Below are 115,343 nucleotides of genomic sequence, written 5' to 3'. Positions count from 1 at the left end.
ATTTTTTTCTCCATTAAACCACTATCATTTTTCATCTATTTCTCAAAATCAAATTGAATTCATATTTACTCGACCGAAAATCTGTATTCCGTAACGGTATGGTAAGTAGCCCCCGGATTTAATTGTATGGATGGAAATTCTGGTTGGTTCGGTGTATCTGGAAAATGCTGGGTCTCCAAACAAAACGCTGTCCTGAAGTCGTCTTTGGCACCAGATTTCAATGTATTCTTTGAAGCCATAAAGTTTCCGCTGTAAAACTGGATTCCCGGTTCTTCAGTAAACACCTCCATGACAACTCCCGATTTATCCCCCACAACCTTTGCTGCTCGAAGTAAGCCAATTTCATCACTATTTAAAACATAGTTGTGGTCATACCCCTTGCCAAATCCCAATTGTTCATTGGCCGCTTTAATACGCTTACCAATCGTATGCGGCTTCCTAAAATCGAAGGGGGTTGAGGCTACTTCTCTCAACTCTCCAGTGGGAATAAGTCCAGAATTCACTGGGGTGAATCGGTCTGCATTGATTTGCAGCTTATGGTTCAAAATTGAACCGCTTCCTTCCCCATTGAGGTTAAAATAGGCATGGTTGGTTAAATTTACCACCGTAGGTTTATCCGTAGTCGCTTCATATTCAATCTTAACCGCATTGTTTTCAGTGAGCGAGTAGATTACCTTCGCTTGTAAATTCCCGGGGAAACCCTCCTCCATATCAGGAGAGGTGTACGTTAAAATCAATGTATGCCCATTGGGTTGTTCGGCATCCCACACCACATCTTGAAATCCTTTATAGCCGCCATGTAGGGTATTTTTATTGTCATTGGTAGGCAGAGCATATTCATTTCCGTTTATGGAAAACCTACCATTTGCAATACGGTTGCCAACCCTCCCAATGGTTGCTCCAAAATAGGCTTCGGGTGATTCAATGTATTCCTTAATGCTACTGCGACCAATATTTATGTCAATTGCATTCCCATTTTTGTCCTGCACAAAAAGGCTTATGATGCGTCCTCCATAATTGGTCATGGCCATTTTTAAATCCTTCCGCTGTAACCAATACAGTTTTACGGATTTACCATCAACTGATGTGTTAAAGTCTTCATCCTTTATGGTACTGACCCTTGCGGTTGGTTGGGCATCGCTTTTGCTTTTGTTTTCCTGTTTTGTTTTGCACGATATACACAATAGAATTACAAAAAAAGCTATTACCCATCTGAGAATTTTAATTTTTGACCGAATGATCATTTCTCCTCACCGTTTAATTTTTTGATCAAATCAACTTCGTCTTGTCTATAAGGAGTACCGTCCTTTCTAAATATGTCGTGAAACCATTCAATAGGCTCAGCTCCATCTTCAATGGGAGTGTTCCATGCATATATGGTATTGGATTTTCCATTGACCAACCCCCAGTTAATAGCTCCTATATTTTCCTTTTTAAGAACAGGTAAAACATTGGAGAATCTGCTGTTGTTGGTCCGTGCCATATATTCGGTACAGATCATGGGGCGCCCATGTGTCTTTAGTAAATTGATTACATGCTGGTGTTTTTTCTCATCGTCATAATGGTGATAGGTCAGAATGTCTGAATTTGCCGCTTGGAACTCATTCAGTTCCTGAAAATCCCAGCGCCATAGACCTGCACTCAATGGCTGACTTGGGTTGACTTCCCGAGCCCAAGTAAAAATTGCTTTTAAAAGGGGCATGGAACCTGTCAATTTATCCGTATTCCCGGGTTCGTTATAAAGATCCCACAGAAGTACACGATCATCATTGGCGAAAGTGTTCAGGATATCCTTTACATAGATTTCCAAGGCTGGAAAATTTTCTTTGTTCTTGGATGCCGGGTCTCCCGGATCTTGTACCCAACCCGAATTATGGGTTCCTGTAACGGGCTCAGGCTGCTTTCCAATTTTTGGCTCTTTCCCCCAAACATCATCAAAAAACACAAACATGGTTTTAATACCGTGCTTGTTGGCAATGCCCAAATAGGTTTCCATATTTTTCTTGAAGTCCTTTGGATTTGCTTTATAGGCCAAACTGTGCAGGTATACTCTCATGGTGTTGAACCCTATGCTTTCGGCATAGCCCAACTCACGATCAATGGTCTCTGGATCAAATGTGCTGGATTGCCACATTTCCAATTGGTTGATTGCTGTACTGGGCACAAAATTGGCTCCCGTAATCCATTTTTGTTTGGCGTACCACTCGCTCGCTTTTTCTTTTGACCATTTATTCTTCTCCAGAACATTTTCTTGGGCATTTGCCACAAGGATTGCACATAAAAACAGCCCAGTAATCAATATTCGCTTCATAATAATCTTGTTATTTTTTGATTCACACTTAAATATTTTTGAGTGCTTTAGTTTGGAATTAGCATCGACCTTAAAATTGGAATAGGTCATTTTGCGTAGGGAGTTTAACAATAGAATTACCGGGCCTTTTGCAAAGCCCGATAATTTCCATCAACTAAACTCAAACAATCTAATTCAAACTAACTAACACTCGTACTCAATTAATTCTTGGTTTTATTTTGGTTTTTGGATGACCTTTTCCAACGGCCATGGCGCACCAAAATCCGGTCTACTCTCTTCATCCCAACCAAACCGTTGTATCCTAGTACTCCGTTGGGAACATCCCAATTCGGGTTTGTCCTTTGCATGATACACCAGCCAATGTTCGCTGGGATCATTGGAGGTGGTGATGCTATGGTGGCCTGGACCATACACATTGTTATCTGTGGAAAATTCAAAGACCGCTTTTGAGAATCGCTTCCAAGAGGCGGCTTTGGTAAAATCTGAATCCTTCTTGGCCGCCAACATGCCCAAGGAATAATTATCGTCCCAACAGGCTCCCGCCGAATACACAATAAAGACCTCATCCCCTGGCCCCTCCAAAAATGAAGGTCCCTCCAGAATACTTCTCTCCCCAGTTTTCTCCCAATCATATTTGGGTGCGGCCAAAATGGTTTCATCGTTATTTAAGGTCCAAGGGTTGGACATGGTAGCGATGGCTATATCACTGTGGTCATCTACGTAGGGTGAATACATGAAATATCGTTTATCGCCGTATTTGAAAATGGACCCGTCGATTCCGCAGTATTTTGTGTTGATTTTCCCCTTATCAATCCACTCCCCTTGCATTGGATCTTGATGGCCGTTCTCCAGAACAAAGACATATCTAGAGTGATCTCCTTCGTTGGATGCATCTGCAGCGGTATAATAGATGTACCACTTTCCATCGACATGATGAATCTCTGGCGCCCAAATGCAACAACTGTTTTCCCCCTCACTGGGAGCTTTCCATACTGTTTTTGAACCAACGGTTTCCACTTGGGTAAGGTCTTTAGTGGCCCAAAGTTCCAAGCGGTTTCCCCTTGTTACCATGAAATAATAATACCCATTGTTGTGAAGCATGGCATAGGGATCGGCACCATCCTCAAGAATGGGATTGGTGAATGTGTTTTTATCCTGACCTATTCCCATCTGAAAGAAGAAAATGGAAATCATATAGACCAGTATGTTTTTTAAATTTTTCAAACTCTTTTGTATTAGTTGAATTATTGCATCCTATTCGGAGGGAATTTCAATGACATCTTCCACAGATCTAGGTGTTCCGATGACGGGATAGCCTTCCTCACTCCATTGAATCATTTGCATCCTTGGCGAACGATGCGAACCGCATCCTTGGCCTGGTTCTGAATTGGCATGGTACAGAATCCAATCCTCTTTGCCGTTAGGTGACTTAAAAAAGGAGTTGTGCCCGGGGCCATACACTCCATTTTCGGGTGATTGCGTGAATATGGGTTCATCCGACTTTACCCAAGCGTCTGGGTCCAATAAATTATCGGTTCCGATAAACGTCAATAATCCCAACGAGTAATAATCGGTCCAACATCCGCTTGCGGAGAACACAATAAAAATATTCTCGTCATGGGACAAAAATTGTGGTCCTTCGTTCACATATACCTGGGGAGGGTTACTATCGGAAGTGCCTTCATTCCAATGCCTTTCCCATTCATGGGTGGGTGACGAAATTTTTACACGGTCTCCTTCAATCTCCAAAGGGTTTTTCATTTTGGCGATGAAAATATCTTGCTGCCCGTTGGCATCGCCTTCCCATCCAGACCATATCATATACAATTGTCCCTTATGCCTAAAAACATTGCCATCAATAGCCCATTTGTCCGTAGCTGCAGCTATCTTCCCCTTAAACTCAAAAGTGCCTTGAAAGGGATTCTCGTTCGAGTTTTCCACAGCATACATTCTGTGGGTCTCGTTGTTCCCATCATCTGCAGCAAAGTACACATACCATTTTCCATCAATAAAATGCACTTCTGGTGCCCAAATATCATGGGAGTACAATGTGCCCTCTGGTGGGGTCCAAATTGTCTTGGTCTCCGCTTCACTGAGATTTGCCAAGTTTTTCACCTTTCTCAAGACCAGTTTATTGCCCTCTGTACTGGTGTAATAATAGTATCCGTCATGGTAAATGTTGAACGGGTCCGGACCAGATGGCAACAATGGGTTGGTGAACGTCTCTTTCTGCTGTTGTTCCGCCTTTACAGTTTCTTTTTTTTCTGTCCGCTCCTGACATGAAATCAAACAAAAGCCCAATACCACAACAAGGGGTCCATAAACTATTGATCTACTTCTATTTTTCATTGAATTCTTCTTTAACAATCTCAAATTTTTCAACTAGTTGGTTATATTCTTTTTTTGAAATGGTAATCATGCAACCGTGCCTAACCTCTTTGGGCAATGCATATTTATCCCAATCACTGTAAAATGTATACCCTGATGCTTGATACCACGGGCCATTCAAATTATCGGCCACGGAGAGCCCATAGGAAACCCCTGGATATTGCTCATAATACAGGTACCAAACTTTATTGTTTGGGGAGGGAATTAGGGTTGGTGCCTCCCTAAAATTTGGGCTTATGGGGTCTGTTGGAAAGGAATACGGTCCCAACAAGGAATCTGACCTTGCAATTCGTATGGTCTTTCCAGTTGGCCAGTACAAAGTTGGATAGGTTTCATCCTTTATAATGGCAAAATAGGTGTCCTCTACCTTTCTGATGATAACGTCAATGGTGCCAATATTCCAATCAAAAAGTTTTTTGGGGGTATTGGAAAATGTCTTCAAATCCTTTGAAAGCACATACAAAGTCCTTTGACTTGCCCAATACCGTTCTGGGTCCGTTTTGGTGCCTTCTTTGTGCGGCGTATGCCAGGTCATGACAAATTGAGCCGAAGCTTCATCATAAAAAAGTTTAGGTGCCCCAATACGCTGTAGCGCCTCTGAATAATCCGGAGTTTGTTTGAGGTTTGGCGTATACACCCCGTGTTTCTTCCAGCTAATCAAATCATCAGAAACCCAAATATTGATATCAGGTGAGGAATCACTGGTATTGCCCAAAATATAGTACTTTCCATCGGGTCCTTTGCAGATATCTGGATGGCCTTGATATGCATCAAAAACTCGTTCCCCATTGTTCAAACGTTGCCAATGCAAGCCGTCCAAGCTAACGGAGTAATACAAGCGGCCATAATCCTCATGGGTCATGTGGGCAAAAAGATAGGCCTCATTTTTGGGCGACTCATTTTCGGAAACCTGCCCCGGTATATCGGGTTGCTGGGCAATTAAGTCCGCAGACCCCATTAGAGCAACTAAAAACAATATGCGATACACCAAGTTCATCTTCAAATTCTGTATTTTTTCAGTTTGGTTCATGTTGATTGGTTTTTATGGTACGCGTCTGATTTCCCACAAAATCATATACATTAATTTGTTTTACACTTTTTGTGGGGACAAAAATGTCCCTTGAGGACTGGGTTAAATATCCACTGCCATATCCTATTTCCTTATGTTCAGACTTCCCATTATCAAATATCATTTCGAGTGATGCTTCATTAGCTTGAAGCGAGATAAATTCACCATTGGATGCTATTGAAGTTCTTAGCAATTGTACTGGTGCATTGTTATTGGTAACTATGAAAAGATTCTCATTGCCTGTATTTACCATTCCCAGCGCTTTTTGGTCATAATCCAAGTAAAGCCCAGAGTTGGATTGCGGGACATAGGTGAAATCCCCATTTCCATTTCCCAACAACAAAGTGCCCAAAGAAGCATTGTATGGTCCCGTGTAGGTTTCAAAAGATTCAGAATTGCCCACAAGTAGCACATCTAAAAATCCATCTGCATTAAAGTCATTGGCCATCGTTCCAAAAACTGGAGAAAACTGTACTTCATTGGGCAACGGTTTTAAAACAAACTTTGAATTACCTTTGTTTTCGATATAGCAACTGCGCATTTCGGTGGCAGAAAGTACAATAGCGCTTTCCAGTTCCTTCTTGCTGAAAATATCATTTATGGAAGCTTTTGAATAGGCATCATATGTTCCAAACCGCTTGTGGGTGAGGCTCAATTGTTCTTGCATTACATCTCGAACGGCCACAGGAACATCCTCGCCGTTTTTAGAATAGCTCACAATGGGATCGTTGGTGCCATTATGGTCAAAATCTGAGCCATAGACTTTTAAAGGCCTATCGGGATAGGCTCTATACTGACTATTTAACCCAAGATTCCCGGCGATATAATCCATGTCCCCATCTTGATCAAAATCGCCAGCGGTTATGCTGTTCCACCATCCGCTTGAATTGGGAATTGTGGCTTGTTCATCCCATTTTAGTGTTCCTTCATGATTCTTAAAGAAGGTTATGGGCATAAATTCACCCGCCACCACTAAATCATACCATCCGTCCAAATTATAATCAGTCCACAAGGCCGCGCTTACCATGCCCACATTTTGCAACCCATCCACCGTATGGGCCACATCATTGAAAATCCCATCATCATTTCGCAACAAATAACTGTCCGGTGATTTTGGAAATTCGCCAACGGCGACCCGGCTTCCCCTAAAAATATCCAGATCTCCATCGCGATCGTAATCAGAAGCTACCACAACACTGCCGCTAAAGCGTGTTTTGGGAATCAAGTTTTGGGACCGGGACATATTGCCTTTGCCATCATTCAAATACAACCGATCGTTGTAGATATAGTCATCTTCCTTTAGGTTTACACTGCCGCCGCTTACAACATACAAATCATTATCCCCATCATTATCGGCATCAAAAAGAAGCGCACCCATATCTTCCATATTGTTCTCCCCTTGAGGCAAGGCTTCAAATTTTCCCGGTGTTTTTTGAAGGTAAATAGTTCGCAATCGTTTGGAATCCGCTCCTATGAAAATGTCATCCAAACCATTATTGTCCACATCGGCTATGGCCATGCCCGGAGAAAGTTGGTTGTATTGCTGGTGTAGGGAGAAGGTGCGTTTGAATTCATCAAAAGCATATTCCTCATGTTTATAGGTCAATCCCAAACTATCCGCGTTCAGCAGTTGAAAAATTTGCTGTTCTGAAGGTTGAACTGTAAAATGCTGTTCTTCTTGGGATTGATATTTTATAGTATGAAGCATATCCGGAACTAACCCCTCCAGCTTTTGAATTTTACCATCGGTCCAAACAACTTCCACCCTAAAACTGGTGTTATTTCCCAACCCAAATGAGAGTATGGGATCCACAGAGGACATATACCCTCTTACCGGTAGGTTTTCCTGATATTTTAATTCCCCGGAAGGAAGCAAGACCCTCACCTTTGCACCTACTTCTTTACTCTGACCTGTATCGGATTTTAATTGAAGTCGCACAAAATGGGATTCGCTTTTGGGTTCTGCGTTTTCGGAAGAGGTTGGGGAAATAAGTTCGTTTCGGTACAAGCTTGCCTCAGAATCGATATTGTTGAACACCAAATCAAGGTCGCCATCATTGTCAAAATCAGCATAAGCCGCACCATTGGAATAGGTGCTTTCTTGAAGTCCCCAGGTTTCCGAAGCATTTTTAAAGGTTAAATCTCCATTATTCTTGAAAATGTAGTTCTGTAATTTTATTTCTGGAAGCTCATACAGTTTTTTGATTCTATTCTGCCGTGCCTCCTCTTGGTTCTTGCCTTGAAAAGCTGCCTCTTGGTTTAGGTACACGGCATAATCTAAATTGGTAATATCACGGCGATAGCCGTTAGTGACCACCAAATCTTTTAATCCGTCGTTATCAAAATCGGCCAATAAGGGCGCCCAGCTCCAATCTGTGGCATGAATGCCAGCTAGCTGACCTATTTCACTAAATCGAAGACTTCCATCCTGGTTGTTCCCTTGGTTGATTTGCAGGACATTTCTAACATACTCCTCTTGATAGCCAAGACCTTTAGCCATGCTAAAAAAGTCTCTGTTGGTCTTCATGACCATCATTTTTCTTCGCTGCTCCTCTTCAGGTAACATATCCACGACACAGATGTCTGAAAGTCCATCATTGTTGACATCCTGTATGTCCACTCCCATACTATTGTATGAAGTGTGCTTTAAATACTCTGCGGATTTGTCTACGAAGGTGCCATCATGGTTGTTGATCCAGATATTGTCGTTGGAGACAAAATCGTTGGCACAGTACACATCGAGCCAACCGTCTTGGTTTAAGTCTGTTACACAAACCCCCAATCCATGGCCCTCTTTTAGGATACCTGCACTAAGAGTCACATTTTCAAAGCTTGGATGACCATCTACAAATCCATTGTTCCGGTACAGCCGATCGTTTGATGGGCTCTCACCATTATTGCGCTTTTTATGCAGTTGGTTACGACCTGTTTTTTCCATGGCATTGCTAAGAATGTAGCAATCCAGGTCGCCATCTTTGTCATAATCGAAGAAAACCGATTGTATGGAAAATCCATCATCAGCAAGGCCATACACATTGCTCAACTCTTCAAAAATGGGAATTCCTTCAGCGTTGTTTCCTTGGTTGATGAACAACAGGTTGGACCTTTCTTCTTTAGATCCTGTTGCATGGGCGACGGCCACATACATATCCAACAAGCCATCTTGGTTGACATCTGCCACCGAAACCCCGGTGCACCACTTCGTGGTGGCAACACCAGCTTTTTCAGTGACCTCAAGAAAGGTAAAGTCACCCTGATTTATATACAATTGGGAGGACACCAGATTTCCTGCAAAGAAGATGTCCTGAAGTCCATCTGCATTGAAATCACCTATTCCCACACCAGCACCGTTGAAAAGCACATCATATTCCAAAGCATTGAGGGTATCACTTTCAAACGGTTGAATTTGATTATTAAAATCAATTCCTGAGTGTGTACTGGATATCCGTTTGAACATCTTTGGTTGAGCATCATTTTCAGAACAAGCTGCAAAACATAAACAAAGGGCAGTAGCGCTCAAAAGCATGCTCCTTTGCCTTGTTAAAAATGTCCGTATTAAACTGCACCTCCCCATCGATGAAACGATATCTTAATTATCCTTGAAGTTTTAATTGGAGACAAGCACCATTGCTTGATTACGCTTGCAATGGCACTTGCCTTCTTTTTATTAAATTTATTTATCGCTTACCAGCCTGGATTCTGTTCCAACGAACCTCCGTAGGCATCAATTTCCCGCAAAGGAATTGGCAAGTACTCTGATTTTCCCTTGACAAAGTTTTGGAACTCGGTATCAAAATCTGATTCTGCAGCCGAAAGGCTTGGATCAGGACCCGCAAGTTCCGGTCCAGCGATACCATAGCGTACCATGTCAACAAATCTCACGCTTTCCCCAGCCAATTCAACCACACGATCGTGGCGTAACTGTAGCCTAAAATCTTCCTGATTCAAGGTCATGGGCAAATCATTCATGTTGGATCGTTGACGGACCAAGTTTGCATATGGAATGGCCTCTGGTGTTCTACCCAGCTCGTTCAAGGCTTCGGCATACATTAAATACACATCTGCCAATCTAAGCACCCTGGTATTGATTCCTGAAAAGTAGCTTTCATAATCTTGCCAGTAGTTGGTGTACTTTCTCCAAAAACGGTCATTGGGTCCAGCACCTCTTTCAGCATAGGTTTGCCCATATAAAAGTTCACCTGGATGATCGTAAGTCATGGTGTACTGCAGACGTGGGTCTTCATTGCCATCACTATCAGTTTCACTCAAGAATTGGTTTAAGAGCCATTTGGTAGGTTGACCATCGGTCCAACCCAAAGGACGAACTCCAAAGAACTGTGCCCGCTCACTGGTTTCATCACCAGAAGCATTGTTGTATGTTGGAAAACCACCGGTCTTTCCATTGTTATTGACGAACTGTATTTCAAAAAGGGACTCTTTGTTGTTTTCGAACTCCTCAGTAAAATTATCCTTAAAATCTGCCATCAAATCATAAGTCCCTGGTACCATGGCAATGATTTTCTCAAATTCAGCTGCTGCTTCACTCCATTTTTTCTGCTGCAAATAGGACCTTCCTAAATAACCTATAGCTCCACCATACGTTGCACGTCCAACATCTGCACCTGTATAACTTTCAGGTAGTCCTGCAGCGGCAGCAATGAAGTCTTCTTCAACCAAAGCCCAAACTTCCTCAATGGTGCCTTGCGGATAACGCGTATTGGCATCCTCAATACCAGTAACCAATGGAACACGACCCCAAAGTGTAGCCAATTTGTAGTAACAATGCCCTCTTAAAAAGTGGGCTTCAGCCACAATTCTTGTTCGTAGCGATTCATCCATTTCAATGTTTGGCACATTTTCAAGTACCTGGTTTGCTTTATAGATGGTTCTATACAATTCTCGCCAAACCTCAAGTAGCCATGGGAAGTCGTAATTTATGTTCACGTGTCTACCCACATTGGCGAGGTCTGTCCATGGACTCTGGCTATAGCCCTCATCCGAGCGCATGTCATAGTCAAATATTTCCCACAGACTGAGTTCGCGGTTCTGGATTCCAGAGTATACTGCATTTATACCAAGTATGGCATCTTCCTCCGTCTGCCAGAACGTATCTGGCGTAGGAGCATTTGGATTCACTTGGTCCAAAAGGTCTTTTTCGCATGAGACGGTCATCCCAAAGAATACCATCAATACTATTATTTTTCTTATATTTTCCATTCTTTGAAGTTTAAGTTTTTAGTTGATTAAAATCCTATTTGAATCCCCAATATTCCTGTTCTCAATGAAGGGAAATTCCCGTTGTCAAATCCTCTGTTCAAGAAATCACCGTTTCCATTGGCCCCAACAACTTCTGGGTCATAACCGGAATAATCGGTAATGGTGAAAAGGTTTTGTCCTGTCATATACAATCTAAGCTTATTTAAGCTGAGTTTGCTGATGACTGCTTCTGGAAAGGAGTATCCTATTTGTAGGTTCTTTAACCTGAAATAATCACCCTTCTCCACATAACGGTCAGAGTTCTGGGTAGGGTTCAGAGAAGAATCCAAGTGTTGTGGTCTAGGAATAAGATTGGAAGTGCCCTCCCCCGTCCAGAAGACATCTCCGACCAAATAGTTGGCGTTGTCATCATAGCGCTGAGACCACCATTTTTGCTCATTAAAGATGCTGTTTCCAGTAACTCCAGCGAAAAACGCCGTCATATCAAACCCTTTATAACCAAAATTCAAGTTTAAGCCGTATTCAAAATCTGGTAAGGCCTTTCCAACCACAGTACGGTCATCAAAATTGATGACACCATTGCCATCATTATCCACATACTTTACATCACCAGGGCGAGCACCGGGTTGTACACCCCATGCATCAATCTCAGCTTGGTTTTGAAATATTCCCGCGGTTTCCAACACGTAGAAAGATGCCACTGGTTCACCAACTGCAGTACGCAAAATCTGTCCTTGTCCAAAAATGGGCAAGTTCCCAGCTTCTTCAACCAAAGCCTTTACCTCGTTCTTCAAGAAAGTACCATTGGCCAAAATCCCAAAACTAAAATCATTGATGACATTCTGGTAACCTAGACTAAGCTCCAAGCCCCTATTCTGCACCTGACCTACGTTGGCCAATGGGTCGCCACCTGTGTTACCGGAAGACAAAGGTATTGGCACAGCCAGTAGTAGATCTTCAACATCAGCTATATAATAATCCGCAGTAAGGCTCAATCTATTTTGGAAAAAGCCCATATCCACACCAATATTGGTGGTGGTTTTGCTTTCCCACCTTAGATTTGGATTTACCAACTGAAGGTTGGTGGCACCAGGAACCACTTGGTTGTTGAGTACATAGTTTTGGTTGTATCGAAGTACGCTTTGGGTTGCGTAATTGTTGATGGCCTGATTACCTACAATACCCCAACTTCCTCGAAGTTTTAGGTTACTGAATACACCGTTGTTTTCCATAAACCCTTCTTCGCTAATTCTCCAAGAAGCGGACACGGATGGGAAATTGGCATACTGGTTGTTTTTACCAAACTTTGAAGAGCCATCTCGTCTAAAGTTGAACAATAGCGTGTATTTATCATCATAGGAGTAGTTGAAACTCCCAAGAAAGGATCTTAGCCCAGCAACTTCCTCCCTACCTTCGGTACGAGGGCTGGTAGTACCATTATCCTGTACCCAGAACTCTCCACTCAACCCTTCGGTATGGGCAAAATTATAGGTAAAATTGTCTTTTTGGGTCGTGTAACCCACCAATGCAGAAATGCTATGTTTTCCAAATGTCTTGTTGAAATTCAAGGTGTTTTCCGCTAGAATATTGAAGAACTCTGTGTGACGATCATCCAAAAAGGCTGCTCCAGGAGTGTTCTGCCTTAAAGCTCCTGCTCTCTGAAAGTATTTTTCTCGAATCTGTGCATAGTCCAAACCAAGATTCAGTTTATACTTTAAAAATGGGAAAATCTCAAATTCTGCAAATGCACTACCAAGTACTTTACTGGTCACCGCAGTATTGCTATAATGTTCTTGCAATCCAATCGGATTGGTCGCGAAAGTTGAATTGTTATCGTCCCCATATCCATAACCACTTTCATTATTGGGGTCGTACACTGGTATCGTAGGCAACATCCAAACCACATCAATAAACGGGTTACCGTTTACTCTAGTTTGAGTGCTTCGGCTCATGGCTATATTTTCACCAAAAGTGAACCTTCCCTTCTTTGTTTGGGTATTCACCCTAATCTGATAACGCTCAAACTCAGGACCGATGATAGCACCTTCTTGATCAAAATAGTTCAATGAAATAAAATAGTTTGAATTTTCGGAACCCCCTGAAAGGTTAAGATTGTGCTCAGAAATAGTTCCGGTCTTGAACAATTCTTCTTGCCAGTCAGTATCCACTCCTTCTCTAAGATTTAGGGGGGCATCACCATTATTGGTATAAGCAAGGTCGTTTATCGCCTTAAATTGTGCCGCATTGGTCAAGGGCAGTCTTTTATTAATGGTCTGGAAGCCATAATAAAAATCATAATCTACCTTTAAGGGACCCGGTCTTCCTTTTTTGGTCGTTACAACAATGACCCCGTTCATTCCCCTGGATCCATACAATGCTGTTGCCGCGGCATCCTTCAACACTTGTATTGACTCAATATCGTTTGGGTTAAAATCAGACCCAAGGGCCGAAATCAACATACCATCCACTACATAAAGCGGAGAATCTTGACCTGAAAACGAATTCAATCCCCTAATCTTTACGGAAGAAGAAGTACCGGGAGCACCGGTTGAGGTAACAGTTACCCCAGCTGCCCTACCTTGCAACATCTGACCGACGTTTCCAGCGGGAGCTTTCAACATTTCATCTGTGTCCACAACAGATACAGACCCTACAATCTCACTTCGTTTTACACTTTGGTAACCGATTACGACAACCTCGTCCAAAAGATTATTGTCTTCTGATAGCACAATATCAATTGAGCTTCTATTATCAACATCCACCAATAATTGTACAAAGCCAATATAACTTACCATAAGCTGCCCATTTGCAGGCACGCCATCAAGTTGAAAATTGCCATCAAAATCCGAAGTAGTACCCTGCTGGGTTCCTTGGATAACAATACTGGCTCCTGGCAAAGGAGCTCCTTGGGTATCCTTAACGCTGCCCGTAACTGTCAGCTGTTCCTGTGCATGAACATAGCTGTGTGCGCACAACAAAAGGATTGGCAGTAACGCCATTTTAGTTAGTCTAGTTAGCTGTTTTTTCATTTGTCCTTAATTTTAGATTTAAAGTTGGTATTCCAAAAAAGCATTGGTTCATTGTCAATTTATCAATCACACATGTCGTTAATTGATAAAATTTGAATAAACAAATCAAGTAATTTACATATTGACAATACCTATAGATCTGTTCCAATCTATCATACAAATCGTTCAAACTTTAAGAAACCGTTAAGGATTTGGCCTTTTTGAAATAAATTATTGCATCCTGAGACAAATTGTTGTACCTGTCCAAAACAAAAAAATTGTGTGAGTCAACATTCAACTCTTTGTTTTTTAGTGTTTTACAATAAGAAGGTCTTCCATTTTTCAAAATATTGACTATTTGAATCGTTCAAGGAAGTCCTGACAGGAGAATCACAGGTTTTGACAGATTTTGTAGATAGTTTTCATATTTCTCACCGCATTTTTCTGTAGAATCCCACCTTTTGTTCAAAGGGTATCAGCTTCGTTGAAACATGCTATACACCGGAAAGTAATTGAATGAAAAATAAAGCTTCCTAATCCGTAAACGGAATTGGTTTATAGATTAGGTGTAGCGTGGATTAAAAAGATTTATCCGTAAGATTGCGTTGTGGGAATGAGTAAATTTTAACTTTGAAGTTACTTTACACCCTCATGTGTAATCTTCACTGGTTTTATGGTTCCATCCGCATTGAACTCCATTTTATCCATACAAACCACCCGGTGATCGCGATCCAAATTGGGAATGGGTCGCCTGTGATACACCATGATGTATTCATCTGTACCTGGTTTTTTAATGACGGAATGATGTCCGGCTCCGGTAGCGATATCACCTTCCGTGGTTTCCAAAACCGTACCGATGCGTTTGTAGGGTCCAGTAACCTTATCGGACATGGAGTAGGCCACTTTATAGCTTCCGTCTCCCCAACTGCCTTCGGACCACATGAAATAGTAAATCCCGTTTCTCAGAAACATAAATGGGCCCTCTACGTAGCTCTCAGGGGTGATTTCTTTAAAAAGAGTGCCATCTTCCCAAGGGATAAACCCGGTAAAGTCATCGTTCAGTTTTCCCAGATTGCAATGGCTCCATCCTCCGTAGAAAAAATAGTACGTCCCATCAATGTCTTGAAAAACAAATTGGTCAATGGGCTGGGCGTCATTATAAAAATCGGATATCAATGGCTTGCCCAAATAGTCTTTGTATGGTCCTGCCGGATTTTGAGCCACAGCGACCCCTATGCCACCATAATGGTTGATATCATTATCGGGGTCATAGGAATCCCTTCCGGGTCGCTGAATATCATTGGCACCAAAAAAGAGATAGTATTCCTCATTTTTCTCTATAATGGCAGGAGCCCACAGGGCTTGTCGTAGCCACTTAATTTGAGTGGTATCCAAAATACGTTCATGCTTTTGCCAGTTGACCAAGTCTTTGGAGGAAAAGGCATCGAAATGGAGCTGTTTTTCAAAATCATCGGAAAACGTCGGAAAAACCCAGTAGGTATCCCCAAAAACAGCACCCTCAGGGTCGGCGTACCACCCTTGGAACAAGGGATTATGGTCTTGTGAATTTTCTGATTGTGCACAAATCGCCGTTGTTAGCAACAGTACGAGTACAACTATGCATTCTCTAACTCCTTTATTCATGAATGGCATTGATTATTTCCAGATTGATTTTCTTTACCGCAGAAAAATCCATCTTATCCACCTTACGATCATACGTCATAAACCCATTGACCTCTCCCTCTACGTCTGTGGTTTGGGTATAAACGGCCGCAGAGAAACCTCTTATTACCATGTTTTTCAATTCCTTTGCATATTTGATGTATTCATTAGTGGTCTCTTTGGAGTTTTTAAACTTTATATAGCCCCAATTGTTATCAGGTTTCCAAAGATGCCCTTCCAAGGGAAGACCAATCCCTCCATATTCTCCCAAGACATTGGTTCGTTCAGCATCATAAAGATACATTTTTGGTCCGGGATAGTTATGGAGGTCCACAATATCACCGGTACGATAAAAATTCCCTCCACTGGCGGAATTTACAAGTCGACTTGGATCATGAGCCTTTGTCCACTCGGTGATTTCTTCCGTTTTAAACTGACCCCAAGCCTCATTGAAAGGAACCCATACCACAATACTAGGGTGCGAATACAAGTAGTCCATAATACCTTTCCATTCCTTTCTGTAGATTGATTCTGACTGGGCACTTCTTTTAAGTTCGGTGCCATCAAAATAATTGCGGTTCTGCCATTGTGGGCTTTTATCTCCGTTTGGCATATCTTGCCAGACCAATATTCCCAAACGATCACAGTGGGTGTACCAGCGAGCAGGCTCAACCTTGACATGCTTACGAATCATGTTGAATCCTAATTCCTTTGTCTTTACAATATCATATTTCAGGGCTTCATCGGTTGGAGCGGTATAAAGTCCATCAGGCCACCAACCTTGGTCCAACGGGCCAAACTGAAAGTAATCTTTATTGTTGAGTTGCATTCGGACAACGCCATACTGGTCTTTCTGCATGGAAATCTTTCGCATCCCGAAATAACTTCTCACCTCATCCACCACCTTTCCATCACTAATCAGTTTTGCGGTGAAATCATATAAAAAGGGAGATTCTGGGGACCAAAGTTTGGCGTTTGGCACGTTGAGCACCAAAGATTCCCCAATTGATGATTTAGCTGTGGCAACATCCTTGCTCCCATCAAAAATGCGTACTTCCACAATATCGCCATAAGCGCCTCCAACAATGTCTGTCTCAATTTTTACAGTACCATTATCTATGTTAGGTATACTTTTCATGTGGGCAATGCTCTTTTGAGCCACTGGTTCCAACCACACGGTTTGCCAAATGCCCGTAACCGGTGTATACCAAATGCCTTCTGGTTTCTTTACTTGTTTGCCCCTGGGTTGGGGTCCATCGTTGGTGGGATCCCAAACTTTGACCACTAGATTTTGTTCGTTGTTGCCCAAAAATGGGGTGATGTCAAATGAAAAGGGAGTGTATCCTCCTTCATGGGATCCAACCTTTACGTCGTTGATCCAGATTTCGGTTCTCCAATCCACTGCGCCAAAATGGAGTACAATATTTTTACTGCTCCATGCTGCAGGAACGGTAAAAGAGGTGCTATACCATACCTCCTTGGATGCCCCTACTTCCTTCATGACCCCAGAAAGGCTGCTTTCTACTGGAAAAGGCACCAAAATCTTTCCATCGAATTGGGTTGGTTGGGACGACCCTTTGGACTGAATGGCATAATCCCAAAGCCCATTGAGGTTTTTCCAATCGGCCCGCTCCATAATCGGACGAGGGTATTCTGACAGTACATTATTAGGGTTGATTTTTTCGGCCCATTCTGTTTTGATCTTGTTTCCCGCAGGTTTCCATTGTGCCGAGAGCTGAAAACTCAACAAAACAGTAAAGAGTATCGTAATTGTATTTCTCATGTTTAATGCTATTAGGGTCATTTTTACTTTGTGTTGGAAATAGTGTCGTTGCTCTATTGAATTGATCATAAAACTCAACGGAATCCATACAGCATTCCAAGTACCATATTTCTGTGGTGATGGGCACGATAATTTGTTTCAAAATATATCACAATCCGTTCAAAAAGTGCATTTTCCTGAATCTTGATTGGAATTATGCAACAATTTGAAGCAAAATGACACGCTTTGTTGTTCTCTAAATCCATAATATTGTAAAACAGCAATGAGGTCTATGATGAAGGGTATTTGGTTTGGTTTTTGGATGTTCCTTTGCTCATTTTATTGGGTAACCGGACAAGAATTTTATTTCAAGAATTACAAAGCAGAGGATGGTCTTTCCCACAATACCGTTCTCAGTTCTTTACAAGATGAGCGTGGTTTTTTATGGTTTGGGACCAAGGATGGCCTTAACCGTTTCGATGGATATTCTTTCAAGGTTTTTCAATATGATGCCAACAATCCAAAAAGTTTGGGCAGTAATTTTATTGAATGTCTACACGAATACAAGGGTAAATTATGGGTCGGTACAGATAGTGGACTGTTCAGTTATGATGAGCGTTATGAAAGCTTTGAGGCCATTGATGCCTCAATGGGTCTTCCCATTCTTGATATAGACCATGACGATCAAGGCAATCTTTGGTTTGTATCTGGGCAGTCTTTGGTCAAGTATGAAGTAGAGACCCAGAAATCCACCCGTTATGATGCCGAAAAGTACTTCCATGTGGAGGACATCACCAGAGATGTTAATGGAAATATCTGGGCTTCCCATGATAATTCCCTGCATTGGTATGATGGTGATTCAAAGAGTTTCAAAAACTTCAATATTACCCTAAATGAATCAAATGCCCCTTCGTTACGGATAAGTAAAATTGAAGCTCTTGATAGCTCTACTTTGTTGGTGGGGACCCAAAGTCATGGTTTGCTTTCTTTCAATACAACGAACCAAAATGTAACCAAGCTTTTGTATGACGATGAAGATCAGTTGTATGTACGGAGCATTTCTGTAAAAAATGAGGATGAGCTTTGGGTGGCCACAGAATCAGGGCTTTTTATCTACAACATAGAAAATGGGGCATTTATCAATCTCAAAAAAAGTATCAATGACCCTTACGCCCTTTCCGATAATGCCCTTTACTGTGTTACGGTAGACAATGAGGACGGCGTATGGATAGGCAGCTATTTTGGAGGAATCAATTACTATCCCAAACAATACACGCAGTTTAATAAGTTTTTCCCGATACCTGGGGAAAACTCTATTAGTGGAAATGCGGTACGGGAAATCATTAAGGATCGCTTTGGAAATCTTTGGATTGGAACCGAAGATGCCGGGCTCAATAAATATGACCCAAGAACAGGGCTTTTTACAAATTATGCCCCATCAGAATCGGACCAAACACTTTCCTATTATAACATCCATGCTCTTTTTCCCAATGAAAACCGTTTATGGGTGGGTACTTTCCAGCATGGATTGGACATCATGGACATCACTACGGGTAAAGTAGTACAGCATTACGGGCGTGGTGATGGTCATGGGCTTTCCAGTGATTTCATTTTTAGTCTGTATGAAGACGATTTTGGGAACCTGTTTGTGGTAACAGATTCCGGGATTCAAACCTACGATTACGAAACCGACATGTTCACCACCATTGATGCCTTTTCCGAAGACACACATTTTACTGCCGTACTAAAAGATGATGATGGTGTGCTTTGGGCCGGTACCTATTGGGATGGTCTGTTTACTTTTAATCCCAAAACCAAAAAGAAACGGATTTATAGACATGACATCAATGATCGGAACAGTATTAGTGGTAATAATGTCAATGGAATTTTTCAAGATAGTAGTAACCGTATTTGGATTACCACAGAGTATGGACTTAACCTGTATCGAGAAGAAACAAATGATTTTAAAACCTATACGGTTGGGGATGGTTTTCCCAGTAATGTGTTCTACTCCATAATTGAGGTTGGAGACTGGTTATGGATCAGTACCTCGAAGGGTTTGGTCGAATTCAATCCAGATACGGAAGAAAAGAGAATTTATACCAAGGCCAATGGTTTGCTGAGTGATCAGTTCAACTACAATTCCGCCTATAAAGATGATAATGGAACGCTTTACTTTGGAAGTGTTGCGGGGCTGGTAAGTTTCAATCCTTCAAGTTTTAAAGAGAATTCCGAACAGTCTCCAATTTATCTAACAAGCTTGCAAATAAATAATACAGAAGTCAATGTATCCGATGAAGATTCTCCTTTGCAAGAATCATTGATTTGGGCCAATAAAATCAATTTAAAGCCCAATCAGGCTTCCTTTAGTATTGGTTTTGCAGCCTTGGGCTATGCTGCTCCCGAGACCACGGAATACTGGTATCGGATGGAAGGGTTGAACGACGATTGGATCAGCCTCAAAAAAAGTCACAACGTGTCTTTTACCGAAATTCCAGCAGGAAATTATGTGTTCAAGGTTAAATCCATGAACTATGATGGTACTTGGAGTAAAGAATCCAAGGCTTTGCAAGTAAAAGTTTTTCCCATATTCTGGAAAAGCAACTTGGCTTATGCCCTATATACGTTTTTGATTGCAACCTTAGCGATTCTAGGGTTTAGACTATATCACCAACGAAACAAGATCAAAAACATTCAGAGAATCCGTCAGCTAAACTATAAAAAGGAAAAAGAACTGTACGAGGCCAAAATTGAGTTCTTCACCAATATTTCACACGAAATACGTACCCCGTTGACCTTAATAAAAAGTCCTTTGGAAAAAGTGCTCAATAAGGTGAAGGAATTGCCGGGCGTATCCGAAAATCTGAACATCATTGAAAAAAACACAAACCGCTTGTTGGACCTTGTGAACCAGTTGTTGGATTTTAGAAAAACCGAAACCGAACGGGTGAACCTTACGTTTGTGGAGACCAATATTACAGAGTTGGTAAAAAAGACTTTGGAACGCTTTAGCGAAGCCATTGAGGAGCGTGAAATCGATTTTAAATTGAACACGAGCGACCACGATATCTATGCCTATGTGGATGCTGAGGCCCTTCGGAAAATACTGAGCAACCTCTTTGGGAATGCCATAAAATATGCCGAAAAGAATGTGAACGTGCACCTCAAAACCAGTACAGAGGGATTGATATTGACCATTGCCAATGATGGAAATTTGATTCCCACACATTTAAAAGAAACTATTTTTGAGCCTTTCTACAGGGTATCCGGTGTGGAGAATCAGTCTGGAACTGGAATTGGACTTGCATTGGCCAGGTCGCTTACAGAAATGCACCAAGGAAGCTTAACACTGGATGCGAGTAATGGGATTGAAAACTGTTTTGTACTGGTACTACCTATCCGCCAAGAAAAGGAATTTGTGCTCTGGCCCAAAAGAATGGATCAAAGATTTCAAAATGAGGAACCGGAAGAAAGTCTGACTGTGTTTGGAAAAACAAGTATTTTACTGGTAGAAGACAGTGAAGAATTACTGGATTTTATTGCCAAGGAATTGAAAGAGGAGTACACTGTTTTTAAAGCCTCAAATGGTGCAGTTGCCCTTCAAATCTTGGAAGTGGAGAACATCCATCTTATCATCAGTGATGTAATGATGCCCGGTATGGATGGTTTTACACTGTGCAAGAACTTAAAGACCAATCTAGAAACAAGCCATATTCCGGTAATCCTGCTTACTTCAAAAAGTGCAATGGCCGCTAAAATGGAAGGCCTTGAGTCGGGTGCAGATGCCTATATGGAGAAACCTTTCTCCATGCGACATCTAAAGGTGCACATTGCCAACTTGCTAGAAAATCGGAAACATATTCTGGAACACTACACGAGTTCACCACTGGCCCATATTAGAAGTATTGCGAATACAAAGACCGATGAGACTTTCATTAGAAAGTTGGATGAAGTCATTTACGAGAATATGGCAGACCATGAACTTAATGTGGAAGTCTTGGCAGAGATCATGAACATGAGCCGGTCAACCTTATACCGTAAAATCAAGGACATATCCAACCTCAGCCCCAATGAGTTGATAAACATTACCCGCCTAAAAAGGTCGGCCGAACTGCTAAAAACAGGAAAGTATCGCATTTTTGAGGTAGCCGAAATCGTAGGGTACAATTCTGCTACCAGTTTTGGACGGAATTTTCAAAAGCAATTTGAAATGACCCCAACCGAGTACATGCAAGGGAAGCCTTGATTTTAATCCGCTTCAAAAATTAGAAAATTTATACCACAAATTATTTGTACGCCGTTCCTCTTATTTGGGGTATTATTGGAATGAACGGTGAGTACGACTTATAGGCCTGAACCTTTAACGAACTAAACCCACTCATTTCCAATAAGGCTTTTGTATCCCTGTTGGTATGGCACCCTTCAAAAAACCAATGCCAGGGTCTGTGCATTACATTTTGAATAAAAGCGAGAAGGGAATTCTCCTGCGCTTTAACATGCTCTATAAAAACAAACTTTCCAGACGGCTTTAATATGCGCTTAATTTGGTTAACACACTGCACCGGATTTTTTACCGTACATAGAACCAATGTGCTTATTACAAAATCATAGGAATTATCCGGCAGATCTAGGGCCTCTCCAGCTAAAGTTTTTATTTCTAGGTCGATTCCATACTTCTGTGCGCTAATTTTTAAGTTTTTGTGCATGTGTACATTGGGTTCAATGGCGATTAATTTGGTGTTCTTTTTTAGATAGCGCATGTTGGCACCTGAACCTGGACCAATTTCTACAACGGTATTCGGATGGTTTTTAAAAAGTTCTCTTTTTGATTTTCCAAAGAGATAATCCATATAACCGTTTAGTGCACGAAACACCCATGCATTTATTGGCCCTCGAACAGCGTTATTCTCAAAACTTGGGTTTTCCATCAATTGTTTAAAATTTTAATGTCGTTTATTAATTGTTGAATTTCTTCTTCACTAAGACCATTATAAATGCCCCTTATTTGTTTTTTCTCATCGACCAAAACAAAGTTTGAAGTGTGAATAAAGTCCTGAAGCCCTCCATCTCCTTCATCTGTGGTTGCGAAATAGCTTTTGCGCGCCAACTCGTAAATATGCTGTTTGTTTCCAGTGGTAATGTTCCATTTAGCGTCTACAACACCTTTTTTATCTGCATAATCCCTCAAAGTGGGAACACTATCGTTTTTGGGTGTTACCGATATGGACAGTAGCTTTATAGTGTCATCTTCCAAAAATGCTTCCTGAATTTTAACCATGTTGCTGGTCATAACAGGACAAATGGTTGGACAGCTTGAAAAAAAGAAATCCACAACATAAATTTTGTCTTTGTAATCCTCTTGGGTAATAATTTCCCCATTTTGATTTATCAGTTCAAAATCCATAACGGTATGACCTTCTTTTACATGCTTTAAACTTTCATCCACCAATTCTGGGTTTAAATCGGCAGGGTTGTATATAGCCAGTGCGCGCTCTTTATCGGATAAATTAGATATCAAAAACATAGATACTATCAATAACAAGGCCACCGGAATCCAACGTATACGTTTTAAGGTTTTCATTGTAAATCGTTTATAAAATTGATTTTGTAATGGTGATGTCCGCATCTTCCCAAGCCCTATTAAACTCTTCCTTAATCTTTTTGGCTTCACTACTTTTACCTTGGGCAGTATATGCATTGTATAATCCCATTAAAGACCATCCGTTTTGCCTTAATACTGCCAAATCTTCTTTGTATATGCTTTCAGCCTCCTTGTATTTTTTGGCTTTCATTAAAACAGCCCCTAAATTTTGCCTTGTGGGTACATGCCATGCAGCTGGTTCGGTATAAACCAAGGCATCTTCATAAGCAACGGCCTCTCTAAGATGTTTTATGGCGGTTGGCAAATCACCATTTAATGCAGCCAACTCTCCTGCCACTACGGCTTCCGCTATTCTTGCTATGGATGCAGAGGAATTGTTGGGCGTGGCAACTAAAGTTTCCAATTCCGGGTCGTTCTTGAGGGTTTTCATGGCATCCAATTCTTCTTGAGCCTCCTTAGCATTTCCTTTTCTTATAAAAGCAATCCCTCTGGCATAATGACGTATTAGGTTTAAATGTTTGATTTTCGGGCTCGGCGCTGGAATTGATAAAATTTCATTCCATTTTCCAAATCTGGTATAAGCCAACAACGGTGTTGCTGCAAAATCTTGTAAGAATGGCATTTCCACAAATTCACCAGCTGGTACTTTTTCGGCCGTCTTCTTTGCAGCATCAATGGCTAGTTCACTACTGCCCAACAAACTGGCCGAAGACCATAAAAAGTGGATATTATGGGGATAATATCCTAGGGGATACAGCCCTTGCGAAAAACATTGTGAGATATAATCCTCATCGGCCAATATGGCCGCTTGATTAACTTTTACGGCATCTTTATACCGACCTACCCTAATATAGATATGGGAAGGCATGTGAACAATGTGTCCTGCTCCAGGCATTAGTGAGGCCAGTTTATCGGCACTTTCAACACCCATGTCCGGATGTGGCAATTCTACCATATGGATATAATAATGATGCCCACCTGGATTTTCTGGCTCCAGTTTCATGGCTTTTTCCAAAGCTGCTTTGGCTTCTTTTATATTTGGTGACGGATTTCCATCCTTGTCCCAATAATTCCAAGGAACCGTATTCATTACCGATGCCGCATATAAAATTTGAATATTGGCATCTTCTGGATAGGCTTTAACCACTTTAGCCATTTCATGCATGTAAGCCATATTTAGTTCGGCAACATCCTTACTTAAATCTTCACTATATCGTGCCGATAAAGCCTTAATCAATGCTTGTTCTTTTGGAGATGCCAAAAATGCCAGCTCCCTAGCTTTGGCAATGGCCTCGTTATACTTCTTCTTACGCTCATCATCGGGTTGTGTATCATTTATATTTGGCCCCAATGCAAAAGCTTGCCCCCAATAGTTCATGGCAACATTTGGTTCCAATCTGGCAGCTTCCATAAAAGAACGGTGTGCCTCGGCATGATTAAAGGCGTAGCACAGTTTAAACCCTTGGTTGAAAAAAGCTTGGGCCCTATCATTTTCTGTGGATATTTTAAAATCTAGATTTCCCAAGTTTTTGAACAATGGGGAAATTTGTTGGGTGGTATCCACTGTACCCAATAAAAATTTAGCAGGTGTGCACTTCACAAAATTATAGGCTAACAAAGGAGAAGTTTCTTGCGCCTCCTTATTTGAGCCTATTACTGAAACATACAATGCCGTAACAACAGTTACGATTGCTGATGTAATGATTATTTTTTTCATGTCCTTAGTTTTAACCGAATTTAAATTATTAAACAGACTAGACGGTGCAAATATATAACTTATTTTATTTAGACCAACTAGTTTGTTCAATTTTGATGAAAAAAGTATATTTGGTTCATGGGAAGAGATGGTACACCAACACGAAACAAAATATTGGTTGAAACCAAAGAGCTGGTTTTCAACAATGGATTTTCAGGAACTAGTATTGACCAAATACTTGATAAAACAGGAATAACCAAAGGGGCTTTCTTCTATCATTTCAAGACTAAAAATGCATTGGCTAAAGCTCTGATTGAAACCTATGCCCATGAAGACAAGGCTCATTTAGAATGGGCTTTACAAGAAACGGAATCGTTAAAAGAGACTCCTCTTAAAAGACTTTTACAGTTTGTGCAGCTGTTCATAGATACGATGTCAAACACAAAAGAAGTTTCTAGTTGTTTATATGCATCTTATACCCATGAACCAAGTCAATTTGACCAAGAAACTTTAGCGGTTGTTTCCAACGCCATTCTTAATTGGCGCCATACCTTTATGGAACTTCTTAACGACACTTTAGCCAATAATAGTATTAAAAAAGGTGTAGATATTGAATCTTTGGCAGACCAATTCACAGTCATTTTTGAAGGTACTTTTATTATCTCCAAGGCATTGAACGACCCTACTATTTCTGCCAAACAATTACAACATTTTAAAAATTATTTGGAATTGCTTTTTGAGAAGAATTCCTGATTTTTAATGTAGTGGATTCCTATGTCAATATTTGTATTTGAATGGTATTTGCTCCAAATCCTGGATTGATCAGGGCAAGTTTTCTTACGATGTGTACCAAAGTTTCCACCGTGTCCAGTACTATATTTACTGATTTAGCATCTTTGAATAGTACTCTACATGAAATTGCTATGAATAATGCACCCCATATAGAAAAGTGCTACTGCCCATTCCCTATTTTTAAATTTTCTTTTAAATAAACTTTATTAAATTGGTACCATAGGACAATTGCAATAAAAGTTTTTCCCATTTACATGATTGTTATTAATAACGTTTCAAGAGTTCCCAAGTACAAGCAAATAATTGATTGTGTCATAGATAACATTGCAAAAGGAAAACTTAAACTTGGCGATAAAATCCCTTCCATTAATGAACTGAGCGCCGAATGTTATCTGTCTAGGGATACAGTTGAAAAAGCATACCGTGAGCTAAAAAAAAGAAAAGTCATTACTTCTGTAAAGGGCAAGGGATTCTATATCACAAAAACTGAACTGATTTCCAAAATCAATGTGTTCTTTTTGATCAACAAGCCCAGTTCGTACAAACTAATTATTTACAATTCCTTTGTAAATTTTATGGGAGCGGATGGTCACGTCACCCTTTCAATATATCATTGTGAAGAATCTTTGTTTGCCAAAGCCATCGAAAAAAACATGGGCGCCTTTGATTATTATGTAATAATGCCCCATTTTAAGAATGAAAACTTACAACATGTCAGTTGTCCTGAATCCATTATGGAAATCATTGACGAAATTCCTAAAGAAAAGTTGTTATTGTTGGATAACAGTAAACCCGAACTTAGTGGAAATTATGGGTCAGTTTATCAAGATTTTAAATTTGACATTTACGACGCCCTCTCCAAAGCATTGAATAAACTTAAAAAATATGATAGGATAATATTGGTGTATCCTAGAAAATCAATCTTCCCATATCCCCTGAGAATCTTGCACGGCTTTCATCTGTTTTGTTCCGAAAATCAATTTGATTTTGAAGTGTTGGATGAAATTTATGAAGACATGGAACTTACCGGAAAAGATGTATACATCATTATAGAAGAAACAGACTTGGTCAATCTAATGCAGCAAATAAAAATGAAAGGAATTGTAGTGGGTGAGGAAATAGGAATAATCTCCTACAATGACACCCCTTTGAAGGCTCTTCTTGACATTACTGTAATTAGCACAGACTTTAAAGCGATGGGAGAAATGGCAGCTTCCATGATTTTGGAAAATACCCTTTCAAAAATAAAAAACCCCTTCAACTATGTTGAAAGAGGTTCTTTGTGAATTAGCATTTTATGGTTCGCCCTTAAAACTTTTATGAGCCAAATGCCACCAACCAATCCATTTAAAGCCCTTTCCTTAAACATAGAATACTCATATGCCAATTCCATGTATAAAGCTTTATAAGTAGTAACAAGGGGTTATAGGCTGAAATATCTCAACAAATCAAGTATGAAATTGGTAGGGAGAATAAGGAGGGACATATCCAATTCACTCAATCACAGGTAGGTGCAGGATAGAAAAAAATAATGATATTCTTAATTTGGTCATAAGTTTACGTCCTTAAATGTTGGATGGTTTTTGATCTCATAAGTTAGAAAGCGTGTCCCTAGTCAGGATAGTTTGTGATTTTTGAGTTAGTTAGTTTTTTTAGTAGGCCCCAATAAAAATGGGGCCTTTAACTTTTATAATTTAAAAATCCCTAGTTTCCTATATTTTCGATATTACTAATGCCTAACCCTACTTTTCACTCTTATACCTATCTTCGAGAGGGTGACCCTTCATGCGTTCAAAATGCCACATACAAATAAAAGACCATGCGAATTACAAATGAAGAAATGCAGGATGTACTTTACAAACTGTTCTTAAAGTATCAATTTTCAAAGGATAAGGCCCAATCCATGGCCAAAGTATATACAGACAACACCCTGTTTGGGGTAAATTCACATGGCATCAACCGTGTCCCCTCCTTTATTGATTTTGTGGAAAAAGGTTTGGTGAAAATTAATGCTGAAGCTGAAAAAGTACAGGCGTTTGGCACCATTGAAAGATGGGACGGCAATCTTGGACCTGGTATTGTCAATGCCAAAAAATGTACGGACAGAGCTATAGAATTGGCAAAACTCCACGGAATGGGAATGGTTGCCCTGCGCAACACCAATCACTGGATGCGGGGTGGTGCCTATGGGTGGCAAGCAGCAGAAGCAGGCTGCATAGCCATCCTTTTTACAAATACAAAACCAAACATGCCCCCCTGGGGTGGAAATGATAGCCGGATAGGAAACAATCCGTTCATTGTGGCAATACCCAGGGCAGAGGGCCACGTCGTCTTGGATATGGCAATTTCCCAATTTTCGTTCGGGAAAATCAATGAATATAGACTTAAAGGTGAAAAACTACCTTATCCCGGGGGTTGGGACCAAAACAACGAATTATCTAAAGATCCCGAAAAAATATTGCAGAAGGAACGTGGACTGCCCATAGGATATTGGAAAGGGTCAGGTCTCTCCATGGTCTTGGATATGCTGGCCACCTTATTGGCGGCGGGGGATTCCACCTATAAAATTGGTCAAAAAGAACATGAAACAGCTGTTTCGCAAGTTTTTCTCTGTATTTATCCCGAAGTATTTGGCAATAAGGGCCTACAAGAAAGACTTCTCAATGAAATCATTGATTATGTCCATGACGTGGAACCCATGCATCCAAAGGACAAAACCTATTATCCAGGAGAACGTGCTTTACGGACCAGGGCCATAAATTTGGAAAAGGGAATTCCAGTCAATGGAGAGGTTTGGGCAAAAGTATTGGAACTATTAAATTCAAAACGCTGAAATTACCACTATAAGCCCTAATTCAGTACATAGTAATTTGAAATAATAGCCTTGTAAATAGATGCATCCTACACGTCAAGTAAGCTGGTCCATTTAATGACAATAAGGGAAACAAATACATATCTTTTTGTTTAGATTCTGACAACTATGGAATTATTTTCATTCCTATACCATTGTTCAACCCGTATTATTGGTACATCTCAATTGGTTATTTTCTTAGCATATGACGCTAACCGATTCATAAATAAGAAAAGTCTATAAATGTCAGGAAAGATGGACATTGACAGAAAAACCAATAAAAAACTGCTCTCAAATAAAAGCACTTTAAATCATTAAAAAGTGTTCAATTTTTTAATTTGAATTAAATTTAAGGATGAGCCAATATAAATTGGGATTATTCATCATTTTGTACAAACCCATACTGGTATATCCCATCATATTTAACTTTTATTATTATATTAGCGTAATCGATTACACAAATATGACAAATTCAGAATTTAGATACGCTTCCCATCCCGAAGATGCCCAGAGGTATGGGACAGAAGAATTAAGAAAGCACTTTTTAATTGAAAGTCTTTTTATTAAAGATCAAATCCAGTTAACATACTCAATGTATGATAGATACATTGTTGGCGGAGCAATGCCATCGACCAAAAAAATAACTTTGGAAACAATACCCTATCTTAAGTCAGAGCATTTTCTGGACAGGAGAGAGTTGGGGATAATTAATGTAGGCGGCAAAGGTGCCGTGACTGTGGATGGTACTACGTTCGACTTAGACAAAAAAGAGGCTTTGTACGTGGGTAAGGGTTGTAAGGAAGTGGTATTTTCCGCTTTAGGGAATGAACAGCCTTTATTTTACCTTAACTCTGCCCCTGCCCACAAGGAATTTCCCGTTAAAAAAATTGGATTAAAGGACGCGGAGGTAATTCAATTAGGTGATACAAAATACGCCAACAAGCGTGTTCTGAACAAATTGATAGTCAATAGCCTTGTAGAAACCTGTCAGCTTCAAATGGGTATTACCGAATTGGTTGAAGGCAATGTTTGGAATACCATGCCTGCACATACGCACGAACGTAGAATGGAAGCTTACTTCTACTTTGATTTAGAGGCGGGACAAACCGTTTGCCACTTTATGGGCCAGCCTCAAAATACCCGACACATCTTTATGCAAAACAATCAAGCTGTACTCTCCCCCGAATGGTCAATCCACTCAGGAGCAGGAACCGCAAATTATTCCTTTATTTGGGGAATGGCGGGTGAGAACTTGGATTATAGCGATATGGATGTTTGTCCTCCTAACGAACTTAAATAGTACCATGAACTTATTTGATTTAAAAGGCAAGAGGGCCCTCATTACAGGGGGTACACATGGTCTGGGAATGGCAATGGCCGAAGGCCTTGCAACGGCAGGTGCTGAGTTGGTCATTACCAGTACCACTCCATCAAAACTAGAAAGTGCATTGGCATACTATAAAGATAAAGGGTTTAAAGCCTCCGGATATATTTTTGATGTTACTGATGAAGCTTTGGCCGAGAAAAAAGTAGAGGAAATTGTTTCCACCGAGGGAAATATCGATATTTTGGTGAACAATGCAGGAATCATAAAAAGAGAGCTTGCACTGAGCATGCCCATTTCAGATTTTAGAAGGGTTATTGATGTGGACTTGGTAGGTCCTTTTATTATGTCGCAACTATTGGCAAACCGAATGGTCAAAAATGGAGGCGGAAAAATCATAAACATTTGTTCCATGATGAGTGAATTGGGTCGAAATAGTGTATCGGCCTATGCGGCCGCCAAGGGAGGCTTAAAAATGTTGACCCGTAACTTAGCCACGGAATGGGCCAAACACAACATTCAAGTGAACGGTATTGGACCAGGCTATTTTGCCACCTCCCAAACAGCACCGATTCGTGTGGATGGAAATCCTTTCAACGAATTTATAATTGGTAGAACCCCTTCCGGCCGTTGGGGAAACCCAGAAGATTTGGCAGGAACCGTAGTTTTTTTAGCTTCTAAAGCCAGTGACTTTGTAAATGGTCAGATTGTTTATGTAGATGGAGGTATTCTTGCCACCATTGGAAAACCATCAAACGAAGCCTAATCCAATGCAACAAATTATGAAAGAGACTCCGTTTATTAACGACGATTTTTTGTTGGAAAATGAGTATGCCAAAAAACTCTACCACAATTATGCCAGCAAGCAGCCTATTATAGATTATCACTGCCATTTATCCCCTGAATTCATAGCAACGGATAAGGTATTTAAAAACCTTACGGAAGCATGGATCAATGGGGATCATTACAAATGGAGGGCAATGCGAACGCTGGGAGTTGATGAAAAATATATAACAGGGAACGCCCCCGATGAGGAAAAATTTATACAATGGGCCAAAGTTGTACCGTATACCGTACGAAACCCACTGTACCATTGGACGCATCTAGAATTAAGCCGATATTTTGGTATAGACGAATTGTTGAATGAAAAAAATGCCGCAACCATCTACCGTGAGGCTAGCCAAAAACTGAACACCTCAGCATACAGTTGCCAAAATTTGTTGTCAAAAATGAAGGTTGAAACGGTATGTACCACCGAGGATCCCGTTGACACCTTGGAACATCATAAGGCGTTGACAAACAGTGATTTCAAGGCAAAAGTCAGCACCTCCTTTAGACCGGATAAAGCCATATTGATAGACGAACCAAATTACCTGGACTACATAGATAAGCTAAGTAATGCGGTTGACTTTGAAATAAACACCTATACTGATCTATGCGATGCCCTAAAAAATCGGATTGAATTTTTTAACAGCAATGGCTGTAAGCTAAGCGACCATGGTTTAAACCATATTTTTTATGCCGATTTCACCGAAAATGAAATCCATTCCATCTTTAAAAAGAAAAAAGAAGGGAAGGAACTATCTCCAGCCGAAGCATTAAAGTTTAAAAGTGCACTCCTGCTTTTCTTGGCCGAAACTTATCATGAATTCGGATGGGTGCAGCAATTTCATTTAGGGGCCCTTAGGAACAACAATACAAGAATGCTTTCAAAACTGGGGCCCGATACGGGTTGGGATTCCATTGGAGACTATTCCCAAGCAGAAAATCTTTCAAAATTCCTTAATTCCTTGGATTCCAGAAACAAATTGTCCAAAACTATCATTTATAACCTTAATCCCGCCGATAACGAAATCATGGCAGCCATGATAGGCAATTTTAATGATGGTAGTGTAAAAGGCAAGGTGCAGTATGGTTCCTCGTGGTGGTTTTTGGATCAAAAAGATGGTATTATCAAACAATTGAATGCTCTTTCCAACATAGGTGTTGTTAGCTGTTTTATTGGTATGCTAACAGATTCGCGAAGCTTTTTATCCTATCCAAGACACGAATATTTTAGACGCGTACTCTGTAATCTATTTGGAGATGAAATGCACCGTGGAGAATTGCCAAAAGATATGGAATTGATGGGCAAGGTGGTTTCCGACATAAGTTATAATAATGCCAAAGAATATTTCAATTTTTAATTAAACTACTGAAAATAAAAATGAAAAAAGTGGTCACCTTTGGGGAAATCATGCTACGATTGGCACCCTCAGGATTTTTAAGGTTTTCGCAAGCAAACAGTTTTGATGTGATATATGGAGGAGGAGAATCCAATGTGGCAGTTTCCTTGGCCAATTATGGATTGCCCGTAGAATTTGTAACCCGATTACCCAAGAATGATATCGGCGAATGCGCCCTTATGGAAATGCGAAAAAGAAATGTTGGAACCAACCATATTGCTTATGGCGGAGACCGATTAGGCATTTATTTTTTGGAGACCGGGGCGGTGAGCAGAGGAAGTAAGGTAGTCTATGACAGGGCTCATTCCGCTATGGCAGAAATAGGGCCAGGAATGATAGATTGGAAATCCGTTTTTAAAGATGCCCATTGGTTCCACTGGACAGGAATTACTCCGGCAATTTCCCAAAGTGCTGCAGATGCCTGTATAGAAGCAGTGAAAGTTGCAAGTGACATGGGAATTACCATTTCTACCGATTTAAACTACCGCGCAAAGCTTTGGAAGTATTGTGATGATGCAAAACGTGAAGAAATCATGACAGAACTTACTTCATACTGTGATATTGTTTTGGGGAATGAAGAAGATGCCCATAAACACTTTGGCATTCACCCAGAAGACATAGATGTTCATAAAGACGGTCATGATGTTTCTGCCGAAGCTTTTATGTCTGTTTGCACACAGATGATGAAAAAATTCCCAAGGGCAAAAAAAGTAATTACTACCTTAAGGGGTTCCATCAGTGCTTCGCACAACACATGGGCCGGAGTTATGTACAATGGCAAGGAAATGGTGAAATCAACTACCTACCAAATTACCCATATTGTTGATCGGGTTGGAGGCGGTGATAGCTTTATGGGAGGACTGATCTATGGCTTAAATGCGTACAAAGATGATGACCAAAAAGCCTTGGATTTTGCCGTAGCTGCATCTTGTTTAAAGCATACCATATACGGCGATGCCAATTTGGCCACAGTAAGCGAAGTTGAAAAATTAATGAGTGGCGACGCATCAGGAAGAGTCGCTAGATAATTAGCAAAGAAAATGAGGTTTTCAAGGATTGAAGTCGTTCAAGTGATGGAAAAAACAGGGCTGGTGCCACTGTTTTACCATCAGGATATAGACATTGCAAAAAATGTAGTGAAAGCATGTTATGATGGTGGAGCAAGACTCTTGGAATTTACCCATCGAGGCCTGTTTGCACAAGAAGTTTTTAATGAACTAAGCAAATATTGTGCTGTTAATTGCCCTGATATGATTCTAGGTGTGGGTTCTGTCACGGATGCTGCCACGGCATCCCACTATATGAATATTGGGGCCAGCTTTGTTGTCACCCCTGTCTTTCGAGAAGATATAGCCATTGTTTGTAATAGAAAAAAAATACTATGGTCTCCCGGTTGTGGATCGCTAACAGAAATCGCCAAGGCAGAAGAATATGGCTGTGAGGTCGTAAAACTTTTTCCTGGTGATGTTTATGGCCCAGGATTTATTAAAGCGGCCAAAGCACCCCAACCTTGGACCAAGATAATGCCAACTGGCGGTGTAGATACTTCCGAAGAAAATTTAAAGGCATGGTTTGATGCTGGTGCTACATGCGTGGGTATGGGATCAAAACTTATCACCAAGGAAATTGTTGCCGATAAAAATTATAACTTGTTGGAGAATAAGGTGAAAGAAGTTATGACTATTATCAATAGTATACGAAAATGAATAAAATAGCTGTCATTGTAATAACACTCCTTTGCCTCTCTTGTGGTAAAGAAGAAGGCTCAAAAACCTTGAAACTGGCACATGGTCTGGATGTGAACCATTCGGTACACAAGGCCATGGTATTGTTAGGCGAGGATTTAGTTGAAAGATCGGGAGGAAAGCTGAAGCTAGAGATTTATCCTAGTCAGCAGCTAGGCTCGGAAAGACAATGTGTGGAACTTTTACAGGTAGGAAGTTTGGATATGACCAAAGTTTCCGTTGGCGTGCTTGAAAATTTTTCCCCAAAATTAAAAGTCTTTGGGCTGCCCTATTTATTTAGGGATAGGGAACATTCATTTCGGGTATTGGACGGCCCAATAGGCAAAGAATTACTGACCGAGAGCGAAAAATATCTATTGAAAGGAATTGCCTATTATGATGCAGGTAGTAGAAGTTTTTACACAAAATCCAAGCCAGTACATACACCCCAAGATCTAGAGGGCATGAAAATAAGGGTCATGGAAAGCATTACGGCCATGGATATGGTAAAAAGTTTCGGGGGGGCAGCAACACCCATCTCATGGGGCGAACTGTATACTTCATTACAACAAGGTGTTGTAGATGGCGCCGAAAACAACCCACCAAGTTTTTATTTATCACGGCACTATGAAGTTTGCAAGTATTATTCGTTGGATGAACACACTGCCCTACCAGATGTGTTGATCATAGGAACAAAAACATGGGATCGGTTAACTGAGCAAGAACAGGAGTGGCTGCGGGCATCAGCGGACAAATCGGTCAAAATACAACGAAAACTTTGGATGGAATCCGAAAAAGAAGCCTTGGAAGCAGTTCAAAAAGAAGGTGTTGAGATTATAACACCCGATAAAACTTTATTTTCAGATATGGTTGGAGAACTGTATGAATCCTACAAAGAGAATCCAGAAATGTATTCGCTTATCGACCGAATTCAAAATACGAAGTAAAATTTATGAAACTAAGGCAAAAGATTGATGCTATTTTAGGAAAGGTATTGATGGTCATTATGGGAGTAATGGTGATCAACGTCCTTTGGCAGGTATTTTCAAGGTATCTCGTAGGCATACCAAGTTCATTTACAGATGAGCTTGCCCGATATTTAATGATATGGCTGGGAATAATTGGCGCTGCCTATGTTTCGGGTAGAAAAATGCATGTCGCCATTGATATTCTCCCTTCAAGATTGAGCAAAAAAAGTCAAAAGAAATTTTCAATAGTGGCCAATGCCATCATCATTCTGTTTTGCCTTACCGGTATGGTAATCGGTGGCTTTCGATTGGTTCACATGACCTATACGTTGGAGCAATACTCACCATCGTTACAAATTCCTTTGGCGTTGGTGTACATAGTAATTCCCATAAGTGGTCTTATCATAATATTTTATAAAGTTCTGGATATTTTAAACTTGACAAAAGATGATTGAATATATTCCTGTTTTAATCCTAGTATTGAGTTTTATCACCTTACTCTTAATAAAGGTGCCCGTTGCGTGGAGTATAGCAATTTCATCTTTATTGACGATGATGGCGAGTATTCCAACTTTATACGCGTTTACTACGGTAGCCCAAAGAATTGGAACCGGGTTGGACAGCTTTGCCTTACTGGCCATACCCTTTTTTGTGCTCTCCGGCCAGTTGATGAACAAGGGAGGAATTGCACATAGGCTCATTGCATTTGCAAAGACCATAGTTGGTTCATTACCAGGTGGACTGGCCCATATAAACGTAATTGCAGCTATGTTGATGGGAGCCATCGCAGGATCTGCAATGGCATCGGCTTCCGCCATGGGGAGTATTTTGGGTCCAGAAATGGAGAAAGAAGGATATTCAAAGGAATTTGGAGCTGCAATTAACATTACATCCGCAACTACAGGCTTGGTGATTCCTCCAAGTAATATTTTGATCGTATACTCTTTGGCTAGTGGAGGTGTTTCCATTGCCGCTTTGTTTTTAGCAGGATATATCCCTGGAATATTAACCGGCCTATTGCTAATGACCGTTGCCTATTTTTGGGCCAAAAAGAAAAAATACAAAATTGGAGAACGAAGTACTTTAAAAGAGGTTTTCAAGACTTTTATTGATGCACTACCAAGTCTTTTCTTATTGGTTGTTGTCATAGGCGGAATCATCACAGGTATATTTACCGCAACCGAAGCATCGGCCATAGCCGTACTTTATACACTGATTTTAGGCTTTTGGTACAAAGAAATTTCAGTAAATGATTTGCCTAAAATATTGTTGGATTCTTCCGCTACCACTGCTATAGTAATGCTGTTGATAGCAGCTTCAATGAGTATGTCTTGGGTCATGTCTTTTGAAAATATTCCACAAGACATCAGCACAGGCTTAATAAGCATTACTGAGAACAAAATTGCTATATTATTGATTATCAATTTAATTTTATTGTTCGTCGGTATTTTTATGGATATGACTCCCGCAGTCTTGATTTTCACCCCCATTTTTTTACCAATTGTAACGGAATTAGGGATTGATCCAATTCACTTTGGAATCATAATGGTCTTGAATCTATGCGTTGGGTTGTGTACGCCACCGGTCGGATCGGTATTATTTGTAGGTGTGGGAATAGCGAACACCACAATTGAAAAAGTTGTAAGGCCATTGATTCCTTTGTTTTTGGTCATGATCTTAGCCTTATTTCTGGTCACTTATTTCCCTCAATTAAGCCTATGGTTGCCTAAGGTTTTTGGGGTTTAATTTTCAAATAAAACATTTTTGCCTACTGTGAAAAAATTACAGAGAAATAGCATTGGTATCACTGATGAGCTACCTATTAAAGTTGTTCAATTTGGAGAAGGTAATTTTCTCCGCGCTTTTGTTGATTATGCGTTTCAGGAGTTGAATAAAAAAGCAAATTACAAAGGTGCAATTGCAGTTGTTCAACCCATAGAACATGGTTTGGTGGATATGCTAAACAGTCAAGACGGCTTGTATACCCTTTTCATGAATGGAATAGAAAAGGGAAAGAAAATCCAGGAAAAAGAATTGGTCTCAAATATTGCCTTTGGAATAAACCCTTATACAGATTATCGGGCTTATTTGAATCTGGCCAAAGAAGAAAACTTGGAATTTGTTATATCCAATACCACAGAGGCCGGTATCGTCTATGTGGCATCAGACAACATGAATTCCCAGCCCCCCAGTTCGTTTCCTGCAAAGTTGACGGTCTTTTTGTATGAAAGATTCAAGCATTTTAATGGAAGTTCATCAAAAGGATTGACAATCATTCCGTGTGAACTGATAAATTACAATTCGGATAAACTCAAAGAAATTGTCCTCACATACATTGATGATTGGAATTTGGAAAAAGAATTCAAAGAGTGGATTCAAACGAGCAATTCGTTTCACAATACCCTTGTGGATAGAATTGTTCCCGGATATCCAAAAGATGAAATTGAATCCTATAACAGTCAGTTGGAATATGAAGACAAATTGCTGGTAACTGCCGAAGCTTTTTTCCTTTGGGTTATTGAAGGGGATGATGACCTACGCAGAAAATTACCCTTTGACAAAACCAATCTGAATGTAAAGATCGTTGATGATATGCAGCCGTACAGAACGCGTAAGGTTCGCATATTGAACGGGGCACATACCTCTATTTTTGCGTTATCTCTGATGCATGGTAATAAAACTGTGGAGGACACAGTAAACGATGATTTTACAGGAGATTTTGTCCAAAAAATTGTCTTTGATGAAGTCATCGAGACCTTAAGCATGGACAGGGCCGAACTAAATGAATTTGCCTCCGAAGTGTTTGATCGATTTAGGAATCCATTTATTAAACACATGTTGGCAAGCCTGTCTTTAAATGCAATTTCTAAATTTAAGGTGCGGGTATTACCCAGTATCCTTGAGTTTATTTCTGCTAAAAAGCGTATTCCGGTTCACTTAACCTATGCCTTCGCTTGCTTAATAAGATATTACAAAGGGAATTGGAATGGAGAAACAATTGAACTAAAGGACAGTACTGATATCATTGAGTTTTTTACAGATGTGTGGCAGGAAAACAATTATAAACAAGTAGCAGAAAAAGTATTGTCCAACACAGAATTTTGGGGAGAGGATTTGTCCAAAATTGATGGTTTATCAAAATCGGTTTCAGAAGCTATAGAGCTGATAGATCGTTTAGGTGTAGAAGATGGATTCGCTGAGTTTAATAAGTAGTTTCAGTAGCAATGCAAAGCAAGTTAATAAAAGTACATAAGGATGATAATGTCGCGGTAGTCCTGGTCGATTTGCCCGCAGGGAGTACCATTGATTTTGAACAGCAAACCATAGCTATAAAGATGCTGGCCAAGGCAAAGCACAAAATAGCACTTCAGGATTTTAAAGTCGGAGACAAAATCATAATGTATGGCGTACTTGTAGGAGAAGCAAGCGAACCCATTGAAAAAGGAGCCGTTCTTACCACCGAAAATGTTAAACATAAAAGTTCAAAAGTAACCGGTAAAACAAAATCAATTGGTTGGAATCCTCCCAAAATTGACAAGTTCAAAGATCGAACTTTTATGGGCTATCATAGAAAAGATGGTCAAGTAGGTACTGCAAATGTTTGGTTATTTTTTCCTTTGGTCTTTTGTGAAAACAGAAATATTGAAATTTTAAAAGACGTATTCGAAAAGGAATTGCTCCATAAAAAAGTGGATGCACATAGATTGCTTTTACGTTCACTTATCAATACTGGTGATAGCGTATCCGAAATAGAGGACACCCACGAAAATGTATTTGACAACATTGAAGTCAAGTTCATCACCCACCAAGGAGGTTGCGGTGGCATCCGACAAGATTCAGAATCATTGGCCCAGTTATTGGCCGGGTATATCAACAACCCTAATGTTGCAGGCTGCACCGTACTTAGCCTGGGCTGTCAAAACCTTCAGATTCAGATTTTAAAGGATGCCATTGAAAAGGTAAACCCCAAACAGGATAAGCCTGTTCTTATTTATGAGCAACAACAAATGGGAACTGTGGAAGAAATGTTGAATACCATTATCAAAGAGTCTTTTGCGGCCATAAAAGAAGCAAACAATATTCAGCGGAGACCTGCTCCTTTATCAAAATTAAGGATTGGGTTGGAATGTGGGGGCTCTGACGGGTTTTCCGGAATCTCCGCAAATCCAACTTTGGGCCATGTTTCCGATTTGCTGGTAGCACTGGAAGGAACAGCCATTTTATCAGAGTTTCCGGAACTATGCGGTGTGGAGCAAGAATTGGTCAATCGCTGTGAAGAAAATGAAAAGGCCAATAAATTCTTGGAATTGATGCAGGCTTTTGAAAAATCAGTGGTGGATGCAGGTTCTGGCTTTGATATGAATCCATCACCCGGAAATATAAAAGATGGTCTCATCACCGATGCCATGAAATCTGCCGGTGCTGCAAAAAAAGGCGGTACATCTCCCGTAACAGATGTCTTGGATTATGGGGAATATGTGAGCAAATCAGGACTCAACTTGCTGTGCACCCCCGGAAATGATGTGGAAAGTACCACTGCAATGGCCGGCTCAGGCGCTACCATTATCTTGTTTACCACAGGCCTGGGAACACCTACGGGAAACCCGATCGTGCCTGTAGTCAAAGTCTCCTCAAATTCCGAATTGGCAACCAAAATGTCCGACATCATTGATGTTGATACCGGTGCTGTAATTCGAGGCGAAAAAACCATTGAAGAAATGGGCGAAGAACTGTTGGAATATATCATTGAAGTTGCCAGTGGCCGTAAGACAAAAGCCATGCAATTAGACCAGAACGATTTTATTCCTTGGAAAAGAGGTGTTTCCTTGTAAAGTAGGAAATCCTATAATTTTGAGGTTGATTTTCTGATGTGGAGTTTTGGATCCAAAACCACTTTGTTTTGCTTTTTATGGCCTCCTTTTATTTGTTCCAGAAATACCTTAGCTGCTATCTTGCCCATTTCAATTGGAAATTGATCAATAGATGTAATGGAAAGTTCCATAAACTTGGTAAATGGTTCATTACTGAATCCTGATACACAAAAATCCTCGGGAATCCTGACATTTCTCTTTTGAAGTTCTTGAATGGCCCCAAGGGCAACAAAATCACTAGCGGAAAAAATTGCATCCGGCGGGCTGCTCAGTTTCAATAGTTTTGTTACAGCTTCTTTTCCTCCATCAATGCTATTGTTCCTATTGAATTGATAAAAATATTTTTTGTCAAATTCTATATTATTATCATGCAGGGCTTGCTTGTACCCTTCAAACCTATCTTTATATATTTCTATTCTCTGATCTCCACCCAAGTGGGCTATTCGTCTGCACCCCTGATCGATCAAATGTTGTGTTGAAATATACCCCGCCTCATGATCATTGATGGTAACTGAGCCCACCCCCTGCATATCGGCTTTCCGATCTAAAAATATTAAGGGCACATTACTATTTATAACCCGTTTAAGGTGGTCCAGATTGGCCGTGTTGCTTGAAATAGACAAAAATATTCCACCAACATGCGCATCAAGCAATGCATTTATATTATCAATCTCTCGCTTGCCCTCATCATAGGTTTGGCATATGATCACTTGATAACCAAAGGGGTATAATTCTTCTTCCAACCCCCTTATTAAATTTGAAAAAAAGTTTCTGTTTACCCTCGGAACTATAACACCAACACTATTGCTTTTACCATTCCTTAAAGCCAACGCAACTTTATTGGGCTTGTAGTTCATTTTGGCCGCAGTCTCCAAAACTAATTTTCTGGTACTCTCACTAATTCTGGGATTATTGTTTAAAGCTCTTGAAACGGATGCTGCAGTAATGTTGAGCTTCTTCGCAATATCATAGATTGTAACTTTTTTGGACAAAAGATGTTTTTTATAAAACCTCAATTTACATAAAAAAAACCGATATAATGGGCAGAAAAACAGCCCTGTTTCTTATCCGTTTTTGGGGATAAAACATATGATTACTTTAAAGTGATTTTTCGCCGCTTTTTTTTAATATATCAGCAAAAAGCGGTATTTTCTTTTATCAAAAATCAGAGGTTTTCTATTTCCAAAAAATACCTCGGTAAAGTCAAAAATTGATTCATGCCTAAAAGCTCAAATTGGAACCAAATACACTTATTTTGGTGTTTTCTTTTAATTTCCATTTCCTTTCAATGTACTGAGCCAAATCAAAAAATAGCCGTTCACAATGTTTATGATTATGGGGCAAAAGGCGATGGCATTACCAACGATCAAGAGGCGATCCAAAAAGCGATCGATGCCTGCAAAGGAACAAACGGAACTGTTTTGTTCCCTAGCGGAAATTTCCTCACTGGTCAGCTACTGCTCGGCAGTGATATGACCTTGAAAATAGACTCATCGGCAACAATATTGGGAATTCAATCCGATGACGAAATTGCCTATCCACACCATAAAATTGAAACAAAATATCCCAACAGAATGTTGGAAGATTGCCAACGTAGATTGATCTATGGCAATCACGTGCAAAATGTGACCATAACAGGCAAAGGAAAAATTGATGGCCAAGGTGATTACGAACCCTGGATGCACGTAAAAGAATTGGGCACCGAAAAAGATAGGCCGTCTATCTTGGCCTTTGTGGGTTCAAAAAACATCACAATATCTGACATTACCATGGAAGATCCCGCTTGCTGGACCCAGGTATACATCGAGTCAGATAGCATCACGGTTAAAAATATCAAGGTCAATTCCCATAATTTAACCCCAAACCGCGATGGAATTGATATCGTTGATTGCCATAATGTGCTTATTGAAGATTCCATATTTCAGTCCGAAGATGATGCCATTTGCTTTAAAAGTGGCAGCGAATATGGTTGCGAAAATGTCGTTGTCCGCAATTGTGTTTTGGATAAGCTGAACGTAAAAGCCGGAAACTGTTTAAAATGGGGAACGGATGCCTTGGGTAGTTTCAAAAATTTTGATATTTCAGGATTGACCTTAAAAAATGCATTGCAAAATTCAGCAATCGCCATTGAATCCATGGATGGAGCAGTTATTGATAACATCAACATACGCGACTGTGAAATCAGCAATACGGGGCAGGCAATCTTTATACTTCTGGCCGATAGAAAACGAACCGTTCCCGGAAGGAAGCCTAGAATTGGAAGTATTTCAAATATTCACTTTAAAAATATCTCGGGCAAAGGCTTTACGCAACAATATCCATCTATAATAACTGGAATAAATGGACATAACATTCAGAACGTAACCTTTGAGAATTTGGATTTCGTATTAAAAGGCGGGGTAGTGGAAAAAAATCAAGCGGTTATGGAATATGATGGAACGTATCCTGAAGGAAGCAAATTTGGGGATACAAACGCACACGCATTTTTTATTCGCCACACCGATAAAGTGGAATTCATCAACTGCAAAATCACTACCGAACTTCCCGATGCGCGGGATTGGTTGGTTCAAGAAAACGTAACTAATATAATCATCGATTAATCATGCTTAGAAAAAGCTTTACCATTGGTCTATTGCTGCTTCTTTTTACAGGATGCAAAGAGGGCGAAAAAACGAAAATAGACAAAATTGATCGGGAGGCTGTTTTTAATAGACATACCGTACACATCAATGAGGTTGATACATTGAACTCTTTAAGTTTGGGAAATGGCCGTTTTGCCATGACCATGGATGTTACTGGTCTTCAGACATTTCCAGAAGCCTACAAAAAGGGTGTTTCCTTGGGCACACAGTCCGAATGGGGTTGGCACAGTTTTCCTACGGAAAAAAAATATACCATTGAACAAACTCTGGATTCCCTTGAATCTCATGGAAGAAAAGTGCCTTATGCCGTTCAATGGCCCCAAAATTCACCTCAAGGTGAAGCGGCAAATTACCTGCGACAAAATCCACACCGAATTCACTTGGCCAATGTGGGCTGGTACATTGAAAAGGAGGATGGAAGTCACGTAAGCATATCCGATATCAAAGAGATTGATCAACAATTGAATATGTGGAAAGGCGAATTGACCAGCAATTTTCAAGTGGATGGCGTACCTGTTGAAGTGATTTCACTGGTGGACCAAAACAAGGATATTTTAGCCGTACAGGTAAAAAGTAAATTGGTGGAAGAAGGTAGAATAGGCCTTCACATTAAATACCCCTACCCTACCGACCATTTTTTGGACGAGGCGGCCTTTTACGATTCCGATGAGCCCAAAAGACTGGATTACAAAAAACTAGATTCAAAAAACAGTGTAATTGAAAGACGATTGGATAGTACCCAATACTATACCTCAGTCTCATCCTCCCAAGACCTTTTGCCAGAAATTAGTACCGATCATGGTTTTATTATCAAACCTGAAAAGAGTGATGGACAATGGTCTTTTTCTGTTCTGTTTTCAGAATCCGAGCCTATCGCGAGCAATCAGGATTTTACGGTTTTCCAAAATGAAGTCCATACGTATTACGAATCCTTTTGGAACTCCGGAGGAATAATTGACTTTGGAAAAGTTACTGACAAAAGGGCCAAGGAGTTGGAAAGAAGGATGGTGCTATCGCTTTACCTTACCAAAATTAATTGTGGTGGTAGCTCACCACCACAAGAAACAGGCTTAACCTTTAATTCTTGGTACGGAAAACCCCACATGGAAATGATTTGGTGGCATGGTGTACATTATGCACAATGGGGACGAACATCCATTTTAGAGAAACAGCTCGATTGGTATTTCAGGTCAAAAGACATAGCAATGGAAATTGCTAAAAGACAAGGCTTTAAAGGGGTCAGATGGCAAAAAATGACCGACCCCAATGGTGGTGAAACGGCATCTTCCGTTGGGTCATATTTAATATGGCAACAACCCCATATTATTTATTTCTCTGAATTGGTCTACAATGATAACCCCTCAAAAGAGGTACTTGAAAAGTATGCTCCCCTGGTTGAAGAAACAGCAGCCTTTATGGCTGATTTTGCCTGGTACGATGCAACTCTAAACGAATACATTTTGGGGCCGGGGGTCATTGCGGCACAAGAGCGCTTCGACCCAAAAGTCACTTACAACCCCACTTTTGAGCTCGCTTATTGGAAATGGGGATTGGAAAAAGCTCAAAATTGGAGGGAACGACTGGGCAAAGAAAGAAATGCCGAATGGGACCAAGTTTTGAACGGCCTATCTCCATTGCCGCATAAAGATGGTCTTTATCTGGCCGCTGCGAGTGCATTGGATTCCTATTCCACTGAAAAATACATGACGGACCACCCAAGTGTTTTAGGGGCCTACGGAATGCTTCCGGCAATTGGGGAACTGGATAAAGAAATAATGCAAAACACATTTGATAAGGTTTGGAAAGATTGGCATTGGGAAGATACATGGGGATGGGATTTTCCCATGACCGCAATGACCGCGGCCAGATTGGGCCATCCTGAAAAAGCTGTTGACGCCCTATTGATGTCAATTCCAACCAATACCTATCTAAAAAATGGGCACAATTATCAGGATGAAAGGTTGCGCTTATATCTACCTGGAAACGGTGGTTTTTTGTCCGCTTTGGCATTGATGGCTGCAGGATCTGAAGGGGATATTTCGAGCAATATTGGATTCCCAAAAAGTTGGCTCGTTCAGCATGAAGGATTGCAAAAAATGTATTAACCTATATGCCGCTTAAATTCAATGTATTATGAAAATTTCAGGAAAATTCCTGACTACCTGAAGAAAAATGCCAAGCCCTATTTGATATCAAGCGTAAATCAGACAAAAAGCTAATAAAATTATATTTAAAGTAAATCTGTTTAATAAACAGAAAACTACATCATAGTACAGGATACTTGTGAACAATCAGTTTGTTATTTTTATCTAAATGCTTGTTTGTATTTTGTTAATCACTATTTTTTTCTGTACGATAAAGACCAAAAATACAAGCAGCCTATTGATTTTTTTATCTGAAAACCTTATTTCTCAAACTATTTAAAAATGGGATGTTCAGCATGAAGGAATACAAAAAATGTATTAACTAATTAACTGCATAAATATACCTAAACATGAAAATTTCAAGAAAAAAATTTCTTACTTCTATTAGCATGCTTGCCGCTTCTACGGCTTTTCCAATTACCTCTTTTGATTTTGGTTTTGGAAACACTAAAAAACTAAAAGTAGTTTTGGTGGGAACGGGGATCAGGGGTACAAGCTTTTGGGGAAGAAGATTGGCCGAACAATATAGCGATATCATAGAGTTTGTTGGCCTTAGTGACATCAATCCCGGTAGGCTGGAATACGGTAAAAAAGTCATAGGGGTAGATTGCCCTACTTTTACCGATTTTGACGAAATGTTGAAAAAGACCAATCCAGATTTGGTCATTGTAACCACGAAAGATTCAACACACCACCAGTTTATCATTAAAGGCTTGGATTATGGTTGTGATGTGTTGACAGAAAAACCACTTACCACAGATGAAGAAAAATGCCAGGCCATACTTGATGCAGAACGCAGATCAAATAAAAAATTGATTGTCGGTTTCAACTATAGATGGAGTCCTTATGCCACGAAGATTAAAGAATTGTTGGCCAACAATACCATTGGTCAATTAACTTCGGTAGATTTTCACTGGTATTTGAACACGTATCATGGGGCTTCCTATTTTAGAAGATGGCACGGGCTTAAAAATGAAGGTGGTACGCTTTGGGTACACAAGGCAACACATCATTTTGATTTATTGAATTGGTGGATAGACTCTGACCCAAGCGTGGTTTTTGCCCTTGGTGATTTGGAACATTATGGTTCCAATGGACCTTTTAGAGGTGCCAACTGTAGGTCTTGTGATCATAAATCAGAATGTGAATACCATTGGGACATTACAAAAAGTGAACACATGATGAATCTTTATGCCAACAATGAACAACATGACGGGTATATTAGAGACAATTGTTTGTTTAGAAATGAAATAGACATTTATGATAAAATGTCGGCTCAAGTAAAATATGCCAATAATGTCTCTTTAAATTATTCATTGACTACCTATTCCCCTTTTGAAGGATGGAGGGTGAGTTTCAATGGCACCGAGGGTAGAATTGAAGCTTCGCTGGATATTCCGTATCACGAAAAAATTAAAATAAGCCAGGCAGAAATGCATGCCAAAGAAATGGAGCAATCAGCTGTGGAAGAGGCCAACAGTGAATCTATTATTGTGCACAAGCTCTGGAAAGATTTTGAGGTAATTGATGTGCCTTTTGAAAGAGGTGGTCATGGCGGTGGAGATAAACGCTTACAGGATAAGATTTTTAAAACCGCGGATGCCAAAGACCCTTACGATAGGGCCGCGGGCAGTAGAGATGGAGCTATGTCGGTATTAATCGGTATAGCGGCCAGAAAAAGTATTGAATCTGGAAATCTTGTGAAAATTGGTGACCTAACCGATTTAAAACCTATGGTAAAACGAAATGACGTATAAAAAGCATAGATAAAAAATAAAAAACAAATAGTATATATAGAAAGGCCTTTGCATATGCAAAGGCCTTTCTATTAATAGGTATTAAAACCGAAACCCTAGTTTGTTAACAGTGTTTTTAGGTTTTTGGCCTTTTTTTAGCTTCGGAATCGTCATACACTTTTCTTTTGCCGCATTTTACTAAAAATCAGAAAAAGAGCACCGCATGTAATCCATGCAGGTAAGGTCACGTAGGAGAGGAAAATATCAAACTGAACTGAAATAAAATAGAACAAAGCAAAGGAGATGCCCCAAGCAAACAACATGGCTGCATTGAACGAGATACCCGATTTTTCAGCATAAAACCTACTAATGCCTGCTTTTTCAGCAAAGAAATGCTCAAAGACAATCACAGCTCCAACTGGAGCAAGAACAAATCCATAAAAAGCCACAAAGTCCAATAGTTTCATTGCAAAAGCTGGAAACAAACCTGCAATGGTAGCCACGGTTCCCGCAATAATGGTTACCCAAAAGGTGGAAACCTTGGGCATAATGGCCTGAAAAGCCAATCCAGCCCTATAGATAGTGGGGTTGGCCGTGGTCCACCCTGCCAAGATTACCGCAATAATTCCAAAAACACCAATGGCACTGTACGCCATTGGACCTGGTGCCACGGTAGGAGCCTGCCCCGATGTTAATAAAGCTTGTGCTTCTGGGGTTCTTACATAAACAGCATACAGCAATGCCGCAGCTATCCAGGCTATATAATGTCCCACGTACATTCCTGCAGCAGTGGTCCAACCAGAACTGGGTTTTTTAGCAAATCTAAATACGGTCAAATCGGACATCCCAATATGCATAGCTGCATTGGCAAACCAAGACCAAAATAAAACATGCCAAAAAGTATATTTTATCTGCCCTGGAAAAGGTTCAGATCCTTCTCCCCAAATGTTCCAAAATTCGGAGAAACTACCCACTCCCAATTGTTTTAGGGACACAAAACCACAGGCCAGAAACGCTATAATGATTATGGGAGACATATAATTGGCTGCTTTGGAAACCGTATTAAACCCTTTGGCAGCAATCAATGAAATCAATGCGCCAAGAACAAGTACGATAATAATCCAAGTAGGGCCGTTTGGAAGGGTATCTGTAAGTTTGGGCATTTCCATTCCAAAAGGGATACCCACGGCCGTTGCCGATACAGTAATCATCGCCCCAGCCAAAAAACAAAACAAAATTCCATTGGCAAGGTTGTACCCAACCACAAGTTTCTTACCCACAATTTTTTCTAGGTGATAGTATAATGTAAGTCTATACTTAACCGCAATTTCAGCGGTTAAAAAACGCCAACTCAAAACTGCCAATAAATTTCCCAACAAAAGGCCAATAATCAAATCAAAAGCGCTTACCCCAGCTGTTAGAAAAAGAGGTCCTATTACAAACTCGGTACCCGCAGCGTGTTCTCCCGCATACATGCCCAAGAAACTTTTCCAGCTCTTTAAATTTGATTGTGGAACAGGGGTTCTTTCAAACTCCCCTCCTGCTATATCCTCAATATTCTGTTCAATGTCGTATTGGCTCATAATCAAATGGTTATTTTGGTATTAAATGGTTTGGAAAATCTTCAACTTTCTCACAACAAACCTGTTCCATTACTTGCTGCAATTGTGTTTTTAATATGGAAATGACATGGTTCCCTCCTTGATTGCCCAAGGCACAGACCCCATACATAAAAGACCTTCCCAGAAATGTGAACTCCGCCCCACTTGCCAAAGCTCTGGCTATATCAGGGCCCGAACGGAGACCACTGTCCATCATCACTTTTATTTTATCTCCATAGTTTTCTGCTATGGGAACCAAAGGTTTTATAGTTGATTGACCAGCATCCAATTGTCGGCCTCCATGATTGGAAACTATGATACCGTCCAACCCTAGTTTTATGGCTTTTTCGGTATCCTCTTCGCTGGCAACCCCTTTTAAGACAATTTTACCCTTCCACATATCTCGAATGGGCTTTATTTTTTCTTCATTCAGACGCCCTGAAAAGGTGTCGTTCATAAATTTTCCCAACTGCTTTAAGTCTAACCCCTTGGGCATATAGGGGATTAAATTTGCAAAATTGGGTTGTCCGTACTTAAGCGTTTGCATTGCCCACTCGGGTCTACCTAGGATTTGAATCATATTTTTCAACGACATCCTTGGTGGCATGGCCAATCCATTTCTAATATCCCTGGGTCGATACCCAAAAGTGGGGACGTCTGACAGCAGCACCAACACCGGATATTCTGCAACTTCCAGTCTTTTTATAATATCGTCCCGAAGACTATCTTTCGCAGGGTGATACAATTGAAACCAAGCTTTTCCTTCCGTAATTTCTCCAACGCGCTCTATATTGCTGGTGGTTACTGTACTTAAAATAAAGGGTACATTATAATCAAAGGCGGCCTTTGCCAATATTTCGGGAGAATTGGGCCACATTAGACCTTGTAAACCAATGGGAGCAACACCAAAAGGAGCATCATATTCATGACCAAAAAGTGTGGTTTTCATAGATGATTTGGTATGCTTGGTGAGGTAATAAGGCTTTAGCTCCACTTCGCGGACTTCCCTGGTGTTTTTGTCCAGGTTTACATCTTCATTACACCCACCATCCAAATACTCAAAAGCGAATTTTGGGATTTTCTTTTTTGCCCGCTCTCTTAAATCGTCTATAGAGGGGTACTTTGGGTTAAAACTATCTTGTATGGATTTTGGAATTCTACCCATTATGCCAATTTTAGAGGGATTAGCTTTTTCATCTTATAATTTTCCTTGAGGAAATCTTTGCTCAGTTTTTTATTGGAGATCACCATGGCAGCTCCCAAAGCAGATCCCAAAGGAGAAACCGTGGTCCTGATACTATACTCCTTAAAATGGATTCCCATGAGCTTCACAAAAATATCATTATCGGCAAAGCCGCCGTCAATATATATTTTCCGGATTGGTACATCCCCAATGGCCATTTTCACCATTCTTACTTGAAGTTCCATTAATTCAATCATTAACTGATGAAATGCTTCCTCGAAAGTTTTAAAAGGCTCCAAATCGGTTTTTTGAAGCTGTTTTCGTTTCAATTGTATTCCTTCAAATTTGAAATGGGTGGAAGGGTTTTCAATAAGTTCAAGATATAGTGCTTGGTTGAATTTTACAGAACGATGATACCCATATTCCTTTCCATAATGCTCTCCCAGTTTTTTCACTTGAATCTTATATTCATTACCCATAAAAAAACGGGTGGCTTTAACCCGGGTGCCATCAATCCGCATGTAATTCAGACAGTTATTGGCAATATCATCCATGGTCAGTTGCTCGTTGTTAAAAGGATTCAACGAAATACTCCAAGTTCCGGTTGATAGCAACAAAAAGGGAGTTCTATTACCAAAGATATAGGGTAACAAAGCGGATGAACTATCATGGATTCCCACACCTATATTGATTCTCTTTTGGTTATAGACCATATTTATGCTGGTCTGCGATGCCACAATAGGAGCCAATTTTTCATTGATTCCTTCCTGATATACCCAATTGTGATAATCATTTTTTTCGTAATCCCACAAAGCCGTATGACAACCAATACTGGTATATTCACTTAAAGGAATCCCTGTGAACAAATAGGAAATGTACTGCGGAAAATGCAACGAATATTTAATCTTCCCATACCGTTCAGGATTGGTTTTCTTGAGCCAATACAATTGCATTCCTGAGTTGAGCATTCCCGATTTTGGAGAACCTGTCATCGATGGAACATTCTGGTAGGTAGCGTGGAATTCTTCTATGATGTCTTTTGGAATAGGTTTTAGGTAGTTGTATAAATGCCCCAATACCTTGCCCTCATTATCCAAATGAACCAAGCTGGCACCATACGTTGAAAAATTGATGGCCTTTATATCATAGGTTTCAGCGGTTAAAATCCTATCGAACAAATCCTTAAGCCATTTTTGAAGTTCGGGTAAGTTTTCTGTGGGAAAACCATCCTCGTCCTTGATTTCATCAAACTGGGCATACTCTCTGTATACTTCTTGGAGCTTTGCATCAAACAGGAAAAATTTTTTATTGGTCTTGCCAATATCAAAAACAGCGGTTACCTTAATCTTTCCCATACTAAATTTTTATAATCCGGATGCTTTTGAGTCAGTTCCTCGTTCTGAAATCAAGCTCTTACGAACCTCAAGTGTTCTATAGGCCTCTAAAGGGTTGATTGCCCCTCCAGCAATAAAACTCGCCTGTTGTATCAATGGTCTCACATCAGTTCTATAGGCTTGCTGTAAAATCTCTTGGCAGAGCGTAACATCACTCCTTTTTTGCGCCTCCTTTAAGGCATCTTGGTCAATTAGCAATGCCTTGGCATATGCTTCCTGTATAGCTTCCAAGGATTGAATTAAATCTTCCAAGGGGTCTTTTAAGTTATGGCTGGCATCTATCATCCATGAAAGTTCAGGGTTTTGTGGATTGTTTTGCATACCATAGACCAGCTCGTTAAAAATAAGAAACAAGGCATATGGCTTTATGCTGCCCACCGTTAAGTCATCATCTCCATACTTGCTATCATTGAAATGAAATCCACCCAATCTTCCCTTATACATCAATGTTGCAACAATTTGTTCAATATTGGTGTTGGGCAAGTGGTGTCCTAAATCAACCAAAGTTGTAGCTCGCTCCCCGCAAGCGTTTGCCAACATAAAAGAGGTGCCCCAATCTTGGATTATGGTACTGTAAAAATTAGGTTCATAGGGTTTGTATTCTATCAATAATTTCCAATCCAATGGTAGCCCGTCATAAATTTGTTTGAGGCTGTTTTCCGTATTTTTAAGCGATTCTTGAAAATTGTTCTGCCCCGGAAACGAGGCTCCGTCTGCCAACCAAACCGTTAACGCTTTTGACCCCAGCTGCTCCCCTATCTTAACCACCTCAATATTATGGGCAATGGCCTGCTCCCGTGCTGCCTTGCTTCGGTCTCCCAGTGAGCCATATTTGTAAGTTTCCTTTTGGTTGGGTTGATCCTGGAAGGTGTTGGAATTTACTGCATCAAAAGTTATGTTCAACAAGTTTGCCAATTCTTTAATGGCTAAATAATCTTCTGGAACGTCCCATGGAATATGTAATGAAACCGAACCTGCGGTTTGCGTAAGGGCATGCAGCAATCCCACATCCTCCAACTTTTGATTGAGATTGGACGGTTCTCCTTGATACGAAAACCGAGCAAAACGGGTACCTCCGGCCCCCAAGGCCCAACTCGGAACAGCAATTTGAAATTGAGATAGTTTTTTTACAATCCCATCTACTTCATGGCCCTGTTTGGTCAGTTGATTTGCCAAAAAATCAAAACTTGCTTTATGATTGGCCAACCCGCTCTTGTTTAGGTCTTCTATCTGTTCTTTATCTATCTGCATAACATTTTTTAATTTAGAAAAAAGCTCCCAAAGTTTAACCATCCTTGGAAGCTCTTTACAACTAAAACTAACTCAAACTAAACTTATCTTACAAATGCATTGGCCATACCGCCGTCCACATTAATTATGTTTCCTGTGGATTTGTCCAATATTCCGACCAATGAAAACACCCCATTGGCAATATCAGCAGGGTAGATTATCTCGTTCAACAAATTTCTTTTGGCATAATGGGCGGGTAACTCCTCAACAGCAATTCCATAGGCCTTGGCCCTTCCTTCAGCCCAATTTCCCTCCCAAATTTTACTGCCTACAATTACTCCATCCGGATTCACTGTATTCACTCTTATTTTATCTTTTCCCAATTCGGCGGCCAACAATCTGGTCATGTGCTGCTGTGCAGCCTTCGCAGTTCCATAGCCCACATTGTTGGGTCCAGAGACCAATCCGTTCTTACTGGCTATATGAATAATATCACCTCCTAAGCTTTGCTTTCTTAGAATGGAAACGGCTTGTTTTGCCAATTCAAACTGACCTTTTACCAACACATTTTGAAGAAGGTCCCAGTCTTTCTCCGTGGTATCTTCCAATGATTTGGAGATAGCAAGGCCCGCACTGTGCACCACAATGTCTACTCCACCAAATTCAAGACACGCTCTCTTATAAGCATTAGCAATGGATTCCGAATCGGTAACATCGCAAACGGTATAGGTTGAAATATCTTTGGCATAGGTTGCATTCACCTCTTTCAATCTATCTTCTGCAATATCAGATAGTACCACATTGGCCCCTTCTGCCGCTAACTTATCGGCAATGGCTTTTCCAATTCCGCCACCTGCTCCAGTTACCAAAGCCACTTTTCTTGACAAGGGTTTTTCCTTTGGCATTCTTTGGAGCTTGGCTTCTTCCAGCAACCAATATTCAATATCAAAAGCTTCTTGTCTTGGTAAAGAAGTGTACTGGGTTATTGCCTCTGCACCCCTCATTACATTTATGGCATTGATATAAAATTCACTGGCCACACGTGCCGTTTGTTTATTTTTTGCAAAAGAGAACATACCCACTCCAGGATAAAGGATAATCACCGGGTTTGCATCGCGCATGGCAGGGCTGTTTTCCTTTTTACAGCTTTCATAATACGCTTTATATTCTTTTCTGTACTGATCAAAAGCTGGATTTAATTTTTTCAAGACCGCTTCTGTATCGGAGATATCTTCTGAAGTATCCAAATCCAATACCAATGGTTGGATTTTTGTTCTCAAAAAATGATCTGGGCAAGATGTACCCATTGGGGCCAGTTTTCCCAAGTCGTTACTGTTGATGAATTCCAACACCTTGTCATCATCCGTGAAGTGACCTACCATTCTGTTCTCTGAAGAACAAAGTCCTCTTAAAATCGGAGCAAGTTGCGAAGCTTTTTCAATACGTTCTTCTTTGGGCAGACTCTCTGTCTTTTGTCCTCCAAAAACATTGCCCTGCGCCTTGACCTTCTTTTCTATGTATTCCGATGCCGTTTCAATGACATCCAAACTGTTCATATAGCACTCATAAGAAGTATCTCCCCAAGTAAACAATCCGTGGCTGCCTAAAACAATTCCCCTGATTCCTGGATTGTCATTTAGGCATTTTTCCAATTGAAGTGCCAAATCAAATCCTGGGCGTTGCCATGGGACCCAACCCATGGTATCTCCCCAGATTTCTTTGGTTATTTTTTCACTGTCTTTTGCAGCGGCCACTGCTATCAAAGCATCAGGATGCAAGTGGTCTATGTGTTCAAATGGAAGCAACCCATGCAATGGGGTGTCTATGGATGGTGCCCTGCTATCCAAATCATAGATACAATGGTTAAATAGTCCAACCATACGATCTTCATCGCTTAAGCCTCCGTAAACATTCTTTAAATTTCGTAATCTTTCAGTATACAATCCTGCAATACCAGAACGAGTAAGAGTTCCAATATCGCCACCCGATCCCTTTATCCACATTACCTCAACTTCTTCATTGGTCAATGGGTCTTTTTCAAAGGTCTTGCAGCTTGTGTTTCCTCCACCGTAATTGGTTATTCTAAGGTCGCTCCCCAAAATGTTGGATCTATATAGAAAAAGTGCCACTTGGTCATCTCCAAGTTCAGCTGCTTTTTTTTCGTCCCACAAGTAATTTACATATTGAAAAGCCTTTTGCACTTTCATATTCTTAAGTTTCATATTTACCAGTCAAATATATATTATTAGGAGTGCATTGCTGTCCTGTGGTGTTATGCTATTAATAGGGTAAATGAGTTTAAAAAAGCATGTCAAGGTAAAAAACTCCTATAAACACAATACCATGGGATTTTGTGATTTAACATTAAGTTTAATTTTAAAACTTAAAATATAATTATTACATTGTGTAATCGATTACACAAAACAATGATGTTTATAAATGATTAGTACCCCTGTCCATATTCATATTGATGAATTCTCTAGAATTCCAAAATACAAGCAGATTGTAAATTCAATCATTGACGATATTGCAAAAAGCAAGCTGGAAATAGGGCAAAAAATACCTTCTATAAACGAATTGAGTGAAACTTGTTACCTTTCAAGAGACACCGTTGAAAAAGCATATAGGGAGCTAAAAAAGAGGAAAATAATAATTTCAGTAAAGGGGAAAGGATACTATACCGCAAAGACTGATTTAATTTCCAAATTGAATGTTTTCTTTCTGATCAACAAGCCCAGTTCATATAAAATGAGAATCTATAATTCTTTTGTCAACTGTATGGGGGTTGATGGGCACGTAACCCTTTCCATTTATCATTGTGATGAGTCTTTGTTCATAAAGGCTATTGAAAAAAACATAGGAGCATATGACTATTATGTCCTTATGCCCCACTTTAAGGATGACAACTTGAATCACGTAAGCTCCACCGAGGCTGTAACCAACATTATAGAGCAAATACCAAAAGACAGGCTTATCCTTATGGACAACAACAAGCCTGAAATCAAAGGAAATCATGGAGCTATTATCCAAGATTTTAAAAACGACATCTATTTTGCCTTGAAAAGCGGAGCCGATAAGTTAAGTCAATATGAAAAATTAATATTGGTCTATCCCAATAAGACCGTATTTCCCTATCCCAGACGAATACTACATGGGTTCGTTCAATTCTGTGATGAACAAAATCTCAAGTTTGAAGTCTTGGATGAAATATATGAAGGCATGGAACTACATAGCAAGGATGCCTATATTGTAATAGAAGAAATGGATTTGGTAAGCTTGGTACATCAAGTTAATGCCAAAAATTTAAAACTGGGGAAAGATATTGGTATTATCTCCTATAACGATACTCCCCTCAAAGAACTATTGGGAATTACCGTGATCAGCACCGATTTTAACGCAATGGGCGAATTGACCGCCCATATGATTCTCAACAATAAATTGGAAACCATAAAAAACAATTTCCATTACATTGAGCGTAACTCCGTATAAATTTTGTTGGATTCAACCTCTATCTCACATCATACACACTACATAAACAAACTATATCCATCTTCCTTCACTCACAACAAATCATAAGAATGAAACAAGCAAAAATAGTCCTAGGGGCATTTATGGCTCTTGCGGGCACTATAATTTCCCAAGCCCAGGAAACCGAAAAAATAATGCTTTCCGGCGAAGATTTTGAACATCCCGTTAAATGGGATTTTATGTGTACCGATGGTGCCAACAGCAATATATGGACAACTATTAATGTGCCCTCTCATTGGGAGTTTGAAGGCTTTGGAGAATACACTTATGGTCGTTGGTATGCAGAATTGAAAAGCGAAGGAGGTCCAAGTAAGGAAGAAGGTTTTTATAAATATGAATTTGATATTCCATTGTCATATAAAGGAAAAGACAAAACTATAGTTTTTGGTGGGGCCATGACAGATACTGAAGTAAAAATAAACGGGAAACTGGCAGGCGAAATACACCAAGGTGGATTCTATGAATTCAAATACAATATCACTTCTCTACTTAAATATGGAGAAAAAAATCTTTTGGAAGTCCATGTTTATAAGCACTCAGCCAATGAGTCCATAAACGCAGCCGAGAGAAAGGCCGACTGGTGGCTCTTTGGAGGTATTTATAGACCCGTTTGGCTGGAAATCGCTCCAAAAACACAAATAGAACATATTGCTGTAAATGCTAAAATGGATGGTTCGCTCACAGTGGATATGAATATCAAAAATTTATCCAAAAACGCCGTGGTTGAGGCATCAATCACGGCATTGAAAGATGGTGCTTCTTTTAAAACGCATTCCTTTGACATTCCAAGAAAAACAGCAAAGAAAACCATTTCCATGCAATGGGATGATGTGGCATTGTGGACCCCGGAAACCCCAAATTTGTACACCTTGAACCTTACATTAAAACAGGGTGAAACAACCATTCACGAAGTATCAAAGCGTATAGGTTTTAGAACGCTGGAGTTCCGTAAAAAAGACGGTATTTATGTAAATGGCACCAAGATTATCATGAAAGGGATAGACCGCCATACCATATGGCCGGAATCTGGAAGAAGCACAAGTAAACGTATCAGCATAATGGATGTAAATCTCATGAAAGATATGAACATGAATGCTGTTCGTGGTCATTACCCCCCGGACACACATTTCTTGGAGGCCTGTGATTCACTTGGTCTTTTTGTGTTGAATGAATTAGCAGGTTGGCAAAATCCCTATGATACCGAGGTGGGTACAAAACTGGCAACCGAAATGGTCAAAAGAGATGTGAACCATGCCTCAGTCCTCATGTGGGACAACGGCAATGAAGGTGGCTGGAATTACGATGTGGACCCTATTTTTAGGGATCTAGACCCCCAAAAACGCATTGTCATCCACCCTTGGTCAGATTTTGATGATTGGGACACACATCATTATCCCACCTATCAAACAGGTGTCCATCGTTTTAACAATGGTGAAAATGTATTTTTCCCAACCGAGTTTTTGCATGGCACCTACGACAACGGTCACGGGGCCGGTTTAGAGGATTTTTGGAGCCAATGGAAAGAAAGTCCATTGTTCGCTGGCGGATTTATGTGGGTGTTTTCCGATGCTGCGGTAAAGAGGAGTGATTGGACGGGTGAACAACAATACGATTCCAAGGGATCTCTCGCACCAGATGGTATTTTAGGTCCACATCGTGAAAAGGAAGGTAGTTTTTATACCGTTAAGGAAATCTGGGCTCCAATTCAATTTGCACCTAAAAAAATTACAGCAACGTTTGACGGTTCTTTTTTGATCACAAACGACTACCTCTTCAGCAATTTGAACAGCTGCACCATGGAATATCGCGTGGTGAAATTCCCAGAAAACACATTTTATTCAAACGCCGCATCAGAAATAATTCTTTCAGGGGGAATAGACATTCCATCCATAGAACCCGGTGAAACACGAAAGATTAAAATGTCGGTTGCGGATAATTTCTTTGATGGGGATTTATTGGAAATCGTAGCGCATGACCAACATCAAAGAGAAATTTTTACGTGGTCCTGGCCTATTCATGACGCCGAATATTTTACCACTAAATTTTTGTTGAAAAAGGAAAGTACAGCAATCGCACAGGCCAATGAAATTGGAAATACCGTAACGCTTACAGGTGGTACTATTAAAGTGGTTTTGAATAGGGAAAATGGAGAAATCACATCAGTTTTTAATGGTCAACAAGAAATCCCTTTTAAAAATGGCCCTCGACCCATTGGTATGAAAATAGAGATCAAAGATGTGAAGGTAAGCCAAGAAGGCAACAATGCGGTTTGTTTGGTTCAATACAGAGGCGGTATCCATTCCATCAAATGGACCATGCATCCGGACGGACGTCTGAAAATGGAAATGATTGCCCTTAAAAATGCAGGAAGGAGCAATGGCTTTGACGGAGCATTTTATGAAGGAGAAGTTGACGCTTTTGGAATCACTTTTGATTTCCCGGAAGATAATGTAAAAGGCATAAAATGGTTGGGGAAAGGTCCTTACCGCGTTTGGAAAAACAGAATCAAGGGGGCAACCTATGGGGTTTGGGAAAAAGAGTACAACAACACTATTACCGGTGAAAGTTTTGAAAACTTGATCTATCCAGAATTTAAAGGGTATCATGCCAATTTAATTGGTGCATCATTGGAATCGGAACCCTATAGTTTTAAAGTTTACAGTGAATCGGAAGAAGTATTTTTGCGCTTATTTACACCGGAAAAACCCAAAAATGCGCTTCCTGGAAGTCATCCCCAACCCGAATTTCCTGAAGGTGATATTTCATTCATGTATGAAATCCCAGCGCAGCGCTCATTTAAACCTTTAGAGCATCATGGGCCCAAAAGTCAACCTACTAATATCCGCATCAAAATAGGCGACCAAGGTATTCCTATGAATTTGTGGTTTGATTTTAGAACGATCAAAAATAAAAACGATTAAAAAATGGAAAAGAGTACTATTTCAAGTATCAGGTTGGTTTTTTATCTGTTTGGTATCACTTTAATAGTTTCATGCACATCACCGGAAACATTTGAAAACATAACTTTTTATCCAGCGGCTAATGAACAGCATATTAGTCCAGATACACACCTTAAGATTACATTCGATACCGTACCCATTATTGGCAATACGGGTAAAATAAAAGTTTTTGATAGCGCTACCGATTCGTTAGTGGATGTATTGGACATAAGCATTCCCGCTGGACCAACTGAACGTGATAATAATCCTGAAGCGATTTATACCGATGTACCCTATGAATATGTTGACGGTAATTTTAGCAATGCTAATACAAAACCCGGTACACCTTCGGGAACTGGATTGCCTCCATCCAATGAATATCAACTAACAATTATTGGTGGTTTTACTGATGCTTTTCATTTTTATCCCATTATTGTTCATGAAAATACGGCAACAATCTACCTACACCACAACCTTTTAGAATACAATAAAGACTATTACGTTTTGATTGATAGTACGGTAATAACTCCAACAAATGGGAAATTTAAGGGCGTTTACAATAAAAATACATGGCGTTTTAGCACAAAAGAAAATGCTCCCGACCTTGATAAAAAGGAACTAGTAGTTGATGATAAAGGCACTGGTGACTTCAATACACTTCAAGGGGCTATTGATTATATTCCCAATAATTATAAAGATACTATCACCATTTTTATTAAAAATGGGGTTTATGAAGAACTAATTTATTTCAGGAACAAATCCAACATTATTATCAAAGGTGAAGATCGAGAAAAAGTAATCGTTCAATATGCCAATAAAGAAGAATTCAATCCACATCCATGGAATATAAAAACCAATGAGTGGCCTGGATCTTTTCCTTCAAGAAGAGCAGCTTTCGCCATAGATAATTGTAAAAATATCCAATTATTGAATTTAACCGTCAAGAACTTATTATATGGACAGGCAGAAGGGTTATTGATCAATGGTGAAGAAATAATAGTAAAAGACGCAAATATTGTGGGTTCCGGGGATGCCTTGCAAACCAATGGAACTGCGTACTTTGAAAACATAAGGCTGGATGGAGCTGGTGATACTATACTAGGTCGTGGCGCTGCATTCTTCTTAAATTGCGAATTATCTTCCAATGGGCCTTTTATGTGGGTAAGAAATACGGAAGCCAATCATGGTAACGTATTTGTTAATTGCCGTTTTACAGGCTTAAGCCCAAAAGGCACTACATTGGGAAGAGCACCCATAAATAATGGCAACTCATATCCTTATACCGAGGCTGTTTTGATTGATTGCGCTCTCAAAAATATTGCTCCGGTAGGATGGGGAACGGTTGGGGAAGTCACTGAAAATATACATTATTGGGAATATAACAGCACCAATATAGAGGATGGAAAGCCAGTTGATGTTTCCCAACGAGCTGATTTTTCCAGACAATTGACTATGGATAAAGACAAAGAGATTATTGGAAACTATTCCAATCCTGCTTTTGTTTTAGGTGGATGGACACCAATACCCGCTAAATAAGCAAATAAATTAGTTATAACATTTAAACAAATTAGCTGAACAATCATCATGAACAACCAACATTCATTCCTTCTTATTTTAGTGGTCGTATCAAGTTTTTTTGCCTGTAATTCTTCAAAATCCGAAGCGCCCGTATCTTATTTATTCACCTACTTTGTTGGGAGTGGTCCGGGAGAAGAAGCAATACATTATGCCATTAGTGATGATGGATACAAGTACTATGCCTTGAACAATAATGAGCCCATTATCGACTCAAAGGAGATAAGTACATCAGGAGGGGTCCGTGACCCGCATATCCTAAGATGTGAGGATGGCAAGACTTTTTATATGGTAGTCACCGATTTATATGTTATCGATCAGGGCTGGAACAATTATGCCATGGTTTTAATGAAGTCCACTGATTTGATCAATTGGACAACAACTAAAATCAATATCCCAGAAACGTACCCTGAAGAATATGGAAATATTGACAGGGTTTGGGCACCCCAAACCATTTATGATGAAGACACAGGTAAGTATATGGTGTATTGGTCCATGCATACCAAAGACAGTCCAGATAAAATATATTATGCATACGCGAATAAAGATTTTACAGGCTTTGAGACCACTCCAAAGCAGTTGTTCTTTAGCCCAACCAACAGTGCATGTATTGATGGCGATATTGTTTTTCACGATGGGAAATACCACCTGTTTTTCAAAAATGAAAGTGAAGGTGGTGGAATCAGAAAGGCGATTTCGGACAAGTTGACCGAGGGTTATGTGCAACAAGAGGGGTTTTACGACCAAACCGATGCTGCAGTTGAAGGTTCCGGTATTTTTAAATTGATTGATTCTGACGCATATATTTTAATGTACGATATGTACACATCGGGAAAATATCAATTTACAATATCCAACGATTTAGAAAATTTTACGGTGGTTGATGATGCGGTTTCAATGAATTTTCATCCGCGTCATGGAACCGTTATTCCGATAACTGAAAAGGAAAAAGAGGCCTTGTTGGAAAAATGGGAAACCCTGGATAGAGGTGCATTTTTGAGTTTTGATTCCAAGGACATCAACCAAATCAATGTGGATGTAAATGGTGAGGAAAGTACCATTTATGTGCCCATTAAGCCAGAGACTGACATTTCAAATTTGGACCTAAAGATACAAACCGTTCCGTGGGTCAATGCAGTAACGACTGGCCCCCAGGATTTTTCAAAAGGTCCCGTTGATTATATCGTGGAATATGGGGATAAACAAAAAACGTACAAGGCCTCTGTTCATCTGGATAATAATCCTGTGATAAAAGGTTATTATGCCGATCCTGAAATTTTTTATTCCCATAAAGATTCCACCTACTATTTGTACCCAACATCAGATGGTTTTACAAATTGGACCGGCACCTATTTTAAAACATTTTCATCCAAAGACTTAATCAATTGGAAAGATGAAGGCGTTATCCTTGATTTGGAAAAAGATGTTAGTTGGACCAGCAGAAATGCATGGGCACCAGCGGCAATTGAGAAAAAGATAAATGGAGCGTACAACTATTTTTACTATTTCACGGCTGCGCAGAAAATTGGTGTTGCCGTATCTGATGAACCAACTGGCCCTTTTGTCGATTTAGGCAAACCTTTAGTTGGCGAAAAACCACAAGGCATTAATAGAGGTCAAGAAATAGACCCCGATATATTTATCGACCCAGTTTCAGGGAAAAGCTATTTGTATTGGGGCAATGGGTACATGGCGGTCGTGGAATTAAATGATAATATGGTTTCCATCAAGGAAAATTCCTTAAAAATAATCACCCCTTCAGATGGCACTTTCAGGGAAGGAACTGAAGTGTTTTACAGAAATGGAATCTATTATTTCCTATGGTCTGAAAATGATACCCGAAGCCCAGACTACCGAGTAAGATATGCCACATCAAACTCCCCAACAGGGCCTTTGACCATTCCAGAGAATAATCTGATTTTGGAAAAAGTACCCGAGAAAGGCATTTATGGTACTGGACATAACAGCGTTATCCAAACACCAAATACAGATGAATGGCATATTGTTTACCATAGGTTCAATCGTCCAAAGGGCATTCATATGGGGCGGGCTGCCGGGTACAACAGAGAGGTATGCATAGACAAGTTGGAATTTAATGAAGATGGAAGCATAATACCCGTTGTTCCCACCATAGAAGGAATAGAATAAGCAGGTTTCAGTATTTATGAAATTTAAATTTTAAAGTCCTGGATTATCATTTTTTGGTCAATGAAATAAATAATGATGTGCCATGAAAGTGAAAGGTAAAACAGTTTTACTACTTCTATTGATAAGCACGCTATTTGTTCAGTGCAATAGCAAAGTAGACGAAAAGCCAACAGTGTACACCGTTGGAGATTCAACGGTTAAAAACGGCAGAGGGGATGGAGCAGGTGGCCTTTGGGGCTGGGGCGATTTTATTGGCCAGTTTCTGGACAGCACCAAAGTCAATGTAGAAAATCATGCCCTGGGAGGTACAAGCAGCAGAACCTATCAAAATCTGGGGCTTTGGGACACGGTCAACAACAAACTTAAAAAAGGTGATTTTGTACTGATTCAATTCGGTCATAACGATGATGGCCCCATCAATGATGACTTTAGGGCACGCGGAACTATAAAGGGCATTGGGGAAGAAACCGAGGAAATCGACAATATACTTACCGGTAAGCACGAAATTGTACATAGCTACGGGTGGTACATTCGTAAAATAGTGACTCAAACCAAGGAAAAAGGGGGAATCCCGATTGTTGTATCGCCAATTCCAAGAAATATTTGGGAGAATGGCAAAGTACCCAGAAATGATGAATCATATGGTTTATGGGCAAAGCAAATTGCTGAAGAAGAAGGCGTCACGTTCGTAGATTTGAACGGTAAAATGGTCGAGGTGATGAATGCCGAAGGAGAAGAGAAAGTTACCGGCTCCTACTTCTATAAAAAAGACCATACGCATACCTCAGCCCGCGGAGCTATGCTGGCATCTAAATTGATTTCGGATGAATTGCTAAAATCTGATGTATCATTAAAGGATTACATCTTGGATCAACCAAAAATTGTGTTGCCCAAAAAGAAAAATATATTTCTGATTGGGGACTCCACAATGGCAAATAATGGCGATGAAAATGCTGTTGGATGGGGCGTACCTTTTCCGATATTTTTTGATACCACCCGAGTCAATATCATAAACAAAGCAAGGGGTGGAAGGAGTACCCGTACTTTTGAATATGAAGGCCTTTGGGAAGCTGCAAAAAAAGAATTTCAAAAGGGTGATTTTGTCTTGATTCAATTTGGGCACAATGATGCAGGAAATATTGATAAAGCCAAATTTAGAGGCTCACTCAAAGGAATTGGTGATGAAACCCAAAATGTAATCAGGCCGGACAGCATTACTGAAACCGTGCACACTTTTGGATGGTACATGAAAAAATATATCCAAGAAGTCAAGGAAAAAGGGGCTGTTCCCATTGTTCTAAGCCTAACACCACGAAATGAATGGCCCAACGGAAAGGTTGAACGAAGAGATGACACCTACGTAAAATGGTCAAGGGAAACCGCCGAAATGGAAAATGCCTTTTATTTGGACATCAATGATAGTATCGCCGTCCGGTATGAGAATGTGGGCAAAGAAACTGTAAAGCCTTTTTTCCCCAGAGACCATACCCATACAGGCAAATTGGGTGCTGAATTCAGTGCCCAAACCATAGCCACCGCATTAAAGAACTTAAAGGAATGTGGTATTAGGGATTATATCGAAATCAGTCAATAACTTAATTACGTTATCCCTTACGAATCAATTCAGGGGAATTTCGTAATATTCCCCGTACCCAACAGGGTTGATTGCGATTTGGTCCAATACAATTCCGGTATGGCTCACGTATACTTTCAGTGTATGCATTCCTTCTTTTTCAATGGAAATTGGATGTAGAACCTTAACTGCGTTCCTTAGGACATTTTCCTTCCATTGAGGACTTCTTCCCTTTGAATTTAAAGGGTAGTATTGTGGAGAATCAGTATCAACGGATACTCCTAACTCAAAATCAAAATTGTTTGCATGGGTGGGCAAGGATCTAAGCTCAATCTCGTAATCTCCGGGCTTTTCAGCATGAAACTTATACTCCAAATACGGTTTGTCCTCCTTAAAATAATGGTTTTTTAAGGGGAACACCGTCATTCCCGCATTGCTATATCCTAGATTTTCAACTGGCTTCCATTGATAATCGTCAGGGGTATAGGAAAAATCAAAGTCATTCGCCTGTATAAATATGGGTTTCGAACTTTTTGCAGCGGGATTTTCATTAACAACACTGTCTTTGGTTTTATCCTTCATAGGGTAATTTGGCATTCCAAATACCGGCAAATTTCTTGGGCTCATACTCATCATGGCATTCCACTTACCATTATTAAGTTCATTGTAGTGATGGGTCAAGGCTACGATTTCGTCATAAGCCATTTGTACTTCTTCCGATAACTTGGCCTTTTCAGCGTCATCCTTTAACAATAGACTTTGGCTGGCCTTTAAAAATTTAAAATTCATCAACCCTGCTCCTTTTACAGGATATTCAACCAACTGAAAAAAGGCATCTTGCTTTTCTTGTGAAATCGTATTTTTTATATTCTCCACCCGTTCATAAAGCTTTTGATAAGCATCTATTCTTCGTTGCAGTTCATTATCATTTAACTGGGTAAATTGTGTAGGATTGTTACTGGTTGTGGGTTCGGTTTGCCCCCAACCCATGTACTCTGGTTTTCTTAAAAATGCAAGACGGTAATATTCCTGGAGTATTTCTGAAATTTCTTCTGCATTTTCATTGCCAAATTCCCTTTTTGCCCAATTCTTGTGATGATCGTTAATGGTATTTTCCTTGATGCAGGCAATGTCCCAAGCCAAATCAAGAAAAAGTTCCATATCATATTCAGCGGGCTTAATATCCCCAATATTGGCTATCCATATTTTTTTGGCCCCATTGGCATAGGCCCTGGACATTTCATACCATATCAACCCCGGTTGCGCCGTACTCAACCAAAGGTAATCATGGGGCCTGCCCCAATAGCTTAAATGATAATACACACCGCTTCCACCCGCTCTTTTTTGTTCCTCCTCATTGCTCAATCTTCTGATGTATCCATAGTTGTCATCCGTCCACATCAGTGTTACATCATCTGGAACGGACATGCCATTATCATACAAATCCAAAACTTCCTTATAGGGTATAAACACCTGTGGAATTTCTTCAATGGGTGTTTGAAAGGTATTTGAAATCATCTGTCTTTGGTTGGCAAATATGTCCTGCACCAATTCCATCCCTTCTTGCTTGCTCTGTACCCCTTCCATTCCACTGTCATGAATACCGCGCATCCCCAGTGTTAAAATGGTCTGGTTGTTACCTTGCTTAACTTCATCCAGTCGTGATTGCCAGTATGCGTTTATTTGATCTTTATTGATCACATAATTGTAGTCTCCCTGCTCATGGTCCCATTCAGATACATTGTTTCTAAGCATGGGCTCTGCGTGCGATGTTCCAATGACCATATGGTATTTTTGGGCCATCTCTTTGTTACCGTTTACCGTAAAGAAGCCTTGGGTGCAGGGATGCATGCCAGGCCATATGGTGTTTGCCTTTAAACGCAATAACAATTGAAATACTTTTTCATAGGTTTTTGGGCCGATATCTCCAGTTTCCGGTTCAAAGGTTTTTGCAGCCCACGGTTGCAAGCCCCAATCTTCATCATTTATAAAAATACCGCGATATTCAACCGAGGGAGACTCCGTAATGCCCTCTTCGGGCAAGTGGAGTTGTAGATTCTCCTTTTTTATAGGCCGAACATCCGCCCACCATTTCCAAGGAGAAACACCCAAGCATTCCGCAACTTCAAAAATCCCATATACCGTACCTCGCACATCGCTTCCAACGATAAACAGATTATTCTCTTGTTGGAGTATTGAAAATTTTTCCCAGTCACCTTCCATATCAAAAGGTGCCGCTGTTGAAGCATCTATCAATTCATCTTGAAACTGACCGATATAAATTCCCCCTGCAGAATTGATTTTTGAAGTAAACACAATCTCAGGTCGTTTCCCGGTCAGGTCTTCAATATCCGTTGCAAATTCTTCAGCTGCCCAACGTATTAACGCATCGCTGTTCTCATCAACAAAGATTGAAACAACATCATTGCCGTCATAAATAAGAAAACCGTCGCTTTTCTGCGAACATGAAGAAAAACAGATAAATAGTATACTACATAGAAATGTACCTAATGATTTCATGCCGATATCAATATTTTGTTTCAGCGGGCTGCTATTCAAATATGGTTAATTGTATGATAGTGTGTGATAGATTGGTTGTAATCAATACTCACAAGCAGACGGATCATCCTTAACATAGTAAGATTTATAATTCTTGGCTTTTGGATCCTTACATCCGCATAGGTTTAGGAGTTCCAAATTCCTAAAATTGATGGGGTGACTTTCTGCCTGAAGTGCAATATATCCCTCGGTTAAAATTTTCCCTTCTTTGGCAATCCATTCTTCCTTGTTGCCCACACCAAATCTATCCCAATCCTCACCTTCGTAAGCTTTACTGATAAATCCGCCACCAATTTGGGGTTTTTGGAATGCCAAGACCGTATCGTTTTCAATTATGAAAGTCATGGATTCGCCACCCATTACAATGGCTTCTGCACTAATCCATTGATCTCCGTAGTAGGTTTCCGATGAAGATGAAATGCAGTGGTCATAGTTGACTTCCCCATTCATCTCAACAGCTGTTCCCGGTGTGCAAACATTGCCCGTTGGCCGCTCCTTACCCTCTTCCAATCCGCCCAGAAATTGCATTTCTATGGAAACCGGAAAATCTTGGTCCATTCCATTGCTCGCTGCGGATTGGGAATGAAGCATGATACCACTATTTCTATTATTACCGGGCGTGCCCCCCTCTATTTGATCTCCAACAAATTGATAATCAAATCTAATTTTATAGTATGAAAAGGGTTTATGATAATAAACATGTCCGTACGCATCACCAAACGTATCATAATCATCGTAGGAAAGTTTTAAAATGCCGTCCTCGGCGCGCACTGTATTTTTGTAATTGACATTCAGGTCCTGACCGGAAAATTTCATCTCCCAACCCTCTAGATTCTCTCCATTGAACAATGAAACCCATGTCTCTTCTTCTGGATTTGTTTGCACTGGTTTTTTGTTCAAACATGCCATAAACTGCAAGGCAAGCAGTACCAATAGCATTTTGAACATCTGTTTTCTGAATTCATTTTTTCTTGTCTTAGTCCACATACGATTGCATTTGATGTATTCTTTATAACACTTTTATACCCTCGGGCGCATCCACTTCGGTCTTTACGTTGCCATCCTCCATTTTGGTATGCTTAATTTTCACAACTCCCATGGGCGTTGGAAAACTACCTTCTACCCACTCAAGGTCTCCCAAGTGAGGTTCTATCTTAATGGTTTTACAACCCGCCTCAAGAACCGTTACTCCCAAAACATTTTCACTTAACCATGCCGTTACCCCCGAGGACCAACCATGACATAAACTATGTCGGAAACTAGGATAGCAATATGCCCCAAATGAACCATGAATATCATTCATCCCCTCTGGCGTAAATTCATCAATACGCGCAGAGTTCATAATCCACTCAATATTAAAATCTTCCCAAAATGTAGTAGCACCCATATCCAACATTCCACCCCAATAGGCGTCTATGATATCCAATGCATCGTTATGGCGGTTTGCCAAAGACAGGGCATCGAGCATATAAAGCCCATAAAAGGTAGAGAATTCGGCTGCCCCATTAACACCCACCACATCATTGCACGCTTTCACGGGATCCATAATACCCGCCACTGCCATGAGGGCGGCAGCTTGTTTCAAATTATTATGGTCCATTATATTTTTGTTCAGTTTTTTGATGGACGCTTCACATTTGACAATGGATTCTTTTTCGTCCAACACTTCACACAGTTTTATGGCATCTTTCAAAGCCCAGACCAAAAGTGCACGATAGCCTGCCTCAACACCTTCTTTATTTGGGGTGGATGGCCAGTCTAAAAACCGGAATTCTCCCAAGGTTTCAGTTCCATTGTCATCAATCTTTGAAGAAATCTGATCAATCAACCCCACGATATAATCCTTGTGCTTCTTTAAAAAATCAATATCTGCATTTTGCATATACCAATCGTGATGAATGATCAAATACCAAAATGAATATGAGGTCATACCATTCATCCAATTGGGCAGAGGATATTGCTCACAGGCCAGATCAAGACTTTTCGGAACCACTTCGTTATAACCGAAGACTTTTGTAATGGTTTCAAGTTCTGGATGAAAATCTCCAAGCCAAACCAATCGATCTCGTTTAATGCCATCCCAAAGGTACTCTTGCATGTTCAGATGGGTGGTATAGGCCCCGGTAAGCCAAATGGAATCAAGTCTTGAATTGCTACTTTTAAAAGTACCCAAATACGGAATATCCCTATACCGCAAAATAGCTCTTGCTTCCTTAAGGTTGATGGTTGTATTTGGCTGCAATAAATCAATGCGAACAAATCGAAAGCCGGTATTCCCAATTTCAAACAGACCGGTTCTTGGAATTTCAACAATAATATCCCGCTTGGCATGATCATCGGTAGAAAAGCCCATTAACCAATCTGAATTATAGGTTTGACTGTTGACTTCCCCAACGGACTCCCCAAAACGAATCCGTACCAAAGAGGGTTCCCTTCTTGAAGAACCGCCCATAACCAACTGTAGACCTCCGTGCAGCTCCTTCCCATAGTCCAGGATAATGGAAGAGGTATCTATTTCGGTGCTTTTTATGGAGCAAAATTGAGTTACTCTACTCATATCGGACTGGCTGTTCCCTTTTTTTAAAAGCACATCTGTGTTTTTAACAAGTTCGCCGGAAGAATCGGAGGTCCATAATATCTTTATGGGTGAAATATAAGCCCTGGTCAGTTCATCTTTTTGAGCGATTCCCTCATATTCAGAACCAAATACGGGTGGGAGTTGGCCATAACTTGTTACTGTAATCAGTACAATCACAACGAGAGAAATAAAAGATTTCATGGACGTCCTATTTTAGTTTTTGATGAAGTGCATTTTTATAAAATCAATAAAAACATCATAATCGGAAGGCATTGAACCATGCCCCCCATCGTGCATATAATATCCAATATCACTTAGAACAGGGGTTTCCGCTGTGGGCCATTCAGAAGCACCCAGCCCTTTCTTTCCCAATAAATTATAAACGGGTTCCGCGGCCTTGGCAGCAACAAACTCCCCTTTTGGATCCGACCAACCATCGGTAATGCCCGTTTGTAACAACAATGGGCGCGGTGCAATCAAGGAAAGTAACATATGGGCATCAATAGGACTGCTATTGGGATTAAAAGCATATTTTGCACGATTTCCACAAAATTGGTAAAAGTATCTTGTGGGGTGTATCATGTGGGCAATGGTCTCACCGTACTGTCTTCTAGAAATGGCCGCTCCGCCTTCCCCGGAGCAACTGGCTATTACCATGCCATATCTTTCATCTATGGCTCCTGCCCACAAAGCTGTTTTTCCCAAACGGGAAATTCCATAGAGCGCAACTTTTTCCGAATCTATGTTATCATCGGTTTCGAGATAATCCATTACATGGCTGAGGCCCCAAGCCCATGCGGAAATGGTTCCCCACTCATCTGGAGCAGGATAATTGGCCCCTTCTTTCAGGTAATGACCCCTGATTCCGTTTTTAATCCCATTCGGAAAATCAGGTTCAATATCACCGTAATAAATAGTTGCTACACCAATTCCGTTGGAAATAAATTTTTCTACATCGAACGTACCGAATCTACGCCCTTCGGAAGCAGGAATCCTTTCTCCTTCCCGATTCCACATCATTCCTTCTCTTACCTCTGGGTCATCCACGGCAAGTGAATTGGGGCTAAAACCAATTTTAAGCAGTAACGGAGATGGTTTTTTGGCGCTGACCGGTACATAAATCAGTAAATCGGCCTTAAGCTTTGTGGTATCCTGGGTAAAAAATAAAGTAAGCTGGGTCCTTGTGGCCTTTCCATCAAGAGCCAAAGCTTGGCTTTCATATATTTTAAAACTTAACTTTCTTTCCTCAGGAAACTTTCCGAACTGTTCGCTCTTAAACAGTTCAAGTATCTCTGGACGCCTTTTTTTAAACCACTCTTCACCACTTTCTACCTTCTTCCCACTTTCCAAAACCAAAGGATCTGGCAACGTATAGGGCTTTATACTATCCTCATCATAATTAATATAGATTCCCGCCACCTCTGTCCTAACCTGTTGACCCATTGCTACAAAGGATAACAGTAGCGAAAAAAAACAAGCAGCTTTTAATTTCATAAGAATCGTTTAATTCATTTTTAAACGGACCATTACATTTGGGTAGTGGTATTATCCCAACAAAGAATCAATCCATGTGAAAAACTTCAATAAGTGGCTTCTCAATGGGTGAATTATCTTTATTGGTTTCCATAATATCGGCCATATAGGCCCACCATTTTTTTACAATGGGGTTGTTAGGTATCGATTCTCCTTCAAAACCATCCTTCAGTTTTTGAAAAGCGAACAGGACACCAGTTTCTCTGTCCAAAAAAATGGAGTAGTCCGAAATGCCAGATTCTGAAAGTAACTCAACCAATTCGGGCCATATTTCATCATGTCTTTTTTTGTATTCCGCTTCAAAGCCTGGCTTCAGCTTCATCGTAAATGCATTTCTATACATTACTTGGTTTTTAATTGCAGCGAACTGTCATTGATTTCAAACTCATTCTCTTTCAGCAATTGGATAACCTCAGCACCCGCCAACAGAACAGGTCCGTATCCATGGGCTGCATAAACGTTTATGGGGCGGTAGTAATAAAAAGCGGGGTCAAACCCCATACCTGTTCCTACACATGTGCCTTCAACATGACCCTTTTCGTTTACTTTGGTCGATACAGCATTCCATCCCAACAAAACCATTGGGGAATACGCCATTTTATCAATATAGCCCCTGTTAATGGCCCGGGCAATGGAATAGGTGAAAATAGCCGTTGCCGAAGTCTCCAGATAACTATCATTTCTATCGATCAATTGATGCCAAAAACCAGTACCTGATTGATATTTTGCCAATCCACTAATGTGGGCTTGCAATTGTTTTAAAACATCGTTATAACCTTCATGTTCTTTAGGGAGCACTTCCAGTAATTCCACCAATGTCATCACCGCCCAACCATTGGCACGTGCCCAATGAAACTGTGGATGTTCTTCCATTTCCTGTACCCAGCCATGCATATAGAGTCCTTTTTCAGTATTGAACATACGCTCAGAAAATTGACGGATTTGTTTTACGGCGTCATCAAAATATTTGGTGTCTCCAGTCAATTTACCCATTTGGGCAAGCGCAGGGACACTCATAAACATATCATCCAACCACAGTGTATTTGGCTTTGGTCTATTTCTTGCCAAGGTGCCGTCAGCCAAACGAAATTGTTTGTTGCTGATGTAATCGATAAAATTGTCTATCAAAGGCTGCAAATCTGCATCGAGCCCATTTCTTTTGGCTTTTATCATAGCTGCACAAATAGCACCTGAATCATCCAGGGCATGGGGCTGCAATGCTCGTCTTATTGGGGATGGAAATTTATCGTTTATGGCCAATTGTTTTTTGTAGTACGGTGCTATGCCAGCAATAAGTTGTAATCTTTTGTTGGTATAATCTGCATACTTTGCATCACCGGTAGCTTCTGTTAGGTGAAGCATTCCTGCATAGGTAACCCCCCATTCGTAACTGGTCAATCTAAAGGTACCTTCTTCAAAGACCGTATTTTCATTAAGGTCATCAAAATTGGTAATCTCCTCATTTGTTTCTTTGTCTATAACTTTTGATGCCGTTGAGGCTTCCAAAAAATCGTAAACCCTATCCAAAGTTGCGGTTACATCTTCTATTGATTTTGCTTCGTACGGAATTGGATATTCAGGTTGCATCAAGTGAAGCGGTGAGTTTACGTCGTTGACAACTTCCTCACTCTTTGTTTCTTCTTTTTCTGCAGATGGTTTACAAGCTATAGTAAGCAAGCTAGCGGATAAAACAGCCACCATGCCATACTTTATTTTTTTGATTTTACTCATTTTTATGTTTTTGATATCTATGTCAAATGGCAATTGATCACTCCTTATTTGTTCAACTCCAAACTGGCCAAAATGAATGGTCCTGTTCCCTTCGGGTCGTTATTGCGAATGGGTTCATTTATATAATATTCAAAGGAACCATCCCTATATGGGTTTCCTCCCAGCCCAGCGACCGAACAACATTTAGTAAGGTTTACAACGCCATTGTCCTCTACGGTTATCAGATTATCTATAATCCCCTTATAGGCTTTTTCTGCTACTGCCAAGTATTTATCCGGCAAATATCCTTTATGGGCTCCTTTGGCAAAAACATACGTAAACATGGAAGATCCTGTTGCTTCCAAATAATTACCTTCCCTATCCCCTAAATCCAAAACTTGATACCACAAACCACTTTCATCTTGAACCTTTACCACTGCTTCTGCGTATTGGTTTAAATAGGAAATCAATTTTTCCCTGCCCGGATGATTTTCGGGCAAAAAATCCAATACATCCACTAGGGCCATTCCGTACCATCCCATTCCCCTCGACCATAAATGCGGGGAATTACCTGTTTCCTTGTTTGCCCATTTCTGTTCTCTACTTTCATCCCAACCATGGTATAGAAGTCCTGTTTTTTCATCACGGGAATGTTTTTGGATCAAATCAAATTGCAAAACAATGTCATCATAGTTTTCCTGTGCTTTCTCATCATCCTCAATAAATGTCTTTGTGTAGAGCGCATGGAACGGCTCTGCCATGTATAAACCATCCAGCCACATTTGGTAAGGGTATATTTTCTTGTGCCAATATCCCCCATCTGAAGTTCTGGGCTGTGAACTCATTTGACTATTTAGGGTTTGCATAGCTTTTAAAAACCGTTCTTCCTTTGTTCTGTCATACAGATACAGCAGCACATCTCCAGACTTGATCATGTCCAGATTTTGGGAAGAAAGACTGTATGTTGCGATAGTTCCGGTACTATCAATCAAACTATCCGCATACTCATAAATGTAGTCGTAATACTTTTGATTACCGGTTTGTTCATACACCTTTGAACAGGCCATCAGCACCAGACCATTTGTATAGCTCCAACGGGGCGTGCTCACAAAATCCAACTTTGATGCTTCGGGAAAACGTATGATTTCCGACAGCATCATTCTTTCAGACCATTTAAGGTTCTGTGGAACCTCTACAATGGAATTTGTTTCATTTTTTCCCTCCTCCGGAGCTTTTTTAGCCTGCTTACAGCTCGTAAACAACAAGCCCACGATAACAAAGGGCAACAAATATGTTTTTAGATTTTTCATTTTTCCAATCAATACGTTTCTAAAGAAAATAAGGTAGCGCTATGAATAAATTGCTTGTTTTCAGGGACATGCAACTATTTTTCCTACCTAAAATTTAATATTCAACACCATTTATGGTGGTATTCTTAAAGGTCAACGGCTCAGAATTTTCTATGGACAATGGGGTTTCCACCCCCTTAATATGAACATTGGTCAATGTTACGTTTTTGACAGGATTTTCTGGTCGTCCTTTTATCAAAACCCCATATTTACCCCCATTTTCTACTTGTATGTTTTCTAAATGGATGTCCTTTATCGAAGGGATATAATCTCCTTCTTGATTTGCATAGATGCCGTAGTATGTATTTATTTTAAGTACGGCTTCCTTGACCTGCCCCACTTGAATGTTATCCACAAAAACATTTTCCACGAAACCACCTCTTACTGTATTGGTCTTTATGCGAATGGCCCGATCTAAATTTGGGCTATCCATTTTACAATTTCTGGTGAAAACATTCCGTACACCTGCAGAAATTTCACTACCAATAACAACACCTCCGTGGCCATCCAGCATGTTGCAATTTTCAACCACAATGTTTTCACTGGGTATGTTGACACGCCTTCCGTCATCATTTCTACCAGATTTAATGGCGATGCAATCGTCCCCTGTATCAAAAGTGCAATTGGTTATATGCACATTTTTTGAATATTCTGGATCACAGCCATCGTTATTGGGGCCATGGCTTCTTACGGTGACACCATCAACCCTAACATAATTGGATTTCATAGGATGAATGACCCAAAATGGTGCATTAACGAAAGTAACCCCTTCCACCAGTACGTTATCACACTCAAATGGCTCAAAAAAGGTAGGGCGCAATTGATGACCCTCACCAAATAATCGTTCTTCAACAGCTACATTGTCTTCCGACATTTTCCATAACCTAGGCAAATTATGTTCTTCTCTTTGTTGCGAATCCCCTTCTTGGTATCCATATCTTGGTGCCCCACACCAAGGCCACCAATTGGTTTCATTGGCCTGGCCATCAAAAGTGCCTTTGCCAGTTACGGCTATGTTGCTTTGTTTATAGGCATAGATAAGTGGGGAATAGTTCATTAACTCCATTCCTTCATAAGAGGTGTGGACAACGGGTAAGTAGTCATTTTTATCTTTTGAGAACAAAACAGTTGCCCCTTCTTCCAAATGAAGGTTTACATTGCTTTTTAAGTGAATGGGGCCGGTCAAGAAATTCCCTGAAGGGATAACCACTTTACCTCCCCCTGCCTCATTACAGACCCTTATGGCTTCCTCAATGGCTTGGGTGTTCTTTGTTTCTCCATCCCCTACGGCTCCAAAATCAACAATATTAAAGGTGTTATCAGCAAATTCAAGGACTTTAATATCCTTAATGATTTGGTCCGCCACATCAAAATTTGAAGCTTCTTGCTTTTCCTTAGAAGCTTCTGGTTTTTCCTTACAAGAGTCGAATAAAAATCCAACCATTGAGAGACTTAGTATATAACAAAATAAATAAAGTGTTTTGCTTCTCATTTTTGTAGTCTTCTGCTGTTACGTTACAATTGCAATGACCAACATAGTTGAATGCTGGACATATGTTATCGCACCCGATGTTAATTAATTATTTCCACTTTTACTTCTGCGGAAAGTTGGTCCACAAGTTGCTTTACATAATCCGCAAAGTAGGCCTCATCTTTAAAACCTACATCACTAAGTTCCCACCCTGCGACTGCATAATAATTGACAGGACTATTGTTGGAAATATGCAACTTGGCCAAATAGGCACTTGATAGTTGCCCTGTTGTTGGGGCCTCCATATGTCCTAAATAATGCTCTTTGGGAAGAATAAGGGCCATTCCCAACCACCATTCTTTGTCATAGGTTTGTTGGTCATGGGTATATAGCACTATATATTTTTCATTTTCGTCAATTATTGAAATAGGTTTTTCGGTATGAATTTTAGGTAGTCCAACAACCAAATTCTCATCACCCTCTAGACTGGTTATTGATACAGTATTCTTATACCCATATATTCCTGGATAAATTGCCGTGGTCTCTTTTACCGAATAATCCCTCTCATTGTTGGGTTTCCAGTTCTCATAAGAATATTGCATAACGGATTCCACGGGGCCTTCGGTTAAAATGTTGAACTTGGTTTTTTCGACATTATTTAAGGTGTCATCAACGGTAACGCCCAAGCGCATCAACTCATTTTCTGTGGCCAAAGCATATCCTCCAATTCCCACTGAATTTCCTACTGCCAATATATCCCTACCCCAGTCTTCCATTACATGATAGTTGTCAACAACTGCTCTACTGGAATCCAATCCAACGGTCTCAGGAGACATACCGCTTGTTTTTTTTCCAAAGAGGTCTTTTGCATTTCTTCCATCCAAGTAATGCCTAAAACCAATTTTATCATTCTCCCACATTGGACCATCAGTTTGGTATTGTTGGTATCCCAGTTTTTTTGGCATTTCAGCTGCCAACATCACTTCGGATGTTAAAGATTGTACGGGTTCATCTGCGGCACTTCTCTTTCCAAATTTCACACCGGTCCTTTTGGGATATTCGGGTGCTTTATTGTGCCATTCCAGAGTGAGGTTCTTTTCTTCATTGGCTGAAAAATTTGCAACAAAGAACAACTCATCCCATTTTTGATCACCATCCATATCATTTAATTGGGATGGGATGGTATCCTGGCCACTTATCACTAATGGGTATTTATTGATGGAATCAATTTGGGCAATTAAATCCCTGTTTATGGATATGGGCTTGTCCGTCAACTCAATGCTTGAGCCATTTATCAAGACAATCTCAGTCTTCTCATCTTTTTTTTCAACATTGCATGCCAGAAAAAGTAGAGCCATGCTGAGTAATGGATAGGTTGCTTTTTTCATTTCCAATATATTCTGTGATCAATTAAAACTTTATCTATAAATAATCTCAAGAGTTAAAGGCCTTTTACAAAAAAAGTAAAGCTTTCATCCCCTTACACAAATAAATATTTTAAGGGGAGTTTTAATTTAATGGTCTCCGGTACGCTATCATAAAAACCCCTATTTCATAAAAATAATGGGTTTAGGAAAAGGCTTAACCAAAAAATATTTTTCTTAAAATAATTTAAGGCCCCAATAAAAATGTTGTTGAGGCCTTAAATCATGAAACTCCTATTTAGCTATGTATTCAAATCAGTAATATTTGATTCTTTCATACCTACATCATTACACTTTGTTTATACTGTGCAGATACGGGAAAGACATTAATAGCCTGGGTTTTGCATAGCATCTTTTTGTTCAGGAGTCAAAGGTGTTCCTTCACTATTATATACAGCATCAATATGAGTTTGTGGAATAGGCCTTAAAACATGAAAGTCTTGAATATTTGGAGAAGCCTCAGGATTATATTCCCTAGCCCTAGCCACCAAAGTCAAAGTTCTGCTCAAATCTTCCCAACGGTGCCATTCACCCATCAGTTCTCTTGATCTTTCATTCAGAAGAAAACACATCATACGATCATAATCACCACCGTAGCCCAATGTGGCAATAATTGCCTCATCCTCTGCTGGCAAATTAGCGATATCGGTAACTGTTAGGTCAGTGGCAGCAGTAGTTACGGGTATACCATTGGATTCATAATATGAATTCTCGTTCATATATGAATTATCCTCAAAAGGCTGCGAGAAATCTGAAGTTGGATACGCCTCAGCACCATCTTCATAATAAGCACGATCCTCCCCTGCTTTATATGTGGCTCTATTCCTAACATCATTGATATAGGGCAACGCTTGTGCATAATTCCCCAAACGGATATGTGCCTCAGCAGCCATCAAATACGTTTCAGCCGAACGGGCCAAAATCTCGTCACGCATTCCCCTGTTATCATTTATAGAGTTTCTAGAAGAATCAAAATGCTTTGTTAGAGAAGGAAATCTAGGTTCTGCAAATAACCCTACACCATCATTAGCGTGTGCCACATAAACGTGCGGGATAGGTTTACCATTATATAGAATACCAGGATCGTTATTGTTTCTTGTGTTGGCAAACCTAGTGTCATCAGGAGAATTAATGATATACATTATTCCTAAATCAACCCCTGGAATATATTCAATTCCATCAAATTCTCCTCCTCGATTAACCCTATGCTTGGTCCTGAACGTTTTCCAAAAACGGGAATCATTTACTTTATCGTAAACATCATAAGTGAAATAGGTTGCCGCCAAACGACTGTAGGGCCTCATACCTGTTAAATCACGCTTCATGGTTGTCATATCATCATAACGCGCCGTAAATGCAACATGGTTAAAATTACTATAACTAGCATGGGTTGCCTTAGTAAATTGGGCCGATAAAATCAATTCCGGCAAAAATTCACTGTCATCATCAGGCTGGGTAAACCTCCATAGTTCTTGAAAATTACTGGCCAATGGGTGATTTGCAATTACTTCATCGGACAACTGTATCACTCTTGCCAAATCAGCGGCTTTTGTATCCCCATTCCATGCATCGTTGATTTCACTGGCACGAGTTAAATGCGCCTTTGCCAAATAATGGGCTACAGCATCCCTTGTTATATTAACCGGAGCTTGGCGCGAATTATCCAACAAATTATAAGCCTGGTTCAAATCATCAATTATTTGTGCCAATACTTCTTCAGCTGATGCACGTGCAAATTCCAACTCTAAGGTATTACTTGGTTCAAGCTTTAGAGGCACACCGCCATACTGCCTAACCAATTTTAAATAGTTATAGGCTCTTAGAAAGTAGCCTTCTCCCAGCGCAACTTGTTTTACGGCAGGATTTGAAGACTCAATATTCGTGGCTGCCTGAATCAATTGATTGGTCATGCCAATAGCAATCCAATACCTATCCCAAGCATGCTCAGCTTGGGTTCTGGTTGTTTGAACAATGGGGCCAAAGGTAGCATCATAATTGTTCCAAGAGCTATTGGTGGCATCACCCCCTACATGAAACTCATCGGTCCCATAATTGGTAGTGGCAAATTGCTCTTCCCCTTGAAAAATAGCAGCCAATGATCTTTGGTTTGCACCAACCGCCAACTGTATAATTCCTTCTTCAGTTTCAAAGAAAGTATTATCCCTTTGCGTTGTTAAAGTCTCATCCAAAAATGAATCTTTGGTACAGGAAGAAAGTATACTGCCTAGAAAAACCAGAGCAGCGAACAGCTTCGAGTAATGTTTTATATTATTTTTCATTTTCTTTATATTATTTAGTTTCATAGCTTAAAATTCAATGTTGATTCCAGTAGTTATTCCTCTCAGGGAATTAGACCTTCTTACATCCAAGTCTATCCAATCCACGTTTGAGAAAACCATACCAGGGTTTAATGCCTGGGCATATATTCTCAATTTGGACAGCCCTAAGCTTTCCGTAATTTTATCAGGAAAGGCATAGCCCAATGAAATATTTCTGATTTTCAGAAAAGAACCATTTTTGTATCCTAAAACATCATCGTACGGATCTCCTGTACCTTGCGTAAAAATAGGTCTCTGGTATTCAGCATCGGTATTAATCGGTGTATAGTAATCCACTCTTCGGTGGTTTCCTCTACCGCCCAATCCTTCTCCTCCAGTATTGTAAATGTAATCGAACCTACCGTACAAAAATATGGACAGGTCAAGACCTTTATAGGAAAAAGTGTTTGTGATACCGGCAATGAATTTTGGGATTTCACTTCCAATTATCACGCGATCATCATCAGGATCTATCCTATTATCCCCATTTTGATCGACAGGGCGAGCATTTCCCGCTATAAAAGCATGGCCGTTTGCATTGAACAAAGCCATTTCTGCAGCATCCTCTTCTTGCCAAATACCGTTTCCTTGATAACCGTAAACAACATCTTGTGACTCACCAATAAACCATTCATTGACAATGTCATCATTTGTACCATCGGCTAATTCCACAATTTCATTGGTTTGGTAAGAACCGTTAAAATCTGTGGTCCATTCAAAGCCATTCGTTTTAACATTAACGGTACTGAGCGTTAAGTCAATACCACTGGATTTTGTTTCCCCAATGTTGGCAAAGGTGGCATCATAACCCGTAACGGTGGGTATTGCTTTTAGAAGCAACAAATCGTCAGTATTGGACTTATAAAAATCCAAAGCCCCGGATATACGGCCTCCGAGCAAGAAAAAGTCTAGACCCACGTTGTATTGGGTTGTTTTTTCCCAACCCAGTTCATTATTTGCCAAAAGGGTATAATCTTCATCATCTACTTCTGATACACCTGGCACCACTGCTGGCGAAGTACCACCTCCTTGAGCATAAAACAATGGTGACAACCCTCCTTTGGTTGAATAGGGATCAATTGCAGAGTTCCCCGTGACACCTACACCAACACGCAATTTTAATTGGTTGATCCAACTTGAATTTTCCAAAAAGCTTTCTTTGGACACATTCCACGCCAGTGCAGCACTAGGGAAAAAATCCCATTTATTTCCATCCGCCAACTGGGAAGCCCCATCGTATCTACCGGATAAGGTCAATAAGTACTTATCTGCATAGTTGTAGTTTACACGAGCCATATAGGAAGACAATTGTCTTTCACTAATATTGGAATCAAAACCGGAAAGTGTAACGTTATTGGAATTCAAAGCATTCCATTTTTGGTCTGCGAAAGGAATATTCTCTGCATTCATGGAACTTCCTTCTTCATCAAACTCTGTTTGACTCTGTAGCAATGTAACACCTAAGGTATGATCGCCAAAGGTTCTGTCATAATACAACAGGTTATCCAAGGTATAGGAGAACCTTTGTCTGTTTTCCAAAGAAGCATAACTAGAACCTGTTCTAACAACAGATAGTCCGTCAATAAAAATACCTCGACGATAGTCTTCTATATCTGGGCCAAAATTGGTGCGAAACTTAAGTCCCTTCAATACCGGTGTAATTTCGCCTATGTCAACTTGGGCATAAAAACTGGCAAAAGCTCTAAGCAAAACTCGTTGGTCTTGGGAATACTTATCTTCGTCAATCACCGTTTTAATGGCAATATCCCCTCCAGGAAAATCAATCCTGTTACCTTCTTCATCGTAGGGAACCCCATATTGCATAATTCTACGGGCACTATCATATAATCCACCAGTGGCGGATACCGCACTACTTCCTGAATTTGATTGACCAAATTCTTGGATACTGCGGGATGCATTTATAGTTCCCCCAAATGAAAACCAATCCTTGGGAGTAAGATCAACACTTACTATTGCATTGTACCGTTTAAAATTTTGTCCTATAATGACACCTTCATTATCGACTACCCCAAAAGACCCATAGGCTTTCATTTTTTCAGTACCCCCACTTACGCTAAGGGTATGTTGGGTTGTCATTGCTGTCCGGGTGATAAAATCGGTGAAATCCGTATTTCGGAGTCTTGAACCGTCCCAAGTTCCTCCAACCCATCCACTTCGAATATTGTCAAGGGCTACTTCATCACCTGCAAGTATATCTAAATCATTGGCCAAGGTTGGCTGATCACCTCTTGGATACACTTCAGGATTTACATAATAATAGGCCCAACGACGATAATCCACATATTCACTGGCACTGAAATTTGGAGCCCTTTCAACGACTTCTTGTAATTGCATCGAGCTATTTAAACTAATGGTCATTCTTCCAGCCTTACCCCTTTTTGTTGTGATGATGACCACACCGTTTGCTCCACGTGATCCGAAAATAGCAGTGGCAGATGCATCTTTCAAAACATCGATTGACTCAATATCCGCTGGGTTAATGTTATTGATCCCTCCGGATGTCAATGGGATTCCATCCAACACATAAAGCGGAGAATTTGATGCAGTTAGGGAACGTACACCTCGTATGGTAATATCTGGTACTTCCCCAGGTCGTTCGTTGGTAGTGATATCAACACCGGCCGCTTTACCCTGCATGGCTTCAACGGCATTGTTTACCGGACGGGAACCAAGATCTTCGGCATCTACCCGTACGAGAGACCCTGTTAAGTCCGATTTCTTTTGTGTACCATAACCTACCACAATAACTTCATCCAGTTGTTGTGAGTCTTCTTCCAAGACTACATTAATGGTAGTTTGGTTTCCAACTGTAACTTCAGCTCTTTGAAAACCAATAAACGAGAAAACGAGCACGTCGTCCCCGTCAATGAGTTGAATGGAATAGTTTCCATCAAAATCCGAGACAACACCATTTGTGGTGCCTCTTTGAACAATATTGGCCCCAGGTATGGGTTGTCCATCTGTAGATGTAATTGTTCCATTAATGACTTTTCCCTGGGCATATATACCCACCGAAAAAACCATAAAGCATATGAAAAATGCCTTTTTTAAGATTTTTTCATAATTGTTTTTCATAATTTTTATTTGTTTAGTTTGGCCTCTTAGTTGGCATAAAAAATTTCATGTTGGTCAATATTATTAAAACACTATCAAATTTGCATCCTGTACTATCCTGAACTGGTTATATCATAAAAATGGCATGAGTATTTTTAGAATACCTGAATTTTGCAAAATGAACACCCCAGATTACTACCAAGAAACTCTTCCACTTATTTTAATTTGACCAAAAGTCAATAATGATGGCCATGTATTTAGGTTCCTTTTTTTATAGGAATACAAATGGAATGCCCAGCCGCAAAGCGTCCGGGAGCCAACGGGTTAAGCTTAGTAGGAATCGGAAATCTATATATTGCAAAGCACAGCTACAAACAAGCCCTCTTTTAATACAATTGTACGCTTGTAAATAATAAAGTGGTACTACCTCCTAAAAATGGGAGGGTTAGTTTATTCCATTTTATAAATTTCACTGCCCGCAAGCAAAAAACATCCTAACCCATAGTCCTCAAAGTCAGGGATTTTGTCAAAAGATAATGGTTGGCCCGTACTTGGTTCTTTTCCTGTGGATTGCACGTATCCCAAAAAACCATTATCATGTAAACCATCTTCTATCATGGCGTCCCATCCCTTTTTAATGGTAGGGAGATATTTGTCCTTATCCAGAATGCCATTATTAACGCCATAGGCCATGGCATAAACAAACAGGGCTGTTCCTGTTAATTCCTTTCCACCAAAGTTGTTGGGATCATGCAGACTTGAATTCCAAAAACCGTCCTTGCGCTGAATCGGAATCAGGGCCTCTGCCATGGCCTGCAAATCTGCAACATATTCTTCCCTATGCGGTGTGCCTTCTGGAACAATGTCCAATACTTTTGCCAAAGCTCCAATTACCCAGCCATTTCCCCTACTCCAATAACAGTCCTCGCCATTGGGTTCCTTATATGGCGGATCATAATCCTTATCGCGCCACCACAGGCCATCTTTTGGATTGTACAGCCCATTGTCCCCATGTTTGTTCCGGGTGTACATGTACATTTCATACATTTTCTCAAAATAGCGGTTGTCGTTTTCCAAAACTCCCATCTTAGCGAACACCGGCATTCCCATCTGTATGGCATCTATCCAGGACCAATCGTCTAGCTGGGGCGTGTTCAACAACATGTTCATGGTTGCTCTCGTGCTTTTGAGTTTTTTAGAATCGGGTTCCAAATTATATAAATCTATATAGGTCTGTGCCGCGCAATAATCATCCGCATTACGGTTTGCTGTACCATATCTAAAATTCCATTTATGAAATTCTGCCCAATCAAAAGCATAATCGTAGTATTCTTCTTTTGGGTAGATTTCATATAAGGCCATTAAACCTTCATAGTATACGCCTCGCGTCCAAATATTACTGGGTCTTTCCCTGTTTGTGACTATAGTTTTACCAACGTCGGGCCATTTTTCCATGAAATATTTGTTGGCCAATTGCATTTGTTGCAAGACTTCATCTCTGTCAAATTGTTGTGCGAAGGTTACGGAAACCGATAGAAAAATTAGGACTATGATTGATTTTTTCATTTTTATTGATTCATACATTTAAACTTTCAACATAATTTGACAACAAGAAATTTTAGTTGTCATTAAAATTTAGAACATGTTCGTGGATGTGCTTTTTTATAGTTAAAGTATCCGTAACAACATGTTTTAAATTAACATTCTCTATAGGCATTTCTTCTTGCCCTAAAATTCTTGAAACGAATTCCATATTCATTGCCTTAATGTTTTCCAGGTAAACATTTTTAATAGGCGTAAGCTTTCGTTCTATGGTTGGTACTAAATCCTTCCATTGGTACAATACATCGGTTTCAATTCCCAGAACTCCTTTTTCTATATTCCCGGATGTTATGTTGTTCATATAAATACCATTAACGTATCCGCCACGACGCTCGTTGGTTTTAATGAACAGTAGATGAAACATTTTGGCATCTTCCGACACATTACAGTTTTCCATAAAAATGTTTTCTACACCACCGGATAATTCACTGCCTATTGCCAACAATTGATGGCCGTTCTTTACCGTACAGTTTCGTATTACTATATTTTTTGAAGGGGTGTTCAATCGCCACGCATCTTGGTTTCTACCAGATTTTACTGCTATTGCATCGTCTCCTTGGTCAAATACGCAATTCTCAATCAACATATTTTGGCTCATTTCTGGGTCAACACCATCATTGTTATGCCCGTGGGCATAAACATTAATATTCCTTATCACAACATTTTTTGATAAGTAAGGGTGAATAGTCCAAAAAGGGCTATTGGTAATTTTTACGCCTTCAAGCAAAATGTTTTCACTTCTGTTAAATTGAATGAGTTGAGGTCGGAAATTCGCACTGTCATTTACCATTTGCCTTTCAATAACGGCGCTATTATTTGAAGCTAGCATGTATAATCTTTTCAGATTTTCCATATGCCCTGAAGGACGTGCAAACCATTTTTCCCACACATCCATTTTTGCTTTTATTTCCCCTTCGCCGGTTATGGCCACATTTTCGCATTCGTAAGCATAGATTAAAGGAGAATAATTATAGCATTCCATGCCTTCCCAAGTAGTGTGTACCGCTGGAAGGTAATCGTTTGGGTCTTCAGAAAAAAGAAGCGTTGCACCTTTGGCCAGATGTAAGTTTACATTACTTTTTAAATGAATTTTTTTTGTTATCCATTCTCCCTGTGGAATAACAACTGTGGCACAACCCATTTTATTTGCTTTCTCAATGGCCCTTTCTATTGCTAAGGTATTTTTGTCTTTATCGCCTAAAACGGCTCCAAACTCTAGAATGGACAGTTTTGGACATTCACTAAAATTGGGCACCTTTATTTTTGGCATGTCAAAAGGTGCACTAACGGCTATTTCTTCAATCTTAATTTTGAATGTTTCATCCTTGCAACCATGAAAATTTAAACACAGAACAAAAAAAAGTGCTTTAAAAAATAAGGGGTGAAATTTATGGCTCAAATTCATTTTACAGAGGCACTATTTAAAGTGCATTTAATCTTTAGTTGATAGTTTCAAGGGTGTTATGCTTATTGGCCCCAATAATCCTGAAGGCATGGGGTTCCATACTGTGGCATCAAATTTTTGATAATCCTTGTTCACCATATTGATTTCATAGAAAATTTTCCATTCCTCTCCTCTCATTTCCTTGGCTCGAATACGATTTGCAGCTAAATTGGTCACTTGAATTTTTAAGGTGTTTTTGCCTACTTTTAATTCGCCTATATTCAGTTCAAAGGGAGCTGACCACGCCGTACCTATCTGTTTGCCATTGACCCATACTTTAGCGCTTTCACGAACATCTCCCAAGCTTAGCTTCCAATTATCGGCTGCGGAATCAGGTTTATCAAACTCAATGGTATAGCTGGCTGTTCCTGAAAAGTTTTCTTCATCTTCGCCTAACGTTGTCCATGAACCTAAGGTTGACATGGTAGATTCTTCGGGTAATTTAGGCCCTCCTTTTAAGAAAGAAATCTTCCAATCGCCCGTGATTTCTATTTCCGCTCCGCTTGGTTCGTAATAATTCCAAGGCTGGATATCCGCGCTTTTTCCTGTTTTTAGAATAATGGATTCACCTGAAGCAATATCAACTTTCACCAAAGTTTTGGATTCCTCTTTTTTAACAATGGCTTTTCCAAACTCTCTGTTTAATGGGTCGTACATTACCACTGCTTCTGCATCAGCCTGCAACGGAATAAATCCACCAATTGTTTCAGCGGTATGGTTCACCAAATAATATACCTTTTCACCATCTATATCCCTACGATTAAATTTTAAACCGGTCTTCACCAAAGTCTCGGGATAAATATCTGCTTCTTCCAAAGCTTGGAACAGATTGGTTTCTGAAGTTATTTCTGAGCTTAATTGTGTCAATTTTTCGTTTTGCTCTTCGTACTGATAGTATCCCGGTACCGTTTCCGGTATCCCCTCAAAAATAATATGGGCCCCATCGTTTTTTAGAGCAACCAATTTTTCCATAGTCTTCAAAGGCATGTTTTTACAATTTGGAATAAGCATACTTTTGTATGTTCCTCCCGGCAATTGCAACTTGCCGTTGACCACGGTTGCTTTTGAAATGAAATCGTCAGAAATAAAATCCACACCGTAACCTTCATCCATCAACCTTCTGGACATTTCATAAAACGAAGTACCATGCAACCATTCTTTAAGCGAATGGATTTGAACCTGATAGAATAATTTTCCTCCTTTATCCCATACATCATAAATGGGCCAATACACCAATGTTTCGTTGTCTGCCTTACCTGCTTGAAGAAACGATTGACAGTTGGCGATATAGGAAAAAAGTGATGGGACGTCTTCCCAAATTGTGTTGGTTGGGTTAAAGTTTACGGAAGCATAGAACTTCCATCCTGGCCAGGCAACACGTTCTGGGGAATAGGTAGAACCGTGTAAAAAAATATGGTTGATTCCATTGAGCAATAATTCTTCGGCTTCTGGTTTGCATTGCGATAATGCGGTCTTAAAATGATCCCGCAACCAAGTAAATGTCTCTGCAGAGGTCAATGGTTTTCCAGATATGTGCGCTGCTGAAGATGAAAATTTAAGCATCACCGCATCTGCATCACCTTCCCGTATGTCTTCTTTTTCCCGTCTAAATCCCTCAATATCAAAAGGCATGGAACCAAATGTTTCACATTCGGGAATATCTGCAGAGGCATACATATCTATTAAATTACCGGGAGAGCCATGAGCTTGTAAGCGCGATTTAAATTGATGATCATTTGCCCAAGCCGTCCAAGGTTCATCAAAATCTTCCAGTAATAAATCCGACAATGTTTCCCTGTAATCGCTTTTAAAGCGATTGCCCAAATCCGTGCTTGTGGTATCTAATAGAAGATTGAGGTATGGTCTTAAATCGTATCCCCTTCTTTCTTGAAATTCTTCAAAAAAATTAGGGGTGAAATCGGTATTGTACACTTCATAACTATCATTGAAAATAGCTCGTACTTTTCCGTTTAAATCACTAAAAGAAGCATCAAATCGAGCCAAATAACCCTTGAGTGCATCGTTGGAGTAATGGTCTACGGTATACCCTTCCCCACCCGGAGCGGAGCGTTTAACCTGTTGACCTGTCTTTCCTGTGAAAATGGCATAAAGGGTATAGTTGCCTTCTTTAGCGGTCCATTTTAACTTGGTTCCTTCCAATTCATCGGTTAAATCAAGATAGCTACCATCGTCGCCATAGGCCAGTACATATTTTAAAACAGCTGTTTCTTTGTCTCTGTCATTATCAGGAGCAATTTTCAAATCAACCGACGAACCTTTTGCTACTTTATAGGTATTGGTCACCAATTTGGTCGCTGCATGTTCTTTGGTCACTTGAGGGCCTCCATATGGCCAACCGGTTCCCAAAGTCAAATCTACCTGCATATTTAGGCTGTCTGCAGTTGCTATGGTATAATCCAACATTTCGACCCATTTAGGGGATAGAAAATCTATAAAGTTATCTTCCTCTCCCTTTACCCCATAAATTGGAGCTATCTCTACACCGCCCAGTCCTGCTTCACTAAAGTCTATTAATCGCTGCTTTATGCCTTCCTTATCAACAATATTGCCCATCCACCACCAACGTGTCCATGGTTTTGTTGTGTTGCTGATTTCTGGCCAATCATAGTTTTCAACAGCATCTTTATTGTGTTCTTGACAACTGATAAATGCCAATGAGTACAGCATGCTGAAAACAAACAATTTCCTTCTCATGACCTTTATTTAAGAATTGTTTCTTCTAAACCTACTTTATAAATCTGAGTTTCCCCTTCAAAATTGGCTCTAAAGATTACAGATTTCCCATCTGGTACAAAGTGAACATTGGGTTCCAAATCATAATCATGGTTTTTCATGTTCACCAACTTTTCGGAAGTCAAACTATCGGTTTTAGGGGTAAAGTGATACAGCCACATACCATCTTTCGCGCGAGCCACTTGCCCTTCATCGCCTCCATCACCGGCAAAGGTTTTTAAATCTGGGGATATATTGAAATGGATGGACCATTCATCTCTTTTCATGGCATAGCGAGCAGCCTCACCCGTTTCAACATTTTTACTTGCTAGGTAAAAAGTCTCGCCTCGAGGAATCTGCAAATCGTACCAAATGTTTTTTCCGTCAGGGCTAAAAAACTCATGCCCTGCTATTTCGCGATACACACTTCTTTTGTGCATTAATTGGTTCTCTTTTGTTTTTATGTTGATGGTCCAAATTCTATCGACTTTATGCCAAGGGCCTTCATGACAGTACATTAAAAGGTCTGGATCTGTTGGGGAAAATTGAATATGGTTCAACCATGCTTTTTCAGAGTAAATGGTATTCAGTTCCTTGATGTCCAAATCGATAATGAACAGACTCCTCTCTAACTTTGCCTCGTATATTTTATTGAAAAAGTCCTTTTTTTCTGGATTCCTTTTTAGAATCTCATTCTCTTCTTTGGTAATGAGCGCACCACCCAATAGGGTTTCATCTGCATTTAAACTGGTCACCGAACCAATAATCTCCTCAGGAAATTTATAAATAAACTCGGTCTTATGAGTATCTACATGGGTAGAGAATATGCTATCGTTCACCATATAAAATACCTTGCGGGATTTTCTTCCAACAATTTCTCCTCTTTTACGACCAGGTTTTTGGGTTACCTGCTCAGTATTACCAGTTTCAAGGTCAATTGTAAATAATTGATTGTCCGTTTCAGTACTTCCATAAAAAACCATCAAGCTACTTTTTCCATCACTGGATGGCAAAAAAGGATTGTTGTGAAAATAGAAGCTTCGATTACTCCCATCCCTGTTGACCAATCGCTCAATTTTATGATGGGTATCTGTATCAATCCAAACTTTTGGCATGGAATCATTCGCTCCCGTTTCCAAAATTGGGATGTTAGCTTCCTTATCAGCAGCTGGCCCACTGGTTTGCTTACATGAAATAGTAATTATTAAAGTAAGAACAATTAAAATTCCAAACGCATTCTTATATCTCATTTTGCATTTTCTTACTTATTATATTTCTGTTATTTCAGAAAAGTATGCCCATTTTTATTTTTATGCATCCTGCCCCATCCTGTCATTGCATCTGAGCGGTGCGGTTTAAAATGTGTGTGGAGTGAGGTATGGATAAAGTCTTTCAGCTATTGAGTGTAAAAAGGACTATTGAGAATTTATTAGCTTAGCGTCTATAAATGAGGGCGTTCCCGCAAACATCAAGAAATTAAGTTTTAATACAGATGGAGATGAAAACTATACTACTTATTATATCGTGTTTTTTTACGCTAACCATTATGGGGCAATTAAAACCTGTTGAGGCGGGAGTTTATAAATGGACCGATCACCCAGTGGTTATTGGTGAAGATAGGGAGTCAAGAAAAATTTTAGAAGGTGTTTCACCTCATTTCGAGTATTTGGAAATTCATGCAACTACGCAATACCCTGGTGCAAAACCAAGTACTGCTCATGCTAATGAGGATATTGAAGAATGTATTATTGTAAAAGAAGGGTCAATGAAGGTAACCATTGAGGGGAAGCAAAAAGTTTTGGGCACCGGAGGGGTTATTTTGTTAATGCCGCAACAAATGCATTCCATAGAAAATATTGGGGATACCAATCTTACCTATTATGTAATGCGATATAAATCCAAAAAGAAGATGGATATAGAAAGAGGTCTGGTTTCTGGCGGTTCCCTTATTATAAGCCCGCAGGATTTAGTTTTAAAACCAAGTTCCCGTGGTGCAGGTCGTGCTTATTTTGACCGACCAACAGCGATGTGCGAACGATTTGAAATGCATGTGACACGATTGGATTCCAAAGGGTTAAGCCATCAGCCCCATAAACATATTGAAACAGAAATTATTTTGGTGCTATCCGGTGAAACAGAAATGACGATAGACAATGAAGACTATACGGGCATAACGGGCGATTTTTATTTTATGAATTCCCAATCGCTACATGGTCTTCGTAATATTTCGGATAAACCCTGTTCTTATTTTGCGTTTAAATGGAATTGACTTATTCGGCTTTCACTTGTTTTCAGGGAAATCCATAAACTTTTTAAGCGTATTAACTTCAGATTCCCTTGCATTGGCCGATGAAATCCAGAATTCAAGATATTTGGAGGATTTTGATATCAACAAATGCTGGGTACCATCATACATTCTTTTCTCAAAATCCTCAGGGTTAAATAATATGCCTGCTCCCAATTCTACCTTTTCAGCAGCAACATCTTCTGGGTGCAAGCCCCAAGTGAAAATACGATTGTCCTCAACTACCACCTCTCCGTCTGGGTGATAATTGATTCCGGTTACAAATTGCACATCTAAATCAGCCAACGCATAGGCTTCAACTTTGGCTTTTCGCAATCCTGAAAAAACAGTCACTCGCACAAGAATATCAACGTTACCATTTTTATACGGAACATTTTCGGAAAGCATTTCCATATAAGAGGTGTTTCCTTCTTTTACCACACGCGCCCAACGCTGCGATACCGGGTCCAAAAAGACTACCTTTTCTCCATCCCAAAGACGAATTCCTCCCAATCCAACGGTAGGTCCCACTTTATAATAATCAGCTCCCCATCCGTCTTTTTGTTGTTCCGGGGTTGGATACCATTTTCCTTCACGTAATTCCAGTCCAGGTTTTGCTTTTGAATAAACATCAATGGCAGTCTTCCTGTCAAAATAAATCCGTAATCCAAGCCACTCATTCTCAATGGCAGGGCCATGATGCCCCAAAGACCTATAGAGGTCGCCGGATTCTGATGCAATTTCGTCTAAATACAAACCGTCTTTATTTAAAAACAAGCTTGCGTCTGTATTGTTCTGGGCTTTCATCATAAAGCCCGACACTACGAATAACAATAATAATTTTAGTTTCATATCGATTCTATTTTTAGTTTCATATCGATTCTATTTTTAGTGTGAAAAAGTCAATTGTGATTAATAAAAACGAGGAGCATCCTTAAGCATTTTCATAACCTCGTTCCCTGCAAGAAAAACTGGGCCATAACCATGGGCGGCATTTACATTTGTAGGGCGCTTGTAATAAAAACCAGGTTCGTAAGCAACACCTGTTCCTACACATGTGCCTTCAACTTCTCCAGCTTCATTTATACGTGTTGCCACCGCTTTCCACGCTGCAATCGCGGAAGGACCATAAGCCTGGATATCCAACCAACCTTCGTTGATCCCATGGGCCACAGTATAAGCAAACATAGCGGTTACACTCGTCTCTGTATAGGAGTCGTTGTGGTCCAATAGTTGATGGAAAAATCCATCACCTCCTTGTAGGGGCATAAATCCTTGTATTTGTGCAGTAAGAAGGTCTTTAATCTCCTGACGTTTAAAATGGTCTTTGGGAAGAACATCCAGTACATCACTCATGGCAAGCAATGCCCATCCGTTGGCACGTCCCCAGAACAGTGATGGGTGAAAGGTCATGTGCTCAATCCAGCTATGTCTGAATAGTTTTTTCTCAGGTATCCAAAGGTGTTTGGCAAACAGTTCAATTTGAAGCGCAGCTTCATCATAGTATTTTTGAGCTACTTCCGGGTCTTCGCTTTCAACCAATTTCCCCATATAGGCAATGGGGGGAATACCCATATACATGTCATCAACCCACACGGAATTTCTGGTTGGGCGCAAACGGGCCAACGTTCTATCGTGCAAACGGTGTTCCTTGTTCATGGTAAAGTCGAAAGCGATATCAATTATTGGGCGAAGTTTTGATTCCAAATCAGGGTTCGCCAGTACACCTTTTACAAAAGCAGCCTGTATAGAGCCACAATCATCCAACCAGATGGGCTTTATTAACCCCCGAAGCGTGGCAGACCGGCTATCATCATTAAGCTTAACAAAATAAGGGTGTATATCGCCCACAAAGTTGAATCGCTCGTTTACATAGTCCGCATAGCGTTTGTCACCGGTATCCTCAGCAACTTTGAGCATTCCTGAATACGTAACGCCCCACTCATATGAATATAGGCCAAAACGACCTCTCTGGAACGTGGTGTTTTTATCAATATTTTTATAGTTGGCAACCTCCTCTCCACTCTCTCTATCCACCAGTTTGGTAGGCGTGTTGGCATTCAGGAAATCGAATACCCGGTCCAAATCGGTTTTAATGGTTTCTATCAGCGGATTTGGCCCTTCCTGATTAGCTCGTGATGGCCCTTGAGCCATAATCCCAGAGACGGACAACGCGTAAAGCAGTATGATCGCTATACTATTTATGTGTTTCATTGATGTTGAATTTAGTTAAATCTTTATGTTTGTGTTACTTTGCTGTGGTTGAAAATTTGTTTAGTTTAGATTTCAGGTCAAATGTGTAATCGATTACGCAAAATATTAAAATTATGCACCAAGTCCTACTGTCTTGCGTTTTTTTTCAATATTGTCCGTGCTTGATTTCCAGTCAATTGATTTTGAAGTTTTATAACATAAACTTCCTCATTATCAATCTGGGGCATATTTTAAAATATGATACCCTGATCGGCCTTTGACAATAAAGCAGGTTTGATGAGTGGTGGGATTTCCGGATGCAGAAAAAATATGAACGTTATGATTCCTTGCAGAGAGTGATACGAAATGTGCTAGACCAATATTGATTAATTTGTGCTGTAATATTATTATATGAAACCTATAAATACCGCTTTATGTTCATTTGGAATGAGTGGACAAGTATTCCATGCACCGTTTGTTGATGTCAATCCAAATTTCAGTTTATACGGTGTTCTAGAGCGTACCAAAAATCTGGCCCAAGAAAAATATCCAGATGTAAAAACGTATAGGACCTTGGAAGAGCTTCTTAGTGATGAGGCTGTTGAATTGGTTGTGGTAAATACCCCAAACAGCACACATTACGAGTACACAAGACAAATCATTGAAGCCAAGAAGCACGTAGTCGTTGAAAAACCCTTTACAGCATCTTTCAAAGAAGCTGAAGCGTTAATTTCATTGGCAGAGAAGCACGGGGTTAAGCTTTCCGTATATCAGAATAGACGATGGGATAGTGACTTTAAAACTGTAAAAAAAATTATTGATGAGGACAGTCTAGGGAACATTGTTGAAGTTGAAATGCATTATGACCGATTTGCCCCTGAATTGAGCTATAAAATCCATAAAGAAATACCTGCGCCTGGCGTAGGCATTTTATATGATTTGGGCTCCCATATCATAGACCAAGCGTTGCATTTGTTTGGAATGCCCCTAAGCGTTTTTGCCAGTGTAAACACCTTTAGAGAAACCTCAAAAGTTACCGATTATTTTGATGTCAAATTGTATTACCCTTCCCATTATGCAACCTTAAAATCCAGCTATTTTGTACTGGAGCCATTGCCCGCATATATTGTTCATGGAACTAATGGTTCGTTTATAAAATCCAAGGCAGATATTCAAGAAGCGGAGCTTCAGAAAGAAGTAAAACCAGACACTGCCAATTGGGGAGTAGAACCTGAATCTGAAATGGGATTATTGCATATTTTGGAAAATGGAAAATCAAAAAAAGAGCTGATTCCTACAGAGAGAGGAAATTATATGGCTTTTTATGATGGTGTTTTTGAAGCCATAAGAAATGATAAGCCTGTACCCGTTTCGGCGACTGAGGCGGCACAAGTCATTAAAATTATTGAAGTAGCATTGGAAAGCAACAAAACCAAAAGAGTTATCGATTTATGAAAATTTATTTGTTTATAACCATTACCGTAGCCACCATTAATCTTCATGCCAAGGTTTTAGATACAACTTGGAAATCTATTATACCTGATAATGAGAACTCCTGGTCCAAAACGGCGAAGGCCGAAGAAATTGAAGAATCGGCATTTTTAATTAGGCCGGAAAAGTCCTCTGAATGGGAATCAAAAATCAAGTCAAAAAAAACCAAAAACCCACAAGACGAATACAACGTAGTCGTTGCTCAAGATGGCAGTGGAGACTTTGTCAGTATTCAAGATGCTATTTATGCCTCAAAGTCATTTCCATATCAACGTGTAATCATCAAAATCAAAAATGGGATTTACAAAGAAAAGGTTCATGTATATTCCTGGAATACTAAGGTATCCTTGATTGGAGAAAGTGTGGAAAATACCATCATTACATTTGACGATTATTTTGATAAAATCAATCTCGGTAGAAATAGTACGTTCCACACGGCTACCGTGCTTGTTGAGGGAAACGATTTTATAGCTAAAAACCTTACCATTAAAAATGCATCAGGCCCTGTTGGTCAAGCCGTGGCCCTTTCCGTAAATGCAAACAGAGCTTATTTTGAAAATTGTAAATTTTACGGCTTTCAAGATACTCTTTATACCTCCGGGGAGGATTTTAAACAGTATTTCAAAAATTGCTTTATAGAAGGAACTACCGATTTTATTTTTGGAGAAGCTACGGTACTGTTCCAAGATTGTGTGATCAATAGCAAATCAGACTCCTACGTAACAGCTGCTTCTACGCCACAGGGTGTTGAATTTGGTTATGTTTTTATTGATTGTAACCTTACGGCAGATGATAATGTATCGGAAGTATATTTAGGTAGGCCATGGCGTATGTATGCCAAAACTGTGTTTGTCCATTGTAATATGGGCGAACATATTCGCCCTGTAGGTTGGCATAATTGGTCCAACCTAGAGGCTGAGAAGAATACGTTCTATGCAGAATTTGAAAATATGGGCGAAGGCTTTAAGCCCAAAGAAAGGGTGGGTTGGGCACATCAATTGACAAAACAACAAGCTGAAAAATATACGATAAAGAATATTTTGGGTGAATATCAAGAGACTTCAAAAAAAGAATGGTATGAGAAATTATAGAGTACTTTTTATATTGATTTTAGTATTTCAATTTCAATCATGTAAAGAAGAAAGCAAAGAAACAGAGACCGAGACAGAACAGCCACCGCAACAAGTTTCAATTTATACCATCGGAGATTCCACCATGGCCGATAAACGCAATCCCGAAGAAAACCCAGAACGTGGATGGTGCCAATTATTGCCTACATTCTTAAACGATAGAGCAGTTGTTGAGAATCATGCGGTTAACGGACGTAGCTCGCGGAGTTTTATTACAGAAAAACGGTGGGACTCTATTTATAACCAACTAAAGGAAGGAGATTTTGTGTTTATCCAATTTGGGCATAACGACCAGAAATATAAAGATCCAACGCGATATACCAACCCACATACTGCCTATCGCTATAATTTGATGCGTTTTGTAAATGACACCAGGGAAAAGGGAGCAACCCCAGTTTTGTTCACCTCAATTGTTAGAAGGCGATTTAATGCCGATAGTACATTGGTGGATACACATGGTTTATACCCTTTGGAAACACGTTTGGTAGCTCAAGAACTAGACGTTCCTTTGGTAGATTTGCAATATTTAACAGAGCAACTGGAAGAATCTTACGGATTTGAAGGCTCTAAAAAATTGCATCTGCACTATCAACCCAACGAAATTCCATATTATCCTGATGGGAAAGAAGATGACACGCATTTATCGGTCCTCGGCGCTACCGAAATAAGTAAGTTGGCCATTCAATCCTTGAAGGAAAAAGTTGAAGGATTTGATGCTTATGTAAAGTAAACGATTAAGGCTTTCTAAATTGTTTAATTTCCATCGGGTTTTTCCACTTCAAAACGGGTGCTCATGGGTAAGGTCCAATCACTAAAATTATCTGGTTTTTGGGGATTATAAGTAGGAATGTTTGGTTTTAAAAACTTCACAAGTTCTAAATCTAAATCTTTTATGCCCTGCACTACACATTTCGCTATTTCATTGGCTCCAAAACTGTTGAAATGGGTATCATCTTCCAGTTTTTTATCTTGTCCGGGAAAGGTGTTTTCAGGATAGTGTACCAACGCTTTTTTGGAATCAGTAACACCCCAATTTTCGTACATAGAACGCGTCATTACTGTTAAATCTATCAAGGGCACTTTTAAACGGCTAGCCACTTCGCGCATAGCATCTGGGAAATCGCCATGTGTATGCTTTAGATTGCCATCACTATCAAAATGGCGTCTTTCAGTTGGCGTTAATAGTACAACCTTACCTCCTTTGTCTCTAAACGTATCGACATATTCCGCAAGTAAGTCGGTGTAAAGTCCCCATGCACCATTGCCTTCTCCTTTAATTTTTTCATCATTATGTCCAAATTCCACAAAAAGGTAATCTCCAGACTTCATGGTGGTCATGATCTTTTCCAGTCTTAAAACATTTTTAAATGCGGGTAATGATGATCCCGATTCGGCAAAGTTGGCTACCACAATGTCATCATTCAGATAATTGGTGAAGAATTGTCCCCAAGATGCCCAAGGTTCCACATCTTGGTCTGTAACCGTGGAATCACCCGCTAGAAAAATGGTTTTTATGCCGTTGGCCGGTGTTATTTCAATACTCTTAATAGCTGGTATTCCTGAAAATTCAAGGGTTAATTTATCATCCCAATTTAATTGGCCTTTATCCCTATCTTTTATAGCTATGGCACGTTCTTCATTAATTTGGGGTGAACGAACATTCACTACAAAAGAATAGTGTAGTTCATCCTCCTTATTTGACTCAACCTCCTGAAGCATTAACCGCCTCGATTCAGCTTTTATCGTAGTGTTTGCACATTTTTTTCCTCCCAAAACAACATTGACTTTATAATTGCCTTCGGGTAATTGAATAGAAAAATAAATCGATGATTTACTTGTGATATAATCTCTTTTGAATGCCACATCCTTTCCTGATTCATAATCGAACCCATACCCTAAATTCCCATTAAATGTAATTGGATTTCTTATTGAAATAGCATTTGTGTTTTCTGCTTTTTTTCCAAAGAAAAATGCTTTGTTTAATGGATTGTTTTGAGCAGTTACACCTAAAAAACCAGATAAAAAAAGTACTGAAAAGTGTTTACAAAAATCTGTCATAAATGAATTTTTAACCAAAATATCTTTAAAGAAAAAAGTTGAAGGATTTGAAACTTAAGTAAAAGGTCAAAACCCAATAACCTCCCAGTTATTTTCATGGGGTTTAAAGATTCCTGATTTTTATGTTCCGGTAATATATTTCGGCATACTCTGATTGCAGTAATATTTTGCCACCAATCAAACTTGAATTTTCACCATAATTCACCACTACCCCATTTACAATATGCACGCACTTACCGTTAAATGAAATTACTTCCACGGTATTCCATTCACCATTAGGTTTTTCAGCGTCTTTGCTCTTTACAACATTTGACCATTTTTCGGGTGTGTTTTGTTTTCCATCCACCTGAATAGTGCTATAGCCAAGCATCCAAAAATCACCTACATCACCTTCCTGAATCTGACATTCCACAGATTGAGGCCAAATCTTATCGGTTTCGTCCTCTGGCACATTATAACAGATGCCGCTGTCTCTTTTGTTATTTTCGCGGGGCGGCCATCTCTTTTCGCCCCACTTGAATTCAAGTGAAAAATGATAGTTTGCAAAGGCTTTCTCGGTCATAATGTATCCCAGCTCTTCCCCTGTATCATGAATGATACCGTTTTCTACCGAAAAAATATTGTTGGGGTCTTGGTGCTTTCCGGTACTTTCAAACCATTTGTACCAATTTGTGAAGTCTTTGCCATTAAATAGGCTTTCATACATGGCTTCGTTAGACACAGGTTTCACGTTTTTTAGAAGAAAAACATAATCATTGTAGTCGCCATTGGCTGCCTCTTCCATGCATACGATATAGGTGTTTTTTAATACCCCCTCTTTGGTTTTGGCAGGGTATATTCTCATGGCATGGTTTGCATTATTTGGATGATATAGAATATTCCAGATATCCTCCGAATAAACTGCATGGCTTGGGCTTACAACGTAAACACCAAACGTTTCTTCTCCCGGGTCGAAACTTGTTTTCCCATCAGCTACCTCGGGGAAAAGTATTTGATGTTCAGGAAACCCATTGGCTGTTGCCAATATTCCAGCTTGATATCTTTTTGGTCCATATTGGTTATTGACAAAATACCCAAATTGCAATGGAAAATCAGGGGAATACCTTGCTATTGGAATCAATTCCACCTTGCCATCACCCGCTTTTTGAAACATGCTTGGCGGCAACTCCTCGCCCTCTCTTTCTCTTCTTAAATGGTTCGCCAGCGTTTCCCAACCCACATTTGTTGTGTACCCCAAAGCATCAAATATTGTGGCCAAGGGGGCTTCATTTTCACCCTCCAAACCCTTGGTGGAAAGTCCGGCTAGCGAAATTTCAGTTTCATTATTTATAACTAAACTTGCTTTGGCTATTCCAATAAAATCGGCTGGAGGATTAAACTGAACCATGAGCACTTCCTTGTTCGATTTTTGTCCTATTACAGAAAAATAGCTTGATTCACTGCCTCCCAATGATGTTTTGCTAACCTTCTTTCCATAATTGATGGTATCTGGTTTGCTTACCTGTCCCTTTATGGCCGAAAGCGTAATGTTTTTTGGCAGGGCCAATTCTTGTGAAAATCCCAAATTGCCCATGAACAAGATGAATATGAGCAATAATCCTTTATTCTTTCCTGATGTAAACTTCATCTTTTTTATTTTTTAGTTGAAAGATTCTCTTGTGGGATACCTACTTAAATACTCGTCCGTGCCGTTTTAAGAAGTTCATTTATTGGTCCGGCCAATGCTCATTTAATAGTTAGTGTGCCCTTAGCTGCTTCTTTATGTATTTCCAAATAGGCTTCTTGTTTGTTGTAGCTCCATGAATCCGCACCAGTTACTTCTTTCGGAGCTGATTCCATTTTAACCCTAAAATACCACTTGTGCCTTTTTTCACCGTTTACGGTAATGCTATTTTTTTGGTCATCAAATTGTATGTTGACCGGGGTTACGTAAAAACCATCTCCCAATGGTTCAATATATTCAATTTCCGAAGTCCTTTCAGGGAAAATATACACAGCCATTTCTTCTGAAAATTTGGTAGTATCTTTCTCGAAAAGCACTTTCTTAGTAAGCGGATTTACCGGAAAGATGGTCACTTCCTTCTGTTTAGCTAACAAGCCTTCTACCATTTTTTGTATTTCATCTACAGTGCTCGTGTTTTCAACATCAATCACATTTAACAGGGAATCCGGCAGTGCGATATTGTTACTCCCCTTAATACTTATCAATTGCTTGCTCTTTATATTGACGCTTACATTCTCCAAGTCCCAATCTTCAGCATAGGCAATGGCACCACCATTTTTCGCTTCTATAGAAACATTTTCCCATTTTAAATTATGTATGGGTTTTTGAGGATATGCATTGGCATAAATCGCGGTTTCCGCCCCTTTTACATCGATATTAGTAAGTGTGATGTTTTTAAATTCTGGAATGCCCCGCTCGGGAGGTATTACTTTTTGGGTCATCATCCTCCATGTATCTTTTATTTCATCTTCAGGAATTTCATCAGGGATAACGGGATAACTATACTCTGGATACCAATTAAGTTCAAATTGAAATGGGCTCTTGACATCTTTCATTTTAATATCGTGAAACCAAATATTATCAATGACACCACCTCTTACTTGTGCCGATTTAAAACGAATTCCTGTATTTGTTCCAATGCCTTCCAAGCCATAGACCTCTATATTGTACATGCCTCCGGAAGTTTCGCTTCCAATAGTAAAAAGCCCATGTCCAGCTCGGGTAATACAGTTTCTGTATACAATGTTTTTGGCTGGTCTGTTCACCCGCAGACCATCAGCATCTCTCCCAGCTTTAATACATAAATTGTCATCATTGCAATCAATATCACAGTTTTCAACCAAGATATTGGATGATGAGTCGGAATTTATACCATCAGAACTTGGGCCAATGCCCCCAATATTGTTTCTGATGATGAGACCATCTACATGTACCCAGTCAGAATAGGTCAAGGAAATGGTCCAAAAACCAGCACGATTAACGGTAAAGTCCTTTAGTTGCACATGGGATGATTTATAAACCACAACGGGCCTTACCCGTTTGCAATCGTAATCAAGGGCCCACCGAATATTTTTCTCTTTGTATTCTTTCCACATTTCCCCGCTTCCAATGGGGTCTCCCCAAAATTTATCCCACCAATATTTCCCATTTCCATCAATAATACCTTCTCCTGAAATACTTACATTCTTTTGCTCATAAACATTGATAAGGGCTGCTGGCCAGTCCATTTCAAAGCCAGCAATTCGGGAAGGTACTTCAGGATAATGGCTATCATCTTGAATTGCTTTAATGGTCACCCCTTTTTCCAAATGCAGTTCAACATTTGATTTCATAAATAAGGCACCCGAAAGATATATCCCTGGCTTAAAAACCACTTTTCCGCCACCTGCTTCGTGCGCAGCATCAATGGTTTTTTGAATGGCAACTGTATTTAGAGTAATACTATCCCCTACGGCTCCATAGTCCGAAGCGTTATAAATAGTTTCTGGTATTGACATAAAATATTCTGAATAGAAAACGGACTCCAAATCCTGCACCAATTTGCTTTTTGTTTCAGAAGGGACGGATTTTTTTTCTTGGCATCCGGTCAAAATTCCGATCACGATAAAATAGAGTAAAATGAATTTCCGGTCTATGGCACTATGCCTTTTATTGCACATAATGGAATGGGTTTTATAGGAAGAGAAAACTAAATCGACAAAAAGCATAGCCTTTGTTTCAATTTTATTTTGCCCTACCGATTGTATACTAATGTATAAAGATAGGCTTGCGTAATCGATTACACAAATATTAAATAGTGAATCATAAACTTATAATGTGAAGTGGTATATGTCAGGTAGCTTTAAACAAAAAAAGACCGATAATTAAAAAATTACCAGTCTTCTAGATTTTCAAGTCGGGGTGGCAGGATTCGAACCTGCGACCTCCTGCTCCCAAAGCGTAATCATGTAACTTTCCGATATTACGATATAGCTCGTATATACCTGATATACAATTAAATATAATTTTGTTGTTTGTTTTTATTATCACCTTTTTTACCTTTATTTGCATACGCTGTATGCAAATTGTATGCAAATTTTTAAATCCCTATAAATGTCAAAAGTATCGGTGGACAATAGCATTTCGATGGTCCTTGATAAAAGAAGAAAGAAAAAAAATGGCAAATTTCCCGTCAAGTTGAGGGTCTTTACCAGCACACCACGAAAACAGAAGCTCTACCCTACCCGTTTTGAGTTCTCCGAAGAGGAATTTTCCTGTATCTGGGAAACCGTTCGGCCAAGGACAAAGTACAAGCAGGCCAGACAGTTATTACAGGCCATCGAACAGAATGCTTGGTCGGTTGCAAATGAACTGGAACCGTTTGACTTTGAACTTTTCGAAAAGAAGCTTTTCAGAAAAAGAAGGGATGGCACCAATGTCAGCTATCTATACGAGGAGCGAATGGACGAATTGCGTTCCATGGACAAGATAAACACCTCTAACAATTACGGCCTTGCCCTGAAATCCTTTGAAAAGTTCTGCGAATCGGAAAAAAAGAAAATCGAAGAACTCAGTCTCTTTGATGTAAACGGGAACTGGTTGAGCAAGTATGAACATTTTATGGTAGATCAGGGCAAGAGCCTGACAACGGTAAGCATCTATGTCAGGACACTGAAAACCATATTCAACAAGGCCATTGCGGAAAAGGAAATCGAACCGGGCTATTTCCCCTTTGGAAAAGGAAAATATCTTGTCCCAAAGGTTTCCAATAAAAAGAAGGCATTGACCAAGGAGCAGTTGAAACAGCTCTTTGAAGCAAGACCCAAATCACCGCAAGAGGAAAAGGCCAAGGATTTCTGGTTCTTTTCATTTGCCTGTAACGGTATCAACATCAAGGACATCCTACTTTTGAAGAACAGGGACATTGAGGATGATAAAATTTCTTTTTACAGAGCAAAGACCATATCCACCTCAAAAGGGAACCTGAAAAAGATAACCGTTTACCTAAACAGTTTCGCAAAGGACATCATCAGCAAACATAGGGGCAAGTCCATTGCTCCCGATGCCTTGGTCTTTCCAGTCCTAGAGGGGTACGATGACCCTGTCAAGAGACACAACAAAATTAAGAACTTCACAAGGTTTATCAACCAGCATATCAAGAAGATATGCAAGGACAACGACCTGCCCATCATATCCACTTATTGGGCAAGGCACAGTTTTGCAACCTCAGTCATCCGTAAAGGGGGTTCTATGGAATTCGTTCAGGAAAGTCTTGGGCATTCCAGTATGGACACCACAAAGGCATATTTTGCAGGATTTGACGACAATACCAAAAAGGAATTTGCTGACCAGATAATGAACTTCGGATAGACTTTATGGAAAACAATACGATTGTTATAGAGGATTCCATAGTAAATCTGGAATCCTTCAAGGAAAAGGCTCCCTATAAACTGGATGCCATCTTTAAAAAATGGAAAAAGGAACGGTTGCTATATTCAAAGGGCAATGGTGACATCCACCTTCCCAAGCATATTGGTTACTTGTCAGCCATAGGACAAAGGACAATGAAAATTTACATTGACTATCTTCTGCCCTTCACCCCTGTTGACTATTCCTTGAGGTTCGATGAAATAAAACGTGGCATTTCCAAGACCAAAAAGGAACTGCACCTCTGGCAGAAACAAAAAATGATTTCTGAGGAAAACCCAGATGGCCATTATGATTTCCTATTGGAGAACTTCTATCAGGTTTTCGAGGATGTTGGTATTGACCTAACAAAAACCCCGATGCATGAAGACCTTCAATCCCTGTATTTAAAAATAGAAGATGTTGAGGAATCTAGAGATAAGGAAGAAGATAGTCTAATGAACCATATCCATAGGATATTTGGGTTCATGGAGCGAGTTGACCCAAGAAAGCACAGGGATATTCTGAGCGAGGATGAATATGAAAGATTGGTGGATTGGGTTCACCATTATTTTTCCAACGGCTTTGAAGTTCCACAAATCACTGAACCGATTTTAAAAGTACATACCTCAAAAGGGAACATCATCTGGGCTTTTAGGTCGTTGTTTTCTGAACTGCACCCAAGCCATACGGTTCCACAAAGTCTCTTTGAACTATATACAGGTGCCTTTTACCAGTTCAGGGAAGATAGATTTGACAATTTCAAAAAACAGAAGAAGCCACAATACTTCGATTCCCTGTAATCAGGCTTTCTTTTTAAGGTAATCATTGGCCGAGTCCAAGCATTCTTCCAAGGTGTTCACCTTTCCTTCCAATAGCCATTCGTCAATTTCTGTTTTTAGAAACAAAAGGCGTTTTCCCTTTTTATGGTGTGGCACCCTGCTTTCGGAGACCATTTTGTACCAAGTGGATTTCTTCCTTTTTTCGGGGTCGTAGTCAAGTAGTTCGTCAAGGGTCATCCATTCCGAGGCATGGCGGTTGGAGGAACCAGTGTTCAGCTCAAAGAGCATTTGTTTGATTTCTCGTATTTCTTTCATTAAATGCGCAACGGCAATCGGTAACTGTTCAAACGTTGGTTTTCCTTCCATCCCTTTGTGTTTCTAAGACAGGGGCAATTACCAACAACCGTTTACGCTTCCTTTACGGATTTTATGCGATTTTACGGAAATCCGTAAAATGATGATGAACAAATAGTTATAATTGAAAAACAATCATGCACATCGATTTTATTCCTATTTTGGGATCATATAGATGTATTTTACATCCATATAAACACGTTGTATACAATTTCCTTAAAAATGAGTTACAGAGAAGAAATTGCTGAAATAACTGAAAGAAAGTTGATTGATAATGGTGACATTTTTGACTACTCTGAAACACCATTAGAAATTCACTGCAACAAAATATTCTTGTACTACAAAAAACTAATAGAAAACAATTCTGATTTATATAATATTGAACCAAATTTTTTCTTTTTCAAAAACAATACAAATATTAATGCTTCTGCTTACATAAAAGGAGAAAACACTTTGACAAGTATTAATATTGGAACAATTCACAAACTAAAGAGCACTTTACTGGATAATGAAAAAACTATGAACGAAGTTTTTGGTGAATCTATACAAGCAATTAACCAAATTTTAATTGAAAAAGGAACTTCGGTAATGGAGTTTATGTACCATTCTGCAATAATTTTCCTTATGAATCACGAAATAGGTCATTTAATCCAGAATAATGGCGAATCAGAAAAACATATAAACGAATCTATTGAGGAACCTAAAAATTTTGAAATCGAAAGTCACATTTTCGAGGTTGACTCAGACATATTTGCTTCTATGAAGCTTACTCAAGATATTCATCAAGTATGGCTTAAATTCGAGGAGAAATATAGGACAGACGAATTTCTTTGTGATTTAATTTCATTAGCGTCCTCTGCAATCGGAATTTTTAAATTTTTCAATTTTAGTGCAAAAAAAGAAATTTATTACAAAGAGAAATCTCATCCTCATATAGCTGTGAGGTTTATAATTATTCAAGAAAACATTGTTGACTACATATCTCACATCAGAAAACCAGAGATATCCGAAGAATATAAAGATAAAATGATGTTGAATTCATTCGCTTTAATTGAAACTTTAAATAAAGTTCATAAAGATTCTTTTTTTGATGATTTTACTAAAATAGTTAATCAAAATTCGGATGAATTAGAGGAATATGCAAAATATCTAATAAAAGAAGTAGCAACAAATGAAAAATGTGCTTATTACAAAATGAAAGCATTAGAAAAATAAATGTATACAACAATTGCTATAAGTAATTACCTGTTCTCTCCTACTTCTGAAAATCCGCGAGGATTTTCAGTTACGTGCGCACTTGCAAAGTTTTGTTCAAATCCACCCAACTGCTCAAAGTGGACAGCTTTGGCATTAAGCTTGAAAAACAAACTACATAGACAATCAAGATAAATGACTAGAGTAATAACCAAACTTTCATCCATAATTAAGTCTGAATTTAAAAAAGCTGACGAAATTTGGGTAGCTGTAGCTTTGTTAAATAACAGCGGATTAAATTTGGTCTTGGAAAGCCTTAAAAAAGGATGCATAAAAAACTTTCTGATTGGTATTGATTTACCAACCGACCCAAAAGCCTTAAAAAAATTATATAAACTACAATTTACTTCTAATTTTAACGTCCGAATTTATACTAATACACAGTATTTTCACCCCAAACTTTATCTTTCGAAAAACAAAACAGAATTGACCGCAGTTATAGGTTCTGCGAACTGTACAAATGGTGGACTTAACTCCAATGTGGAATTATCTATAATGACAACAGAAAATAAGAGTTGCAGAGATTTAAAAGAATGGTTTGACAAAACATATGATTTAGCAAAACCTTTGACTTTACAATTTCTTTCAAAGTATCAAGTAGAATACAATGAAAGATTAAGGCGAAAAAAAGCTGATGAGAAAACTGCCAGTAAGGAAAAGAACCAGCTCGAAAAAGAGGATGCTGTTAATTTTGTTGAGCGAAGAGAATTTTTAAAAGTTCTAAAATCATACAAGCAAAGTAAAGAATACGAATCAATTGTTGTCGACCGAAAAGAGTCAATAAATAAGTTGCGAAAATCAATTGATTATCCAAACTTTGAGAAAATCGATATTGATGAGTTTTTCCAAATATGGGCTTTGGGACATTTAATTGCTCTTCCAAAACCAACAATAAAGAGAGAAATCAAAAAATTTCGAAAGCTTCTAATAATGCTTTGCGATGAAAGCATTGATATTGCCCTCCGATATAATTTGGCATTAGAAGGAAAATACAAAATTCGAGGAATTAATGAAGGACTAATTTCAAAAATTTTAATAATACACAATCCTTCAGGATACTACGTAAAAAACAATAAAACAACTTTGGCTCTTAAAAAGTTTGGTATTCAACTTCCTAGAGGTTTGTCCAAAGGTGAAAAATACAAGATTACAACAAAGGTCTTAAAAGATATTTGTAAGGAGACCGGAATAGAGAATTTGTCAGTATTAGATTATTATTTATACATACTTGGAATTCAAGAAACAACCAAATAAAACTGGATGTCTGCATTAGCAATAAATAATTCCTTATTCCAAAGTACTTCTGAAAATCCTTGCGGATTTTCATTTTGGTGCGCACTTGGATTATTAGTGTTAAACCACGCAACAACTCATAACCGAAACCGTTCGAAATTGATACAGGATTGATGTCTTTTTAGTAATAACTTATATAATTTGTCAATAAATTAGCTCTTGTAAATTATGAATCATATCACTTTCATTAGTACGATACATAAAGAAATTGGAAAATGCAACACCAAAGAGTTATTTAAGATAATCGATAAATTAAACCCTGAAGTAATTTTTTTGGAGGCAATTGACGAAACTTATTCAGACTATGAACACTGGATATTTTCAAACTTTGGGGTATTTCATGAGAAATTGGAAATATCCGCAATTCAAAATTATCATTATCATTCTACCTTTCAATATGTACCTGTATGCGTAAATGGGCTATCTGAAGCTTTTCACAAAAAAGTCAATCTTGTTTGTAAAAACAGAGAACTACAAAAATTAATTGACAATTTTAATTACTTAGCAGCTGAAAATGGATTTGAATTTCTTAACAGCTTGGAATGCATAAATCTTCAAGAAGAAATGCGAGAGTTGGAAAGCAGGATTTTAAATAATGATGAGATGGATAAAATAATTAGGGCTGATATTGAAGCCTATGAAAATCCTATGATTCAGAATATCAATTCATACTGTAAAAAAAACCATTTCAATTCAGGAATTTTTATGTGTGGTGCAGCACACAGAAAATCAATTATTGAAAAAATAGATAAATCCATGGTCACTGAAGAAGAAAATATTTCATGGACTATTTTTGGAAATTGAACTGTTTAATAAACATATCCTACACAAATAAAGTTATAATTCATTGAGGACCGAAATCATTTAAAAAAGTAATATTATTAATCAAATTAAGAACTTTCTCTTTAAAATTCTCAAACTCAAAAAATTCTAACATATTGTTTTTCAGGTATTTAATATCTATTTGATTTTCAATTGATTAGATGTAACTTATTGATTCGCTGACAGTTGCAAAATTATCTCTGCGAACCCCAGTAAAATCAAGGGTTCCCAGAGATTTGACCAAAGCCAAAAATCAAATATTAACATTTTTTCATAAAGTATTGATATTCTGTGATTTATCAAAAAAAAGGTTGCGAAAACGCAATACGGGAGCCCGTGTTACTTTGGGCGGGCTTTGTTCATTTTTAACTTTCTAAAATAGCATCCTCATATTTGGGATAAAATCAAGAAGATTTAATTGGAGCCTGAAAGGACACAAAACCGTGAACGGTTTTGTGGATTATTTTCCCTTTCAATACTCCCCTTCTTTTTTCGGGGGGAGGTTTTGAAAGGAAAAATAATTAGTGAGTCATTTTGCAATGTTAAGGGACTAGAATAAAGTTCGGGACAACCAAAAAAGGATTGGTAATCTCTCTGAGGGGAAAATGGAATGGTTTTGGAGCTAAATCGCCAATGGTTGGGACAGTTCCGCATCGGGACATAGAAAACTCTTTAAATGGGCTTTAAAATCATTTCTTGTCATCAAAGGTCTTTCGACTAGAAAATTCCTACATTTATCCAAATTGTATTCAGCTGCAGTACCAAAATGAATATATTCATTTCACATTAATCGGTTATTCATGCATATTAAAAAATTATTGGTGCTTTTTGTTATTCTCATTTCATTTGAGGTAGATGCCCAGATAAATAAAGAAATTCTAAAGCAAAAGGTATCAGAGGAATCCAAAAGCTCAAACTTTGATAGCATTACAAAATCACTTGGATATAAAGGCGGTGATAAAGTTTTAGTGTTGACCATTTTTACCATAAACAAGGAAGGTGAAATCGTTAACGTTAAAGCTAGAGGGCCACATCCATTATTTGAAAAGGAAGCCATCCGAATACTTCAAAACACTCCCGAGATAGTACCTGAAAATTTTAAGCCAAGGGAAGAAGACCCTAAGTTTTCACTACCTATAACTTTTGTCATTGAAACAGAGCGACAAAAAGCAAAACGAATTAAAAAGGAAAATAGAAACAGAAAATCAAAAAATTAGTGGAATTGAATTTCTTCAAAGGTAAATGAGTGAGAACCTCATAGTCATATTGATTCTATTCTTATACTTTTCACCAGTATTCTATCAACTGGGAATTGTTCTGAGCGAACGAAAAAAAGGTAATAGAAAGCCATTAAAGAAATTTCTGAAAGTTGTAAAGTATAGTCTCGCTGTTTTCTTAGTGCTAGTTACAGGGTTCGCAATTCTAAGTCACACCAATTATTTGAATTATGAAAAGCCATTGACTTTTGACAAATTTGACCAAATCACATTTGAAAACTTTAGAGGTTTGGAGTTCTTTAAGAAATCCTTATATGGCAATGAACAATTCGCTTATGTAGTCGTAGCAATAGATAGTAAAATCGAAAACAATTCCGTAACCGTTCAATCATTGTTTTATCCCTCTCGCTCGTTTGTTTACAATCAAAACACGAATAGCAAAGAGTTATTGACCCATGAAAAGTATCACATTAAAATAGCCGAGTTGTTTTCTAGAAAGGCCAAGAAAAAAATATCAGAGCTTCCTAGTTTTGATAAAAAGCGCATTGAAGAAATCATCAGACAAGCTGAATTGGATGAAAGAAAGTATCAAAAGGAATACGATTACAATACATTTCACAGCTATGTGCTAGGTGAACAAAAAAAATATGAGAAAGAAATTGACAGTTTATTAGATTTACTAACCAATTACCAAAAACCAAAAATCCAGTTTGATGTCGAGAATTAAATTTATCCTTTTGACCATAGCATGTATTGCACTTACCAACTGTAAAACAAAGGAAAAACATCAATTTCCGCTCGAAAAAAGATACTGGGATGAAAACGATTATAAGGAAGTTGTATTGGAGTTAAATTACAATTATGATGAAGATGAAAAACTTCCAACGTTTGATAATCCTCAGACCAGACCCATTGTAGAAAAGTTAACTGACCAGCAAAATTTTAATGTCGTTCTTGATGATCAGGAATTAGGTTTAAAGTATAAGAACCAAATTGCTGAAAAATTTTTCAAACAGTGGCAGGAAATGAGCGACATCTATAGTGCCACCGACAGAAAAGACCAATATCCTTACGAAAAGGAGTTTTTAGCAGTATGGCATTTTGGATTAGGACTCCAACTCAAATATTTCAAATTAGGCAACGATTACATCATTGAAAATGCCGATGACCCTAATTCACGGAGGGTTACGAACAAAGTAGAGTCAAATGTGAAAACACTTATACGGAATTACCTTATCTATGTGGACTTGATAGACCATGAAGATGCTTTCAGCAATGAAGGCAAGGCCCTATTTGCTGAAGGCATTGACAACTATTTTGCCCAATTGCTTGAGCTATATCCAGATTCAGATTACAGTGAATTGAAGCAAAAATCTGAGTTGATGCTCAAAAAAAGTGAATCTGGGAATATCCAAAGTTCATTGGAGAAGCTCATTAATCAAATTGATACTAGAATAGAGGGTAATTCAATTAACTAGAATTAAATCTGAATATTAATTAACATAAATAGAATAACTAATGACAATTGGAATTAAAGAAGAATCAGGAAAAACGATTGGATACGAAATTGATGGAGAAATAATTAATGGGCTATATCAAACCATTGAATTGGATAAAATAAAAGAGAATTGTCAAAAATTTGAAATCAATGTGGAAATTCCCACTGATGGAAAAGTTGCCACTCATATTTCAAAACAAGGTAACCTATGTATAGTTACATGTGTGTTTGATACGAAAAACCAAGTTCAATTCTTAATTGGTAATGATATGAGCATTGAAGAATTTCAAAATGAATCTATTCCCGGAGACTTTAAAAAATTGATTACACAAGCTTATGAGTTAATTAATTAACTTGTAAGAAGTTGATATATAGGATAAACATTGACGATGAACATACTAGAACGAGGTATTCAAAAAGGACTTATAAAATTTGATGCAGATAAAAAGTTTGTTATTTATGTCCACCAAAACAAAAAAAGGAATTTTATAAACCCTGAAGAGCGAGTTCAGGCAGAGACTTTTTGTACACTTGTCTTACGATATAACTATCCTGTTGAAAGAATTACAAACTATGTCCCAGTTAAAATGGGAAGTGAAACAAAAGAAGCTGACCTTGTTGTTTATAATGATGATAAACTTACCGAACCACACATACTAATAGAGTGCAAAAAACCTGATATAAGTGAGCAAGAATTTAATCAAGCGATTGAACAAGCTTATAGCTATGCATACGCTTTGCCAAATGATGTAAAATATGTTTGGGTTACCAAAGGCAATAGAAATGAATACTTCAAAGTAAACAAGAAAAAACTAACACGAGAACCTGAATCTGACATACCACAATTCGGCGTTAAAACTTTAGCGAATTATAAGTTTGTATTTGAAGCGGATGAAATGCCGATTGAATCGGGAAAACAAAAATTCTTTGACCTTACTGAAATATCTCAAGAGGAATTAACAAGACGTTTCAAACAAGCACACGATGCCCTTTGGGCAGGTGGTCATTTAAACCCATCTGAGGCATTTGACGAATTGGATAAATTAATTTTCTGTAAAATCTGGGATGAAAGAAAAGACAGACAGACTGGAGAACCATATGATTTTCAAATAATTCAAGTTGAGGGAAAAGATGAAAGAGATTCTACACGCAAAACCAACGAAGCATTATATAGAAGAGTTACTGCTTTATATGAAGAAGGAAGAAAAAAAGATAAAGAAGTATTTAGGGACAATATTCGTTTGTCACCTGAAAAAGTCAGAACCATTGTTGGATACTTACAAGATATAAACCTTGGAGAGACCGATTTAGACAGTAAAGGCAGAGCATTTGAAACCTTTATGGATTCATTCTTTAGAGGAAATTTTGGTCAATACTTTACACCTAGACCTGTCGTAGATTTTTCAGTAAATGTTTTACCCATAAAAAATGATTCCTATGTATTAGACACCTCGTGTGGAAGTGGTGGATTCTTGCTTTATGCTTTAAATAAAGTTAGAAAGCAAGCAGATGAATTATACCCAAGATATAAAACGGACGTAATTCATAGCAAAAGGCATTTTAAATATTGGCATGACTTTGCAGAGAATAATCTATTTGGCATTGAAATAAATGAACAAATTAGTCGAGCTGCAAAAATGAATATGATTATTCACGATGATGGTCATACGAATGTAATTACATCTGATGGACTTCTGAACGAAGAAGAAATTGCAAGATTAACTACGAACAGAGGATTCAAATACAATCATTTTGATTTTATAATAACAAATCCACCATTTGGAAGTAGTATAAAAAAATCTGAAAAAAGTTATTTGAAAAATTACTTTTTAGGTAAAAAACAACCTGATTGGCTAGACCTCAAGGGAAATACAAATATTACTACTAGAAACAATCAAAGTACTGAAGTTCTTTTTATTGAGCAATGTTACAAATTCTTGCGACCTGGAGGATATTTAGCAATGGTTGTTCCTGACGGCATATTAACAAATAGCAGTATGCAATATGTTCGAGATGCAATCGAGGAATGGTATAGAATTGTTGCAGTTGTAAGTATGCCATCAACCACATTCAGTGCAACTGGTGCTGGTGTGAAAAGCTCGGTCATTTTTCTAAAAAAGCATTCTCTATCCACAACAGAGAAAATTCAATCGATAAAGCTAAGAATTCAAACACAGCTTAAATCTGAATATGAGTTTTATGAAACCATTTCGAAATGGGATTCAGAAAAGAAAAAAGAACTCAAGGAAATGAAAGGGCTACATTTTACAATGCCTTTTTCAGAGTTTAAAAAGACGGAAGAATATAAAGAATGGCGAAGTTCCATAAACTCTAAATATTCTGAAAAAATAAACCTATTTAAGGAAGAGCTTCAAGACGCATATTTAGAAAAATCTAGAGCTAAATTACCTGACTACTCGATTTTTATGGCGATTGCTGAAGATATTGGTTATGATGCAACTGGAAAAGCTACACAAGTAAATGAACTTAATTGGATTGGAAAGGAACTTACCAACTTTATTAACCATATAGAAAGCAATCCAGTATGATAATAAGAGGAATATTAGACAGGTCATTGAGTAATCAAATTTGTATCCGAGGATTTGCCAGAATTAAGGAGTTAGCAAAAATATCAAAAGCCAATCCCAACTATCAACGAGAATTAATAGAAAAACAGAAAGGAGTTGTTTCTAATTTTCTGACAGAGGAAACGTATTTATTTTTCCCTGAAGTTATTTTAAGTTTAAAATTGAGGCAAGACCTAACTGCTAAAGGAGCAAAAATTGATGCAACACCTATTCAACTCATTGAAAGAGGAAAAGATTTTAATTCCAATATTGACAAATTAAAGGTTCGTTCTTCACAATTTGAGCAGAAAAACTTTGACGTTAATGAGACTAATGAGATTACTGTTATAGAAATAGACTTTGACGATGCAGAGCTTGAAGAATTGGTGAAAAATAATAAACATCCTCTTCATCGAATCGATGGAAATCATAGATTAACTGCGGCAGAAGAAATAAACTCTGACCGAATAGAGACTATGAATATTCCTTTCTGTATTGTTCTTTTTGAAGAGACTTTCGAAGAAAAATTTAATCCAGAGTCTGGTAAAATGGAAAAAGTTTCCGATACTGACTATAAAAAGTTTGAAAGGGTTGTTTTTTACAATATTAATTCAAAGTCTATTCCTCTGACATTAGAGCAAAATCTCAACAATATTCTTGGAGCAAAAGATTATTTTGATGACAAGGAAATAGAAAAAATATTCTCTAATGAGAATAAAAATGTAGGGATTAATGCAAGAAATCTTGGATTAAGAATAAACCCAGAAGATTTTCAAACCATAAAACATCTTGTAAGTAATAATAAGTGGTCTATTTCTTTAAACATATTTAAACTCTACACGCTTTTTAAGAAAGGTAGGGCTCAGAAAAATCAAGATTTAATAGAGAATGTTTTTGAATCGTTACAAGCTGTAAACTCAATATATCGAGATGATGAAAATTTATCAAAAAACAAGAATGTCGAAATTTTAATTGCCTTTCTTTATTACAAGACTTTTAGTGACAAGACCACCTTCACTTTATTTTATCATTGGATAATTAACAATCACTTATTTGAAGCTAAAGAAACACAAGCTGAAAGTATCATTAGAATTTTCAATAAAATAAAAGAACAAGAAATTAAGGTTTTTGTGGCTATGCCCTATTTTTCTGAAGCAATTGTAAAATCTCATAATGAAGTTTATAAGGGTGTTGTACAAGAAATTAAGAAAAAATATGGTATAAACATTTCTTTACATCCTATTATGACATATGAAGGAGAAACTCTAAACATAGTAAATGACATTTTTGAAAAAATACAATCTTGCCACATTTTTATCGCTAACATAACTGACAATAATCCTAACGTAACATATGAGATGGGTTGGGCGCGAGCATTAAAAATTCCCGTAATTATCGCCAAGGAAGCAAAAGCAGATGAACCAAATTCTGATTATAAACTTGACTTTTATTTTACATACGAAAAAGATGCTCATATAACCTTAAAAGAGGAAATTACAAAACACATCAAAGCTGTTTTAGTTGACACCTATAAATTTAAAATAGCACCTGACAATGTATAGCCTTAGTAAAAATATTGATTCTGATAAAGCGTTTTTAATTAATCGCTCGCAAATTGAAAATAGGTTTGAGCCAAAATTTTACACGAGCAAATATCTAAATAATATTGCTAAAATTGAATCTTCGCAACTTCCTGTGGTACATTTATCAGAAGTCACAGAATTAATTAGTGACGGGACACATTTTACACCAAAATACACTAACAAAGGAGTTAAGTTTATAAGTGTAAAAGACGTGAGGAAATCTACTATGGACTTAACTAATTCCAAATTTATCTCTGAAGAAGAAGCAGATAAGTTAGATAGAAGATGCAAACCTAAAATCAATGATATTCTTCTAACTAAAATTGGCGCGACTTTTGGCCTTGCTTCAGTAGTTTCTACAACTGAAAGATTTCAAATCTTTGTCAGTTTAGCTCTCTTAAGACCAAATAATGGAATAAATCCAAAGTATTTAGAAATATTTTTAAATTCTAATCTGGCATATATTCAGTATGAAAGAGTTATAAAAGGTGCAGGAGTCCCTGATTTGCATTTAGAAGATATACGCAAGGTAAAAATGCCACTTCCAGAAAAAAATGAACAGGAAAAAATTGTTTCAATTTATAGCATGGCTTTTGAGGAAAAACAGAAAAAAGAGCAAGAAGCAAAATCACTTAGGAAAAGCATTGACAGCTATTTACTGGAACAATTGGGTATTAATATTCCAACAAGAGATGATTCTTTATCTAATAGAGTTTTTCAAGTCAAATGGAGTGAGATATTTGGAGATAGGTTAGATGGTGAATTTTCACAAATCTATTTTCGTGAAATAACAAAATCAGTCTTAGAGGGAAAATATAAACCTTCAAAAATAAAAGCTGTGACTTCATTTGTAGAAAGTGGAAGTAGACCTAAAGGTGGCGTTGGTCAAATTAATTCTGGTGTTTTTAGTATTGGTGGTGAGCACGTAAATGATAAATGTCAGGTTGGATTTGGTAAGCCTAAATATATCCCAATTGAATATCACGAAAAAATAAAATCAACTGAAACGAAATTGAACGATATTATTTTGGTTAAAGATGGTGCAACTACAGGTAAAGTTGGAATTATAGACTCTAAAAAATTTACAAAACAGAACATTAATGAACATGTCTTTTTAATAAGACCTGAGAAAGGTATTATAAGTCCACACTTTTTGGTTTCGTACCTATTTTCGAGTGTCGGTCAAATTTTATTAAAGAGATATATTACCGGTGCTACTGTGACAGGAATAACAAAGGAAGCACTAAGAAATATTTTAATCCCTTTGCCACCATTGGAAAAACAAAATGAGATAACTGAACATATTTTTGAGTTAAGAAACAGAGCAAACCAGTTGGAATTAGAAGCAAAAAACGAAATAAAAGAAGCGAAGCTAAAAATTGAGGAAAGGATTTTGGGGTAATTTTAAAACAGATAATAATCTCGAAGGATTGAGTGTAAATAATGAGAGGACCTAGATTTTTAAAATATTGGATTCCATTGATTGAAGTTTTAAAGGAAAGTGGTGGAGCTGGACCTACATCAGAAATAATTGATGGGGTTATAGAAAAAATGGGGATTCCAGAACAAGAACTTGATATTAAATTAAAATCAGGAGCCCCAAAAGTTAGAAATACAATTCAATTCGCAAGATTATATTTAGTAAAAGCAGAGCTAATTGATTCTTCAAAAAGGGGCATTTGGAAACTCACTGAAAAAGGGTTCGAATCTAACTTAAACGACGAAAAAGTTTATAGGTTATTTAAGAAAGTTCAGAAAACACTTAGTGAAAATAAAAAAGTAAAAGAAAAAACTAAGGATAACGATTTTGAAGAAGATGAAGTATTAGATGAATCTCATCAAACTGCAGTATTGAACATCCTAAAAATCCATGAGCCCTAATGGATTTGAACTTATATGTAAAAGATTATTAACTGAAATCGGTATTGAAAGTGTAAAAATTACTGGAGGAAGTAATGACCATGGCGTTGACGGCTCTGGCATTCTAAGATTAAATGATGTTGTAAGTTTCACAATCATTTTTCAATGCAAAAGATTTAAAGACACAATATCCCCAGGCTATATAAGAGATTTTAGAGGTACAATGCAAGGCCGAGCGGATAAAGGAATTTTTATCACTACTGGTAGATTTACCAATGAATCTAAAAATGAAGCTAAAAGAGACGGTGTTCCTCCTATTGAGTTAATCGATGGCGAAAAGTTGGTCGACCTTTTTGAAAAATACCAACTAGGACTAAAACCAAAGACAATTTACGATGTACTCCCTGACTTTTTTGACAACTTCAAATAGTCCTTCTAGTCTTGCTAAATTTCAAAACAATTGTCGCAAACAAAAATCAAACCTTTATGTAGCCTTCCCTAAAAATAGGACAGCTTAAAATTAGAATTTTCTAACTTTAAATTTTAACTGTCACATGAAAAAAAGCAAGTTTACCGAGAGCCAGATCATTCGGGCACTTAAAGAGAACG

81 protein-coding genes (1 of these 81 running past the window's edge) are annotated in these 115,343 nt (G+C 39.0%); 40 read left to right on the top strand and 41 right to left on the bottom strand.

What is annotated here, in order from left to right:
• The 11 genes from galK to J0X14_RS17530 all read right to left on the bottom strand — a co-directional run.
• On the bottom strand, positions 1–14 hold the beginning of the coding sequence (gene galK, locus J0X14_RS17580) for a galactokinase (RefSeq protein ID WP_242528087.1). It extends 1,147 nt beyond the left edge of the window; 14 of the gene's 1,161 nt are visible here — the first part of the coding sequence; the start codon lies at positions 12–14; the stop codon falls past the left edge of the window.
• A gap of 51 nt (positions 15–65) precedes the next feature.
• The gene (locus J0X14_RS17575) at positions 66–1,244 is read right to left on the bottom strand and encodes an aldose epimerase family protein (RefSeq protein WP_207099130.1); all 1,179 of its coding nucleotides are present in this window, start codon (positions 1,242–1,244) and stop codon (positions 66–68) included.
• Positions 1,241–2,311: a glycoside hydrolase family 2 TIM barrel-domain containing protein gene (locus tag J0X14_RS17570; RefSeq protein WP_207099129.1), complete on the bottom strand. Its 1,071-nt coding sequence runs from the start codon at positions 2,309–2,311 to the stop codon at positions 1,241–1,243. The genes J0X14_RS17575 and J0X14_RS17570 overlap by 4 nt, the downstream gene beginning before the upstream one ends.
• A gap of 213 nt (positions 2,312–2,524) precedes the next feature.
• Positions 2,525–3,535: a family 43 glycosylhydrolase gene (locus J0X14_RS17565; protein ID WP_207099128.1), complete on the bottom strand. Its 1,011-nt coding sequence runs from the start codon at positions 3,533–3,535 to the stop codon at positions 2,525–2,527.
• A 30-nt stretch (positions 3,536–3,565) separates the two neighbouring features.
• Positions 3,566–4,660, bottom strand: coding sequence for a family 43 glycosylhydrolase (locus J0X14_RS17560; RefSeq protein ID WP_207099127.1), 1,095 nt, complete (start codon positions 4,658–4,660; stop codon positions 3,566–3,568).
• Positions 4,650–5,729, bottom strand: a complete 1,080-nt coding sequence (locus J0X14_RS17555) for a glycoside hydrolase family 43 protein (RefSeq protein WP_242528086.1) — start codon at positions 5,727–5,729, stop codon at positions 4,650–4,652. The genes J0X14_RS17560 and J0X14_RS17555 overlap by 11 nt, the downstream gene beginning before the upstream one ends.
• Positions 5,716–9,225 (bottom strand): VCBS repeat-containing protein, encoded by a 3,510-nt coding sequence (locus tag J0X14_RS17550; RefSeq protein ID WP_207099126.1) that lies wholly within the window; start codon positions 9,223–9,225, stop codon positions 5,716–5,718. The genes J0X14_RS17555 and J0X14_RS17550 overlap by 14 nt, the downstream gene beginning before the upstream one ends.
• 227 nt (positions 9,226–9,452) lie before the next feature.
• A complete protein-coding gene (locus J0X14_RS17545) occupies positions 9,453–10,985 on the bottom strand; it encodes a RagB/SusD family nutrient uptake outer membrane protein (protein ID WP_207099125.1) in 1,533 nt (510 codons plus the stop codon).
• Positions 10,986–11,011: 26 nt separating this feature from the next.
• A complete protein-coding gene (locus J0X14_RS17540) occupies positions 11,012–13,984 on the bottom strand; it encodes a SusC/RagA family TonB-linked outer membrane protein (RefSeq protein ID WP_207099124.1) in 2,973 nt (990 codons plus the stop codon).
• A 645-nt stretch (positions 13,985–14,629) separates the two neighbouring features.
• Entirely contained in the window at positions 14,630–15,637 is a 1,008-nt protein-coding gene (locus J0X14_RS17535; protein WP_207099123.1) for a glycoside hydrolase family 43 protein, read from the bottom strand.
• Positions 15,630–17,438 (bottom strand): glycoside hydrolase family 2 protein, encoded by a 1,809-nt coding sequence (locus J0X14_RS17530; protein ID WP_207099122.1) that lies wholly within the window; start codon positions 17,436–17,438, stop codon positions 15,630–15,632. The genes J0X14_RS17535 and J0X14_RS17530 overlap by 8 nt, the downstream gene beginning before the upstream one ends.
• Before the next feature lie 271 nt (positions 17,439–17,709).
• Between J0X14_RS17530 and J0X14_RS17525 the strand changes: the two genes are divergently transcribed.
• Entirely contained in the window at positions 17,710–21,663 is a 3,954-nt protein-coding gene (locus J0X14_RS17525) for a two-component regulator propeller domain-containing protein (protein ID WP_242528085.1), read from the top strand.
• A 40-nt stretch (positions 21,664–21,703) separates the two neighbouring features.
• Here J0X14_RS17525 and J0X14_RS17520 read toward each other — a convergent pair whose 3' ends face one another.
• Genes J0X14_RS17520 through J0X14_RS17510 form a run of 3 tightly spaced genes read right to left on the bottom strand, consistent with a single transcriptional unit; the run spans position 21,704 to position 24,736 of the window.
• Entirely contained in the window at positions 21,704–22,345 is a 642-nt protein-coding gene (locus J0X14_RS17520) for a class I SAM-dependent methyltransferase (RefSeq protein WP_207099121.1), read from the bottom strand.
• On the bottom strand, positions 22,345–22,998 hold the full coding sequence (locus tag J0X14_RS17515; RefSeq protein WP_207099120.1) for an SCO family protein: 654 nt from the start codon (positions 22,996–22,998) through the stop codon (positions 22,345–22,347). The genes J0X14_RS17520 and J0X14_RS17515 overlap by 1 nt, the downstream gene beginning before the upstream one ends.
• Positions 22,999–23,008: 10 nt before the next feature.
• Positions 23,009–24,736 carry a tetratricopeptide repeat protein gene (locus J0X14_RS17510; RefSeq protein WP_207099119.1) on the bottom strand — a complete coding sequence of 576 codons (1,728 nt, stop codon included), beginning with the start codon at positions 24,734–24,736 and terminating at the stop codon, positions 23,009–23,011.
• 153 nt (positions 24,737–24,889) lie between these two features.
• Between J0X14_RS17510 and J0X14_RS17505 the strand changes: the two genes are divergently transcribed.
• From J0X14_RS17505 to J0X14_RS17445, 13 genes are all read left to right on the top strand, one after another.
• The gene (locus J0X14_RS17505) at positions 24,890–25,468 is read left to right on the top strand and encodes a TetR/AcrR family transcriptional regulator (protein WP_207099118.1); all 579 of its coding nucleotides are present in this window, start codon (positions 24,890–24,892) and stop codon (positions 25,466–25,468) included.
• Positions 25,469–25,761: 293 nt separating this feature from the next.
• The gene (locus J0X14_RS17500) at positions 25,762–26,793 is read left to right on the top strand and encodes a GntR family transcriptional regulator (protein ID WP_207099117.1); all 1,032 of its coding nucleotides are present in this window, start codon (positions 25,762–25,764) and stop codon (positions 26,791–26,793) included.
• Positions 26,794–27,326: 533 nt separating this feature from the next.
• On the top strand, positions 27,327–28,340 hold the full coding sequence (gene yiaK / locus J0X14_RS17495) for a 3-dehydro-L-gulonate 2-dehydrogenase (RefSeq protein WP_207099116.1): 1,014 nt from the start codon (positions 27,327–27,329) through the stop codon (positions 28,338–28,340).
• A 481-nt stretch (positions 28,341–28,821) separates the two neighbouring features.
• Positions 28,822–29,658, top strand: coding sequence for a 5-dehydro-4-deoxy-D-glucuronate isomerase (gene kduI / locus J0X14_RS17490; RefSeq protein ID WP_207099115.1), 837 nt, complete (start codon positions 28,822–28,824; stop codon positions 29,656–29,658).
• Between the two features lie 4 nt (positions 29,659–29,662).
• Entirely contained in the window at positions 29,663–30,448 is a 786-nt protein-coding gene (locus tag J0X14_RS17485; RefSeq protein WP_207099114.1) for a gluconate 5-dehydrogenase, read from the top strand.
• 16 nt (positions 30,449–30,464) lie between these two features.
• On the top strand, positions 30,465–31,868 hold the full coding sequence (uxaC, locus tag J0X14_RS17480) for a glucuronate isomerase (RefSeq protein WP_207099113.1): 1,404 nt from the start codon (positions 30,465–30,467) through the stop codon (positions 31,866–31,868).
• Positions 31,869–31,888: 20 nt separating this feature from the next.
• Positions 31,889–32,935 (top strand): sugar kinase, encoded by a 1,047-nt coding sequence (locus J0X14_RS17475; protein WP_207099112.1) that lies wholly within the window; start codon positions 31,889–31,891, stop codon positions 32,933–32,935.
• 45 nt (positions 32,936–32,980) lie between these two features.
• Positions 32,981–33,613 carry a bifunctional 4-hydroxy-2-oxoglutarate aldolase/2-dehydro-3-deoxy-phosphogluconate aldolase gene (locus J0X14_RS17470; RefSeq protein ID WP_242528084.1) on the top strand — a complete coding sequence of 211 codons (633 nt, stop codon included), beginning with the start codon at positions 32,981–32,983 and terminating at the stop codon, positions 33,611–33,613.
• The gene (locus tag J0X14_RS17465; protein ID WP_207099110.1) at positions 33,610–34,578 is read left to right on the top strand and encodes a TRAP transporter substrate-binding protein; all 969 of its coding nucleotides are present in this window, start codon (positions 33,610–33,612) and stop codon (positions 34,576–34,578) included. The genes J0X14_RS17470 and J0X14_RS17465 overlap by 4 nt, the downstream gene beginning before the upstream one ends.
• A gap of 5 nt (positions 34,579–34,583) precedes the next feature.
• Entirely contained in the window at positions 34,584–35,054 is a 471-nt protein-coding gene (locus J0X14_RS17460) for a TRAP transporter small permease (RefSeq protein WP_207099109.1), read from the top strand.
• Positions 35,050–36,345: a TRAP transporter large permease gene (locus J0X14_RS17455; protein ID WP_207099141.1), complete on the top strand. Its 1,296-nt coding sequence runs from the start codon at positions 35,050–35,052 to the stop codon at positions 36,343–36,345. Before J0X14_RS17460 ends, J0X14_RS17455 begins: the two co-directional genes overlap by 5 nt.
• 27 nt (positions 36,346–36,372) lie before the next feature.
• A complete protein-coding gene (locus J0X14_RS17450) occupies positions 36,373–37,812 on the top strand; it encodes a tagaturonate reductase (protein WP_207099108.1) in 1,440 nt (479 codons plus the stop codon).
• A gap of 11 nt (positions 37,813–37,823) precedes the next feature.
• Positions 37,824–39,431 (top strand): UxaA family hydrolase, encoded by a 1,608-nt coding sequence (locus tag J0X14_RS17445; RefSeq protein WP_207099107.1) that lies wholly within the window; start codon positions 37,824–37,826, stop codon positions 39,429–39,431.
• 11 nt (positions 39,432–39,442) lie between these two features.
• Here J0X14_RS17445 and J0X14_RS17440 read toward each other — a convergent pair whose 3' ends face one another.
• Positions 39,443–40,462: a LacI family DNA-binding transcriptional regulator gene (locus tag J0X14_RS17440; protein ID WP_207099106.1), complete on the bottom strand. Its 1,020-nt coding sequence runs from the start codon at positions 40,460–40,462 to the stop codon at positions 39,443–39,445.
• 225 nt (positions 40,463–40,687) lie between these two features.
• On the opposite strand from J0X14_RS17440, the gene J0X14_RS17435 reads away from it, so the two are divergent.
• The 3 genes from J0X14_RS17435 to J0X14_RS17425 all read left to right on the top strand — a co-directional run bounded on the left by J0X14_RS17435 (position 40,688) and on the right by J0X14_RS17425 (position 46,013).
• Positions 40,688–42,070, top strand: coding sequence for a glycoside hydrolase family 28 protein (locus J0X14_RS17435; RefSeq protein ID WP_207099105.1), 1,383 nt, complete (start codon positions 40,688–40,690; stop codon positions 42,068–42,070).
• Positions 42,071–42,072: 2 nt separating this feature from the next.
• Positions 42,073–44,217 carry a hypothetical protein gene (locus tag J0X14_RS17430; RefSeq protein WP_207099104.1) on the top strand — a complete coding sequence of 715 codons (2,145 nt, stop codon included), beginning with the start codon at positions 42,073–42,075 and terminating at the stop codon, positions 44,215–44,217.
• Positions 44,218–44,606: 389 nt separating this feature from the next.
• The gene (locus J0X14_RS17425; RefSeq protein ID WP_207099103.1) at positions 44,607–46,013 is read left to right on the top strand and encodes a Gfo/Idh/MocA family protein; all 1,407 of its coding nucleotides are present in this window, start codon (positions 44,607–44,609) and stop codon (positions 46,011–46,013) included.
• A gap of 149 nt (positions 46,014–46,162) precedes the next feature.
• Here J0X14_RS17425 and J0X14_RS17420 read toward each other — a convergent pair whose 3' ends face one another.
• The 5 genes from J0X14_RS17420 to J0X14_RS17400 all read right to left on the bottom strand — a co-directional run bounded on the left by J0X14_RS17420 (position 46,163) and on the right by J0X14_RS17400 (position 53,607).
• A complete protein-coding gene (locus J0X14_RS17420; RefSeq protein WP_207099102.1) occupies positions 46,163–47,575 on the bottom strand; it encodes a purine-cytosine permease family protein in 1,413 nt (470 codons plus the stop codon).
• A gap of 10 nt (positions 47,576–47,585) precedes the next feature.
• Positions 47,586–48,758: an alpha-hydroxy acid oxidase gene (locus J0X14_RS17415; RefSeq protein ID WP_207099101.1), complete on the bottom strand. Its 1,173-nt coding sequence runs from the start codon at positions 48,756–48,758 to the stop codon at positions 47,586–47,588.
• Positions 48,758–50,131, bottom strand: a complete 1,374-nt coding sequence (locus J0X14_RS17410; protein WP_207099100.1) for an FGGY-family carbohydrate kinase — start codon at positions 50,129–50,131, stop codon at positions 48,758–48,760. Before J0X14_RS17410 ends, J0X14_RS17415 begins: the two co-directional genes overlap by 1 nt.
• Positions 50,132–50,140: 9 nt before the next feature.
• Positions 50,141–51,421: a sugar isomerase gene (locus J0X14_RS17405; RefSeq protein ID WP_207099099.1), complete on the bottom strand. Its 1,281-nt coding sequence runs from the start codon at positions 51,419–51,421 to the stop codon at positions 50,141–50,143.
• Between the two features lie 83 nt (positions 51,422–51,504).
• Positions 51,505–53,607 carry a bifunctional aldolase/short-chain dehydrogenase gene (locus J0X14_RS17400; RefSeq protein WP_207099098.1) on the bottom strand — a complete coding sequence of 701 codons (2,103 nt, stop codon included), beginning with the start codon at positions 53,605–53,607 and terminating at the stop codon, positions 51,505–51,507.
• A 232-nt stretch (positions 53,608–53,839) separates the two neighbouring features.
• On the opposite strand from J0X14_RS17400, the gene J0X14_RS17395 reads away from it, so the two are divergent.
• The 5 genes from J0X14_RS17395 (at position 53,840) to J0X14_RS17375 (ending at position 63,184) form a co-directional block, all read left to right on the top strand.
• Positions 53,840–54,889, top strand: a complete 1,050-nt coding sequence (locus J0X14_RS17395; RefSeq protein ID WP_207099097.1) for a GntR family transcriptional regulator — start codon at positions 53,840–53,842, stop codon at positions 54,887–54,889.
• 89 nt (positions 54,890–54,978) lie between these two features.
• Positions 54,979–57,849, top strand: a complete 2,871-nt coding sequence (locus J0X14_RS17390) for a glycoside hydrolase family 2 protein (protein WP_207099096.1) — start codon at positions 54,979–54,981, stop codon at positions 57,847–57,849.
• Between the two features lie 3 nt (positions 57,850–57,852).
• A complete protein-coding gene (locus tag J0X14_RS17385; RefSeq protein ID WP_207099095.1) occupies positions 57,853–59,403 on the top strand; it encodes a pectinesterase family protein in 1,551 nt (516 codons plus the stop codon).
• A gap of 48 nt (positions 59,404–59,451) precedes the next feature.
• The gene (locus J0X14_RS17380; RefSeq protein WP_207099094.1) at positions 59,452–61,590 is read left to right on the top strand and encodes a family 43 glycosylhydrolase; all 2,139 of its coding nucleotides are present in this window, start codon (positions 59,452–59,454) and stop codon (positions 61,588–61,590) included.
• 82 nt (positions 61,591–61,672) lie between these two features.
• A complete protein-coding gene (locus tag J0X14_RS17375) occupies positions 61,673–63,184 on the top strand; it encodes a rhamnogalacturonan acetylesterase (protein ID WP_207099093.1) in 1,512 nt (503 codons plus the stop codon).
• A 24-nt stretch (positions 63,185–63,208) separates the two neighbouring features.
• Here the strand turns inward: J0X14_RS17375 and J0X14_RS17370 are convergent, their stop codons facing one another.
• From J0X14_RS17370 to J0X14_RS17300, 15 genes are all read right to left on the bottom strand, one after another.
• The gene (locus J0X14_RS17370; RefSeq protein ID WP_207099092.1) at positions 63,209–65,683 is read right to left on the bottom strand and encodes a glycosyl hydrolase 115 family protein; all 2,475 of its coding nucleotides are present in this window, start codon (positions 65,681–65,683) and stop codon (positions 63,209–63,211) included.
• An 81-nt stretch (positions 65,684–65,764) separates the two neighbouring features.
• Positions 65,765–66,709, bottom strand: a complete 945-nt coding sequence (locus tag J0X14_RS17365; RefSeq protein WP_207099091.1) for a DUF1080 domain-containing protein — start codon at positions 66,707–66,709, stop codon at positions 65,765–65,767.
• 22 nt (positions 66,710–66,731) lie between these two features.
• Positions 66,732–68,501 (bottom strand): alpha-L-rhamnosidase C-terminal domain-containing protein, encoded by a 1,770-nt coding sequence (locus J0X14_RS17360; protein WP_207099090.1) that lies wholly within the window; start codon positions 68,499–68,501, stop codon positions 66,732–66,734.
• 12 nt (positions 68,502–68,513) lie between these two features.
• A complete protein-coding gene (locus tag J0X14_RS17355) occupies positions 68,514–69,794 on the bottom strand; it encodes a hypothetical protein (RefSeq protein ID WP_207099089.1) in 1,281 nt (426 codons plus the stop codon).
• Between the two features lie 67 nt (positions 69,795–69,861).
• Positions 69,862–70,176: an L-rhamnose mutarotase gene (gene rhaM / locus J0X14_RS17350; protein ID WP_207099088.1), complete on the bottom strand. Its 315-nt coding sequence runs from the start codon at positions 70,174–70,176 to the stop codon at positions 69,862–69,864.
• A complete protein-coding gene (locus J0X14_RS17345; protein ID WP_242528080.1) occupies positions 70,176–71,564 on the bottom strand; it encodes a glycoside hydrolase family 105 protein in 1,389 nt (462 codons plus the stop codon). Before J0X14_RS17345 ends, rhaM begins: the two co-directional genes overlap by 1 nt.
• 44 nt (positions 71,565–71,608) lie before the next feature.
• Complete coding sequence (locus J0X14_RS17340; protein ID WP_207099087.1) at positions 71,609–72,853, bottom strand: glycoside hydrolase family 105 protein; 1,245 nt, start codon at positions 72,851–72,853, stop codon at positions 71,609–71,611.
• Positions 72,854–72,947: 94 nt separating this feature from the next.
• Entirely contained in the window at positions 72,948–74,336 is a 1,389-nt protein-coding gene (locus J0X14_RS17335) for a glycoside hydrolase family 28 protein (RefSeq protein ID WP_207099086.1), read from the bottom strand.
• Positions 74,337–74,464: 128 nt separating this feature from the next.
• On the bottom strand, positions 74,465–75,751 hold the full coding sequence (locus J0X14_RS17330) for a DUF4861 domain-containing protein (protein ID WP_207099085.1): 1,287 nt from the start codon (positions 75,749–75,751) through the stop codon (positions 74,465–74,467).
• Positions 75,752–76,113: 362 nt separating this feature from the next.
• Positions 76,114–78,066, bottom strand: coding sequence for a RagB/SusD family nutrient uptake outer membrane protein (locus tag J0X14_RS17325; RefSeq protein ID WP_207099084.1), 1,953 nt, complete (start codon positions 78,064–78,066; stop codon positions 76,114–76,116).
• 27 nt (positions 78,067–78,093) lie between these two features.
• The gene (locus tag J0X14_RS17320) at positions 78,094–81,201 is read right to left on the bottom strand and encodes a SusC/RagA family TonB-linked outer membrane protein (RefSeq protein ID WP_207099083.1); all 3,108 of its coding nucleotides are present in this window, start codon (positions 81,199–81,201) and stop codon (positions 78,094–78,096) included.
• Between the two features lie 429 nt (positions 81,202–81,630).
• Positions 81,631–82,746 (bottom strand): glycoside hydrolase family 88 protein, encoded by a 1,116-nt coding sequence (locus tag J0X14_RS17315; RefSeq protein WP_207099082.1) that lies wholly within the window; start codon positions 82,744–82,746, stop codon positions 81,631–81,633.
• A gap of 52 nt (positions 82,747–82,798) precedes the next feature.
• Positions 82,799–84,052 (bottom strand): glycoside hydrolase family 28 protein, encoded by a 1,254-nt coding sequence (locus J0X14_RS17310; protein WP_242528079.1) that lies wholly within the window; start codon positions 84,050–84,052, stop codon positions 82,799–82,801.
• A gap of 162 nt (positions 84,053–84,214) precedes the next feature.
• Complete coding sequence (locus J0X14_RS17305; protein ID WP_242528078.1) at positions 84,215–86,941, bottom strand: glycosyl hydrolase; 2,727 nt, start codon at positions 86,939–86,941, stop codon at positions 84,215–84,217.
• A gap of 5 nt (positions 86,942–86,946) precedes the next feature.
• Positions 86,947–88,209, bottom strand: a complete 1,263-nt coding sequence (locus J0X14_RS17300) for an oligogalacturonate lyase family protein (protein WP_207099080.1) — start codon at positions 88,207–88,209, stop codon at positions 86,947–86,949.
• Positions 88,210–88,457: 248 nt separating this feature from the next.
• Here J0X14_RS17300 and J0X14_RS17295 point away from each other — a divergent pair, with 248 nt between their 5' ends.
• Complete coding sequence (locus J0X14_RS17295) at positions 88,458–89,228, top strand: cupin domain-containing protein (protein ID WP_207099079.1); 771 nt, start codon at positions 88,458–88,460, stop codon at positions 89,226–89,228.
• A 12-nt stretch (positions 89,229–89,240) separates the two neighbouring features.
• Here the strand turns inward: J0X14_RS17295 and J0X14_RS17290 are convergent, their stop codons facing one another.
• Positions 89,241–90,095 carry a DUF4861 family protein gene (locus J0X14_RS17290; RefSeq protein WP_207099078.1) on the bottom strand — a complete coding sequence of 285 codons (855 nt, stop codon included), beginning with the start codon at positions 90,093–90,095 and terminating at the stop codon, positions 89,241–89,243.
• A 60-nt stretch (positions 90,096–90,155) separates the two neighbouring features.
• On the bottom strand, positions 90,156–91,457 hold the full coding sequence (locus tag J0X14_RS17285) for a glycoside hydrolase family 105 protein (protein WP_207099077.1): 1,302 nt from the start codon (positions 91,455–91,457) through the stop codon (positions 90,156–90,158).
• A 390-nt stretch (positions 91,458–91,847) separates the two neighbouring features.
• Between J0X14_RS17285 and J0X14_RS17280 the strand changes: the two genes are divergently transcribed.
• The 3 genes from J0X14_RS17280 to J0X14_RS17270 are packed head-to-tail and all read left to right on the top strand — an operon-like array spanning position 91,848 to position 94,787.
• Positions 91,848–92,891, top strand: coding sequence for a Gfo/Idh/MocA family oxidoreductase (locus J0X14_RS17280; protein ID WP_207099076.1), 1,044 nt, complete (start codon positions 91,848–91,850; stop codon positions 92,889–92,891).
• The gene (locus J0X14_RS17275) at positions 92,888–94,018 is read left to right on the top strand and encodes a pectinesterase family protein (RefSeq protein ID WP_207099075.1); all 1,131 of its coding nucleotides are present in this window, start codon (positions 92,888–92,890) and stop codon (positions 94,016–94,018) included. The genes J0X14_RS17280 and J0X14_RS17275 overlap by 4 nt, the downstream gene beginning before the upstream one ends.
• Positions 94,005–94,787: a rhamnogalacturonan acetylesterase gene (locus J0X14_RS17270; protein ID WP_242528077.1), complete on the top strand. Its 783-nt coding sequence runs from the start codon at positions 94,005–94,007 to the stop codon at positions 94,785–94,787. Before J0X14_RS17275 ends, J0X14_RS17270 begins: the two co-directional genes overlap by 14 nt.
• A gap of 23 nt (positions 94,788–94,810) precedes the next feature.
• Here J0X14_RS17270 and J0X14_RS17265 read toward each other — a convergent pair whose 3' ends face one another.
• The 3 genes from J0X14_RS17265 to J0X14_RS17255 all read right to left on the bottom strand — a co-directional run bounded on the left by J0X14_RS17265 (position 94,811) and on the right by J0X14_RS17255 (position 99,778).
• The gene (locus J0X14_RS17265; protein WP_207099074.1) at positions 94,811–96,115 is read right to left on the bottom strand and encodes a rhamnogalacturonan acetylesterase; all 1,305 of its coding nucleotides are present in this window, start codon (positions 96,113–96,115) and stop codon (positions 94,811–94,813) included.
• A gap of 103 nt (positions 96,116–96,218) precedes the next feature.
• Positions 96,219–97,742 (bottom strand): DUF1080 domain-containing protein, encoded by a 1,524-nt coding sequence (locus J0X14_RS17260; RefSeq protein ID WP_207099073.1) that lies wholly within the window; start codon positions 97,740–97,742, stop codon positions 96,219–96,221.
• Positions 97,743–97,840: 98 nt separating this feature from the next.
• Positions 97,841–99,778 carry a glycoside hydrolase family 28 protein gene (locus tag J0X14_RS17255; RefSeq protein WP_207099072.1) on the bottom strand — a complete coding sequence of 646 codons (1,938 nt, stop codon included), beginning with the start codon at positions 99,776–99,778 and terminating at the stop codon, positions 97,841–97,843.
• 433 nt (positions 99,779–100,211) lie between these two features.
• Here J0X14_RS17255 and J0X14_RS17250 point away from each other — a divergent pair, with 433 nt between their 5' ends.
• Positions 100,212–101,468 carry a tyrosine-type recombinase/integrase gene (locus tag J0X14_RS17250; RefSeq protein ID WP_207099071.1) on the top strand — a complete coding sequence of 419 codons (1,257 nt, stop codon included), beginning with the start codon at positions 100,212–100,214 and terminating at the stop codon, positions 101,466–101,468.
• A gap of 5 nt (positions 101,469–101,473) precedes the next feature.
• Complete coding sequence (locus J0X14_RS17245) at positions 101,474–102,307, top strand: hypothetical protein (protein ID WP_207099070.1); 834 nt, start codon at positions 101,474–101,476, stop codon at positions 102,305–102,307.
• Here J0X14_RS17245 and J0X14_RS17240 read toward each other — a convergent pair whose 3' ends face one another.
• Positions 102,308–102,652, bottom strand: a complete 345-nt coding sequence (locus J0X14_RS17240; RefSeq protein ID WP_207099069.1) for a helix-turn-helix domain-containing protein — start codon at positions 102,650–102,652, stop codon at positions 102,308–102,310.
• Between the two features lie 210 nt (positions 102,653–102,862).
• Here J0X14_RS17240 and J0X14_RS17235 point away from each other — a divergent pair, with 210 nt between their 5' ends.
• The 12 genes from J0X14_RS17235 to J0X14_RS17180 all read left to right on the top strand — a co-directional run bounded on the left by J0X14_RS17235 (position 102,863) and on the right by J0X14_RS17180 (position 115,164).
• Entirely contained in the window at positions 102,863–103,855 is a 993-nt protein-coding gene (locus tag J0X14_RS17235) for a hypothetical protein (RefSeq protein ID WP_207099068.1), read from the top strand.
• A 174-nt stretch (positions 103,856–104,029) separates the two neighbouring features.
• Positions 104,030–105,148, top strand: a complete 1,119-nt coding sequence (locus tag J0X14_RS17230) for a phospholipase D family protein (protein ID WP_207099067.1) — start codon at positions 104,030–104,032, stop codon at positions 105,146–105,148.
• A 207-nt stretch (positions 105,149–105,355) separates the two neighbouring features.
• The gene (locus J0X14_RS17225) at positions 105,356–105,991 is read left to right on the top strand and encodes a hypothetical protein (RefSeq protein ID WP_207099066.1); all 636 of its coding nucleotides are present in this window, start codon (positions 105,356–105,358) and stop codon (positions 105,989–105,991) included.
• Between the two features lie 818 nt (positions 105,992–106,809).
• Entirely contained in the window at positions 106,810–107,226 is a 417-nt protein-coding gene (locus tag J0X14_RS17220; protein WP_207099065.1) for a hypothetical protein, read from the top strand.
• A gap of 25 nt (positions 107,227–107,251) precedes the next feature.
• Complete coding sequence (locus J0X14_RS17215; protein WP_207099064.1) at positions 107,252–107,953, top strand: hypothetical protein; 702 nt, start codon at positions 107,252–107,254, stop codon at positions 107,951–107,953.
• Positions 107,940–108,704 (top strand): hypothetical protein, encoded by a 765-nt coding sequence (locus J0X14_RS17210; RefSeq protein WP_207099063.1) that lies wholly within the window; start codon positions 107,940–107,942, stop codon positions 108,702–108,704. Before J0X14_RS17215 ends, J0X14_RS17210 begins: the two co-directional genes overlap by 14 nt.
• A gap of 40 nt (positions 108,705–108,744) precedes the next feature.
• The gene (locus tag J0X14_RS17205; RefSeq protein ID WP_207099062.1) at positions 108,745–109,077 is read left to right on the top strand and encodes a hypothetical protein; all 333 of its coding nucleotides are present in this window, start codon (positions 108,745–108,747) and stop codon (positions 109,075–109,077) included.
• 36 nt (positions 109,078–109,113) lie between these two features.
• Positions 109,114–111,273, top strand: a complete 2,160-nt coding sequence (locus J0X14_RS17200; RefSeq protein WP_207099061.1) for a restriction endonuclease subunit M — start codon at positions 109,114–109,116, stop codon at positions 111,271–111,273.
• A complete protein-coding gene (locus J0X14_RS17195; RefSeq protein WP_207099060.1) occupies positions 111,270–112,853 on the top strand; it encodes a hypothetical protein in 1,584 nt (527 codons plus the stop codon). Before J0X14_RS17200 ends, J0X14_RS17195 begins: the two co-directional genes overlap by 4 nt.
• Positions 112,846–114,276, top strand: coding sequence for a restriction endonuclease subunit S (locus J0X14_RS17190; RefSeq protein WP_207099059.1), 1,431 nt, complete (start codon positions 112,846–112,848; stop codon positions 114,274–114,276). Before J0X14_RS17195 ends, J0X14_RS17190 begins: the two co-directional genes overlap by 8 nt.
• 41 nt (positions 114,277–114,317) lie before the next feature.
• The gene (locus J0X14_RS17185; protein WP_207099058.1) at positions 114,318–114,755 is read left to right on the top strand and encodes a winged helix-turn-helix domain-containing protein; all 438 of its coding nucleotides are present in this window, start codon (positions 114,318–114,320) and stop codon (positions 114,753–114,755) included.
• A complete protein-coding gene (locus J0X14_RS17180; RefSeq protein WP_207099057.1) occupies positions 114,745–115,164 on the top strand; it encodes a restriction endonuclease in 420 nt (139 codons plus the stop codon). Before J0X14_RS17185 ends, J0X14_RS17180 begins: the two co-directional genes overlap by 11 nt.
• Positions 115,165–115,343: the final 179 nt, after the last annotated feature.

The sequence above is a fragment of the Allomuricauda sp. CAU 1633 genome (assembly GCF_017313225.1).
Lineage (GTDB): Bacteria > Bacteroidota > Bacteroidia > Flavobacteriales > Flavobacteriaceae > Flagellimonas.
The sequence above is the reverse complement of the archived record's forward strand: the minus strand, read 5'-3'. Positions and strand labels throughout refer to the sequence as shown.

Coding starts and splice junctions, on each gene's coding strand:
- J0X14_RS17420 (WP_207099102.1), bottom strand. CDS start 47,575: ATGAGCCAATACGACATTGAACAGAATATTGAGGATATAGCAGGAGGG.
- J0X14_RS17430 (WP_207099104.1), top strand. CDS start 42,073: ATGCTTAGAAAAAGCTTTACCATTGGTCTATTGCTGCTTCTTTTTACA.
- J0X14_RS17240 (WP_207099069.1), bottom strand. CDS start 102,652: ATGGAAGGAAAACCAACGTTTGAACAGTTACCGATTGCCGTTGCGCAT.
- J0X14_RS17560 (WP_207099127.1), bottom strand. CDS start 4,660: ATGAAAAATAGAAGTAGATCAATAGTTTATGGACCCCTTGTTGTGGTA.
- J0X14_RS17305 (WP_242528078.1), bottom strand. CDS start 86,941: ATGAGAAGGAAATTGTTTGTTTTCAGCATGCTGTACTCATTGGCATTT.
- J0X14_RS17575 (WP_207099130.1), bottom strand. CDS start 1,244: ATGATCATTCGGTCAAAAATTAAAATTCTCAGATGGGTAATAGCTTTT.
- yiaK (WP_207099116.1), top strand. CDS start 27,327: ATGCGAATTACAAATGAAGAAATGCAGGATGTACTTTACAAACTGTTC.
- J0X14_RS17335 (WP_207099086.1), bottom strand. CDS start 74,336: ATGGTTGGATTTTTATTCGACTCTTGTAAGGAAAAACCAGAAGCTTCT.
- J0X14_RS17205 (WP_207099062.1), top strand. CDS start 108,745: ATGACAATTGGAATTAAAGAAGAATCAGGAAAAACGATTGGATACGAA.
- J0X14_RS17445 (WP_207099107.1), top strand. CDS start 37,824: ATGCAAAGCAAGTTAATAAAAGTACATAAGGATGATAATGTCGCGGTA.
- uxaC (WP_207099113.1), top strand. CDS start 30,465: ATGAAAGAGACTCCGTTTATTAACGACGATTTTTTGTTGGAAAATGAG.
- J0X14_RS17295 (WP_207099079.1), top strand. CDS start 88,458: ATGAAAACTATACTACTTATTATATCGTGTTTTTTTACGCTAACCATT.
- J0X14_RS17395 (WP_207099097.1), top strand. CDS start 53,840: ATGATTAGTACCCCTGTCCATATTCATATTGATGAATTCTCTAGAATT.
- J0X14_RS17520 (WP_207099121.1), bottom strand. CDS start 22,345: ATGGAAAACCCAAGTTTTGAGAATAACGCTGTTCGAGGGCCAATAAAT.
- J0X14_RS17320 (WP_207099083.1), bottom strand. CDS start 81,201: ATGAAAAACAATTATGAAAAAATCTTAAAAAAGGCATTTTTCATATGC.
- J0X14_RS17485 (WP_207099114.1), top strand. CDS start 29,663: ATGAACTTATTTGATTTAAAAGGCAAGAGGGCCCTCATTACAGGGGGT.
- J0X14_RS17435 (WP_207099105.1), top strand. CDS start 40,688: ATGCCTAAAAGCTCAAATTGGAACCAAATACACTTATTTTGGTGTTTT.
- J0X14_RS17345 (WP_242528080.1), bottom strand. CDS start 71,564: ATGAGTAAAATCAAAAAAATAAAGTATGGCATGGTGGCTGTTTTATCC.
- J0X14_RS17180 (WP_207099057.1), top strand. CDS start 114,745: ATGAGCCCTAATGGATTTGAACTTATATGTAAAAGATTATTAACTGAA.
- J0X14_RS17310 (WP_242528079.1), bottom strand. CDS start 84,052: ATGCCAAAAATAAAGGTGCCCAATTTTAGTGAATGTCCAAAACTGTCC.
- J0X14_RS17535 (WP_207099123.1), bottom strand. CDS start 15,637: ATGAATAAAGGAGTTAGAGAATGCATAGTTGTACTCGTACTGTTGCTA.
- J0X14_RS17195 (WP_207099060.1), top strand. CDS start 111,270: ATGATAATAAGAGGAATATTAGACAGGTCATTGAGTAATCAAATTTGT.
- J0X14_RS17215 (WP_207099064.1), top strand. CDS start 107,252: ATGAGTGAGAACCTCATAGTCATATTGATTCTATTCTTATACTTTTCA.
- J0X14_RS17515 (WP_207099120.1), bottom strand. CDS start 22,998: ATGAAAACCTTAAAACGTATACGTTGGATTCCGGTGGCCTTGTTATTG.
- J0X14_RS17510 (WP_207099119.1), bottom strand. CDS start 24,736: ATGAAAAAAATAATCATTACATCAGCAATCGTAACTGTTGTTACGGCA.
- J0X14_RS17340 (WP_207099087.1), bottom strand. CDS start 72,853: ATGAAAAATCTAAAAACATATTTGTTGCCCTTTGTTATCGTGGGCTTG.
- J0X14_RS17530 (WP_207099122.1), bottom strand. CDS start 17,438: ATGAGAAATACAATTACGATACTCTTTACTGTTTTGTTGAGTTTTCAG.
- J0X14_RS17410 (WP_207099100.1), bottom strand. CDS start 50,131: ATGGGAAAGATTAAGGTAACCGCTGTTTTTGATATTGGCAAGACCAAT.
- J0X14_RS17555 (WP_242528086.1), bottom strand. CDS start 5,729: ATGAACCAAACTGAAAAAATACAGAATTTGAAGATGAACTTGGTGTAT.
- J0X14_RS17220 (WP_207099065.1), top strand. CDS start 106,810: ATGCATATTAAAAAATTATTGGTGCTTTTTGTTATTCTCATTTCATTT.
- J0X14_RS17500 (WP_207099117.1), top strand. CDS start 25,762: ATGATTGTTATTAATAACGTTTCAAGAGTTCCCAAGTACAAGCAAATA.
- kduI (WP_207099115.1), top strand. CDS start 28,822: ATGACAAATTCAGAATTTAGATACGCTTCCCATCCCGAAGATGCCCAG.
- J0X14_RS17275 (WP_207099075.1), top strand. CDS start 92,888: ATGAAAATTTATTTGTTTATAACCATTACCGTAGCCACCATTAATCTT.
- J0X14_RS17300 (WP_207099080.1), bottom strand. CDS start 88,209: ATGAGATATAAGAATGCGTTTGGAATTTTAATTGTTCTTACTTTAATA.
- J0X14_RS17380 (WP_207099094.1), top strand. CDS start 59,452: ATGAACAACCAACATTCATTCCTTCTTATTTTAGTGGTCGTATCAAGT.
- J0X14_RS17245 (WP_207099070.1), top strand. CDS start 101,474: ATGGAAAACAATACGATTGTTATAGAGGATTCCATAGTAAATCTGGAA.
- J0X14_RS17525 (WP_242528085.1), top strand. CDS start 17,710: ATGATGAAGGGTATTTGGTTTGGTTTTTGGATGTTCCTTTGCTCATTT.
- J0X14_RS17460 (WP_207099109.1), top strand. CDS start 34,584: ATGAAACTAAGGCAAAAGATTGATGCTATTTTAGGAAAGGTATTGATG.
- J0X14_RS17355 (WP_207099089.1), bottom strand. CDS start 69,794: ATGAAATTAAAAGCTGCTTGTTTTTTTTCGCTACTGTTATCCTTTGTA.
- J0X14_RS17270 (WP_242528077.1), top strand. CDS start 94,005: ATGAGAAATTATAGAGTACTTTTTATATTGATTTTAGTATTTCAATTT.
- J0X14_RS17315 (WP_207099082.1), bottom strand. CDS start 82,746: ATGAAAAAATCAATCATAGTCCTAATTTTTCTATCGGTTTCCGTAACC.
- J0X14_RS17255 (WP_207099072.1), bottom strand. CDS start 99,778: ATGTGCAATAAAAGGCATAGTGCCATAGACCGGAAATTCATTTTACTC.
- J0X14_RS17230 (WP_207099067.1), top strand. CDS start 104,030: ATGACTAGAGTAATAACCAAACTTTCATCCATAATTAAGTCTGAATTT.
- J0X14_RS17235 (WP_207099068.1), top strand. CDS start 102,863: ATGAGTTACAGAGAAGAAATTGCTGAAATAACTGAAAGAAAGTTGATT.
- J0X14_RS17210 (WP_207099063.1), top strand. CDS start 107,940: ATGTCGAGAATTAAATTTATCCTTTTGACCATAGCATGTATTGCACTT.
- rhaM (WP_207099088.1), bottom strand. CDS start 70,176: ATGTATAGAAATGCATTTACGATGAAGCTGAAGCCAGGCTTTGAAGCG.
- J0X14_RS17285 (WP_207099077.1), bottom strand. CDS start 91,457: ATGAAACACATAAATAGTATAGCGATCATACTGCTTTACGCGTTGTCC.
- J0X14_RS17465 (WP_207099110.1), top strand. CDS start 33,610: ATGAATAAAATAGCTGTCATTGTAATAACACTCCTTTGCCTCTCTTGT.
- J0X14_RS17385 (WP_207099095.1), top strand. CDS start 57,853: ATGGAAAAGAGTACTATTTCAAGTATCAGGTTGGTTTTTTATCTGTTT.
- J0X14_RS17425 (WP_207099103.1), top strand. CDS start 44,607: ATGAAAATTTCAAGAAAAAAATTTCTTACTTCTATTAGCATGCTTGCC.
- J0X14_RS17400 (WP_207099098.1), bottom strand. CDS start 53,607: ATGAAAGTGCAAAAGGCTTTTCAATATGTAAATTACTTGTGGGACGAA.
- J0X14_RS17475 (WP_207099112.1), top strand. CDS start 31,889: ATGAAAAAAGTGGTCACCTTTGGGGAAATCATGCTACGATTGGCACCC.
- J0X14_RS17200 (WP_207099061.1), top strand. CDS start 109,114: ATGAACATACTAGAACGAGGTATTCAAAAAGGACTTATAAAATTTGAT.
- J0X14_RS17550 (WP_207099126.1), bottom strand. CDS start 9,225: ATGTTCAAACGGATATCCAGTACACACTCAGGAATTGATTTTAATAAT.
- J0X14_RS17405 (WP_207099099.1), bottom strand. CDS start 51,421: ATGCAGATAGATAAAGAACAGATAGAAGACCTAAACAAGAGCGGGTTG.
- J0X14_RS17290 (WP_207099078.1), bottom strand. CDS start 90,095: ATGAAACTAAAATTATTATTGTTATTCGTAGTGTCGGGCTTTATGATG.
- J0X14_RS17570 (WP_207099129.1), bottom strand. CDS start 2,311: ATGAAGCGAATATTGATTACTGGGCTGTTTTTATGTGCAATCCTTGTG.
- J0X14_RS17390 (WP_207099096.1), top strand. CDS start 54,979: ATGAAACAAGCAAAAATAGTCCTAGGGGCATTTATGGCTCTTGCGGGC.
- J0X14_RS17360 (WP_207099090.1), bottom strand. CDS start 68,501: ATGAAATCTTTTATTTCTCTCGTTGTGATTGTACTGATTACAGTAACA.
- J0X14_RS17370 (WP_207099092.1), bottom strand. CDS start 65,683: ATGAAATCATTAGGTACATTTCTATGTAGTATACTATTTATCTGTTTT.
- J0X14_RS17280 (WP_207099076.1), top strand. CDS start 91,848: ATGAAACCTATAAATACCGCTTTATGTTCATTTGGAATGAGTGGACAA.
- J0X14_RS17415 (WP_207099101.1), bottom strand. CDS start 48,758: ATGGGTAGAATTCCAAAATCCATACAAGATAGTTTTAACCCAAAGTAC.
- J0X14_RS17190 (WP_207099059.1), top strand. CDS start 112,846: ATGTATAGCCTTAGTAAAAATATTGATTCTGATAAAGCGTTTTTAATT.
- J0X14_RS17250 (WP_207099071.1), top strand. CDS start 100,212: ATGTCAAAAGTATCGGTGGACAATAGCATTTCGATGGTCCTTGATAAA.
- J0X14_RS17185 (WP_207099058.1), top strand. CDS start 114,318: ATGAGAGGACCTAGATTTTTAAAATATTGGATTCCATTGATTGAAGTT.
- J0X14_RS17470 (WP_242528084.1), top strand. CDS start 32,981: ATGGAAAAAACAGGGCTGGTGCCACTGTTTTACCATCAGGATATAGAC.
- J0X14_RS17260 (WP_207099073.1), bottom strand. CDS start 97,742: ATGAAGTTTACATCAGGAAAGAATAAAGGATTATTGCTCATATTCATC.
- J0X14_RS17545 (WP_207099125.1), bottom strand. CDS start 10,985: ATGGAAAATATAAGAAAAATAATAGTATTGATGGTATTCTTTGGGATG.
- J0X14_RS17540 (WP_207099124.1), bottom strand. CDS start 13,984: ATGGCGTTACTGCCAATCCTTTTGTTGTGCGCACACAGCTATGTTCAT.
- J0X14_RS17225 (WP_207099066.1), top strand. CDS start 105,356: ATGAATCATATCACTTTCATTAGTACGATACATAAAGAAATTGGAAAA.
- J0X14_RS17265 (WP_207099074.1), bottom strand. CDS start 96,115: ATGACAGATTTTTGTAAACACTTTTCAGTACTTTTTTTATCTGGTTTT.
- J0X14_RS17365 (WP_207099091.1), bottom strand. CDS start 66,709: ATGTGGACTAAGACAAGAAAAAATGAATTCAGAAAACAGATGTTCAAA.
- J0X14_RS17375 (WP_207099093.1), top strand. CDS start 61,673: ATGAAAGTGAAAGGTAAAACAGTTTTACTACTTCTATTGATAAGCACG.
- J0X14_RS17330 (WP_207099085.1), bottom strand. CDS start 75,751: ATGAAAAAAGCAACCTATCCATTACTCAGCATGGCTCTACTTTTTCTG.
- J0X14_RS17325 (WP_207099084.1), bottom strand. CDS start 78,066: ATGAAAAATAATATAAAACATTACTCGAAGCTGTTCGCTGCTCTGGTT.